The organism is Tetragenococcus solitarius NBRC 100494 (assembly GCF_001544195.1).
In the GTDB taxonomy this organism is placed as follows: domain Bacteria; phylum Bacillota; class Bacilli; order Lactobacillales; family Enterococcaceae; genus Tetragenococcus; species Tetragenococcus solitarius.
On record NZ_BCPY01000003.1, the window covers coordinates 1 to 115,343 of the forward strand.

115 protein-coding genes, 1 tRNA gene, 1 pseudogene, 2 riboswitches and 2 other annotated features (1 of these 121 running past the window's edge) are annotated in these 115,343 nt (G+C 36.0%); of the genes and pseudogenes, 18 read left to right on the forward strand and 99 right to left on the reverse strand.

What is annotated here, in order from left to right; all coding sequences use genetic code 11:
• Positions 1 to 44: 44 nt before the first annotated feature.
• The 5 genes from copZ to map form a co-directional block, all read right to left on the reverse strand.
• Entirely contained in the window at positions 45 to 254 is a 210-nt protein-coding gene (gene copZ, locus TS1_RS01390) for a copper chaperone CopZ (RefSeq protein ID WP_068707059.1), read from the reverse strand.
• Positions 251 to 709, reverse strand: coding sequence for a CopY/TcrY family copper transport repressor (locus tag TS1_RS01395; RefSeq protein ID WP_068707061.1), 459 nt, complete (start codon positions 707 to 709; stop codon positions 251 to 253). The genes copZ and TS1_RS01395 overlap by 4 nt, the downstream gene beginning before the upstream one ends.
• 144 nt (positions 710 to 853) lie before the next feature.
• Positions 854 to 1,990 (reverse strand): glycosyltransferase family 4 protein, encoded by a 1,137-nt coding sequence (locus TS1_RS01400; RefSeq protein ID WP_068707063.1) that lies wholly within the window; start codon positions 1,988 to 1,990, stop codon positions 854 to 856.
• Between the two features lie 32 nt (positions 1,991 to 2,022).
• Positions 2,023 to 2,892, reverse strand: coding sequence for a YihY/virulence factor BrkB family protein (locus TS1_RS01405; protein ID WP_068707065.1), 870 nt, complete (start codon positions 2,890 to 2,892; stop codon positions 2,023 to 2,025).
• Between the two features lie 16 nt (positions 2,893 to 2,908).
• Positions 2,909 to 3,673: a type I methionyl aminopeptidase gene (gene map / locus TS1_RS01410; RefSeq protein ID WP_068707067.1), complete on the reverse strand. Its 765-nt coding sequence runs from the start codon at positions 3,671 to 3,673 to the stop codon at positions 2,909 to 2,911.
• A gap of 193 nt (positions 3,674 to 3,866) precedes the next feature.
• Between map and TS1_RS01415 the strand changes: the two genes are divergently transcribed.
• A complete protein-coding gene (locus TS1_RS01415) occupies positions 3,867 to 4,316 on the forward strand; it encodes a flavodoxin (protein WP_068707069.1) in 450 nt (149 codons plus the stop codon).
• Positions 4,317 to 4,362: 46 nt separating this feature from the next.
• On the opposite strand, the gene TS1_RS01420 is transcribed toward TS1_RS01415, so the two are convergent.
• Positions 4,363 to 4,953, reverse strand: a complete 591-nt coding sequence (locus TS1_RS01420; protein WP_068707071.1) for a TetR/AcrR family transcriptional regulator — start codon at positions 4,951 to 4,953, stop codon at positions 4,363 to 4,365.
• Between the two features lie 223 nt (positions 4,954 to 5,176).
• Here TS1_RS01420 and TS1_RS01425 point away from each other — a divergent pair, with 223 nt between their 5' ends.
• The 3 genes from TS1_RS01425 (at position 5,177) to zwf (ending at position 8,758) form a co-directional block, all read left to right on the forward strand.
• The gene (locus TS1_RS01425; RefSeq protein ID WP_068707073.1) at positions 5,177 to 6,412 is read left to right on the forward strand and encodes an aminopeptidase; all 1,236 of its coding nucleotides are present in this window, start codon (positions 5,177 to 5,179) and stop codon (positions 6,410 to 6,412) included.
• 137 nt (positions 6,413 to 6,549) lie between these two features.
• On the forward strand, positions 6,550 to 7,197 hold the full coding sequence (locus tag TS1_RS01430) for a metal-dependent transcriptional regulator (RefSeq protein ID WP_068707075.1): 648 nt from the start codon (positions 6,550 to 6,552) through the stop codon (positions 7,195 to 7,197).
• 40 nt (positions 7,198 to 7,237) lie between these two features.
• On the forward strand, positions 7,238 to 8,758 hold the full coding sequence (zwf, locus tag TS1_RS01435; RefSeq protein ID WP_068707077.1) for a glucose-6-phosphate dehydrogenase: 1,521 nt from the start codon (positions 7,238 to 7,240) through the stop codon (positions 8,756 to 8,758).
• 85 nt (positions 8,759 to 8,843) lie between these two features.
• Here the strand turns inward: zwf and ileS are convergent, their stop codons facing one another.
• The 17 genes from ileS to TS1_RS12350 form a co-directional block, all read right to left on the reverse strand.
• Complete coding sequence (gene ileS, locus TS1_RS01440) at positions 8,844 to 11,636, reverse strand: isoleucine--tRNA ligase (protein ID WP_068707079.1); 2,793 nt, start codon at positions 11,634 to 11,636, stop codon at positions 8,844 to 8,846.
• A gap of 304 nt (positions 11,637 to 11,940) precedes the next feature.
• Entirely contained in the window at positions 11,941 to 12,690 is a 750-nt protein-coding gene (locus tag TS1_RS01445; RefSeq protein WP_068707081.1) for a DivIVA domain-containing protein, read from the reverse strand.
• 18 nt (positions 12,691 to 12,708) lie between these two features.
• Positions 12,709 to 13,491, reverse strand: coding sequence for a YlmH family RNA-binding protein (locus TS1_RS01450; RefSeq protein WP_068707083.1), 783 nt, complete (start codon positions 13,489 to 13,491; stop codon positions 12,709 to 12,711).
• A 15-nt stretch (positions 13,492 to 13,506) separates the two neighbouring features.
• Positions 13,507 to 13,758 carry a YggT family protein gene (locus tag TS1_RS12345; RefSeq protein ID WP_083498218.1) on the reverse strand — a complete coding sequence of 84 codons (252 nt, stop codon included), beginning with the start codon at positions 13,756 to 13,758 and terminating at the stop codon, positions 13,507 to 13,509.
• A gap of 36 nt (positions 13,759 to 13,794) precedes the next feature.
• Positions 13,795 to 14,430, reverse strand: coding sequence for a cell division protein SepF (sepF, locus tag TS1_RS01455; RefSeq protein WP_068707086.1), 636 nt, complete (start codon positions 14,428 to 14,430; stop codon positions 13,795 to 13,797).
• Positions 14,431 to 14,444: 14 nt separating this feature from the next.
• Positions 14,445 to 15,119: a YggS family pyridoxal phosphate-dependent enzyme gene (locus TS1_RS01460; RefSeq protein WP_068707088.1), complete on the reverse strand. Its 675-nt coding sequence runs from the start codon at positions 15,117 to 15,119 to the stop codon at positions 14,445 to 14,447.
• Between the two features lie 15 nt (positions 15,120 to 15,134).
• On the reverse strand, positions 15,135 to 16,364 hold the full coding sequence (ftsZ, locus tag TS1_RS01465) for a cell division protein FtsZ (protein ID WP_068707090.1): 1,230 nt from the start codon (positions 16,362 to 16,364) through the stop codon (positions 15,135 to 15,137).
• Positions 16,365 to 16,387: 23 nt separating this feature from the next.
• A complete protein-coding gene (gene ftsA / locus TS1_RS01470; RefSeq protein ID WP_068707092.1) occupies positions 16,388 to 17,722 on the reverse strand; it encodes a cell division protein FtsA in 1,335 nt (444 codons plus the stop codon).
• Positions 17,723 to 17,890: 168 nt separating this feature from the next.
• On the reverse strand, positions 17,891 to 18,892 hold the full coding sequence (locus tag TS1_RS12685; RefSeq protein WP_083498219.1) for a cell division protein FtsQ/DivIB: 1,002 nt from the start codon (positions 18,890 to 18,892) through the stop codon (positions 17,891 to 17,893).
• Positions 18,893 to 18,931: 39 nt separating this feature from the next.
• Complete coding sequence (gene murG, locus TS1_RS01480; RefSeq protein WP_068707094.1) at positions 18,932 to 20,023, reverse strand: undecaprenyldiphospho-muramoylpentapeptide beta-N-acetylglucosaminyltransferase; 1,092 nt, start codon at positions 20,021 to 20,023, stop codon at positions 18,932 to 18,934.
• A gap of 3 nt (positions 20,024 to 20,026) precedes the next feature.
• The gene (murD, locus tag TS1_RS01485) at positions 20,027 to 21,400 is read right to left on the reverse strand and encodes a UDP-N-acetylmuramoyl-L-alanine--D-glutamate ligase (protein ID WP_068707096.1); all 1,374 of its coding nucleotides are present in this window, start codon (positions 21,398 to 21,400) and stop codon (positions 20,027 to 20,029) included.
• Positions 21,401 to 21,439: 39 nt separating this feature from the next.
• Entirely contained in the window at positions 21,440 to 22,405 is a 966-nt protein-coding gene (gene mraY, locus TS1_RS01490; protein ID WP_068707098.1) for a phospho-N-acetylmuramoyl-pentapeptide-transferase, read from the reverse strand.
• Between the two features lie 52 nt (positions 22,406 to 22,457).
• Positions 22,458 to 24,674, reverse strand: coding sequence for a penicillin-binding transpeptidase domain-containing protein (locus TS1_RS01495; protein WP_068707100.1), 2,217 nt, complete (start codon positions 24,672 to 24,674; stop codon positions 22,458 to 22,460).
• Positions 24,675 to 25,085 (reverse strand): cell division protein FtsL, encoded by a 411-nt coding sequence (gene ftsL, locus TS1_RS01500; RefSeq protein WP_068707102.1) that lies wholly within the window; start codon positions 25,083 to 25,085, stop codon positions 24,675 to 24,677.
• A gap of 5 nt (positions 25,086 to 25,090) precedes the next feature.
• On the reverse strand, positions 25,091 to 26,044 hold the full coding sequence (gene rsmH / locus TS1_RS01505) for a 16S rRNA (cytosine(1402)-N(4))-methyltransferase RsmH (RefSeq protein ID WP_068707104.1): 954 nt from the start codon (positions 26,042 to 26,044) through the stop codon (positions 25,091 to 25,093).
• Positions 26,045 to 26,058: 14 nt separating this feature from the next.
• Positions 26,059 to 26,490, reverse strand: a complete 432-nt coding sequence (gene mraZ / locus TS1_RS01510) for a division/cell wall cluster transcriptional repressor MraZ (protein ID WP_068707106.1) — start codon at positions 26,488 to 26,490, stop codon at positions 26,059 to 26,061.
• 170 nt (positions 26,491 to 26,660) lie between these two features.
• Entirely contained in the window at positions 26,661 to 27,029 is a 369-nt protein-coding gene (locus TS1_RS12350) for a DUF3397 domain-containing protein (protein WP_083498220.1), read from the reverse strand.
• Positions 27,030 to 27,160: 131 nt separating this feature from the next.
• On the opposite strand from TS1_RS12350, the gene TS1_RS01520 reads away from it, so the two are divergent.
• On the forward strand, positions 27,161 to 28,114 hold the full coding sequence (locus TS1_RS01520; protein ID WP_068707110.1) for a magnesium transporter CorA family protein: 954 nt from the start codon (positions 27,161 to 27,163) through the stop codon (positions 28,112 to 28,114).
• Positions 28,115 to 28,189: 75 nt separating this feature from the next.
• Positions 28,190 to 28,306 carry a DUF4044 domain-containing protein gene (locus TS1_RS12355; RefSeq protein ID WP_083498221.1) on the forward strand — a complete coding sequence of 39 codons (117 nt, stop codon included), beginning with the start codon at positions 28,190 to 28,192 and terminating at the stop codon, positions 28,304 to 28,306.
• Positions 28,307 to 28,352: 46 nt separating this feature from the next.
• Here the strand turns inward: TS1_RS12355 and recN are convergent, their stop codons facing one another.
• The 26 genes from recN to TS1_RS01650 all read right to left on the reverse strand — a co-directional run bounded on the left by recN (position 28,353) and on the right by TS1_RS01650 (position 49,930).
• Complete coding sequence (recN, locus tag TS1_RS01525; RefSeq protein ID WP_068707113.1) at positions 28,353 to 30,035, reverse strand: DNA repair protein RecN; 1,683 nt, start codon at positions 30,033 to 30,035, stop codon at positions 28,353 to 28,355.
• Between the two features lie 13 nt (positions 30,036 to 30,048).
• A complete protein-coding gene (gene argR, locus TS1_RS01530) occupies positions 30,049 to 30,501 on the reverse strand; it encodes an arginine repressor (protein ID WP_068707115.1) in 453 nt (150 codons plus the stop codon).
• Positions 30,502 to 30,655: 154 nt separating this feature from the next.
• On the reverse strand, positions 30,656 to 31,471 hold the full coding sequence (locus TS1_RS01535) for a TlyA family RNA methyltransferase (protein ID WP_068707117.1): 816 nt from the start codon (positions 31,469 to 31,471) through the stop codon (positions 30,656 to 30,658).
• Positions 31,468 to 32,364, reverse strand: a complete 897-nt coding sequence (locus tag TS1_RS01540) for a polyprenyl synthetase family protein (protein WP_068707119.1) — start codon at positions 32,362 to 32,364, stop codon at positions 31,468 to 31,470. Before TS1_RS01540 ends, TS1_RS01535 begins: the two co-directional genes overlap by 4 nt.
• The gene (locus TS1_RS01545) at positions 32,361 to 32,582 is read right to left on the reverse strand and encodes an exodeoxyribonuclease VII small subunit (protein ID WP_068707121.1); all 222 of its coding nucleotides are present in this window, start codon (positions 32,580 to 32,582) and stop codon (positions 32,361 to 32,363) included. Before TS1_RS01545 ends, TS1_RS01540 begins: the two co-directional genes overlap by 4 nt.
• Entirely contained in the window at positions 32,563 to 33,909 is a 1,347-nt protein-coding gene (gene xseA / locus TS1_RS01550) for an exodeoxyribonuclease VII large subunit (RefSeq protein ID WP_068707124.1), read from the reverse strand. Before xseA ends, TS1_RS01545 begins: the two co-directional genes overlap by 20 nt.
• A gap of 3 nt (positions 33,910 to 33,912) precedes the next feature.
• Entirely contained in the window at positions 33,913 to 34,764 is an 852-nt protein-coding gene (locus TS1_RS01555; protein ID WP_068707125.1) for a bifunctional methylenetetrahydrofolate dehydrogenase/methenyltetrahydrofolate cyclohydrolase, read from the reverse strand.
• A 71-nt stretch (positions 34,765 to 34,835) separates the two neighbouring features.
• A complete protein-coding gene (gene nusB, locus TS1_RS01560; protein ID WP_068707127.1) occupies positions 34,836 to 35,285 on the reverse strand; it encodes a transcription antitermination factor NusB in 450 nt (149 codons plus the stop codon).
• Positions 35,278 to 35,703, reverse strand: a complete 426-nt coding sequence (locus TS1_RS01565; RefSeq protein ID WP_068707129.1) for an Asp23/Gls24 family envelope stress response protein — start codon at positions 35,701 to 35,703, stop codon at positions 35,278 to 35,280. The genes nusB and TS1_RS01565 overlap by 8 nt, the downstream gene beginning before the upstream one ends.
• Positions 35,704 to 35,804: 101 nt before the next feature.
• Positions 35,805 to 36,872: a M24 family metallopeptidase gene (locus TS1_RS01570; RefSeq protein WP_281177351.1), complete on the reverse strand. Its 1,068-nt coding sequence runs from the start codon at positions 36,870 to 36,872 to the stop codon at positions 35,805 to 35,807.
• A gap of 174 nt (positions 36,873 to 37,046) precedes the next feature.
• Complete coding sequence (locus TS1_RS01575; RefSeq protein ID WP_068707133.1) at positions 37,047 to 37,589, reverse strand: hypothetical protein; 543 nt, start codon at positions 37,587 to 37,589, stop codon at positions 37,047 to 37,049.
• Between the two features lie 4 nt (positions 37,590 to 37,593).
• The gene (gene floA / locus TS1_RS01580) at positions 37,594 to 38,574 is read right to left on the reverse strand and encodes a flotillin-like protein FloA (RefSeq protein ID WP_068707135.1); all 981 of its coding nucleotides are present in this window, start codon (positions 38,572 to 38,574) and stop codon (positions 37,594 to 37,596) included.
• Between the two features lie 4 nt (positions 38,575 to 38,578).
• Complete coding sequence (locus tag TS1_RS01585) at positions 38,579 to 39,208, reverse strand: NfeD family protein (RefSeq protein ID WP_245610089.1); 630 nt, start codon at positions 39,206 to 39,208, stop codon at positions 38,579 to 38,581.
• A gap of 250 nt (positions 39,209 to 39,458) precedes the next feature.
• Positions 39,459 to 39,845 (reverse strand): DUF956 family protein, encoded by a 387-nt coding sequence (locus TS1_RS01590; protein WP_068707139.1) that lies wholly within the window; start codon positions 39,843 to 39,845, stop codon positions 39,459 to 39,461.
• Between the two features lie 130 nt (positions 39,846 to 39,975).
• Entirely contained in the window at positions 39,976 to 40,893 is a 918-nt protein-coding gene (locus tag TS1_RS01595) for a PTS system mannose/fructose/sorbose family transporter subunit IID (protein ID WP_068707141.1), read from the reverse strand.
• 25 nt (positions 40,894 to 40,918) lie between these two features.
• A complete protein-coding gene (locus TS1_RS01600) occupies positions 40,919 to 41,734 on the reverse strand; it encodes a PTS mannose/fructose/sorbose transporter subunit IIC (RefSeq protein WP_068707143.1) in 816 nt (271 codons plus the stop codon).
• A gap of 28 nt (positions 41,735 to 41,762) precedes the next feature.
• The gene (locus TS1_RS01605) at positions 41,763 to 42,764 is read right to left on the reverse strand and encodes a mannose/fructose/sorbose PTS transporter subunit IIB (RefSeq protein WP_068707145.1); all 1,002 of its coding nucleotides are present in this window, start codon (positions 42,762 to 42,764) and stop codon (positions 41,763 to 41,765) included.
• Positions 42,765 to 42,793: 29 nt separating this feature from the next.
• The gene (locus TS1_RS01610) at positions 42,794 to 43,288 is read right to left on the reverse strand and encodes a mannose/fructose/sorbose PTS transporter subunit IIB (RefSeq protein ID WP_068707147.1); all 495 of its coding nucleotides are present in this window, start codon (positions 43,286 to 43,288) and stop codon (positions 42,794 to 42,796) included.
• 187 nt (positions 43,289 to 43,475) lie between these two features.
• Positions 43,476 to 46,298, reverse strand: coding sequence for a sigma-54-dependent transcriptional regulator (locus tag TS1_RS01615; RefSeq protein WP_245610090.1), 2,823 nt, complete (start codon positions 46,296 to 46,298; stop codon positions 43,476 to 43,478).
• 144 nt (positions 46,299 to 46,442) lie between these two features.
• Complete coding sequence (locus TS1_RS01620) at positions 46,443 to 46,991, reverse strand: GNAT family N-acetyltransferase (RefSeq protein WP_245610091.1); 549 nt, start codon at positions 46,989 to 46,991, stop codon at positions 46,443 to 46,445.
• A gap of 70 nt (positions 46,992 to 47,061) precedes the next feature.
• On the reverse strand, positions 47,062 to 47,355 hold the full coding sequence (gene rpmA, locus TS1_RS01625; protein ID WP_068707153.1) for a 50S ribosomal protein L27: 294 nt from the start codon (positions 47,353 to 47,355) through the stop codon (positions 47,062 to 47,064).
• 20 nt (positions 47,356 to 47,375) lie between these two features.
• Complete coding sequence (locus TS1_RS01630) at positions 47,376 to 47,711, reverse strand: ribosomal-processing cysteine protease Prp (RefSeq protein ID WP_068707155.1); 336 nt, start codon at positions 47,709 to 47,711, stop codon at positions 47,376 to 47,378.
• 22 nt (positions 47,712 to 47,733) lie between these two features.
• Entirely contained in the window at positions 47,734 to 48,042 is a 309-nt protein-coding gene (gene rplU, locus TS1_RS01635; RefSeq protein WP_068707157.1) for a 50S ribosomal protein L21, read from the reverse strand.
• A gap of 19 nt (positions 48,043 to 48,061) precedes the next feature.
• Positions 48,062 to 48,135: a sequence feature (ribosomal protein L21 leader region), on the reverse strand.
• Positions 48,136 to 48,379: 244 nt separating this feature from the next.
• Positions 48,380 to 48,742, reverse strand: coding sequence for a GNAT family N-acetyltransferase (locus TS1_RS01640; protein ID WP_068707159.1), 363 nt, complete (start codon positions 48,740 to 48,742; stop codon positions 48,380 to 48,382).
• 302 nt (positions 48,743 to 49,044) lie between these two features.
• Positions 49,045 to 49,118, reverse strand: a tRNA-Arg gene (locus TS1_RS01645).
• A gap of 128 nt (positions 49,119 to 49,246) precedes the next feature.
• Positions 49,247 to 49,930: an O-methyltransferase gene (locus TS1_RS01650; protein WP_068707161.1), complete on the reverse strand. Its 684-nt coding sequence runs from the start codon at positions 49,928 to 49,930 to the stop codon at positions 49,247 to 49,249.
• A 337-nt stretch (positions 49,931 to 50,267) separates the two neighbouring features.
• Here TS1_RS01650 and proS point away from each other — a divergent pair, with 337 nt between their 5' ends.
• Positions 50,268 to 51,704 (forward strand): proline--tRNA ligase, encoded by a 1,437-nt coding sequence (gene proS / locus TS1_RS01655; protein ID WP_068707163.1) that lies wholly within the window; start codon positions 50,268 to 50,270, stop codon positions 51,702 to 51,704.
• A gap of 223 nt (positions 51,705 to 51,927) precedes the next feature.
• Here proS and TS1_RS01660 read toward each other — a convergent pair whose 3' ends face one another.
• Positions 51,928 to 52,770: an aldo/keto reductase gene (locus TS1_RS01660; protein WP_068707165.1), complete on the reverse strand. Its 843-nt coding sequence runs from the start codon at positions 52,768 to 52,770 to the stop codon at positions 51,928 to 51,930.
• 54 nt (positions 52,771 to 52,824) lie between these two features.
• Positions 52,825 to 53,829 (reverse strand): lipoate--protein ligase, encoded by a 1,005-nt coding sequence (locus TS1_RS01665; protein WP_068707167.1) that lies wholly within the window; start codon positions 53,827 to 53,829, stop codon positions 52,825 to 52,827.
• Between the two features lie 331 nt (positions 53,830 to 54,160).
• On the opposite strand from TS1_RS01665, the gene nrdD reads away from it, so the two are divergent.
• Both nrdD and nrdG read left to right on the forward strand, forming a co-directional pair.
• Positions 54,161 to 56,299: an anaerobic ribonucleoside-triphosphate reductase gene (nrdD, locus tag TS1_RS01670; protein WP_083498226.1), complete on the forward strand. Its 2,139-nt coding sequence runs from the start codon at positions 54,161 to 54,163 to the stop codon at positions 56,297 to 56,299.
• A gap of 11 nt (positions 56,300 to 56,310) precedes the next feature.
• Positions 56,311 to 56,913 carry an anaerobic ribonucleoside-triphosphate reductase activating protein gene (gene nrdG, locus TS1_RS01675; RefSeq protein WP_068707171.1) on the forward strand — a complete coding sequence of 201 codons (603 nt, stop codon included), beginning with the start codon at positions 56,311 to 56,313 and terminating at the stop codon, positions 56,911 to 56,913.
• A gap of 302 nt (positions 56,914 to 57,215) precedes the next feature.
• Here the strand turns inward: nrdG and dinB are convergent, their stop codons facing one another.
• The 10 genes from dinB to dnaX all read right to left on the reverse strand — a co-directional run bounded on the left by dinB (position 57,216) and on the right by dnaX (position 65,206).
• Positions 57,216 to 58,343, reverse strand: a complete 1,128-nt coding sequence (gene dinB / locus TS1_RS01680) for a DNA polymerase IV (RefSeq protein ID WP_068707173.1) — start codon at positions 58,341 to 58,343, stop codon at positions 57,216 to 57,218.
• 53 nt (positions 58,344 to 58,396) lie between these two features.
• Positions 58,397 to 59,263, reverse strand: coding sequence for a 16S rRNA (cytidine(1402)-2'-O)-methyltransferase (gene rsmI / locus TS1_RS01685; protein ID WP_068707175.1), 867 nt, complete (start codon positions 59,261 to 59,263; stop codon positions 58,397 to 58,399).
• A 62-nt stretch (positions 59,264 to 59,325) separates the two neighbouring features.
• Complete coding sequence (locus tag TS1_RS01690; RefSeq protein ID WP_174519317.1) at positions 59,326 to 59,676, reverse strand: DNA replication initiation control protein YabA; 351 nt, start codon at positions 59,674 to 59,676, stop codon at positions 59,326 to 59,328.
• On the reverse strand, positions 59,669 to 60,508 hold the full coding sequence (locus TS1_RS01695; protein WP_068707179.1) for a PSP1 domain-containing protein: 840 nt from the start codon (positions 60,506 to 60,508) through the stop codon (positions 59,669 to 59,671). Before TS1_RS01695 ends, TS1_RS01690 begins: the two co-directional genes overlap by 8 nt.
• Before the next feature lie 14 nt (positions 60,509 to 60,522).
• Positions 60,523 to 61,455, reverse strand: coding sequence for a DNA polymerase III subunit delta' (gene holB / locus TS1_RS01700; RefSeq protein ID WP_068707181.1), 933 nt, complete (start codon positions 61,453 to 61,455; stop codon positions 60,523 to 60,525).
• A 32-nt stretch (positions 61,456 to 61,487) separates the two neighbouring features.
• Complete coding sequence (locus TS1_RS01705) at positions 61,488 to 61,820, reverse strand: cyclic-di-AMP receptor (RefSeq protein WP_068707183.1); 333 nt, start codon at positions 61,818 to 61,820, stop codon at positions 61,488 to 61,490.
• Positions 61,817 to 62,470, reverse strand: a complete 654-nt coding sequence (tmk, locus tag TS1_RS01710; RefSeq protein ID WP_068707185.1) for a dTMP kinase — start codon at positions 62,468 to 62,470, stop codon at positions 61,817 to 61,819. Before tmk ends, TS1_RS01705 begins: the two co-directional genes overlap by 4 nt.
• 27 nt (positions 62,471 to 62,497) lie before the next feature.
• A complete protein-coding gene (recR, locus tag TS1_RS01715; protein WP_068707187.1) occupies positions 62,498 to 63,094 on the reverse strand; it encodes a recombination mediator RecR in 597 nt (198 codons plus the stop codon).
• 48 nt (positions 63,095 to 63,142) lie between these two features.
• Entirely contained in the window at positions 63,143 to 63,454 is a 312-nt protein-coding gene (locus TS1_RS01720) for a YbaB/EbfC family nucleoid-associated protein (protein WP_068707188.1), read from the reverse strand.
• 18 nt (positions 63,455 to 63,472) lie between these two features.
• Positions 63,473 to 65,206: a DNA polymerase III subunit gamma/tau gene (gene dnaX, locus TS1_RS01725; protein ID WP_068707190.1), complete on the reverse strand. Its 1,734-nt coding sequence runs from the start codon at positions 65,204 to 65,206 to the stop codon at positions 63,473 to 63,475.
• Positions 65,207 to 65,423: 217 nt separating this feature from the next.
• Here dnaX and TS1_RS01730 point away from each other — a divergent pair, with 217 nt between their 5' ends.
• Together TS1_RS01730 and celB are read left to right on the forward strand one after the other, a co-directional pair.
• Complete coding sequence (locus TS1_RS01730) at positions 65,424 to 66,824, forward strand: glycoside hydrolase family 1 protein (RefSeq protein ID WP_068707193.1); 1,401 nt, start codon at positions 65,424 to 65,426, stop codon at positions 66,822 to 66,824.
• Between the two features lie 5 nt (positions 66,825 to 66,829).
• Positions 66,830 to 68,167: a PTS cellobiose transporter subunit IIC gene (gene celB, locus TS1_RS01735; protein ID WP_068707195.1), complete on the forward strand. Its 1,338-nt coding sequence runs from the start codon at positions 66,830 to 66,832 to the stop codon at positions 68,165 to 68,167.
• A 218-nt stretch (positions 68,168 to 68,385) separates the two neighbouring features.
• Here the strand turns inward: celB and TS1_RS01740 are convergent, their stop codons facing one another.
• The 5 genes from TS1_RS01740 to rplK all read right to left on the reverse strand — a co-directional run bounded on the left by TS1_RS01740 (position 68,386) and on the right by rplK (position 71,529).
• The gene (locus tag TS1_RS01740) at positions 68,386 to 69,018 is read right to left on the reverse strand and encodes an NAD(P)-dependent oxidoreductase (protein ID WP_068707197.1); all 633 of its coding nucleotides are present in this window, start codon (positions 69,016 to 69,018) and stop codon (positions 68,386 to 68,388) included.
• Between the two features lie 150 nt (positions 69,019 to 69,168).
• Complete coding sequence (gene rplL, locus TS1_RS01745) at positions 69,169 to 69,540, reverse strand: 50S ribosomal protein L7/L12 (protein ID WP_068707199.1); 372 nt, start codon at positions 69,538 to 69,540, stop codon at positions 69,169 to 69,171.
• 47 nt (positions 69,541 to 69,587) lie between these two features.
• Positions 69,588 to 70,094, reverse strand: coding sequence for a 50S ribosomal protein L10 (gene rplJ / locus TS1_RS01750; protein ID WP_068707201.1), 507 nt, complete (start codon positions 70,092 to 70,094; stop codon positions 69,588 to 69,590).
• A 36-nt stretch (positions 70,095 to 70,130) separates the two neighbouring features.
• Positions 70,131 to 70,261: a sequence feature (ribosomal protein L10 leader region), on the reverse strand.
• Positions 70,262 to 70,314: 53 nt separating this feature from the next.
• Positions 70,315 to 71,004 carry a 50S ribosomal protein L1 gene (gene rplA, locus TS1_RS01755; protein WP_068707203.1) on the reverse strand — a complete coding sequence of 230 codons (690 nt, stop codon included), beginning with the start codon at positions 71,002 to 71,004 and terminating at the stop codon, positions 70,315 to 70,317.
• 102 nt (positions 71,005 to 71,106) lie between these two features.
• Positions 71,107 to 71,529, reverse strand: a complete 423-nt coding sequence (gene rplK / locus TS1_RS01760) for a 50S ribosomal protein L11 (protein WP_068707205.1) — start codon at positions 71,527 to 71,529, stop codon at positions 71,107 to 71,109.
• Positions 71,530 to 71,755: 226 nt separating this feature from the next.
• Between rplK and TS1_RS01765 the strand changes: the two genes are divergently transcribed.
• Positions 71,756 to 72,652 (forward strand): alpha/beta hydrolase, encoded by an 897-nt coding sequence (locus TS1_RS01765; protein WP_068707207.1) that lies wholly within the window; start codon positions 71,756 to 71,758, stop codon positions 72,650 to 72,652.
• 43 nt (positions 72,653 to 72,695) lie between these two features.
• On the opposite strand, the gene nusG is transcribed toward TS1_RS01765, so the two are convergent.
• The 3 genes from nusG to rpmG form a co-directional block, all read right to left on the reverse strand.
• Positions 72,696 to 73,241 (reverse strand): transcription termination/antitermination protein NusG, encoded by a 546-nt coding sequence (gene nusG, locus TS1_RS01770; RefSeq protein ID WP_068707209.1) that lies wholly within the window; start codon positions 73,239 to 73,241, stop codon positions 72,696 to 72,698.
• A 124-nt stretch (positions 73,242 to 73,365) separates the two neighbouring features.
• Positions 73,366 to 73,536: a preprotein translocase subunit SecE gene (secE, locus tag TS1_RS01775; RefSeq protein WP_068707210.1), complete on the reverse strand. Its 171-nt coding sequence runs from the start codon at positions 73,534 to 73,536 to the stop codon at positions 73,366 to 73,368.
• A 29-nt stretch (positions 73,537 to 73,565) separates the two neighbouring features.
• Positions 73,566 to 73,718 (reverse strand): 50S ribosomal protein L33, encoded by a 153-nt coding sequence (gene rpmG / locus TS1_RS01780; RefSeq protein WP_068707212.1) that lies wholly within the window; start codon positions 73,716 to 73,718, stop codon positions 73,566 to 73,568.
• A 145-nt stretch (positions 73,719 to 73,863) separates the two neighbouring features.
• On the opposite strand from rpmG, the gene cbpA reads away from it, so the two are divergent.
• Complete coding sequence (gene cbpA, locus TS1_RS01785; protein ID WP_068707214.1) at positions 73,864 to 74,505, forward strand: cyclic di-AMP binding protein CbpA; 642 nt, start codon at positions 73,864 to 73,866, stop codon at positions 74,503 to 74,505.
• A gap of 129 nt (positions 74,506 to 74,634) precedes the next feature.
• On the opposite strand, the gene TS1_RS01790 is transcribed toward cbpA, so the two are convergent.
• Both TS1_RS01790 and TS1_RS01795 read right to left on the reverse strand, forming a co-directional pair.
• Positions 74,635 to 75,123, reverse strand: coding sequence for a QueT transporter family protein (locus TS1_RS01790; RefSeq protein WP_068707216.1), 489 nt, complete (start codon positions 75,121 to 75,123; stop codon positions 74,635 to 74,637).
• Positions 75,124 to 75,234: 111 nt separating this feature from the next.
• Positions 75,235 to 75,504, reverse strand: a complete 270-nt coding sequence (locus tag TS1_RS01795; RefSeq protein WP_068707218.1) for a hypothetical protein — start codon at positions 75,502 to 75,504, stop codon at positions 75,235 to 75,237.
• 439 nt (positions 75,505 to 75,943) lie between these two features.
• On the opposite strand from TS1_RS01795, the gene TS1_RS01800 reads away from it, so the two are divergent.
• Positions 75,944 to 76,900, forward strand: a complete 957-nt coding sequence (locus TS1_RS01800; protein ID WP_068707220.1) for a diacylglycerol/lipid kinase family protein — start codon at positions 75,944 to 75,946, stop codon at positions 76,898 to 76,900.
• A 72-nt stretch (positions 76,901 to 76,972) separates the two neighbouring features.
• Here the strand turns inward: TS1_RS01800 and recD2 are convergent, their stop codons facing one another.
• From recD2 to TS1_RS01820, 4 genes are all read right to left on the reverse strand, one after another.
• Complete coding sequence (gene recD2, locus TS1_RS01805; protein ID WP_068707222.1) at positions 76,973 to 79,504, reverse strand: SF1B family DNA helicase RecD2; 2,532 nt, start codon at positions 79,502 to 79,504, stop codon at positions 76,973 to 76,975.
• Positions 79,505 to 79,524: 20 nt separating this feature from the next.
• Positions 79,525 to 80,148 carry a histidine phosphatase family protein gene (locus TS1_RS01810; RefSeq protein ID WP_068707342.1) on the reverse strand — a complete coding sequence of 208 codons (624 nt, stop codon included), beginning with the start codon at positions 80,146 to 80,148 and terminating at the stop codon, positions 79,525 to 79,527.
• A gap of 19 nt (positions 80,149 to 80,167) precedes the next feature.
• Positions 80,168 to 80,674 carry a tRNA (cytidine(34)-2'-O)-methyltransferase gene (locus TS1_RS01815; RefSeq protein WP_068707224.1) on the reverse strand — a complete coding sequence of 169 codons (507 nt, stop codon included), beginning with the start codon at positions 80,672 to 80,674 and terminating at the stop codon, positions 80,168 to 80,170.
• Positions 80,675 to 80,955: 281 nt separating this feature from the next.
• A complete protein-coding gene (locus TS1_RS01820; protein ID WP_068707226.1) occupies positions 80,956 to 81,798 on the reverse strand; it encodes a putative RNA methyltransferase in 843 nt (280 codons plus the stop codon).
• An 81-nt stretch (positions 81,799 to 81,879) separates the two neighbouring features.
• On the opposite strand from TS1_RS01820, the gene TS1_RS01825 reads away from it, so the two are divergent.
• The gene (locus TS1_RS01825) at positions 81,880 to 82,518 is read left to right on the forward strand and encodes a copper homeostasis protein CutC (protein WP_068707228.1); all 639 of its coding nucleotides are present in this window, start codon (positions 81,880 to 81,882) and stop codon (positions 82,516 to 82,518) included.
• A 124-nt stretch (positions 82,519 to 82,642) separates the two neighbouring features.
• Here the strand turns inward: TS1_RS01825 and mgtE are convergent, their stop codons facing one another.
• The 4 genes and pseudogenes from mgtE to TS1_RS01845 form a co-directional block, all read right to left on the reverse strand.
• Positions 82,643 to 84,007 (reverse strand): magnesium transporter, encoded by a 1,365-nt coding sequence (gene mgtE, locus TS1_RS01830; RefSeq protein ID WP_068707231.1) that lies wholly within the window; start codon positions 84,005 to 84,007, stop codon positions 82,643 to 82,645.
• A gap of 5 nt (positions 84,008 to 84,012) precedes the next feature.
• Positions 84,013 to 84,915 (reverse strand): RluA family pseudouridine synthase, encoded by a 903-nt coding sequence (locus TS1_RS01835; protein WP_068707232.1) that lies wholly within the window; start codon positions 84,913 to 84,915, stop codon positions 84,013 to 84,015.
• A gap of 431 nt (positions 84,916 to 85,346) precedes the next feature.
• Positions 85,347 to 86,153: an NAD kinase gene (locus tag TS1_RS01840; RefSeq protein WP_068707234.1), complete on the reverse strand. Its 807-nt coding sequence runs from the start codon at positions 86,151 to 86,153 to the stop codon at positions 85,347 to 85,349.
• 54 nt (positions 86,154 to 86,207) lie between these two features.
• Positions 86,208 to 86,823 (reverse strand): annotated as a pseudogene (locus TS1_RS01845) (GTP pyrophosphokinase); the annotation flags it as partial.
• A gap of 154 nt (positions 86,824 to 86,977) precedes the next feature.
• Between TS1_RS01845 and TS1_RS01850 the strand changes: the two are divergent.
• Positions 86,978 to 87,553, forward strand: coding sequence for a CYTH domain-containing protein (locus tag TS1_RS01850; protein WP_068707238.1), 576 nt, complete (start codon positions 86,978 to 86,980; stop codon positions 87,551 to 87,553).
• A gap of 59 nt (positions 87,554 to 87,612) precedes the next feature.
• On the opposite strand, the gene pepF is transcribed toward TS1_RS01850, so the two are convergent.
• From pepF to TS1_RS01895, 9 genes are all read right to left on the reverse strand, one after another.
• A complete protein-coding gene (gene pepF / locus TS1_RS01855; protein WP_068707240.1) occupies positions 87,613 to 89,430 on the reverse strand; it encodes an oligoendopeptidase F in 1,818 nt (605 codons plus the stop codon).
• Positions 89,431 to 89,521: 91 nt separating this feature from the next.
• Positions 89,522 to 90,487: a competence protein CoiA gene (locus TS1_RS01860; protein WP_068707242.1), complete on the reverse strand. Its 966-nt coding sequence runs from the start codon at positions 90,485 to 90,487 to the stop codon at positions 89,522 to 89,524.
• A gap of 108 nt (positions 90,488 to 90,595) precedes the next feature.
• Positions 90,596 to 91,306 carry an adaptor protein MecA gene (locus TS1_RS01865; protein ID WP_068707244.1) on the reverse strand — a complete coding sequence of 237 codons (711 nt, stop codon included), beginning with the start codon at positions 91,304 to 91,306 and terminating at the stop codon, positions 90,596 to 90,598.
• 152 nt (positions 91,307 to 91,458) lie between these two features.
• The gene (gene spxA, locus TS1_RS01870) at positions 91,459 to 91,857 is read right to left on the reverse strand and encodes a transcriptional regulator SpxA (RefSeq protein WP_068707246.1); all 399 of its coding nucleotides are present in this window, start codon (positions 91,855 to 91,857) and stop codon (positions 91,459 to 91,461) included.
• Positions 91,858 to 92,069: 212 nt separating this feature from the next.
• Positions 92,070 to 93,785, reverse strand: a complete 1,716-nt coding sequence (locus tag TS1_RS01875; RefSeq protein ID WP_068707248.1) for an ABC transporter ATP-binding protein — start codon at positions 93,783 to 93,785, stop codon at positions 92,070 to 92,072.
• A 330-nt stretch (positions 93,786 to 94,115) separates the two neighbouring features.
• Positions 94,116 to 97,283 carry a DEAD/DEAH box helicase gene (locus tag TS1_RS01880; protein WP_068707250.1) on the reverse strand — a complete coding sequence of 1,056 codons (3,168 nt, stop codon included), beginning with the start codon at positions 97,281 to 97,283 and terminating at the stop codon, positions 94,116 to 94,118.
• 17 nt (positions 97,284 to 97,300) lie between these two features.
• Positions 97,301 to 100,414 (reverse strand): AAA family ATPase, encoded by a 3,114-nt coding sequence (locus TS1_RS01885; protein WP_456119709.1) that lies wholly within the window; start codon positions 100,412 to 100,414, stop codon positions 97,301 to 97,303.
• Positions 100,414 to 101,541: an exonuclease SbcCD subunit D gene (locus TS1_RS01890; RefSeq protein ID WP_068707344.1), complete on the reverse strand. Its 1,128-nt coding sequence runs from the start codon at positions 101,539 to 101,541 to the stop codon at positions 100,414 to 100,416. Before TS1_RS01890 ends, TS1_RS01885 begins: the two co-directional genes overlap by 1 nt.
• A 103-nt stretch (positions 101,542 to 101,644) precedes the next feature.
• The gene (locus TS1_RS01895) at positions 101,645 to 102,262 is read right to left on the reverse strand and encodes a lysophospholipid acyltransferase family protein (protein ID WP_068707254.1); all 618 of its coding nucleotides are present in this window, start codon (positions 102,260 to 102,262) and stop codon (positions 101,645 to 101,647) included.
• Positions 102,263 to 102,411: 149 nt separating this feature from the next.
• Between TS1_RS01895 and TS1_RS01900 the strand changes: the two genes are divergently transcribed.
• Both TS1_RS01900 and TS1_RS01905 read left to right on the forward strand, forming a co-directional pair.
• Positions 102,412 to 103,149: a tRNA1(Val) (adenine(37)-N6)-methyltransferase gene (locus TS1_RS01900; RefSeq protein WP_068707256.1), complete on the forward strand. Its 738-nt coding sequence runs from the start codon at positions 102,412 to 102,414 to the stop codon at positions 103,147 to 103,149.
• Positions 103,139 to 103,429: a GIY-YIG nuclease family protein gene (locus TS1_RS01905; protein WP_068707258.1), complete on the forward strand. Its 291-nt coding sequence runs from the start codon at positions 103,139 to 103,141 to the stop codon at positions 103,427 to 103,429. Before TS1_RS01900 ends, TS1_RS01905 begins: the two co-directional genes overlap by 11 nt.
• 47 nt (positions 103,430 to 103,476) lie before the next feature.
• Here the strand turns inward: TS1_RS01905 and TS1_RS01910 are convergent, their stop codons facing one another.
• The 11 genes from TS1_RS01910 to TS1_RS01960 all read right to left on the reverse strand — a co-directional run.
• Positions 103,477 to 103,845: a fluoride efflux transporter FluC gene (locus TS1_RS01910; protein WP_068707260.1), complete on the reverse strand. Its 369-nt coding sequence runs from the start codon at positions 103,843 to 103,845 to the stop codon at positions 103,477 to 103,479.
• A complete protein-coding gene (locus TS1_RS01915) occupies positions 103,835 to 104,233 on the reverse strand; it encodes a fluoride efflux transporter FluC (protein ID WP_068707262.1) in 399 nt (132 codons plus the stop codon). The genes TS1_RS01910 and TS1_RS01915 overlap by 11 nt, the downstream gene beginning before the upstream one ends.
• Before the next feature lie 19 nt (positions 104,234 to 104,252).
• Positions 104,253 to 104,885, reverse strand: a complete 633-nt coding sequence (locus TS1_RS01920) for a DUF190 domain-containing protein (RefSeq protein ID WP_068707264.1) — start codon at positions 104,883 to 104,885, stop codon at positions 104,253 to 104,255.
• 236 nt (positions 104,886 to 105,121) lie between these two features.
• Positions 105,122 to 105,182, reverse strand: a riboswitch (Fluoride riboswitch).
• A 163-nt stretch (positions 105,183 to 105,345) separates the two neighbouring features.
• On the reverse strand, positions 105,346 to 105,846 hold the full coding sequence (locus TS1_RS01925) for a hypothetical protein (protein ID WP_068707266.1): 501 nt from the start codon (positions 105,844 to 105,846) through the stop codon (positions 105,346 to 105,348).
• Positions 105,847 to 107,313 carry a MutS-related protein gene (locus TS1_RS01930; protein WP_068707268.1) on the reverse strand — a complete coding sequence of 489 codons (1,467 nt, stop codon included), beginning with the start codon at positions 107,311 to 107,313 and terminating at the stop codon, positions 105,847 to 105,849. It lies immediately after the preceding gene.
• Positions 107,310 to 108,824, reverse strand: a complete 1,515-nt coding sequence (locus tag TS1_RS01935) for a MutS-related protein (RefSeq protein ID WP_068707270.1) — start codon at positions 108,822 to 108,824, stop codon at positions 107,310 to 107,312. The genes TS1_RS01930 and TS1_RS01935 overlap by 4 nt, the downstream gene beginning before the upstream one ends.
• A 62-nt stretch (positions 108,825 to 108,886) precedes the next feature.
• Positions 108,887 to 110,155: a phosphopyruvate hydratase gene (gene eno, locus TS1_RS01940; protein ID WP_068707272.1), complete on the reverse strand. Its 1,269-nt coding sequence runs from the start codon at positions 110,153 to 110,155 to the stop codon at positions 108,887 to 108,889.
• 73 nt (positions 110,156 to 110,228) lie between these two features.
• Positions 110,229 to 110,290, reverse strand: a riboswitch (Fluoride riboswitch).
• Positions 110,291 to 110,950: 660 nt separating this feature from the next.
• Entirely contained in the window at positions 110,951 to 111,517 is a 567-nt protein-coding gene (efp, locus tag TS1_RS01945; RefSeq protein ID WP_068707274.1) for an elongation factor P, read from the reverse strand.
• A gap of 86 nt (positions 111,518 to 111,603) precedes the next feature.
• The gene (locus tag TS1_RS01950) at positions 111,604 to 113,424 is read right to left on the reverse strand and encodes an LTA synthase family protein (RefSeq protein WP_068707276.1); all 1,821 of its coding nucleotides are present in this window, start codon (positions 113,422 to 113,424) and stop codon (positions 111,604 to 111,606) included.
• A 116-nt stretch (positions 113,425 to 113,540) separates the two neighbouring features.
• Positions 113,541 to 114,557 carry a lipoate--protein ligase gene (locus TS1_RS01955; RefSeq protein ID WP_068707278.1) on the reverse strand — a complete coding sequence of 339 codons (1,017 nt, stop codon included), beginning with the start codon at positions 114,555 to 114,557 and terminating at the stop codon, positions 113,541 to 113,543.
• A 163-nt stretch (positions 114,558 to 114,720) separates the two neighbouring features.
• On the reverse strand, positions 114,721 to 115,343 hold the 3' portion of the coding sequence (locus tag TS1_RS01960) for a TIGR01906 family membrane protein (RefSeq protein WP_068707280.1). Its footprint extends 28 nt past the window's final position; 623 of the gene's 651 nt are visible here — the last part of the coding sequence; its start codon lies off the right edge, out of view; its stop codon occupies positions 114,721 to 114,723.

Genomic DNA, 115,343 nt, shown 5'->3' on the forward strand with positions numbered 1-115,343 from the left:
CATAAAAAATGAAGAGTGCTTAGTCAGCATTCTTCATTTTAAGCTTAAACTGCTTTTGCGTCATAACCAGTTTCATTAATTTTTTCGGCGATTTGTTGGCTGTTTACTTTTGTCTCATCAAATTTAATTACGCCGTTGTTTCTTTTTAAATGAATATTAACCTTCTGGATACCTGGCAGTTCATTGACTGCATTTTCAATGCGCATGACGCAATGAGCGCAATTCATACCTTCAATAGAAAACTTTTGTTTCATATTGCTTTCCCTCCGTTTGATTCTTCTTTACAAATGCACTGTCCTGGAATACAGTTGCAAGCAATTTCTGCTACTGGAACTTTTTCTGCTAAAATCGCTTCAATACTATCAATATCTTCTTGTGTTAATTCTGCTTTTTCAAGCATATCAGCAATTGTGCTACCGACCTTTTTGGCACATATATGAGAAAATATATTTTCCGTAGCGCTACGAACCGTTTGTTCTTCTGTAACTTTTGCAGAATAAACAAACTTTTTGCCCGCTTGTTCTGTCTGTAAAACGTCTTTTTTGACCAGTCTTCCAAGTAATGTTTTCGTTGTCGCTAGCTTCCATCCTTTGGAGCTGCTTAACAAATCATTGATTGTCTTAGCGTCAGTTTTTCCTTTAGTCCAAACTACACGCATGACTTCCCACTCAGAGTCACTAATTTTAATTGGTTCCATCAATGTGTTCATAAGTCCGCCCCTCTCTCACAATAAGTTTACATCTGTAATCAAAATTTGTCAAAGAAATTTTCCTTTTCATCCTATTCCCTATAGTAAAAGTTATTTATTTTATAGAAAACTAAAAAATTGGAAGCACATATCGGCTTCCAATTTTTATTTTTTTTCATGTTTATTTTTATGTTTCTTCCTTTTCAATACATTTTGTCGATGTTGACGATTCCCTAGAAACTTTAATGTTCCCATTAATGGTTGGCGGTTTTCTCCTACCAACCCAATTAATTCAATAAACAATTCTAAGCCAAATAGTGTACTAATTACAAGTAAAACAATCGCCCAAGTACTAGCGTAATTCATCAACAACGCGATTAAAGCAAAGACCATTGCTAAAGCATAAATGGTAAGTACTGCTCCACGATGAGTAAAACCTAACGAAAGCAGACGATGATGCAGGTGCATTTTATCAGCAGAAGAAATCGGCTTTTTATTAAAATAACGACGCAGCATAGCATAAACCGTATCAGTAATAGGAACACCTAAAATAAACATTGGTGTCAATACAGAAATAAAAGTGGCGTTTTTTAAACCTTGCAAAGAAAAAACAGAAATCATAAATCCCAAAAATAAAGCGCCCGTATCTCCTAAATAGATGGTTGCTGGATGAAAATTATATGGGAAAAAGCCCGCAATCGCAGCTACTAGTGAAAAAATCATAATTGCAAGAGGAACTCCGTTCGTTGGTAAAAAGAAATAACTAATCAAACCAATCGTTACTAAAGCAATAACTGATACACCGCATGCTAAGCCATCCAATCCATCAATCAAATTTACAGCATTCGTAATGGCTAATATCCAGATAAGTGTCATTGGCAAGCTCAACCAACCAAGCTGAAATGAACCAATAAATGGAATTGAGATTGTACTTATGCCGATATCTCCAATAAAATAAATTGCAAGTGATGCTACTACAATCCCTAACGATTTTTGTGCTGGTGATAGTTCGAAAATGTCATCCGCCAGCCCTGTTACTATAATAATGGAAGCAGCAAGCAACATAGGCCAGACGCGCTGAGCATCTAACATATCATTAAATTCCCATAGAATAGCCGTAGTAAATGAAATAAAAATACCTAACCCGCCGGCTGTGGGCATAGTCTTATCATTGATACGGCGTTCTCCGGGACGATCGACTGCGCCGATTTTAAAGGATAATAATTTCAACAGCGGCGTTAAGATAATTGTCAAAATCATTGTCGCAAACAATTTTAATATAAATTGAAACGTGAAACCCATTCGTCTTTCTCGCTTTCATTCGTCTTTTTAACTCAGAAAATCTTATCGCTTTCTTTTAATTCACCGTTAAAAAACTCTTCCATCGAAGCATTTAATACACTACCTAAAATGATAATCATTGCAGCAAAATTTAGCCATAACATCAAAACAACAAAACTTCCGATAATTTGATAACCACTTACTGTAGTCGCAAAATATTTTGCGTATAACCCAAACACTTGGGATAGCAGCAACCAGCCAACAGTGGCAAAAATAGACCCTGGAAGAATAGAGCGTATTTTCATTTTGGCATTAGGTACCATCCAATAAATAATGGCCATTAGTACAAATAAAGCAATAAATGTAAGTGGCCATTTTACCGTTTGGAACACATTGACAAAGGAATCAGGAATTTGGAAAATTGGCTGAATTGCATCTAAAAGTACTTGACCTGCCCCAATAATAAGTGAAAGAGCAACCATCGCAAATAAAAAGAGAATCAAAACAAGAACAGATAAAATTCTAGCCACAACGCCAGCGCGTTGTTCGACTCCTAAACTTTTATTCATTGCTTTTTGCAAAGCGTTAATACTCTTGCTTGCAGACCAAATCGTCGTAATTGCTGAAATAGAAAGCAACCCACCTGAACTTTGAGTCAATAAATCTTTAATCGCTGGACCTAAGAATTGATAAATCGTACTCGGCATAATTTCTTGAATATATGGTAGTACGGAATTGGGGTCAATACTTAGAAAAGGTAGAATATTTCCCACAGTAATCAATAATGGAAAAAGAGATAATAATAAGTAATAAGCTACTACAATAGAGTACGTAGTAAACTCAGATATCTTGATTCTTTCTTTTAAAATACTAAAAAATCTTGAAAAACTCTTCTGGTTATTCCCTACTTCTTTTTTGCTCATCGCCTTCTCCTTTTAGTTAATACGTTCCCTCTTCACCTTGTGAAGTCAAAATACGAGGACCTTCTTTAGTAATCGCTAAACTATGTTCATATTGACAACTTAAACTTCCATCTTTAGTATAAGCCGTCCAACCATTTGGATCCATTTTCATTTCCCAACTTCCAGTATTAATCATAGGTTCAATGGTGACGACCATGCCCTCTTTTAAACGCAATCCTTTTCCTTTTTGCCCATAGTGCGGAACGGCAGGTTCTTCGTGAATTGTCGGTCCTATTCCATGTCCAATAAAATCACGGACAACACTGTAGCCTTCGCCTTCCGCATAAGTTTGGATTGCATGACCAATATCTCCTATACGGTTTCCTACTTTGGCTTGTTCAATGCCTAAATACAAAGATTTTTTTGTTACTTCCATCAAACGCTTGACTTCATCCGTTGGTTGACCTACCGCATAAGACCAGCATGAATCAGAAATCGCTCCTCTTAAATCCACACACATATCAACTTTAATCAAATCACCATCTTTTAGCGGTTTTTTGCGCGGAAAACCATGACAAATTTCGTCATTAATACTAGTACAAGTAGCATACTTATAACCTTCAAACCCAATTTGTGCAGCAATTCCTCCGTGGCTTTCAATATAGTCACGCGCAAATTCTTCAATATCCCAACTGGTAACTCCAGGTTTAATAAATGTTCGAAGTTGTTTATGTACATCGGCTAGTAAGGCGCCAGACTCATCCATACTATCGATTTCTCTTTTTGACTTTAATGTAATCATTCTTTTATCTCCTTTATTGAAATCTTGTCTATTTTACCACACGAAGCTCTTTTTTTCCAAATTTCAAAGGATGAAAAACAGATGAATTATTTTACTTAAATCATTAATTTGCTATAATAATAAAATAATGAGCAGACAAAACGAGGGAGAAATAAGCAGAATATTTTTCGCTATTACATATTAGGAGGTACTTATGACTTTAGCCAAAATTATCTATGGCAGTTTAACAGGGAACACAGAAGAAATCGCCGATATTGTTTGTGAAGCTTTAGAAAATTTAAATATTGAAGTAGAAATCGATGAATGTACACAAGTCGATGCAGCAGAGTTTAAAGCGGCAGATATTTGTGTGATTGCAGCTTATACCTATGACGAAGGAACAATTCCTGATGAAATGTTAGATCTTTACGAAGACCTACAAGAGTTAAACTTAAGCGGCAAAGTGTTCGGTGTATGTGGGTCAGGCGACACTTTCTACGAACACTATGCCACAGCAGTTGATAAATTTGAAAAAGCCTTCTTAGCTGCTGGCGCAAAAAAAGGAAGCGCAAATATCAAAGTTGACCTCGCAGCAGAAAAAGAAGACATCCAACAGTTAGAAGCTTTTGCTGCACAATTAGTCGCTACCCAGCAAACAGTTTGATAAAAAAAGCAAGAGCACTCTCTAAAACGAATGTCCTTGCTTTTTTTTAATGAAATTTAAAACCAGAAAAAGTCTGATTCAGTTTATCATTATTGGTTGTCAAATTTTTTACAGTCTCCGTTAATAAAATCTCAATTTCCTCATCACTAGGTTTCATAATATTGGCAGAAGTTAATGCAGCAAGTCCTGTTACTATAATCCAAAAACCTGCATATAAGGCAGAAAGCTTATCTTCTGGCAAGTCTTTATACTCTGGATCTTGTTGAACAAGTTGAACAAAATAATCAAAAGAAAATTTTTGCAATGAATGATCATCTAAACTTTCTTCTAAGTACAAGGCCTTATACAATTTCTTTTCTTTAATTGCAAACTTAATGTAATTAAAACCTAAATCAACCAATTTGTCTCCAGTATGGTCTTTAGGAAGAACCTCAGCAGAAAGATAGTCAAAAATTTCTTTAAGCAGTGCTTGCTTTAAGTCATCCATGTTCTTAAATTCTAAATAAATCGGTTGCGTGGAGCATTTCATCTTGGCTGCAATATTACGTGCAGTAAATTTGGAGAAACCTTCTTTTGCAACAACTTCATAAGCCGCTTTTAAAATTTGATCTCTTGTGATTGTTTTCTTTCTTGCCATTTATTTCTACCTCCTTAAATGACGTGCACTGTTATTTATCATTTTGTTCATTCTACCATTTTTTTCCGATAATTCAAAATTAGGTGTTACGTTTCTTTAAAAAAAGAAACGATTATTTCATAATAGAAAGCGATTACTTATTCTTTTCACGAAAAAAGCTGTAAGTTGTTTTGCTAATATCTTAATGTTATTATACTAAAGTATGGCAAGGGAGGAAAGAAAGATGGATTTAGTAAAATTTAAAGAAAATTTAGATAAATACGCTCAATTAATTGTAGAAGTTGGTGTTAATGTTCAACAATCACACACAGTAGTCTTACAAATTAATGTTGATCAAGCTCCTTTGGCACGCTTAATTACCCAAAAAGCCTATGAACTAAAAGCTGCCGAAGTGATTGTAGAATGGTCAGATGAAAAAATACAAAAAGAATTTCTAGCCCATGCAACAATGGACAGAATTTCAAATTTCCCACAATATAAAATCGATCAAACCCAAGAATGGATTGAAAAGGGAGCTAGCCGTATCTCAGTGATCTCTTCAGATCCCGGCTCTTTAGCTGATGTTGATAATAAAAGAGTCGCAGCTTATCAAAAGGCTTCTGGTAAGGGATTAGCCCATTTGCGTAAAGCAACTCAATCAAACCAAGTAAGCTGGACGGTGGTCGCTGCTGCAGGTGAAAACTGGGCCCAAAAAGTCTTTCCGAAGCTTTCGAAAGAAGAAGCCGTAGCTGCCTTATGGCAAGAGATATTTAAAACAACTCGAGTTGATCAAAAAGATCCAGTCGCCGCTTGGAAAAAACATGATGAAACATTAGAAGAAAAGGCAGACAAATTAAATGAACAACAATTTGATGCACTTCATTATAAAGCCGAAGGAACAGATTTAACGATTGGACTACCTGAAAATCATTTATGGGAAGGCGCTGGCAGTTTTAATTCCAGAGGTGAAAAATTTATTGCAAATATGCCGACAGAAGAAGTATTTACTGCTCCTGACAGTCGTCGGATCGATGGTGTAGTTTCAAGCACAAAACCATTAAGTTATGCAGGTACAATCATCTCAGGCATGAAATTTACTTTTAAAAATGGAGAAGTTGTCGATTTTTCAGCAGAAAAAGGACAAGATGTTTTAAAAGACCTGTTAGCTACTGACAAAGGAGCCAAATCTTTGGGCGAAGTCGCATTAGTGCCGGACCCGTCTCCTATTTCTCAATCAGGGATTATTTTTTACAACACTTTATTTGATGAAAATGCATCAAACCACTTAGCATTAGGATCAGCTTATGCATTTAATTTACAAAATGGTACTAAGATGAGTGAACAAGAGCTTAAAGAGCACGGTTTGAATTTAAGCCAAACCCATGTTGATTTTATGATTGGTTCAAATCAAATGTCCATTGATGGTATCAAAAAAGATGGCACCGTCGTCCCTATTTTTCGTCATGGTGACTGGGCTTAAGTAAAAAGGTAAAAACGGTCACCCGTTTTTACCTTTTTTATAACTTTTTTCTTTTTTTCAAGAGAGGCAAGTATTTTACGTAGTCAATGCAAGAAATATTTGATAAAATCAACTTCATATAGAAGGGATGGAAAGAAATGACCCCAAATCGTGAAGATTACCTCAAGTTGATTTTAGAGCTTGGTGGTGATCAGTCAAAAATTAATAATAAACAGATTGTTTCTGGCCTTGATGTATCAGCCGCTTCTGTTAGCGAAATGATTACTAAACTAGTTAAAGAAAATTTAGTAGAACATACCCCTTACCAAGGAGTCCAGTTGACAGATAAAGGTTTAGAAAAAGCTAGCTCACTCGTTCGTCGTCATCGTCTTTGGGAAGTTTTTTTAGTTGAACATTTAAAATATAGCTGGAATGAAGTACATGATGATGCCGAAGTACTTGAGCATGTAACTTCTGAAACGCTTGCCTCTCACTTAAACGAATACTTAGAACATCCAAAATATTGTCCACATGGCGGTATGATTCCAGGTGAAAATCAATTGGTCCACGAGAAAAAAAGAGAAAAGTTAAGTGATTATCCTGTAGGAACCAAGATACGAATTGCTCGTGTACTTGATGAACGCGAGTTATTAGATTACTTAGTTGAAATTAACGTAAGTATTAATGAAGAGTATACCATTACTGACATTACTGCTCATGAAGGTCCGATTACTATGAAGTCACAAGATAAAACTGTGCAAGTAAATTATAAAGCAGCCAGCACTATATTTGTTGACAGGCTTTGATGATTCGTTTAATCATTTTTTATTAAAAGGAAGTGTAAAAATGGATACAAAAAAAGTACTAATTACGATATTTGGCGGAACAGGCGACTTGGCAAAGCGTAAGTTATATCCCTCTCTTTTTCGTCTATATCAAAAAGGAAATATAAGCGATAATTTTGCTGTTATCGGAACAGCACGACGTCCATGGAGCAATGAAACATATCATGAAGTAATCAAAGAAGCCATCAAAAGCTTTGAACCTTCAGACAAAGAAGCAGATGATTTTGCTTCTCACTTTTATTATCAATCGCATAATGTTAAAGACACCCAACATTATGATGTATTAAAAAAATTAAGTGATCAATTAGATGAACAGTACGGGCTGGAAGGAAACCGTATTTTTTACCTGGCGATGTCACCAAACTTTTTTGGCACCATCGTTTCCCGTCTAAAATCACAAAAAATGCTTGATACAAAAGGTTATCAGCGAGTAATTATCGAAAAACCATTTGGTAATGATTACCAATCTGCTTTTGAACTAAATGAAGAAATCAACCAAGCTTTTGCCGAAGAAGATATTTATCGAATTGATCACTACTTAGGTAAAGAAATGATTCAAAATATCTCAGCCCTTCGTTTTGCTAACCTGATTTTAGAATCTATTTGGAATAACCGGTATATCGACAATATTCAAATTAGCTTAGCTGAAGAAGTAGGTGTAGAAGAACGTGGCGGATACTACGATCAAAGCGGAGCATTAAAAGATATGGTACAAAATCACATTTTGCAAATGCTGTCACTGCTTGCAATGGAGCCACCCGTTGTCTTTTCAGAAAAAGAAATCCGTACAGAAAAGATTAAAGCGCTAGAATCTATCCGTATGTATACAGAAGACGAAGTCCGTGAGAACTTTGTACGCGGGCAATACGTAGAAGGCGAAATTAACAATCATAGTTTCCCAAGTTACCGAGATGAAGAAAATGTTGATGAAAATTCATTAACCGAAACATTTGTTGCAGGGAAATTTTTAATCGATAATTTCCGTTGGTCAGGTGTTCCTTTTTATGTTCGAACAGGAAAGCATTTAACGGAAAAAGGCACAAGAATTAATATTGTCTTCAAGCAAGTTCCCATAAATGTTTTTAAAAACTCAATTACTGGTCCTTGTGAAGAACAAAGATTAGAACCAAATGTTTTAACAATTTATATCCAGCCTACAGAAGGTTTTTCTTTAACGATGAATGGCAAAGAAATCGGCCAAGGCTTCCAAACAGAGCCTGTAAAATTAGAACACCGAAATAGCGCAGATATCATCGAAAATACGCCAGAGGCCTATGAAAAACTTTTGCTTGATGCCCTAAATGGAGATGGAACAAACTTTACTCATTGGGATGAAGTCGCACAATCATGGAGAATCGTGGATCGTATTCGTGAAACTTGGGATAAAGATCAACAAACACCTCCTGGTTATCCTGCCGGAACTATGGGACCTAAAGAGGCTTATCAATTGCTTGAAAAAGAAGGACGTTATTGGATTTGGGAGCCAGATGAGTGGTACCGCAAACGTGGCTTATTGAAATAGTAAAAAATAAAACAAAAAAGTTCCGAATAAGAAAGTGGCAAATAACCCTTTTCTTACTCGGAATTTTTTTATATTACAAATCTTTTTATTCAAAGCCTTCTTGAACGGCTTCTGGATGTTCATCTTCTACAATCGCTGCACAATGTGCACAAATCGTTGGGAAATGTTCATTTTCTCCAACAGTCTTTCTTACCTGCCGACAACGCTGGCAAACCTCTCCGTCAGCTTTTTCGACCAAGATTGCTACGTCATCAAATTGCACAGCTTTTTCAGGCGCTTTTTCACCTGCTTCTTTGATTTCAAAGAAGTCTGGTGAAATGATCAATAGTTGAGCCACGTTGTCTCCTACAACGTTTAATAACGTCTGAACTTGTTCGTTTGGATAGACTGTTACTTTGGCTTCCATCGATTTGCCTATTAATTTTTCGTTTCTAGCAATTTCTAATGCTTTTAATACTTTATCACGAAATTCCATAAAAGCAGTCCAAATATCTAATAATTCTTCTTGATTTGGATAAACTTGGTAAGCTGGAAAGTCAGTCAATTGAACATAATCCGCCTCTTCTTTTAAGAAAGACCAGATTTCTTCTGTAGTAAATGGAATGATAGGTGTTAACAACTTAGCGATGGCAACGGCTGCTTTATAAAAAACAGTTTGCATACAACGACGTTCATAACTATCTTCTTTTTCAATATACACGACATCTTTTGCAAAATCTAAATAAAATGAAGATAAATCCACCGTAATAAAGTTTAAAATCGTACGATAAACATGTAAGAAATCATATTTATCATAACCATTGTCACGTACCTCTTTAATAAGCTGATTTAAACGAATTAACATATACTTATCGACAGAACGCAGATCAACAAAGTCAATTTCGTTTGTTTTTGGTTCAAAGTCGCTGGTATTCGCCAGTAAAAATCTTACGGTATTTCTGATTTTCCGATAGACTTCCGATACTTGTTTCAAGATATCCATTGAAACTCTGACATCCGATTCATAATCAACGCTACCAACCCACAAACGCAAAATATCAGCACCCATTTGTTTGATTACCTTATCTGGAACAATTGTATTTCCTAAAGATTTACTCATTTTATGACCTTCGCCATCTAATGTAAATCCTTGAGATAATACTGATTTATAAGGAGCAACGCCATTCACCGCAACACTAGTTGTAATACTGGAATTAAACCAGCCACGGTATTGGTCAGAGCCTTCTAGATACATATCAGCTGGAAAAGCTAATTCCGGACGTTGTCGTAAAACTGCTTCATGAGAAGAACCAGAATCAAACCAGACATCCATAATATCTGTTTCTTTTGTGAAAGTGCCATTTGGTGAATCTGGATGAGTGAATCCTTCTGGCAATAAATCTTTAGCGTCTCGTTCAAACCAGACATTAGAGCCATATTCTTCAAATAACTGGGCAACATGTTCGATGGTTTCTGGCGTAATAATTGCTTCCCCATTCTCGGCATAAAAAATAGGTAAAGGCACGCCCCAAGCACGTTGTCTTGAAATTACCCAGTCACCACGATCTCTTACCATGTTATATAAACGTGATTTCCCCCATGGAATAATCCAATCAACTTTTTCAATTTCGTCTAAAATATTTTGACGGAACTTATCGATTGAAGCAAACCATTGTGGAGTTGCTCTGAAAATAACAGGCTTTTTTGTGCGCCAATCATGTGGGTAACTATGAACAAAGAAATCAAGACTTAGCAATGCCCCTTTTTCTTTGAGAAGATCAGTGATCATTGGGTTGGCCTTATCATAAAAGATTCCTTCAAAGCCAGGAGCTTCTGACGTAAAGACTCCTCGACTGTCAACGGGAGAAAGTACAGGTAAGCCATATTTTTTTCCTACATAGTAGTCATCTTCCCCATGACCAGGAGCCGTATGTACTAAACCAGTCCCCGTATCTAAAGTGACATGATCGCCTAAGATTAATAAAGATGTCCGATCATAAAAAGGATGTTGTGCCTTCATATTTTCCAACTGTGAGCCTTTAAATTCTTGTAGTATTTCTACTTCATCCCACGCCAATACTTCTTGAACATCTTCTAATAAGTCTTTAGCGACCACATATTTATTTCCATCTGCTTTTACCTGAACGTAGTCAAAATCTGGATGTACAGCAATCGCTAAATTAGATGGGAGTGTCCATGGCGTTGTTGTCCAAATAATAAAAGATGTATCTTCATCTAAGAGTTCTTTTCCATCGACCACCTTAAACGATACGTAAATTGAGGGAGATTTAATATCTTTATACTCAATTTCTGCTTCTGCTAAAGAGGACTCACTTGAAGGAGACCAGTAAATTGGTTTCATTCCTTTATAGATATAACCCTTTTCAGCCATTTTACCAAAAACCCGAATCTCTGCAGCTTCATAACTAGGCGCTAAAGTAACATAAGGATCTTCCCATTCCCCCTGTACGCCTAATCGTTTAAAGTCATTGCGCTGTTTATCAATTTGTGTCATCGCGTAATCATAGCATTTCTGACGATATTCCGCTGTTGACATTTCTTTTCTTTTAATTCCTTTATTGGTCAATACCTGTTCAATCGGAAGACCGTGTGTATCCCAGCCGGGTACATAAGGGGCACGGAAGCCAGACATCGATTTCGCACGAATAATGATATCTTTACTAATTTTATTTAAAGCATGACCTATATGAATGTTGCCATTGGCAAACGGAGGGCCATCGTGCAAAACAAAAGTGGGCTTCCCTTCGTTTATTTTTTGGCGTTTGCCATAGATATCATTTTCTTCCCATTCTTTTTGCCAGTCTCCCTCGCGATTAGGAAGATTTCCGCGCATCGGAAATTTCGTTTTCCCTAAATGAAGTGTATCTTTCATTTTCATCGTAATATCATGCTCCTTTATTAATGTATTTACAACAATAATTCGAATAAAAACTTAAGGCAGTCACTAACTTAAGTTAAAAAAATTTACAATAAAAAAACGCTCGCCCAAACGGGACGAACGTGTCGTGGTACCACCCAAAGTTCAAAAATAATGTTATTTTTCTCTAGAATCGTTAACGAGATTAACCGTTATTCCCTACTTTATTCAAGAATAAGTTTTGTAGATGATCTAACAAAATGCAGAGTTTATCGGGCTCTCACTATCACCGACTCGCTTTAAAAGTACAAAATGTTTTTCTGTTCTACTCATTGTCAAAATTATATTCTTCTGTATCTTCATGATCTTCTGCTGAAACTGGGACAACGCGTTGACTTGAATCCACCACCGATACATCCTCTTGTTCGTCAGAAGGTTGGTCATTATCTGTTTGTTCTGAGTTTACTTCAGAATCATTTTCATTGTCAAGCTCTTCTGCCAATATTTCACGAAAAACTTTATGACTATCTTCTACATAACTAGAAAAAGGGGCAAGAATTTCATCCCACTCCGGACTTTTTACTTGTTCCAATTGTGTTTCAAGCATCAAAGATAAATTATTATGAAATACCCTGGTTTTTTTCTTCAGATCATTGGTTTCTGTTGTTAATTCACGTGCTTTTTGGGTCGCATCGCTTAAAATTTCTTTTGCTTTCTCTTGGGCTGCTGTAGTCAGCTTCTGCGCTTGTTTTTCAGCGTTAGCTACTAATTCATCAGCTTTATTTTGAGCAGAGGTAACAACCACTTCAGATTCTTTATTTGCACTTTTTTTCACCTTATCTGCTGTGTCTTGTGCCACAACAATCGATTGGTTCAACGCATCTTTTAATTCATTGAAATATTCTAATTTTTCTTCTGAATGTTTTAATGATTTTTCCAATTCACGATTTCTTTGAACAACTTCTTCATAATCTCTAACAACAATATCCAAAAAGTCGTCAACTTCGTCTTTTTCGTAACCTCTCATTTTAGTCTCGAAACTCTTGTTTTGAATATCTAATGGAGTTAATGCCATTTTATACACCTCTTTATTTTATTTACGTAAAACGCCTAAAGTCAAGCGAATTTTTCCTTTTTTGGTCGTTCCTTCTATCGCTTGAATCTGCAACCGTCCAAAACCTCGAACAGAAACAATATCCAATAAATCCAAAAGAAAATCCGGTCGTTGCATTGGCGTCCAGTTTACTTTTATTTTTCCTGTTTCAATTAATTGTTTTGCACGCTGCCTTGAAATATTAAAAATTGTGCCGACCACATTATCTAAACGCAACGAACTCACTGTTGCTTTTTCATCGGTCCAATCGTCTTTTGGTGTTAAAATATCAGTATAAGACCGTTCTTCTAACCGTACCTTGACATTTCCAATTTTAGTTGCTTGTAATTGAATATAATGACTGATTTCTTTAGCAACAAAAACTTGCCAGTTTTCACCGTCTGAAATAATATCTCCGAGAAACTCTCTCCTAATACCTGTACCAATTAAACTACCTAGTATTTTTCCATGACTTAAAGTAGTAAACTTCTTAGGATAATGGATACTAAATAACTCGATCTCAAAATCTTCTTGCACAGGTTTATAGTACTCAGGAAAGATTAAACAGCGCCGTCTTTCTGCAGCTTCGTAACCGCCGAAAAATCGAAAACTTAATTCTGTTTCCTGTCTTACAAGCGTTTCTAAAATAAACGCTTGTCTAGGATCTAAAAATTCAGTCAAAACCGGAGCATACTGCATATTTACCTGTTCAACCCAATCTTGCACCATATCAATAAACGGGCGCTCATCATTTCTAAAATGCTGATATATATTGGTGTCCACTATTTTCACCTCCCGTTAGAAAATAGCTATTATGATGCGAGACAATGCTTGGACGGCGAGTTGAAGGACAATAATAGCAAATGCTATATTGAAATTTATTGGCCCCAACGATAAATTTAGATGATCAAACAAACTTAAATAGGGTTCACAGATTTTACGTAGAAAACGGCCAATAGCAGAATCATAACCGCCCGGAAACCAAGATAAAAGTGCATATATCACAAGTAAAATGGTATATAAATATACGATATCATTTACTAGACTGATTAATCGATAAATTATAATATTGTTTCCTCCTCCAGGCTATAAATCAAATAAATTACTTTCAACTAATGACTGCGCTGTGCCATCAATTTCAACTTCTTTAGGTGTACATAAAAATATTTCGTCTGCTACTCGTTTGATATCGCCATCTTCAGCATAGACAGTTCCAGTTAGAAAATCAACAATACGTCTTGCTTGGTGTTCTTCAATCAAACGAAAGTTAACAAGTACAGACTTTCCACCAATAACATGTTTAGCAATCGTCATTGCCTCAGAATAAGCACGTGGTTCTATTACCATTATTTTCCCTGACTGGCTTTTTTGTGCTTGCTTTGGTTGATTTGCTTTCATTGCTACCACATTATTTTCAGGACGGTTAGGTCTTGCAGGTTGTACAGGCCTTTGCTCAGCAGCCTGCGCTTTTCCAACTGGACGTGAACTTTGCGGTGGTTGTTTGGTTGTTTGTGCTTTTGCTTGCATTGGTTTTCGAACAGCCGATCCCATATTAGAAGTTTGCGGCTGTGATTTTTTCTGCGGATTGGGCCTTTTTTTACTAGCCGATGCAGCACCAGTTTGTTGTGGTGCTACTGGTTTATTTTGAGTTGTTTGATAATTATCCATGTATTCTTCATCTTCCAAACCAAAAAAGTTTGAAACTTTCTCCATAAATGACATGTCACACCCTCCTTCTAATCTTCAAATAGAGCTGTCCCCACTCTTATGAGAGTTGCTCCTTCTTGTATTGCGATTGAAAAATCATTACTCATACCCATACTCGTTTGAGTACAAGGAGCAAAGGACAAATTTTTTGCTTTAATTGTCTCTTGCATTTTTTTAAGTTTATAAAAGATCTCATGTTGTTCTGTTTTAGTTGAATGAAGTGGAGCCATCGTCATTAACCCTACGATTTTTATCTTATCATAAGAGGCTAACTGTTCAATAAAGTCACCTAACTCTTCTTTAGCAACTCCTTGTTTTGAGGCTTCGCCACTCACGTTGACTTCTACAAAACAGTAGATCGTTTTTTCTGCCCTTTTTTGAATTTCATTGGCTAATTTTAAACTATCTAAAGCATGAAAAAAGTCGATTTCATTGATCACTGTTTTTACTTTCCTACGTTGTAAGTTACCAATGAAATGCCATGAAACATTGGTAAAGGCACGCATTTTTTCTTTTTTAGCCAGAAATTGATCTGTTCGATTTTCAGCTAAATGTACGACACCTTGTTTGGCTAATTCAATGGTCTGTTTAAGGTCAACCGATTTTGTTACACCCACCAATGTAACTTCCGAGCTCGAACGTGAAACAAGAGCACAGGAATCCTGTATCTCTTGCTGAACCTTCCGCAAGTTATCAGAAATCATGTGCTCTTTCCTCCCTTATCTTTTACGACGGAAAAATGGTGGTGTATCTAATTCGTCGTCATCTGATTTTGGTGTATCCCGTTTGAAGGTATCAAAGTCTTTTTTTTCGATTTCTTCAAATTGTGTATTATCAATTTTAGGGCGGACATTCTCTTCTTTACGAATGTCCCAATCAGAAAAATTATTGTCTTCTTTTTGTGCAGGTTGTGCTTGGTCCATATCAAAAATCGGTCTTTTCGCGCTTGCTTGATTTTGTCTAGAAGCGCGTCCGGACTTTTTTTCGCTTTTTGTCGGATCGATACCTGTTGCGATAACAGTTACGCGGATTTCATCTTCCATATCTTCATCGATAGAAGTGCCTAAAATAATATTTACATCACCGGTTGAAGCACCCGCTACGATGTCTGAAGCATCTTGAGCCTCAAATAAAGTCATATCTAAACCACCCGTAATGTTAAGTAGTACCTGTTCTGCTCCATCAATCGAAGTTTCCAATAATGGTGAAGAGATAGCTTTCTTTGTCGCTTCAACTACACGTTCTTCGCCGCTAGCAATGCCTATTCCCATTAACGCTGTTCCCTGGTTTTTCATTACTGTTTTTACATCGGCGAAGTCTAAATTGACATATCCAGGAGCTGTAATTAAATCAGAAATTCCTTGAACCCCTTGTCTTAAAACATTATCTGCTTCACGAAAAGCTTCAAGCATTGGTGTCTTTTTATCAACCACTTCTAATAAACGATTGTTGGAAATAATTAATAGGGTATCCACATTTTCTTTTAGTTTTGCAATACCTTCTGCAGCAAAATGTCCGCGTTTTGGTCCTTCAAAAGTAAATGGTCGTGTTACCACTCCAACAGTTAGTGCATCTAATTCTTTAGCAATACCGGCTACAATTGGTGCAGCTCCAGTACCGGTTCCACCGCCCATGCCGGCAGTAATGAAGATCATGTCTGCCCCACCAAGAGCTTCCCGAATAGCATCTTCACTTTCTTCAGCAGATTTTTCTCCCACCTCAGGCTGAGACCCTGCCCCTAAACCTTGGGTGAATTTTGGTCCTAATTGGATGACCGTTTCTGCTTTTGAATTTTTTAATGCTTGTACATCTGTATTTACGGCAATAAATTCAACGCCTTTAACGTTTTCTTCAATCATTCGATTTACGGCGTTACCGCCTCCGCCGCCAACGCCGATCACTTTAATCACTGCGCCCTCATTGACGATATTATCCATTGAAAATTCCATACTCTATCTTCCTTTCGCGCTTGTTATTCAAAAATATTCGAGAAAAAGTTTTTCACTTTGTCGCCAAAACCTTCGCTTGGTTCTGGGTCATTTGGTTCTTGATAAGCTGGTTCTTCTGGTTCATAAGTTGGAGCTGGTTGTTCATAAGCTGGCTCTCTTGTATAAGCTTGTGAGCTTTGTTCAACTTGCGGAGTTTCACCAGTCACAGCACTTTTTGTTAATTGATAAACATCGCCCAACTCAGCTGCATACTCTAAAATACTGATGACATTTGTAAAGACTGGGTTTCTAAGTCCCATATGATTTGGCACATGTAATTTTACATTTACATCAAAAATTTCTTGCGCAAGTTCAACTACTCCCGGAAGGCTTGCGGCTCCGCCAGATAGTACAATTCCCCCTGGCAATTCCAATGCCTCAATCTCATCAAGTGCTTCTTTTGCTTTTACAAAAATTTGTTCAATACGCGCCTCGATAATTTCTGATAAATAACGCTCATCCACATTGACCGGCTCCGATTGACCAATTACATCTACTGGAAATTCTTCACTAGTAGATGTTCTTTCAGGATAAGCATCACCATAATTAATTTTTAATGCTTCGGCATTTTTGAACGATGTATTCAGCACGGTAGAAATATCTTTTGTAACAAATTCTCCACCTTCTTGGTTCACATAAGTAAATTTCAGCTGTTTATCATGCATTACAGCAACTGTGGTTTGTCCACCACCAATATCAATCACCGTAGTGCCAAAATCTTGTTCACCATCGGAAAGAATTGAACTTGTTAATGCTAAAGGCGTGATAATCATTTCACTAATAAATAAACCTGCTTGTTCAACACATTTACGAACATTATGAATAACCGTTTTAGGCCCAGTGAAGATGGAGGCATTCATCTCTAAACGTACACCGATCATACCTCTTGGATCTTTAATCCCCTCAAAGCCATCAACTGTAAAGTCTTGCGGTAAAATCGTAATAATTTGTCTTTCAGGAGGGACAGAACGAACAAGAGCCGCCGATGCAACATTACGTACATCTTCATCTGTAATTTCTTTTGATTCATTGTTAACAGCAATCATACCCTGGCAATCTTCAACTTCTAACAGATTGGCCGGTAAGCCAACACAAACATTGCGGATTTGTATTCCCGCTTTTTCTTCTGCTTGAGCAACAGCTCGTTGAATTGCTTGGACCGTTTTATCAATATCGATCACAATGCCACGATTGATCCCTTCTGATTTTGCATTTCCTACGCCAATAATGTTCATCTGGCCTTCTATATATTCAGCTACAACAACTTTGACCGATGTCGTACCGATATCTAGGCCAACATACATTCCAGTTTTTGCCATGGATGGGATTCCCTCCTACTTTTTTACCTACTATCGCGAACAAATAACGTTCGTATTTATTTTTATAAAGTCTTCTAATATTCACTGTCATTAATTTTACCATAGTTGAGCCGTTTTGAGAAAGAAGTTAATGAAAAATATTCAGATATTTATAGGAAAAATTATATTTTATTCCGAATCTGCTTGATTATTTTCATCTTCTGTGTTTTTTTCGTCATAAGGACGAGCAAAAATACCAACTTCCATATCAATAATGCCCTTATCATCCATCTCTTTTGCTACTTGAGGGTAATAATGCATTTGTTGGTCCATATTTGAGATGTTAAGAATGACCCGATTTCCATCATTCATAAAAATAGTAAGTAATTCATCATTATTTTTAGAGGGTGTATAATTAATCTGTGATACACCGCTTTGAATTTCTTTAGGTAATTTATAATAATTTTTAATCGTTGGCATAATTTTATCTTGCCCAGTAAAGTCTTCTAGAATTACTTTATTTTTGTCAGCTTTTTCTTGTGGTTCCTGAACAATTTGTCCATTTTCTAAAATAGGCAGATATTCCCCCTTTTTAGATAATAAGGCAACTTCTTTATATTCAGTCACATCAATTGTAAATTGGTTTAATGAAGAAAACTTAATCTTGGCTTTTTTTACTCTAGGAAAACCACGCGTAATTTTTCTAGTAAATTGATCACGTTCAAAGTATTGTTTCCATAAATTTTCGTTCATTTGTAAGCCTGATGCACGAACGACTTTTTTTGAAGCAATATGATGATTGCCACTGACATCTACCTTAGCTAGGCTGTTTAAAGGCGAGATATAATACAGCGTAAACAGTAAAGGAACAGCAAATATTGTAATAATCGTAAATAAGCGTTTATGTAATTGTTTATTCCGATAATTTTTTAGCTTAGGGAGACGATCAGCAAAAGAAACACGTTGAGTTGGATCTTGCTTTTCCTCTTTTTTTTCTGATGATTTATCCTCTAATTTTGTCTTAGAGTTTTCAAAGCCGTCTTCTTGACTGTTGTTTGACTCTGCTTGCTTTTCATTTTTTTGATATTTTTCTAAATAGCGTAAATGTTCTTTTTGCCACGGAGTTAGTTCTTCATCATTATCCGGTTTCTTTCCTTTAAAAAAGTGATCATTTGTTTTCTTTTTACTGATAGTATTCGCCTCCTTTGCTAAATATTATCCGGTTTTACTTTAAATCATAGACTTAACAAACTGATACAAGCGATCAGCTGCGTCGGGTATTCCTTGTTTTTTTGACTGAGACGACATTTGCTGCAAAAGTGCATCGTCTTCCATAATTTCATCTACAGTAGCAACTAAATTTTCTGCTGTCAATTGGTCGTCTTTAATCATTTTAGCTGCTCCTTCTTTAGACAAACTTCTAGCATTTTTGGTTTGATGATCATTTGTCACATAAGGGCTGGGAATTAACACCGCAGGTAGACCTAGACCCGTAAATTCAGCAATTGAAGTTGCTCCAGCACGTCCGACTAACAAATCACAATTAACCATTACCTCTGTCATATTTTTTATATATGGCTGAATACTGATATTTGCAAAAGCATCTTTCGTCATACCAATTGTATCATTAATTTCTTCATAATAACGTTCTCCAGAGGCATACAACACTTGATAATCTTTTTTGGCAAACTCAGGAATAGCTGCTACCACAGCTTGGTTAATTTTTAGTGCACCTTGACTACCGCCAAAAATTAAAACTGTCTTTTTTTCCGGATTTAAATTAAATTGGCGCAATAAATTCGAACGTTTTATTCCCACAACTTCTTGAGCACGGGGATTTCCGACTAAAATGGTTTTGTTTTTAGGAAAATATTCAGCAGCATCTTCAAAAGCAATGCCGATTTTATCGACATAACGAGCTAAAAATTTATTGGTAATCCCAGGTACACTGTTTTGTTCATGAACAACAGTAGGAATATTTAGTTTAGCAGCAGCATAAACCACCGCTCCAGAAACATAACCACCGGTACCAATAACAACATCTGGGTGAAATTTGCGAATGATTTTTTTTGCTTGGCGAATACTTTTCAAAAACAGTTGGATGGTTTTAAAGTTTTCAAATGTTAACTTTCGTTTAAACCCTTGAATTTCTAAAGTTAAAAAAGGAATATCGGTTTGAGGTAAAATTTTGTTTTCCATTCCACGATTGGCCCCCACATACAAAAACGAAGAGTCCGGTTCTACCTTTTTTACGTAATTAATAAAGGCCAGTGCAGGGTAAATATGTCCACCTGTGCCGCCGCCTGTAACTAGTACTCTCATTGCCTACTCCTTTTTCTCTTTTTTCAATTGCTTCACTGCCGATATATAACGATCTCCACGCACTTCAAAGTTACGGTATTGATCCCAACTTGCGTTAGCTGGAGATAATAAAATGGTATCTGCTTTTTGACTTAGTTCAAAAGCTAGCGGAACGGCTTCTTCTGCATTTTCAGCAAAACGAATTGTTGAAACTCCAGCTTTTTTTGCAGCCTCTTCCAATTTATATTTGGTTTGTCCAAATAAAACGACAGCTTTGACCCCTTTTAACGAAGGAACTAATGATTCAAAATCGTTCCCACGGTCTAAACCTCCGCACAGTAAAATGAGCTTGTGTGGATCAAAACCATCCAATGCTTTTTGTGTAGCTAAAATATTGGTTGCTTTTGAATCATTATAAAAAGCAACATCATCCACTTTTCCAACATATTGCGTACGATGTTTCACACCCGCAAATGTCCGTAAAGTATCCGCAATCACTTCATCATCGATTCCCCAAAGTACAGCTGTAGCAATCGCTGCTAAAGCATTTTCGACGTTATGTATCCCTGGTACTCCCAGTTCATCTACTGAAAGAATGGGCCTTTTTTTGTAATAGAGTACCCCTTGTTGCAAATAAGCACCATCGACAACTTCTTTTGTCGAAAAAGGAACCACCGTTGCTTGAGTACTTTGAGCTAATTCTTGTATTTCTTTTTGATTCCAGTTCAAAATTAAAAAGTCCTCAGAAGTCATGTTTTGTTGAATCTTCCATTTAGCCGCAACATAAGCTTCCCAACTTCCATGGTAATCAAGATGAGCTTCATACAAATTTGTCAATACAGCAATTTTAGGATGAAACTGTCTTACACCCATCAACTGAAAGCTCGATACTTCCATAACAAGACAATCTTCTTTTTTAGCTTTTTTTGCTACTGTACTTGCGGGGTAACCAATATTACCAGACAAATGTGCCTGCTGGCCAGACATACCAGCATTTAATATATGCTCAACCATAGTTGTCGTTGTTGTTTTACCATTTGTGCCAGTAATAGCGACAATTGGAGCTTCTGAAATTTGATAAGCTAATTCAACTTCTGTAATAATAGGTAAGCCTTTTTCCTGTGCTTTTTTTACCAAAGGATGGTCATAAGGAATGCCGGGATTTTTTACCATCATGAAAAAATCTTCATCTAATAATTCAATTGGATGGCTCCCACAGATGACCTTTATGCCTAAGGCTAAAAGATCTTGTGCCTCAGGATTTTCCTCAAAGGGCTTGCCATCATTAACGGTAACAAGTGCGCCCAAATCATGTAATGATTTAGCCGCACTAACTCCACTTTTTGCTAATCCTAAAACGAGTATTTTTTTATTTTGATAGGTTGTGATTTCTTTCAATTTCTTCATCTCCTGCAGTTACTGCTTGTTTTCTTTCCATTAATTTAAACAAATCAATAAAGTAACAACTGAAAAAATAAAGGCAGTCAGCCAAAATATACCATCAATTTTCCATTCAGACCAGCCGTTCATTTCAAAATGATGATGAATAGGTGACATTTTAAAAATACGCTTGCCTGTCAGCTTAAAACTAAAGACCTGCAAAATTACACTAGCTGTCTCGATAACATAGACAATACCAATCACCAATAATGTCCATTCTTGGTGTAAAAGAATCGAAATTCCGGCTAATAATCCGCCTAATGCAAGAGAGCCAACATCGCCCATAAAAATTTTCGCTGGTTTTTTATTATATATGAAGAAACCAGCCAAACCTCCAATTACGCTCAAACAAACAATTAAGACATCCATTTGGTTTTGATACCAGGCAATAATAGCATAAGTTGCAAAAGAAATAACTGCAAGTCCTGAAACTAATCCGTCAATACCATCAGCTAAATTGACCGCATTTGAAAAACCGACCAACCAAAACATTACAAATAAGCCGTAAAAAATGGATAAAGGTACTGATAAGCCGAAAAAGTTAAGTACATTCTCATTTCCTTCATATAAAAAAACAAAGTAAAAAACTAATGCTCCAGCAATTTGTCCAACCAACTTTTGTATGGATGTTAATCCCATATTACGCTTTTTAAATATTTTAATAAAATCATCTAAAAAGCCTAACAGTCCGTATACGATAAAAACAAAAAGCAAAATCATAAGTGACGGAGTTGCTACTCCTTGCCACAAACTCACCCAAATAGCTGTAATGATTGAACCGACTAGAAAAACGACACCACCCATTGTAGGCGTTCCAGCTTTACTGTTATGCCACTTTGGCCCTTCTTCACGAATCTCTTGTCCATATTTTTTCATCTGAAAATAACCAATAAACAATGGCATCAAAATGACCGTAATAGCAAAGCCACTTGCAATCGGCAGAATCATTTTTGTCCAATCCATATTTTTCCTCTCCTCATAACTTATTTAACTTTGTTTCAATATCGTTCTTTTATTAATCTTCTTCTAGCTCAAAGCTTAGTTTATTATCACCTATTTTTTCATAAGGTTGAACACTTTGACTCACGCAATAACCTTCGCCTTCAAAAGAAACATCGACATCTAAAAGGTCTCCCAATTTGACAAGATCTGCTTTAGACCAGCCACTAACGTCTGGCATCATAGGATTGTTATCATCCGTTAAAAGTAACAATTTTTCTGAAGACATTAAACGTTCGCCATTATCTACGGATTGCTCCACTACTTTATTCCCATCACCAATGACTATTGGAGTGAGCCCTTTCTTTTGTACGTCGTTAGCTGCAGTATCAGCCTTTAAATTACGATAGTCTTCTACTTTAACTTTTTCGCTACTCGTTTCTTCATTATCTTTGGCTTCGTCGACATCACGAAGATCCATCGCTCTTTCCAATAATGGATTGGCAATACTAGGCAGCACTTCAGTATCTTCTTGTTCTGGGCGGTTCATTGTAAGATACATAACATACTGCGGATCTTCAGAAGGTGTCATCAAAACAACAGAATACAGGTAATCGCTTTGACCTTCTAAATAGTTTCCATCACGAGAAATCTGTGCAGTTCCTGTCTTAGCTGAAACATGTTCATTTGGCACTTTATACTGATCATAAGCCGTGCCGTATTCTTCACTTTCTACGGTGTCCCGCATATAAGTACGCACATCTTTCGCCGCTTTTTTAGATACAGGATGTCCGACAACTTCTGGTTTAGTTACGATTTCGTCATCTTTGGTTTCATCAACAATTTTATCAATCACTTGTGGTTTTAACATAGCCCCATCATTTGAAATCGCGCTAAAAGCTTGTAACATTTGAAATTGGGTTACGCCAATCGCTTGACCAAAGGCTGTCATTGCATGACTTACGACATTGTCTTCTGGTAGTGAACCATTCTTTTCACCAGAAAGGCCCGAATACGTACTTCTGCCAAAGCCAAATTCTTGTAAGTACCGTTGCCAACGCTCTTTCATCCGTTGTTCTAATTTAACCATTCCCACATTACTTGACCAGGATAAGGCTTGTCGCATAGTTAAAACTGGTTTGGAACCTCTATGATAATCCCAATCTCTAATGGTAGCATCCAGCAAGTTTATTTCTCCAGGTTTATATGTTTCGTTAGGATTAAATGTTCCATTATCAATCGCGCTAGCTACTGTCATTACTTTCATAGTAGAACCTGGTTCATAGTTGTCTTCTACGAATAAATTCGACCAAACAAAATCCTTAGCATTAATCCCTTTTTTGGTTTCAGGATTAAAGGTAGGCCGTTGTGACATGGAGACAACCTCCCCTGTTTTAGCATCCATTAATACCGCAGTCATATCTTCGGCATCAACTTTTTTCCACGCTTGGTCCATTAAAGTTTCCAAATAGCTTTGCAAACGACTATCTAATGTAGTATAGATATCTTTACCATCAACAGCCGCTTGTGACTCCGCTACAGTTCCTGGCAAAGGATTTTGATAGTTATCCTTTTGATAAATAATTTTTCCATCTTTTCCTTTCAAGACGTCATTATAATCCTCTTCAATCCCCATACGTCCGACCAAGGTTTCTTGGTTGGTTTTCTCATCATTTTGAACATCGGCATAACCAATGAAATGTGAGGAAAAAACACCATTCGGATAAATCCTAGACGGATGTTCAGTAAAGTATAAGCCAGCGATGTCTTTTTCTTTCATCGCTTTTTCGATCGTTTCTCTTTGCTGTAGGCTAATACTTTTGGCATTAGGAATATCCACTTGATACTTGTTTTCTTTGGCCCCTTCTTTTAAGACTTTTAATGTTTCTTTTTTATCGACATCTTTAACTGTATCTGCGATAATTTCTGCTAACTCGTCAAAGTTTTTTTCTTCAGCATATAATTTCTCATCGCCGTTTGTATAAGCTTTTGATAGCACCGCATATAAAGAATAAGAAGTCGCATCTTCTGCAATGGGTTCACCATTACGATCATAGATTGTTCCCCGTTTTGCTTTCACAACTTCTGACCCTTGATATAAATCTTTGGTTTGTGTCTCTAATGATTCTCCAGCAACATTGCCTACCACTACGATATAACTTAACCGTGCAACAAATAAAAAGAACAACCCAATACTCGTAGCAAAGAGAATAATTCCTACTTTTTTGCGGTTGTTCCTTGTAGACAAATTTTTCTTTTTAAAGTATTGCCGGATTCTTTCTTTCATACGCATTTATTTCACTTTCCTTAAATGGTCGCTATCAATTGATAGACCTTTATCTTCAGCAATTTTTTGAATTCGTTCGCTTTTTGACAACTCATTTTTTTCCTGTTGTAATCGTGTTACTTCTGCTTGTTTTTGACTGACATTTTCTTGCAAATTAGATACATCTTGTTCGACTTCACTAATGGTGGTTCGCAAACTGATAGTAAGCAACCCTAAACCGATCAAAGCAGCGATTAAAATAGTAATGATAAATTTTTCTAAACGCGAAATTTTTTCTAATTTACGTGTAGGCGATAAAGGTACAACCACCACATCAGGACGATTAGGAGTATCAGATGGTTGAAGATCTATCTGCTCTTCTTGTGAAACTTCATCTTCCATTTCGTAAGAAGCGTTTTGTGCTTTTAATTCTGCCATTGATTTTACTCCTCCTTTATTTTTTTGGCTACACGTAGTTTTGCGCTGCGTGAACGATTATTTTTTTGGATTTCTTCTTTACTCGGAAGGATTGGCTTTCGAGTAACTGTAGCAAGAATGGGTTGAAACTCTTCTGGAATAATAGGAAGTCCAGGTGGCATATCTTTAATGTGACTATATTCTTTAAATATATTTTTTACGATACGATCTTCTAAAGAGTGGAAAGTAATCACTGCAATACGACCATCCTTGTTTAAAAGCTCAATGGCTTGTTCTAATGAACTTTCGATGGCGCCTAGCTCATCATTTACAGCAATACGAATCGCTTGAAACACCCTTTTAGCTGGGTGGCCTCCCTTTCTTCTTGCAGCTGCAGGAATCCCTGCTTTTATAATGTCTACTAATTGTGTGGTCGTCTTAATCGGTTGTTCTTTACGAACTGCCTCAATTTTTCGGGCAATTTGTTTGGAAAAACGCTCTTCGCCATAACGAAAAAATATTTTAACTAATTGATGATAATCATATTCATTGACAACTTCGTAGGCAGATAAATCCTGACTTTGGTCCATCCGCATATCAAGCGGAGCTTCTTTGTGGTAGCTAAAGCCACGATTAGCTTCATCTAACTGAGGTGAAGAAACTCCTAAATCGTAAAAAATGCCATCTACTTTATAAACGCCCAATTTTTTCAGTTCTTCTTTTATAAAACGAAAATTACGTTTTATAAATGTTACCTGCCCTTTTTTTATGTAAGGCTCTAAACGTTTCTTAGCATAATCGAGTGCTTGTTGATCTTGGTCAAAAGCGTATAGATGTCCATCAGATGCTAATTGTTCCAATAAATATTGACTATGGCCAGCGCCTCCTAAGGTACAATCGACATAAATACCATGAGGATTAACAAGTAAGCTATCTACAGTTTCTTTTTTCATCACTGTAAAATGTTGAAACATGACCATCTAATTTCCTCTTTCTACAAGCCAAAATCAATCATTGTTTCGGCAATATCATCAAAGTTTTCTTCTGTTTCTTCAGCAAAGTCGCTCCAATGTTGTTTATCCCAAATCTCAATTCGAGTCGATACACCAATAATCACGCAATTTTTTTCTAAATTGGCATGCTTTCTCAATGTATTTGGAATATTAATCCGACCTTGTTTATCAATTTCACATTCAGTGGCAGCAGAATAAAAGAAACGGACAAAGCTTCTTGCATCTTTTTTAGCAAGAGGCATTTGATCTAATTTTTCTTCAAGTTTCTCCCATTCAGTCAGAGGGTAGCCAAATAGACAACCATCTAAACCACGTGTCACAACAAATTTTTCTCCAAGTTGTTCACGAAGTTTGGACGGAACGATTAAACGACCTTTTGTGTCTATCGAGTGTTCAAATTCACCCATTAGCATGTCTAACCCTCCAATCACCACCTGATAAACACAGTCTACCACAATCCCCCACTTTCTACCACATTTTGTCCAAAATTACTGAAGAACTTTTTTGACTTTTTCTTACCAATTGGTAAAGGTTGATTTAAAGAGTTTTCTTGGAGTCTTTTAAAAGACTTTTATTAAAAAAATTAAAAGAACTGGATCACACTAAAGATAATTAAAACAATGTATAAGATAAAAGAAAGCAAGAAAACGGAACGCCAATACATTTTGAAAAACCGACGATACACGATTTCTTCAAAAAAATAAGCCTGGAATATAGCCAAGGCGATCCCTAATAATAAAAGAGTCATGAGAAAATAAGGAAAAATTGAAAATTGAAAACTGATGATTGAAAGTTGTCGTATTCCAAAAAGTAAAAATGGTACGGTTAAGTCTGACGCTTTTAAACGAAATCGTTTATATAACGAAAAAATAGAGATGCATAGTCTAGCTGCAAACAAAACAATTGCAGGGAAAAAATACCAAAACAAAAAAATCGGTGAAAATGTAGACATAATATGTAGTCCTTTCTAATAACAAATAACTTCCTTGTACTTTTCATGTAGTTATTTCATTGTTCTTAAAATTTCTGTTAAAATAAAAGTAAATCTTAGGTCAAATAGACGGAAAATGAGGGAGAAAATCCATGCTTTATTATACAATTCATAATAACTACCTAATTAAACAAGACCAAAACACCAAAAATACCATGTGGTTGCATGTGGAAGATCCTACTTCACAAGAAATAGATACTTTAACCAAGACTTATAAATTGCCTAAAGATTATCTATCTGCCGTTTTAGATGATGAAGAAAATTCGCGTAGTGAGGGGTTACAACAAAAGATAATGAAAAAAGCAGTTCTTTTGCTCCTTCAATTTCCCTATGAGATGACTAGCCCCTCAGGCTTTCAACAATTTGAAACTTATCCGTTATCTTTGATTATAACACCCGAAAACCGAATTATTACAGTGACAAAGTATCCACTTCCTTTTTTTAAAAGAATTAAAGAACATTATTTCAAACCAAACGACAATAATCCTGAAATGAATATTTTATTAGAGATCTTATGGCAAGTCGTCCTTTCATTTAACCGTTGTTTAAAGCAGACCAAAACGAAGTTGGACCATCTAGAAAATCAAATTAAAGTTTCCACTCAAAATGAACAGCTCTATCAAATAATGGATATTCAAAAAAGCTTAGTTTCCTTTGATGAAGCGACCTCGGCAAACTTGAAAACTTTAACAGCTTTTGCGCATACAGAATTGTTCCAAGAAAATCATGCTTTAAAAAATCATTTACATGATATTTTAGTAGAAACCCAGCAGGCCTTAACCTCAGCCAATATTCATTTAAAGTTTGCTACGCATATGAATGACACTTTTTCATCGGCCGTTTCTAACAACTTGAATAATGTGATGAAGATACTTACTTCAGTGACCATTGTCTTAACAATACCTACGATTATTGGTGGAATCTATGGAATGAATGTTAAATTACCTATTGCTAAAAATCCCTATGCGTTTTGGATTATTATGGTAGGAACCGTGATTATCAGCTGGGTTACTATCAGAATTTTAAAGAAAAAAAATCTTTTATAGTTTTTAAGTTGTTTTCTTGTTTTCTGAAGATTTAGGTTGTAAACTGTCATTATCATATTAAAAGGATGAATACACATGCGAGATAAAAAACCAACAAGCACTTTTTCCAAAGTGACCAAAGTAGTTATTTGGATTATGTTAATTGTCACAATCGGTACAGTTGTATTGAGTGCTGTAGCAGCACTTGTCTAAAAATTCCAACGACAATGCAGCTCCTAATCGGTAGGAGCTGCTTTTTTTATCCGATTTTTCCTGCTTGTGTCAGCATTTCTTTTGCATTTTCCAATGTCAGCTCAGTAATTTCTGCACCAGAAAGCATGCGGGCAATCTCTCTAATACGCTTAGTAGTATCAATTTCCTTTACAATGGTTCTCGTTCTGCCATCCTGGATTTCTTTACTGATTAAGTACTGATAATCTCCTGCAGCTGCGACTTGAGGCAAATGAGTAATACACAGTACTTGAGAGCCAGAAGCAATACCACTGATTTTTTCGGCAATAGCCTGTGCGACCCTTCCGCTCACTCCTGTATCTACCTCATCAAAAACAATACTTGTTTTTTCTTGGGCTTTGGAAAAAATCGACTTTACTGCCAATAAAATGCGTGATAATTCTCCGCCTGAAGCAACTTTTGCTAATGGTTTTAAGGGCTCCCCTGGATTTGTTGTGATATAAAACTCCACTTGATCAAACCCATTTTTATTTAATTCTTTCTTTCCATCAGAAAAGCGCACCTCAAATTGAGTGTTTTCAAGATATAGGTCCGCCAGTTCTTGCAAAATATCTTTTTCTAGTTTATGAGCAATGTTCTTTCGTTGTGAATGCAACTTCTCGGCTTTTTTACAAATCTCATTATGTTTCTTCTCCAAATTAAGTTGCAATTCTTCTAAACGGTTGCCTGTATCATCGGCTTGTGCTAATTCTTCTGTTATTTTTTTGTAATAATCTAAAATAAAAGCAATTGATTCTCCGTATTTACGTTTAAGTTGGTGAATAACTTCTAAACGTGCGTTTACTTCTTCTAAGCGCCCTTCATCTAGTTCTAATTGGTCAAGTACGCTGGAAATTTCCCCTGCAGCATCTTGTAGTGTGTAGTAAGCATTTTGTAAACTTTCATTAATTTGTTCATATTCTTTATCCAAATGGGCTACTTCTTGTATCTCCTGAGCAGCAATGCCTATGCCATCTAAGCTGTTGTCGGTTTCACCCGCTAAAATTTCATGACTTTTAGCAAAGGCATCAACAATTTTTTGGAAGTTCGTTAATTTATCACGCTCTTCAGTCAGCTTTTCCTCTTCATCTATCTGTAAGTTTGCCTCTTCAATTTCCCTTTTTTGGAACGCTAGCATGTCAATCCGCTGTATGTAAGATTGTTCATTTTCTTGAATCGTTCGTACTTTTCTTTCTAATTCACGAAATTCGTTATAGGTCTTTTTAAAATCGGATAATTCGTCTTTAAAAGCTTGAGAACCAAAACTATCTACTAACTGTAAGTGTTTTTCTGGCTGCAAAAGGTCTTGGTGTTCATTTTGACCTTGAATATCAACTAGATAAGCACCGATCCGCTTTAAGTTTCCTAAGGTAACAATTCTACCATTCACTCGACAAATGCTTTTCCCAGAATTCATAATATCGCGTTGAATAATTAATAGCTCGTCTTGTTGATCAATTCCTAGGTCGTTCAGTAATGAATTAAAAGAAGGGACCTTCGGTAATTCAAATAAACCTTCTAGCACACATTTTTGTTTGCCTTGTCGGATATAATCGGTCGATCCTCTTCCTCCTGCTAAAAGTCCCATAGCGTCGATAATAATTGATTTACCGGCACCGGTCTCTCCTGTCAAAGCCGTCATTCCCTGATGAAAAGTTAAGTGCAATTTTTTTATAATGGCAAAATTTTCAATGGACAACTCTAATAACATGTGAAGCTCTCCTTTATTGAGTATACTTTTGCAATGCTTGAAATAGATTTTCTTTATCTTGAATGGTTTTAGCAATCATCAAGATATTATCATCGTCATTTAAAATAGCGAATAATTCTTCATCAAAGTATTTATCAATCAAATTCGCAATCGCAGAGGCGTTGCCTGGCAATGTTTTTAAAACGACAAATTTATCCATCTGATCTAATGATACAAAAGCATTTTTTAGTAATTTATTTAATTTTTCACTCATATCTTCGTCTGATTCTACAGGAATACTATAGCGATAGCCACCGTTTGCTGCTGGAACTTTAATCAATTTTAACTCTTTAATATCTCTTGAAACAGTAGCCTGTGTGACTTCAGCATTGCGTGCTTGTAAAGCTGCGACTAATTCTTCTTGTTTTTGTATACTTTCTTCTTCTATTAATTGGATAATTAACTGGTGTCTTTCTTCTTTTCGCATGTAAATCCCCCTAGTAAAAATATTTATATTATTCCTGTATCTTTGTATTTTTATTCAATTCGTACTTATCATAGCTTATTTTAATTAATAATAAAAGACAGTATAGGAAGTTTCTGCCAGCACAAAAAAAGAAACGCTCTTGACGTTTCTTTCTTTATTTATCTAAATTATTATGAGCTTTGGCCACTAATTGTCCCAAATTTATATTTGAATGGTCGTTTCCAGATTGGTCAGTTTTTTCAAAATGCGCGATAAATTCAATATTTCCGCCTCCACCTGTAACCGGTGAGTAATTTAGCGCTTGTAAATTATAATTTTCCTGTAGGGCAAAATGTATAATATCTTCTAACACTTCTTGGTGAACGACAGGATCGTGAATGATCCCTTTTTTTCCAACAGAGTTTTTTCCCGCTTCAAACTGAGGCTTAATGAGTGCCATTACATTGCCTTGATTGGTCAGTATTGGATAAAGAGCTGGCAAAATTTTTTTCAATGAAATAAACGATACATCAATTGTAGCCACTTCAGGTTTACCTCTAGTAAAATCTTCCGGCTTACAGTAGCGAAAATTTCTTCTTTCCATGACCACTACGCGTGGATCCTGTCTAATTTTCCAAGCTAGTTGATTATAGCCAACATCAAGCGCATAACTTAACTTGGCCCCATTTTGTAAAGCACAATCGGTAAATCCACCAGTTGAGGCTCCGATATCAAGCAAAATTTTATTCTTTACATGAAAATCAAATACTTCTAAGGCTTTTTCCAACTTTAATCCACCACGTGAAACATAAGGCAATGGTTCACCAATAAGTTTAAGTATCGTATCTTGAGGGAGCTTTTCACCAGGCTTATCTAAACGCTGATTTTTTTGTGTGTAAACTGTACCAGCCATGATCCCTCTTTTAGCTTGTTCTCTTGTTTCAAAAAGACCTTGTTGAAAAGCTAAAACATCTACTCGTTCTTTTTTCATTGACTGCCTCTTTCCAATTCAAATAACTGAATCATCTCTTGTAATAAAGTGGGATCAAAATCGTTAAAAGATAAATTAGCAAGTATCTTGCGTGCTTGAGCTAACTGAGTAGTAAGTGCTGCTTTTGCTTGTTCTACTCCTAATAAAGCTGGATATGTATTTTTCCCTGCGGCACTATCTTTTTGCGTTTTCTTCCCCATTTTCTCAGTTGTTGCCAACTCATCAAGCAAGTCATCTCTAATTTGAAAGGCTAACCCCAAATAGGAGGCAAAATTATCTAACTGACTTAATACTCGTTCGCTTTGATCGGCTAAAATCCCTCCGCCAACTACAGCAAAACGAATTAAAGCTCCTGTTTTCTTTTGATGAAGTGCTGTCAACTCAGAAAAAGACAGCTGCTCTTGCTCACTTTGGATATCACGTACTTGTCCAGCAATCATCCCACTAGCTCCAGCCGATTTTGCCAGTAAATGTAGCAAACGATTTTTAGAGGTTGCTTCTAGCTTTATTTCAGCGACTAGCTCAAAAGAACTCGTTAACAACGCATCACCAGCTAAGATGGCTAAAGCTTCACCAAACACCACATGATTGGTCGCTTGACCACGACGTAAATAATCATCATCCATCGCCGGTAGATCATCATGAATAAGCGAATAAGTATGGACCATCTCTAAAGCTGCCGCCACTTGGTAGGCTTGCTTTGTAATATTTTTTCCAAAAGCAGCAACAGTCGCTAGTAACAACAAAGGACGGATACGTTTGCCTCCAGCGTTGATTGAATACAGCATGCTCTCTTGTAATTGCTCATTTGCCGTATGTGTCTTAATAAAATCTTCTATCTGCTTTTCAACTTCCGGTAACTTGTCTTCTTGCCATGTTGCTAAATCGTTCATTGATCTTCCTCTTCAAATGGTTCTTCTTTATCCTCTTCAGTCATCATCTTTGTTAAAGTTTTTTCTGCCTTAGATAAGGTATCCTTACATTGCTTGCTTAGATCCATCCCTTTTTGGAACGCATCTAAAGCTTCTTCTAAAGGCACATCTCCTTGCTCTAAGCGAGTCACAATTTTTTCTAGTTCTTCCAGTGATTCTTCAAATGTCTCCTCTGCCATCTTTATCCTCCTCAATTTCGACCACCCTAGTTTGTACTTGGCCATCCTTATAATGAATATTCAATTGATCTTCTTTAGCCAATTCATGAACAGACTTTATGACCTTTTCGTCTTTAGTAGTATAACTATACCCTCGTCCCATAATCTTTAAAGGGCTTAATAAGTCCAATGCTTGTACTGTCTGTTCAAAAGCTTGTTGTTTTTTGGAAAGTATTTGCCAGATTTGTTTTTGTAATCGCTCTTTTAGGTATTCTACTTCCTGTTTTGTCTCTTTTACTTTTGCCACAGGTGCTGACTGTTGCAGACGGTAATTTATCTGAGTATAAGCTTTTTCTTTTTCATAAACCAACCGTTGCAACGTTTGGTGCATTCGCTGATTTAGCTGGTCTAGTTTAATTGATTGTGCTTCATATAATCGTTCTGGCTGTCGAAAAATATAAGAATTCTGCACTCTTTGGAAACGTTCTTGTTTCCGCTGAATTTGTCGAATGTAGGCTTGTTGTAAGCGCGCTTGTTTTTCTTCAATTCGTAATATTTCTTCTGTTAAGACAGGCACAGCTAGCTCAGCTGCCGCTGTCGGCGTAGCAGCTCGAACATCAGCTACTAAATCGGCGATCGTTGTATCTGTTTCATGTCCAACAGATGAAATCACCGGAAGGTCACAAGAGGCAATAGCCCTAGCGACCCGTTCTTCATTAAAGGGCCATAAGTCCTCAATCGAACCACCGCCGCGACCAATAATTACTGTGTCAAAGTTTCCCATTTTTTGTACGCGTTGAATGTTTCTAACCACATCGTCTGCTGCTTTATCCCCTTGGACAACCGTTGGAAACAAAACAATTTGAGCGATAGGGTATCTTCTTTTAGTCGTTGTGATGATATCTCGAATCACTGCTCCGCTAGGACTTGTTAAAACAGCAATTCTTTTGGGAAACTTGGGCAGGGACTTTTTGGGTAAACGAAATAAACCTTCAGCATCTAACTTTTTTTTCAATTGCTCATAAGCCTGATACAAGGCCCCAATACCATCAGGTTGCATTTGGTCGATATAAATTTGGTAATTCCCTGTTGTTTCATAAATCGAGATGCGTCCTACAACCATTACTTTCATACCTTCTTCAGGCTGAAACTCCAATTTACGAAAAGCATTTTTAAACATCACTGCCGAAATCTTGGCTTTATCATCTTTTATATTAAAATACTGATGATTTGGGCGTAAGCGGAAATTGGAAATCTCCCCTGTTAAAAAAACTTTTTCTAAATAAGGATCCGCATCAAATTTTCTTTTTAGATACTTAGTAAGTGCACTGACTGTTAAATATTCCATCAGCTAATCTAACTCCTGACGTTTGCAAGCTTCGATTGTTTGTTGCATTAACATAGTGATTGTCATCGGTCCAACCCCTTTAGGAACAGGCGTAATAAAGCTGGTAAGAGGCTCAACTTCATCAAATTTTACATCCCCAATTAACTTCCCATTTTCGTCACGATTCATGCCTACATCAATGACGACAGCGCCTTTTTTGATAAATTCTTTTGTTACAAAATGGCCTTTGCCTACTGCTGATACAATGATATCCGCTTGTCTAGCTAAGGCTGGTAATTTTTTTGTATATGAATGAGCCATCGTTACAGTCGCATTTTGCGCTAAAAGCAGTTGAGCCATTGGCTTACCTACAATATTACTGCGTCCAATAACCAAAGCGTTTTTTCCAGCTAGTCCAATTTCATAAGCTTCAAACATCTTCATAATACCATAAGGGGTACATGGGATGGCTTCGGGCTGGCCTAGTAAGAGTTTTCCCATATTTACCGGATGAAAACCGTCGACATCTTTTTTAGGATCAATGGTAAGCAGTACTTTTTGCTCATCAATATGCTCCGGCAAGGGTAATTGTACTAAAATCCCATGATAATTGGGATCATTGTTATATTTTTTTATTTCAGACAATAATTCTGCCTCGCTGATATCTGCGGGAAAATTTTCTAACTTTGACTGTATGCCAATTTTTTGAGCAGCGATTTCCTTATTTTTTATATAGGTTTTACTTGCAGGATCGTCTCCTATTAAAAAAACAACTAACCCTGGAGTGATATTTTGTTTTTTTAAATCTGCAACTTCCAAGCGCATCTGCTCTTGCATATTATCTGCTAGCTCTCTGCCTTTAATCAACTCTGCCATGATCGATCACACTTTCTCATATTATTTTTTTATTCTAGCATAACTTTATCTTTTCAACAAAAGAAGCTAGCTTATAAGCTAGCCTCAATTTCTGCATTTACTGCTGATAAAATACCATTTACAAATTTACGCGATTGTTCATCACTAAAAGTCTTTGTTAGTTCGATAGCTTCATTTAATGCCACTTTGTTAGGGACGTCTTCCACATATAACATTTCAAATAATCCAATGCGAAGAATAATTAAGTCCATTTTAGATAACCTTTCAATACGCCAACCTTTGCGCAAATGATTTTTGATTTTTTCATCAAGCTCATCTTTGTTCTCACAAACACCTGTAACTAAAAAATCTAAATAAGCGGGAACAAAGTGCTCCTGATTCTTATCTACTATTTCAGCGTACTCTAATTCTAAAACAGCATTAATTGCATCTTTTTTCTCCAATACCTGGTTTACATCTAGTGGAAATAAAGCTTGTACAGCTTTTTGTCTGATTTTATGCCTGGATAACTCTTTACTCATTTTCTTCCTCATCGTTTTCAAAAAAATCATCTAAATCTAACTGCTCAGTTTTTTCTGGGATCATAGCAACAACATGAACATTGACTTCAGAAAGTTCCACATCTGTCATAAACAGAACTTGTTGTTTCACTCGATTTTGCATGTCCATTGCTACTTTGGGAACAGAGACCCCATATTTCATATAAATGTAGATATCTACTTTAATTCCTGTTTCATCCATTGTTAAATAAACGCCCTTACCATAAGTGGAACGCCCTAATAATTCTGTAACATTGTTAGCAAAATTCCCTTGCATGCGATAGACGCCTTCAACTTTTGAAGCAGCAATTCCTATAATTACCTCGATGACCTCAGGAGCAATCACAATATCTCCTAGTTCCTGATTTGCATCTAAAACAAAATTTTTTTCATCAGCCATTTAGATTCCTCCATTTTAGGATTGCTTTTCACTTTTTAGTTTATCATTTAATTTACAGATAAGCCAAATTAAAACTCAATAAATACTAAAATTTGAACAAATCATAAAATAATCAATTCTTTTGGTGAATGAGTTAATATCTCATTGCCAGTAGAAGTAATTAATAAATCATCTTCGATTCTAACGCCACCAATTTCTGGTAAATAAATACCTGGTTCATCCGTAATGACATTTCCTGGTACAAATACATTTTCTGCGCGTGAAGATACATTAGGACCTTCATGGATATCCAAGCCAATCCCATGTCCAGTTGAATGACCAAAATCTTCACCATAACCAAAAGAAGCAATATGTTCACGGGCAACCGCATCTAATTCAATCCCGCTTATGCCTGGCTTGGCTGCTTCAATCACTTTTAACTGAGCGTCTAATACAATTTGATAAATTTCTTTTATCTTTTCACCTGGATCTCCAATAGCAAAAGTCCGCGTCATATCAGAAACATATCCTTCGTAATAACAGCCAAAGTCCAGCGTGATAATATCACCTTGTTCAATTGTTTTATTACTTGCCACGCCGTGAGGCATTGCAGATCGTGTTCCAGAAGCCACAATCGTATCAAAAGACACACCGTTAGCTCCTAATGAACGCATAAAGAAATCTAACTGATTGGCCACCTCAATTTCAGTCATTCCAGGTTGAACCATCTTTAATACGTGTTCAAACCCTTGGTCTGCAATATGACAAGCTTGTTTAATTTTCTCTATTTCTTGTTCGTCTTTTACTTCCCGCAAGCTTTCCAGCAGACCAGAAATTGGGATTAGCGCACTTTCTGTTATCAGCTCTTCAAGCAAGCTGTATTCAGAAAAACTGATATAGTCTTCTTCAAACGCAAGTGCATTGACTCCCTTACTTTGTACAAGTTGGGCTACTGTTTCAAAAATATTGCCACTATTTTTAACAATCTCAAATCCTTTTGCTTGCTTAGCAGCTTGTTGGGTATAACGAAAATCTGTGACAAAAAAAGCCTGTTCACCGGTGATAAGTGCTAAGCCGGTCGTTCCAGTGAAATTTGTGAAATAACGCAAATTATAAGCACTCGTTATTAAAAAACCGTCTATTTCTTCTTGATGCATTTTTTCCCGCAAACGTTCAATTCGTGACATAATTATTTCCTTCTTTCCGTTTAGACTCCCACCTATTATAGCAAACTTCGTTGTTAAGTTAAACGAGTTTAATTTGTCAACGATTTTATGATAGCAAACCGCTCATTTAGCTTAGTTATACCTTTTACATCAAGTATAAAAAGAAGCCATCACTTAATTGATAGCTTCCCCATAATTTTATTTATCTTCATCTCGCAATGTTAACGGTTTGTCTAATATTTCTTTATAAATAACCGCATTGACTAACTCCTTACCAGCAAGATTCCCCTTAATATTTTTCTTTCCGTTCTTCTTTTTAGCTGCTGCCTTACCAGTCCCAGTCGGCTTTGTGGTTTGTCGTTTATTGCCAAAAGAATCTCCTCTAGCTGGTATATTGTTATTTGACAAATGTTGATTACTTTTAGCTTGCCTTTGCGGTTGAGCAATCTGCTTTTTTACTTTTGTCTGGCTAGCAGGTTTTGCTTGCCGCCTTTGCTGTTGATTTACATTTCTTCTGTTTTTGGTTTGTCGTTCTTCTTTTGTCACTTGAGAATTAGCTCCTTTTTGGTTGCTTTTGTGAGGATTATTCCCTGAGGAGCGTGAAATATTTTGCCGCTTATGATTTTCTTTTCTCTTTTTGGAACGTCTTCTTGATAGGTTCAGAACAAACACAATTAAAACAAAAAATAAAGAAGCATAATCTAAAAGAAATTCAATGATCGAATCAAAAAAATCCAACATACTATCACTCTTCTTCTGTTTGATCTGCTTGGTCAGAGATAGACTTTCTCATTTTAGTATCTGATTCAACATTTTGCAATTTATAATAGTCCATCACACCAAGGTTTCCTTGACGCAAAGCTTCAGCCATTGCTAATGGAACTTGTGATTCAGCTTGTACGACTTCTGCCCGCATTTCTTGTTCTTGAGCAATCGCCATTGAACGACGTTCTTCAGCTTTTGCTTGGGCAATATTTTTATCTGCTTCAGATTGGTCTGTTTGTAATTGCGCACCAATATTACGTCCCACATCAACATCTGCGATATCAATCGATAAGATTTCAAATGCGGTTCCCGAGTCAAGACCTTTTTTCAAAACCGTTTTTGACATTGAATCTGGATTTTCTAAAACTGCCTCATGTTTTTCTGAAGAGCCTACTGTAGTAACAATCCCTTCCCCTACGCGGGCAATAATTGTATCCTCTCCAGCACCCCCAACTAAACGTTCAATGTTGGCGCGAACAGTTACTTTAGCTTTTACAATAAGTTCAATCCCATTTTTAGCTACAGCTGATACCTTGGGCGTTTCAATCACTTTAGGATTAACAGACACTTGAACTGCCTCAAAAACATCACGACCCGCTAAGTCGATTGCAGCCGCTTTTTCAAATTCTAAATCAATTTCTGCTCGTTGTGAGGCAATCAAAGCATCGATTACTCTGTCCACATTTCCACCAGCTAGGAAATGGGCTTCTAACTGATTCGTTGAAAGAGCTAAACCAGCTTTGGTTGCTTTGATTAGTGGACGTATAATACGCTGTGGATTCACTCGTCGCAAACGCATTCCGACAAGTGTACCAATCCCCACTTTAACTCCTGAAAAATAAGCGGTGACCCAAAGACCCACAGGTACGAATCTTAAGAAAATGATCAGTAAAATAATGATAAAAACAGCAGCAATAGTTATACCAATAAAGCCGCTCCCGATTTGTAATCCATTATTCATAAATTTATCCTCCATCTTTTATTTTTTGTTTTCTTACCAAAATTTTTGTTCCTTGCACTTGTTCAATAACAATAGGTGTTCCCAACGAGATAAACTCTTCTGTGCTTAAAACATCAAATAATGGTCCTTCTTCAGTACCAAATGTTGCTTTTCCAGAAGGCCTTAGAGGTGTTTTAGCAACTCCGGTCAGCCCCGGATATAGATTTGGTCTGTGTTTTTCTGTTTTGGCTTGACTTCCGGCAGGCAAATTGGTCTGCAAGACAAGTTTATTCACATTAGTCAACGAGTAACCTCTTTTAGCAAGATATACGACTAGGGCTGTCGTAATGACAACCGCCATGCTTAAATCTCGCACAGTTTGCATTAAGTCTCCTACGGTCCAATATAAACCAGCAATTAATAAAATCGCTCCTACGATGCCTGCCACACCAAATTCTGGAACAAAAATTTCAAAAACAATTAAAAGTAAACCAAAAACAAACAACACCAGTGGAAGCCAGTTTTCTACCCCAATCATATAAAAGTAAACGGTAAAACTAGCAAGTGTCACAAGAGAGGCAATTTTAGTAAGCGGTGTTAACACAGCTAACGCTAAACCAATAAACCCGATTGTGAGCAACAAACTTTCCATCATACTTGCCTCCTTTATCTGTGAAATCCCTACAACTACTCACATATTTATCATATCATGTTTTTTCAACGATGTATTGTTATTTTTAACAGAAGCTTAGATAAAAGTAATGTTCCTATCCCTTATTTACCTTGAGCCAATTTATAGTAAAACTGCATTGAGCAATAATTACAGAGAACTATTTTAACTATTAAGAAAAAAACTCATAAGAAAAATAAATTTTCCCTATGAGCTAATAAAAAATTGTTACCTTTCATTTTGAACTCTTCTTTTTCTTCCCGAAAGAAAGTAGACCATTTTTGATCACTTTGAAAAAACTGTTTGCTTGTACCATATGATCATAAGCAACATAAGGTCTCATAGCGCGTAAAACTTTTTTGGTATCTTTTGAAGCAAAGTTAAATGTACCATCCTTTTTCGTTTCTATAGCATAACGCGGAATCCATTTTCCTTTAAACAACACACTCGCGACGACATAATCGACTTCTTCCCAAGGAATTTGGATGTAATCTTGTGCATTTTTTGAGTTATAAAATTCAAATGCTTTGTCGCCAATTAAGACCTGGCCATATTTAGCTAAACCTACAAAAGATGTGGCATCCATTGTTAAGTCAACTTTTGTATTTAACGATTGTACCATCTTATCAACCCACCTTAAATTTAATTTTAGCATGAAACATTTTTATGTACAAAAAAGATAGGACAAAAACAGCCTATCCCAAAAACAAAAACGTTTGGAATACTGTTTTTGCCCATCATATGAATCAAAATTATAACAAACCGAGCACGTGACCAACAACACCAAAAACAAACAAACCAAGAATAATGATAATTGGAGAAACATTTTTACGTAATAACCACATACACAAAAAGGTTAGTAGTAAACCGGCTAAACCTGGAATTAATTCATCCAAGTTATCTTGTAAGGTCGTTACATCAACGCTTGATAATGCTTTACCTTGTTCATCTACTTGTTGAAAGGCTGACTGCAATCCTTTTGGTGACATTGGTATGTTGGACCAGTCAACGTAAGCGCCCTTTTGCAGTGGTGTTCTTGAAACAACGGGCTGAAAGTCAATATTAACCCATCGTTCCACCAGCGAGGCCAGAACAAACATCCCTAAAATAGAAGCACCTCGGGTAACATCCTGCAACAAACCACCCGACAAGTCATCCGTAATCGCTGACCCTGCTTTATAGCCGAATTCTTGTGTATACCATAGAAACGCCCAACGAATAATATTCCAAGCTAAGAAGAAAATGATTGGACCCATTACATTACCACCGAGTGCTAAAGAAGCGCCTAAAGCACCTAGCATTGGTCGAACGGTAAACCAGAATACTGGGTCTCCGACACCTGCTAAAGGTCCCATCATTCCAACTTTGACCCCTTGAATAGCAACGTCATCAATCGGCGCCCCACCAGCACGTTCTTCTTCCATCGCTAGTGTTACACCAAGTACAGGAGCGGTTAAGTAAGGGTGTGTGTTATAAAATTCCAAGTGACGTTGTAACGCCAACTTACGGTCTTCTTTATTTGGGTATAATTTCTTAATTGCGGGAATCATTGCATAAACAAAGCCGCCGTTTTGCATCCGTTCATAGTTCCATGAACCTTGGGTAAAGGTATTACGCCATGCAACATTTAAGCGATCTCGTTTTGATAATTTTACTTTTTCCTCTGCCATGAGTTATCTCCTCCTTTTACAAGCCTTAATAGTCATTGAGTATGTCGCCAAGTGGATCGCCAGAGCCGCCGTTTCCACCGCCGCCTGCGGAAGAGCCACCTTGTTTTGAAAGCGAGATATAAATAAGTGCTAACGCAATACCAATCGCTCCAATAGCAATTAATGTTAAATCGGTAACCGCTGCGATGGCAAATCCTAAAATAAAGAACGGCCATACTTCACGACTAGACATCATATTGATAACCATTGCATACCCAACTGCTACAACCATGCCACCACCGATTTCCATACCATCAGTTAACCATTGAGGCATGGATTCTAAAAATGAACGAACGGTTGTTGCAGGAATAAATAATAATGCTCCTGCTGGAAGTGCAATACGTAATCCTTGCATACAAACTGCTAACACATGTAACCATTCAATTTTACGATAACTTCCTTGTTCGGCTGCTTTATCCATTCCATGAACAACTGGAACTGCAAGTGTACGAACGATCATCGTCAAAAATAGACCTGCTACAGCTAAAGGAATGGCAACAGCGATTGAAGTTGAAATACCCGCTTGTTGTTGACCCCCTAAAACTAAAATAATTGCAGAAGCTACCGATGCTAGGGCAGCATCTGGCGCCACAGCTGCACCAACATTCGCCCATCCTAAAGCAATCATTTGTAATGAGCCGCCTAGCATAACACAAATCTCTAAATTACCGGTTACAAGTCCAATCAATGTACATGCAACTAAAGGTTGGTGGAATTGAAATTGGTCTAAAATTCCGTCCATCCCAGCAAAAAATGCAACAACTACGACCAATATCATCTGAATTGCATTTAAATCTGACATAATAAACCTCCTAATTCTTTACTATTTTTTACTTAGCATTTTGTAATCCAGCTTTTGCTTTTTTGAGCAAATCATTCAGGCGACCACTTGAATCGCTCGGCACTTTACGAACATCAAATTTTACGCCTAATTCTTCCATCCGTTCATATGCTTCAATATCTTTTTCATCCATAGAAATAACATTATTCACAACTACTTTTCCTTTGGAGTGAGCCATAGAGCCGATATTTACTTCATGGACGTCTACGCCGCCTTCAATTGCTTTTAACATATCTTCTGGATTTTCAAAAAGTAACAGAGCTTTTGTTTTACCAAAACGTGGATCTTTGTCTACTTCGATCATTTTTTTAATGGGAACAACATTGGCTTTAACTCCTGGTGGTGCTGCTTGCTCAATGAGACTTTTACGCAAGCTATCTTGAGCAACCGCATCACTGACGACGATAATCCGGTTTGGACCTGTTGCTTTTGCCCAGTTCGTCGCTACTTGCCCGTGCAAAAGACGAGAATCGATACGCGCTAACACATATTCTATTTTCCCATCACCAACTACTGTTCCTTCAGGCAAAGAGCCTTTAGGTTCTTCTGGCGCACCTGCATCGTCTGCCCCAGTATTGCCTCCAGCTGGTGCCAACTCTTCAGGTTTTACTTTGACCCCATCTGTTGCACTAGGAATAATAGCCGTTGCAATTTGCTGGGCAGAGTCCATTGAAAGTCGCGAAGCAAAGGCTTCAATTACCATTGGCAAATTCATACCTGCGACAATGGTCCATTTGTCTTTATGTTCTTCAAACAAACTATTGGCTTGGTTAAACGGTGTGCCCCCCCATAAATCAATCAAAAAAAGAATTTCTTCTTGATCATCAAATGAGTTAATAGCGTCTTCCATTTTTTTCTTTATGTCGTCAGGACCTTCGCTTGGCTTCAACACACAAGAAGCAACATTTTCTTGTTCGCCAAAAATCATTGTTGCTGATTCCAAAATCCCATCAGCAAAGTCTCCATGACTTGCTAGGATGATTCCTACCATTTTCTTACCCCCTAATTTCCAAATTTTTGCTACTTTGTTTTTTCTTTTTTATCCAACAAATCAATTAAATTAATTTTGCGATCAGTTGGTACTTTACGAACTTCTAATTCAATTCCTTGTTTTGTCAGGTAATAAAAAGATGCTCGATCTTTTTTATCCACTGAAACGAAGTTTGTAATCATCTGCTTGCCATTTTCAAAACGCATTCCGCCAATATTCAATGATTGCAACTTTAAGCCTCCACGTACTAATCTCTCAACGTCTTGCGGATTCGTAAATAATAGCATGACCTTTTGCGTTTTGAATAATTCACTAGTAAAAACTTCCAGCATTTTGTCCACTGTAACAACATTTGCGTTGATCCCAGGTGGCGCTGCTTGTTGTAAAAGAAATTTGCTCAGATGATCAAACGCCACTTCATCACTAACAACAATAATTCGATTAACATCTATTCGTTTAGTCCATGATGTTGTGACTTGCCCATGAATCAAGCGATCATCAATGCGTGCTAAGCGTATTTCCAAGATTTGACCGCCTCCTTAATCTTCATTGATTTATTCCCTGACACACCTCCTCTATTTATATAAAAGCAAATTCCGTGCCAAAAATAAGCGATACACTAGCGGTATAACTCTAATTTAAGACAAAATAAAACAATACACTAAAAGATACACTACCGCTTGTGTATCTTTTAGTGTATTGTTTACTACCTTAATCAACTATTTGATGGTTGATTAAGGCAAGTAAATAGACCTCTTCTGTAATAGGAAAAGTTAAATTTAACACTCTACTTAAAGACAATACTTGAATATGCAGGCTTTCGTAATCTGGGTCATTTAACAATTTTTGTTTCTCCTCTTCAGAAGTCGATAACGGTTGCTGTAAAGCAGCTCTTTCGACCATTCCTGCTGCATGTAAAAGAAAGTTTATACGAAAGCCTTGTTCTTCACTTGCTATCTGCCAATTATTCATCACTTCTTCAGTAAATTGTAATAAAGGATCGATTAATTTTTGTGGATTTAAAAATGTAAAATTCTTTTCTAAATAATTAAGACAAACTTCTCTTGTCTCAGATTCATCAAATACTAAAGGTTCTTTAGTTTCTACCTCTTGGTGGTTTAAAAGCAATTGATCGATTAATTCATCTGTATTTTGTGTAATAAAATTTTCTAGTGTAATAAATGGCGCAGCTAATTGCGGATCAACGACACCGGTTGCTGCAATGACTTGATAATGTTTTTGGATTTCAGGCAGCAACTGGCTTAAATCCACCGCAGATACAGTCAATACTTCAACATCTTTAATCCGTTTTTTATCAAGCGTCGTTTGGATCATGTTCTTTATATGAACCGCTGTCCCTTCTCCAGAAGCGCAAATTGCAAGAATTGCTTTGGGCAAATGATTTTCTGTCAAAGCTGCAGGCAGTGATTCCAAAGTACTATAGCCATGAAAGTGTTTCAAAGATTCATACAAATCATCTAAACTTGTCCCAAAGACAGAAGCTTTACGTACAGATTCTAAAACTAGCGGAGTTGTAACCATATCGATTGTACGCACAAATACGCCTGTTTCTCTTTGAATTTTTTCATTAAAAGTTGCTAAAGAGCCCATGTCAACTAATAGTAAAACACCACTACCTTCATGAACCGAAAGGACCGCTTGTTTTAATTTTTCAAAAGCAATTTTAGGCGGCATATCAAGCGGCATATCTACTGCTGTTACTTGATCAACATCTAGCAACTGTTTGACCACGTCTACCATACTTGTAGCCGTACTATTTCCATGAGCACCTACTACTACGCCAATACGTCCAACTTGCGAAGCACTTCTCAAAGATACCAACAAAACAGCCAAATAATAAATCTCACTTTCAGGAATAATAATATTAAACCATTCTCCGATGTATTGCTGAATCTCTTGAGCTAATTTTAATTCTTCCGGGTAAGCTGTAACCATTTCTCGAATATTATCATTTACTTCCCTTTTTTCTCCTAACTGTAATTTTTTCAGAAAAGAACTGATGTGTAAACTCATCGCGTAGACAAAGTTAGATTGGAAATCATTTCCCAAACGTTCTGTGACCATGGAATAAATCCGATTTGTCAGCTCAATAATTTTACGATCAACAAACTCACTTAATTTATTATCTGCATAAAAAGAAAATCCATGATCTTTGTAAAATGACTTTAAATGAACATTAATATCCGTCGAGATAAAATGATTAATCGTTTCTTGATCAATCCCATCAGCTTTTAATAGTTCAGCTTTATCGCCAATAATATCATACAAATTATAAGGTAGTTCATAAGAATCGGCCTGGATATTTAAACTATCTTCATTTGGTTGAATCACTAATTTTGACTCGAGATTTTGTGAGAGCTCGTTTGATGTCCCTCGGTTATCAGCTAATAAAATCAGCCCCGAACGAATCCCTTCTGGCACGTCTTCAATGGTAATATCAATTTGTTCTTCATGCATATGATTCAAAAAGCCTCTGGCACAAACGAGTTGAACATTTGATTTTAACTGCCCAATGTTACCATAACTGACACTACCGATTAATGCTTTTACCACATCTTCCGTGAGTGAAATCGTTCGTTGAATTCGATGCGCTTCATGAGAGACCATCACTTTTACTAAATCGACTTTTTCAAAAGCAGGCCGCGATGCAAAAGAAGGCAATTGTATGTTAATTGGAATCCGACGAACAAATGTGTCTAGCAGGCTCGAATTAGGATCTTCGGTCGTCGCCCCAATAATGCGTACTTCAGCAGCATGGGGCTTACCGGTTTCACCTAAGCGGCTATATGTACCATGATCCATAAAATAAAAAATCATTTCTTGACCTTCTGGCGGCAAACGATGAATTTCATCTAGAAAAAGCATACTGTGATCTGCTTGATCAATCACTCCTGTTTTTTCCTCATCCGCCCCAGTAAATGCTCCTTTAGCATAACCAAATAAATGACTCATTAAAAGCTCAGGGTTATTCGCATAATCCGCACAGTTAAATACAATAAGTTCTTTATCAGCACTAATCACTTCATTTGCTTTAGCAAATTGAAACATGGCATGAGCAAAATAGGTTTTCCCAGATCCAGTGGGTCCTGTAATCAAACAATTTAACCCTTTCGGCGGATATAAAATGGCCGCTTTTGCCTGTTCTCCTGCGTTTTTCATACTCCCGTTAATTCCAATAATATTAGAAAAAATATCCTCTCTTGAAACAAATGACGTCTGTATGTGTTGTGGTTGCTGTTTTTTTCGTGGAGCACGTTCTTGCTTATAGCTTTCTACATACTTATCTGCTTCTTCATATGCTTCTTGGCTTAAGAAATATTTTACAGGACGGCTATCAGTTTTTGTTAATTTACCATCACGCACCAGCTGATTTAAATCTTTGCTAGCATTGCTTCTTTGAATAGCCAAGGCTTGAGAAATTTCCTTTGTAGTCACTGCTGATGGTTCACTATGCGGGTTAGTGGCAGACTTTTGCGCAGTATATTGGTAAATTTTTTCCATTCTCTTATTCAATCTGTTCACCTCGATTCAAAATTCGATCGATCATTTTGCCCTATTTCTCTGAGCTATCTTTCTTTATTATACCTTCTTTTTTTATCTATTACCAATTAAGCCAAACATTATATAGCAGTAAGAATAGTCAATGTCTTCTATCTATTAAAACTTAGAAAATGGGATAAGCTCTCCCGGATACCTTCGCCCATCATTTAATGTTTTTTGCATCCAAATGACATCACACCAAGCATCGAATTTATATCCAACATGCAGGAAATAACCCACTTGTTTAAAAGCTTGATTTTGATGAAACTGCTTACTTGGCTGATTACCAGCTGTAACGATTGATAACAAATTTACAACATTCTGTTTTTTCAACTGTTTTTCCAAGGCCATGTACAACGCTGAACCGATTCCCTTGTGAGCATTATCCTGTCCAACGTAAATACTCGTTCCTGCTGTTGATGCATAACAAGCTCGTGAATTATAAACGTTTGCGTACGCATAGCCTAAAATATTCCCTTGATAATCTTGGGCAACGTAATAAGGATAGTTTTGTAAGATCTTAGTAATACGTGTTGCAAATTCCGTTATGTCAGGTACAACTTGTTCCAAAGAAATGGCCGTCTCAGTCACATAAGGCGTATAAACAGCTATTATCTGCTTTGCATCATCAGGTGTTGCTTTCCTAAGTATTAACTGACTTTCCATCATAAAACCTCCCTAAAAGATAAAAACAGCTTGGTTTCTGTAAAAAGAAACCAAGCTGTTATAGATTTATTTATGCTTCTTGAGCAACTGGATAAACGGAAACTTTCTTTTTATCACGACCCAAACGTTCAAAACGAACAATGCCGTCAATTTTTGCAAATAGTGTATCGTCTCCGCCTTTACCAACATTTGCACCTGGATAAATTCTTGTACCACGTTGGCGATAAAGGATAGATCCACCAGTAACAGTTTGACCATCAGCGCGTTTAGCTCCTAAACGTTTTGATTCGGAGTCACGTCCGTTAGCTGTTGAACCGCCACCTTTTTTGTGTGCGAATAATTGTAGATTCATTGTCATCAACATGTGATGCACCTCCTTAATGATTAAATTGTTTCTAATTGAATATAATCGTTATATTGTTCTTGAACAGACTGCATTCCCAGCAATAGATTTTCTAATAATATCTGTATAATATTGGATTGCTCTTGTGTGCTATTAGAGGGAAGCTCTACGTAAAGATAACCACCTTCATCTTCGTTTGATTTAACAATCGGCTTTACACCAGCCAACGAATCGATACCGTTCACCGTACTAATTGCTAAAACAGAAACTGCTGCACACACAATATCATTGCCATACTCGCCCGCATCTGCATGCCCTGTTATTTCATAGGAAATAATTCTTCCTGAACCATTTCGTTTAAAAGTGCCTTTAATCATCATAATCTCCAGCTTTATTTAATTATGCATTGATTACATTAATCGTAACCTTAGTGTAAGGTTGACGATGTCCTTGCTTACGGTGTGAGCTTTTCTTAGGTTTGTATTTATAAGTGACAACCTTCTTTTCCTTGCCATGCTTATCTACTGTACCCTCAACACTTGCGCCTTCAACTAGCGGGCTACCAACTTTTGTTGTTTCACCACCAACTAAAACAACTTCGTCAAAAGTTACTTTTTCCCCAGCTTCAGCATCTAATTTTTCGATGTAGATCGGTTGGTTTTCTTCAACTTTATATTGTTTTCCACCTGTTTTAATAATCGCGTACATACTTGTGCACCTCCTTGAATAATAAACTTAGACTCGCCATCCCAAGCGGCTATCATAGCACTTAAAACTTGCTCAGAGCGGTTGTAGCTGCGGAGAAGTCCACAATTACAACATACTTACTTTATCAAAAAGCTAGTTATTCGTCAATGAAAAGTTGCAAAAAGACGTTTAACACGAATTGAAAAAGCTTAGTATTGTTTATAAAAAACATATTAATATTTCTTTTATTAACTATATACTAAATATTTTAAAAGTCTTCACTATCATAAGAAGCTAACCTTTCCCTTTCTGAATCGGAAAGAGAAGTAAAATGAAGCTCTTTTAATTTTATATTCTTTCATATTAAGTCTAACGAATTATTTAAATCATTCTTCCTAGAACCAATATAATTATCGGTTAAAAATTCAAAACCAAAGTCACTATATAACTTTATAGCAGAAAAATTAACCGGATGAGTATGCAAAATTATAGGAAAGTCCAGTTTAACTTCAGTTAAAACATAGGACAGTAATTGCCTGCCAACTCCTTTGTTGGCATATTGGTTAAACACTTTAAACCATTGAATTGACCATAGTCCTGCACTAATTTTCCATAAAAAGCAAGTTCCTAGGATATTATTATTTACATCACAGATGACTTTACAAGCGTTTAAAAAGTCATCTTTTCTATCAGAGAAAAAATTATTATAATATTCATCCACTATATAATAATAATCTTTTTTGTCCGCATAGGTATCAAAGTGAATTGTTTTCCATATTTCTATTTCCGATTCCTTTAAATTTCTAACAATATACTTTTTATCCAGTCCTTTAAAAGCTGACTTATTCAGTTTTTAACATAACATAAAAATATTATTATCTTCCAATTTCACGCCCACCTTGATCCTTCCAGTTTTTCATAAAATACATTGATTATAAATATTATTTATAGAAAATTTGGCACATTTTTGACACAAAAAAAGCGATAAGCAACTATAAATCAAGGCTTACCGCTTATTACTAACGTCACAGGAGGGATTCGAACCCCCGACCGTTCGCTTAGAAGGCGAATGCTCTATCCTACTGAGCTACTGTGACAATGGTTTTGACAACAAAGATAATTATAGGAAAAGCTTTTGTTAATGTCAATTACTTTTTCATGTTTTCCAAATTCTTTCGTATATTTTTCGAAATAACAACCCCATTTATTTTTCAAATTGTTTTAGTTAAAGAACCACTTCGTCTACTTCTTTAGTAATTAACATCACCCCATCGCCTAATGGTACTAAAGAAGAGGTCAAATCTGGATGCTGATTCACAATATCTAAAAATTGATTTAGTTTTTTATGAATCCCTCGTTTACCTCGCGGAATTTCTTTTTCATCTTGCAGGATCGTTCCTCCTTGGAATACATCATCGACCATTAAAACGCCCTTTTTCTTTAATAAACGTAAACAATCAGGGAGAAATTCAATATATTTAGATTTTGCGCTATCCATAAAAATAAAGTCATAGCTTTCTTTTAGCGTGGGTAAAATATCGGCTGCTTGTCCTTCAAGTAAGGTGATTTTATCTTCCAATTCTAAAAACTGGAAAGTTTCTTTTGCCTCTGCAATCATCTTGTCAAAACGGTCAATTGTCGTAACATGACCTTTATCTCCCACATATTGAGCCATCAAACTCGCTGAAAAGCCAATCGCTGTACCTACTTCTAGGATCTGTTGTGGTTTCACTTGTCCGAGTAAAAAGCGCATAAATACCACTGTTTCATGCGGGATAATGGGAACGCCTCGTTTATTGGCATTTTTTTCAATAATATCTAATTTTCCGCTTAACGACTTTTGCGCTGTACGCATGTAATCAACTAATTCTGGCTTAACAACTGGTCGATGCATCATCTCATTTTGCATGTTTTCTTCTCCTTATTTTTCGCTTTTTTCATTATACGAATTTCTATACAAACTTGCAATCTTTTCTCAGTTTTCTCTTGCTTTTTTCCTTATTTCCTATTAATCTTAAATCAACGATTGGATTAGTAGTAAAAACATGCTCTTTTAGAGAACCAAAGCTAGGCTGAAACTTTGGTGCCCCTGTCTTTATGAACCTGCCAATAAGAAGAACGGGTTAGAGCCCTTATCCTTTTTAAGCTGGATTACATAAAGTAATCAACAAAGGTGGTACCGCGAAATACACGCATTTCGTCCTTTTTTTAGGATGAGATGTTTTTTTATTTGGAGGAGGAAAACGATGACAGAACAAAAAAATGATTTTACCCAGTGGTATTTACAAACCGTGCAACAAGCCGAACTAATGTCTTATTCGGCGGTGAGAGGATCGATTATTTTCCGCCCAGACGGTTATGAATTGTGGGAACATATCCAGGAAGAATTCAATAAATATTTAAAAAAAGAAAATATTCGTAACGCATATTTCCCCATGTTGATTCCACAAAGCTTTTTCATGAAAGAAGCAGACCATGTGGAAGGTTTTGCGCCTGAAATTCCATGGGTCACTGAAGTAGGTGATGAAAAATTAGAAGAACCTTTAGGACTACGCCCTACTTCAGAAACAACGATTGGTAATGCATTTTCTGATTGGATTAATTCCTATCGCGATCTTCCATACGAAATCAATCAATGGGCCAATGTTTTTCGTTGGGAAAAGAAAACTTTGCCTTTTTTACGTACTTCTGAATTTTTATGGCAAGAAGGACACACCGCTCATGCAACGCAAGAAGAGGCACACGAGCGTACAATGAATGTCTTAGATGAATACGCTCGACTTTGCGAAGAGTTTTTAGCAATTCCAGTTTATAAGGGGCAAAAGACGGATTCTGAGCGTTTTGCCGGCGCTGTTGATACCTATTCTGTCGAAGCGATGATGCAAGATGGCAAAGCTGTGCAGGCCGGTACCTCGCATTATATGGGAACCAATTTCGCTGAGGCTTTTGACATCACTTATTTAAATAAAGAAAACCAACACGTCTATGCTCATACGACTTCTTGGGGCGCTTCTACACGCCTTATTGGTGCTTTGATTATGACTCATGGCGATCAAAATGGGCTTGTTTTGCCACCTACTGTCGCACCCAACCAAGTGGTTCTAATGCCAGTAGGACCTTGGAAGAAAAATCCTGGCGTTATGGAAAAACTAGATGAAATTTTCAGTGATCTAAAAGAAGCGGGCTATCGTGTACGTATGGATGATAATGACAACACTCCAGGCTATAAATTTAATGAATGGGAATTAAAAGGGGCTTGCATCCGCATTGAATGTGGTCCACGTGATATCGAAAACGGTCATGTGATGGTTAAAAGCCGTGATTTAGCAGACAAGCAAAAAGTGCCATTTGAACAAATCCATCATTTTGTAGCTGAAGAACTTGCTGCTATGACGCCACGTTTATTAGAAAAAGCGAAAAAACGTATAAAAGAAAATGAATATTACAATGTTGATACCTTAGAAGAATTAAAAACTCATATTGATACTTGTCAAAAAGAAGGAAAGCCTGCCGGGTTTGTATTAGTTGGTTGGGATGGTACTGAAGAAACAGAAGAAGCAATCAAAGAAGAGACCGGCTTTACGACTCGCAATATTCCTTTTGAAGCGCCTGTTAAAAAAGAGAAGGACATTGTTAGTGGAAAACCTGCAAAACATACTGTTTGGATTGCTCGCGCTTATTAAAGTTTACTAAAAAAGGAAGTTAACCATCGGGCTAACTTCCTTTTTGTTTTATTTCTAGTGAAGGGGCATAAATCAACCGGACTTCTGTCTTATAATCACCAATCGGACAAAAGTAGTACTCCTTTATTTCCAATCCCCATAAATTTAAACTGTATAAACGACTGTTTTTCTCTTCGAATCAAGGTTCAATAAAATTACAAAAAATTCTCTTTACGAGTTGCTCTTAAATAATCGCTAGTGGTTGTTTTTTTGTTGGTTTAGGAAATTCTTCATCCAGCTGTTTAACTTCTGTTTCTGATAATTGAATGCCAGCCGCTTTAACGTTCTCAATGACATGCTCAGCATTACTTGATTGAGGGATTGCTAAGGTTTGGTCGTAGCGAATGCTCCAAGCTAATAAGATTTGAAAAATGGTCGCTTGATGGTTTTCAGCTATTTGTTGCAGACTTTTATTCCTAGTTAAGTTGGCACCTAAACTGTCTCCTTCAGCAATTGGGGCGTAGGCGATTAACGGAAGTTGCTTTTCTTTCATAAAGGGAAATAAATCAAATTCAATTCCGCGTTCTCCTAGATTGTAAAGTACTTGATTGGCTTGACAATACTGCCCATTTTCTTTTTCATACATTTCTTTTAGATCTTTTACATCAAAATTAGAAACGCCCCACGCCTTGATCTTTCCTGCTTTTTTTGCTTCTTCCAGCGCCTCAATTGTTTCTTCAATAGGAACATTTCCTGTCCAATGAAGTAAATAAAGATCCAAATAATCCGTCGCTAACCGTTTTAAGCTATTTTCTAGACTAATAGGGAGTTGTTTTTTGGAAGCATTCCAAGGATACACTTTAGAAATTAAAAACAAATCTTCCCGGTTAAAAGGTCGAATAGCTTCGCCCACCAGAAGTTCTGAGCCCCCTTCTCCATACATTTCCGCTGTATCGATCGCTGTTGCTCCGTATTCAATTCCTGTCCTTAAAGCTTTTATTTCTTGGTCTTTTTTATTTTTATTTTCGCCCATATGCCAAGTACCTAATCCAATTGGAAAAAGTTCTTTTTGATGAATATTCACCATAGCCGCTTCATTTTCTTCCTTTCTTCTTTGAAAACCTACTTATCTAAACTATTTTTAATAAATTAAATCAAACAATTCTTCATTTTCCATATCACCAAAATATTTTTTGACGTCAATAGCATCGACGGCTTCTTTTAATGCTTCTTTTTCATAACGTGTGCCAATGAGTTGATTTTCTACATCTTCGATATCACCTAGTCCAAAAAAGTCACCATAAATTTTAGCATTAGTAATTTTACCTTCTTGGACATTTAAACGTATATCAATTGAACCGATGGAAAAACGTTGATAACGTTCAATATTAAATTCAGGTGAATGTCCATAATTCCAGTCCCAGTTGCCATAATATTTATCGGTATATCCTTTGATATGTTTCCAGTCGTCATCTGTTAACTCGTAAGTGTTCACTTCATCTACCGAATCTACACCAAAAATTTTCAATAAAATTTCTTCTCTAAATTCTTCTGTGGTCATATCTTGATTCTCTTTTGGTAAGAAGGGCCTAATATTAGTAACGCGTGAGCGAATAGACTTAATTCCTTTAGATTCAATTTTGTCTTTACGTACTTTTAAAGCCTTGGTAACTTCATCTTTGTCACTATCAAGCATTAAAGTCCCGTGAGCATACATTCTTCCATTGGTAGAATACATCGCATTTCCCGAAAACTTCATATCGTCAATGACTAAGTCGTTACGCCCTTTAAGATGAGCGTTTGTCACTCCCATATCGTGAAGGGCTTTTATTACTGGCTCAGTAAATTTGGCAAAGTTTCTGAAAGAATTCCCATCATCTGGAGTAATAAAACTATAATTTAAATTTCCTAAGTCATGATAAACAGCTCCTCCACCACTAAGTCGTCGAACTACATGAATTCCTTGTTCATCCACGTACTTTTGATTAATTTCTTCAAAAGTATTCTGATTACGACCGATAATAATAGATGGTTCATTAATATAAAACAACAGAATCGGTTCGTCTGTTTTCATATTATCAAGTAAATAATTTTCAATTGCTAAATTCACTCTGGGATCATTGTTCTCATTTGGTACATAAATCATGCAAAATTCCTCCTTATTTGTGCATTTTCAGTATAACATGTTATCTAATGGACAACGAATAAAAAGTTTTTCTTTTTTTATTCGCCTTGTATATAAAAAGACAAACACAAAAGGCATTATAACTTATTTTTTGCTTTTTAATAAAAAAATGAATATATACAATATATAGTGTATAAAATAATATTTTTAAAAATAAAGTACAATATATTGTTGAATTTTCATTTGTGATAACTTATGATAATAGTTGAACAAGAAAAAGGAGTTGGTAATTTTGTTGACAATAAAAGGAAATACTGAGCAAGATATTTCTATCTCTTCTCAGCTTACTGACATGAAAGTCATCAAACGTGATGGACGTTTAGTTGCGTTTAATGCACAAAAAATCTATCATGCTTTAGTTAAAGCAAAAGAACATCTACAAGGGGAACTAACACCCCTTGATCACAAAAAAATCAATCGAATTGTAGAGCAGGTCATTAGCGAAATTCGTTACCGTTTCAGACAAAATATTAAAATTTACGAAATTCAAAATATCGTAGAACATATGCTTTTAGAAAATCATGAATACGAACTAGCACAAGAATATATTCATTATCGAACACAACGAGATTTTAAGCGTAGTCAAGCGACAGATATCAATTTTAGTATTGACCAACTAATGAGCAAAGAACAAACGGTGGTTAACGAAAATGCCAACAAAGATAGCGATGTGTTTAATACTCAACGGGATTTAACCGCTGGTATTGTGGGAAAATCAATTGGCCTTAAGATGTTGCCGCTGCATGTAGCCAATGCGCATCAAAAAGGAGATATTCACTACCATGATTTAGATTACCAACCTTATGCTCCCATGACCAATTGTTGCTTAATCGACTTTGAAGGGATGTTAAACCATGGATTTAAAATCGGTAACGCTGAAGTAGAATCACCCAAATCTATCCAAACAGCAACGGCGCAAATTTCTCAGATTATTGCAAATGTTGCTTCTAGCCAATACGGTGGTTGCTCTGCCGACCGCTTAGATGAAACTCTGGCACCTTTTGCTAAGCTAAACTACCAAAAACATCTCGACGATGCAAGATATTGGATAAACGACACCACGCAACAAGAAAAGTTTGCCAAAGAAAAAACTAAAAAAGATATTTTCGATGCTATGCAAAGCTTGGAGTACGAAATTAATACATTATTTACTTCTAATGGGCAAACACCCTTTACTTCTATTGGGTTTGGCCTAGGAACAGACTGGTTTGCCAGACAGATTCAAACAGCGATCTTACAAAATCGAATCCAAGGTTTAGGTAGTGAACATCGCACAGCGATCTTTCCAAAATTAATTTTTAGCATCAAACGCGGAACAAACTTAAACCCAGAAGACCCTAATTACGATATCAAACAACTCGCTTTAGAGTGTGCTACTAAAAGAATGTATCCTGATATCTTAAATTACGACAAGATTGTTGAGTTAACAGGTAGCTTTAAAGTACCAATGGGTTGCCGCTCGTTTTTACAAGGTTGGAAAAACGAGCAAGGAGAAGAAGTTAACGTAGGTCGAATGAATCTAGGTGTTGTGACAGTGAATTTACCTCGAATTGCCATACAAGCCGATGGAGATATGGATAAATTTTGGCAAATCTTTAAGGAACGCTTGAGTATTGCTAAAGATGCGCTTGTTTATCGTATGAACCGCTGTAAACAAGCCTCTCCAGCCAATGCTCCAATTCTTTATATGTATGGGGCTTTTGGGAGACGTTTAAATCGCGAGGATGCAGTAGATGAATTATTTAAAAATAAACGAGCAACGGTTTCTCTTGGTTATATTGGTTTATATGAAACAGCAGCCGCATTTTATGGACAAGAATGGGAAAATAACACAGAAGCTAAAGATTTTACCTTAGTGATTGTTAAAGAGCTAAAAAAATACACGGACAAATGGGGGACAGAATATGGTTATCATTTCAGTGTTTATTCAACACCTAGTGAAAGCTTAACCGATCGTTTCTGTCGTTTAGACACTGAAAAATTTGGTGTGATAGAAAATATCACCGACAAAGAATATTATACAAATAGTTTCCATTATGATATCCGCAAGAATCCCACACCTTTTGAAAAATTGGACTTTGAAAAAGAATATCCAAAATATTGTTCTGGCGGTTTCATTCATTACTGTGAATACCCTGTTTTGCAACAAAATCCAAAAGCACTTGAAGCTGTCTGGGACTATTCTTATGATCGTGTAGGCTATCTAGGAACAAATACCCCGATTGATCATTGCTATGAATGTGGTTTTGAGGGCGACTTTAAGGCCACAGCAAGAGGATTTGAGTGCCCACAGTGTGGAAATCATGATCCTAAAACTTGTGATGTAGTCAAACGTACTTGCGGCTATTTAGGTAATCCGCAAGCTCGTCCTATGGTTCATGGTCGGCATAAGGAAATTGCTTCTCGTGTAAAACATATGAAAAATGATTAAGGAGGGCTATATTGCGTAATCCAAGACCCAAAGAGTGGCAAGCAAAAGATTATAGCCACAATTATATTGCTGATTACAAACCATTTAATTTTGTTGATGGTGAAGGCGTAAGAAACAGCCTATATGTGAGTGGTTGTCTTTTTGCTTGTGAAGGCTGTTTTAATAAAGCTGTACAAAGTTTTCGCTATGGCAAACCTTTTACCCAAGAGTTGGAAGATCAAATCATTGATGACCTTGCTCCAGAATATGTGCAAGGATTGACCCTTTTAGGCGGTGAACCCTTTTTAAACACGCCGGTCTGCTTACAAGTTATCAACCGAAGTAGAGAAATCTATGGAAATAAAAAGGATATTTGGAGTTGGTCAGGCTACACTTTTGAAGAACTATTACAAGACACTGATGATAAGCTGGAAATGCTCGCAAAAATTGATATACTAGTCGATGGGCGTTTTGAGCTAAGTAAAAAAGATTTAAATTTGCAATTTCGCGGCAGCAGCAATCAACGAATTATTGATGTAAAAAAATCTTTAAAAGCTGGGCATGCAATTATCTGGGAAAAATGTCACGATGCTGAGAAACAGTATGAACAAATCAAAAAACAAGATTTAATCTAAACAATAAGAATGGAACTGTGACATAAGTAAAAACAAGACAAAAATATCCGAATTCTATTTGATAAGATTCCCTAATTGTCGTGAATTTGCGACGAAATCGCAGGAGTAATCGCTCTTATAGTTCGGATATTTTTATTATTAAAGGAGCTTATAGCACAGCTCCTATTTTTTATTAACCAAGCATTTGTTTTAATTATTTCATCAGTTTTTTTGTTGTTTTTCGTAAACAACAAAAAAATTTAGTAAAAGACTATGTTCCTTAAAAGAACAGATGCTGTTTATCGATAATAAAAAAGCTGTCCTCATTTATAAGGATCGCCTGTTTCCCATAAAGGAAGGACAATATTCTCATACATTAACGGGTCTAAATTCGTCATTGTAATCCCTAAAAGCCGTATCCCTTTTTCGACTTGAGCAACCTCTTCAAAGATTAAACTAGCTTGGGAAAAGATTTCATCTTTTTGATAGATATATTCTTGTACTGTAACGCGTCTAGTAATTGTCTCAAAATCAGAGTAACGTAGTTTTAATACCACTGTTTTTCCATGCTTTTGCTCTTTTTTTAAACTTTCTGTTACTTGCTCTGCCATAATTCTTAGCTGTGATAGGCATTCCTGTTCACTCGTTAAGGCTTTGCCGTAAGTTCGCTCACGTCCAACAGACTTACGTTCTCTAGTGACTTGAACAGGAGAATTATGGATTCCGCGAACCTTCCGATAAAGAGAGTATCCCATTTTCCCAAAAATCTGGATTAATTCCATTTCACTTTTTTGGTAAAGATCATTTCCCGTGTAGATCCCTAACTCATGCATTTTAGGGACGGTTTTTTTACCTACGCCATGAAACTTTTCGATAGGTAAATCGCGCAAAAAATCAACAGCTTCATCCGGTGTAACTACCGTCAGGCCTCTTGGTTTTTGATAATCTGAAGCTAATTTGGCTAAAAATTTGTTATAACTGACACCAGCTGAACAAGTCAAATGAACTTCTTGCCAAATATCATGTTGAATCAATTTAGCGATTTTTATCGCTGAGCTACTATTTATTTTATTATTTGTCACATCTAAATAGGCTTCATCAATTGACACAGGTTCAATGACATCAGTATAACAATGGAAAATTTCACGTATTTTTTGGGAAATCTCTCGGTATTTTTGGTGATTACCTGGAACAAAAGTCGCGTGGGGACATAATTCATAAGCTTTTTGTGCACTCATTGCTGAATGGATACCATATTTACGCGCCTTATAGTTCGCAGTTGTCACAACGCCACGCCCACCTGTATCTTTAGGATGACGAGCGATCACAAGTGGATGTTGGGCTAGTTTTGGATGATCTCTTTCTTCAACTGAAGCAAAGAAAGCGTCCATATCAATATGGATAACTTTACGCGAAGTATCATTTTTTAATGGAAATTGTAAGCCGTTCATCTTCCCCACCTCAATTCCATTATACTCAAACGAACGTTCCCCTGCAAATTGTTCTATTTATTTAGCTCGTGATAGGCATTATAGACCTTTTGTTTTTTTAATTTGTTTTGCTTGGCTACCTCTTTAATTGCATCATTAGGTCTAAGACCTGTAGCGATGAACTGCTTTACTTGTTCTTTTAAAGGGGCTTGTGGTAATGATATATCAACTTCTTGTTCCGACTGACCTTCAACAAGGAGACAGCACTCCCCTTTCAGTGTATTTTCAGTTAAATATTCCTTTAATTCAGCTAAGGTTCCACGAAGATATTCTTCATGGATTTTAGTTAATTCTCGACAAATAACAGCTTTTCTTTGAGGATTAAATACTTCATTCATATTTGAAACAGTATTTTTTAAACGATAAGGCGATTCGTAAAAAATCAAGGTCGCTTTATTTGCTGCTAAATTTTGCAAAACTTCTTGCTGGTCTTTTTTCTTACGAGGCAAAAAACCGTAAAAGTAATGAGGTTGCACTGTTAAACCTGAAGCAATTAAAGCAGTCAAGCCAGCCGTAGGTCCTGGCAAAGAAATAACCGGGATTTCTTCTTGGATACAGCTAGCGACTAATTCTTGACCTGGATCACTTACTGAAGGCATGCCGGCATCACTCACTTGAGCAATTGTCTGCCCTTGTTTTAATAAAGCTAAAAATTCAGGGATGCGCTGCTTATAGTTATGTTCATGCAAACTTTTTTGTGACACAGAAATCTCAAAATGATTTAATAATTTTTGCGTATTTCGTGTATCCTCACTAGCGATTAAATCAGTTGACTTTAAGGTGTTTACTCCACGTACAGACATATCATCTAAATTGCCAATGGGCGTTGGAACAAGGTATAATTTCCCAGCAGTTTTTTTATAACTTTTTTGTTTTTTCAATACGATCCTCCATTCATTTTTCATAAAAAAAGACTGGGTATCAATACTGATCCAGTCCGTTTTTATTTATTACCACTATCTCGGTAAATTACTTCTAAACAAAAGGCACAAGGTTCGTCGTGCTCGCGCCTAGAGCCGTATAGATCGTAACAAACATGAAAGCCTTCTTCATAAATCTTTTCAAGATTCAGCCGTGATTGTGAAAGCTCTTGTTTCTCTTTTCCTGCTTGATTAGCATCCTTATGACTCAATTCATGAATATGTTCTCTTAAACGTTGATTTTCTAATTCCAAGGTTGTATTTTTTTCCACTAGTTCTTGTAAAGAACCTTTCATTTCCATTAAATTTTGCGATAACTTTTGTAAGTCTTCTTCAAACTCATTTAACCCATCGTATAAAGTACGTTTATCCATCGACATTCATATCACCTGCTTTAAGCGTATCCTTCAATTCTTCATAATCGTATTCTACAGGAATTTGTTGGCTTGTTAAACGAACTTTTACGACCCGACTTAATAAATTAAGCCCAACGACGCGCCCTTTACCGTCAGGTGTAAAAATCGTCGTTCCATAATCCGGAAGTTCTTTTTTAGCAGCTACGTAGGTGTCATTTTCGTAATTTAAACAACACATTAACCGGCCACATAAGCCTGAAATCTTACTTGGATTTAAAGAAAGGCCTTGGTCTTTAGCCATTTTTATAGAAACTGGCGCAAATTCTCCCAAAAAAGTTGAGCAACATAATTGCCGACCACAGGGACCAATACCGCCAACAATTTTCGCCTGATCCCTTACCCCAATCTGCCGTAATTCAATTCTTGTTTTAAAAATACTTGCCAATTGTTTAACAAGCTTTCTAAAATCAATCCGAGCTTCTGCGGTGAAATAAAAAATTATTTTACTGCGATCAAAAGTATAGGCCGCATCCACTAATTTCATTTCTACTTGATGCTTATGTATCTTTTGTCTAGCGATTCTTAAAGCCTCTTTAGCATCTTGTTGATTTTTCATATCTTGCGATAACTCTTCCGGAGTTGCTTTGTGTAAAATTGGCTTTATATGTCCGGGCAGATCTTTTTCTGCCACCTTTTTATTACTCATCACAACATCAGCAATTGTTTTTACTTGTTTGCTTTCGACTAAAACTTTATCACCGCATGAAATTTTTTCACCATTTGTAAAAAAATAATCAATACGCCCGGTTTTATGGTAACGAACGCCGACTACATTATCCACGTCACTCATCCTTTCCTAAGGAATTAGCCAATGATCCGCAATGCCAACTGTTCAGCTATGCCTTGAAAAGCTACATTAGCTGCTAGTTTTTTCTGTGCTTGCAAAATCAGCTCAAGTATATCATTCATGTGCTGGGTCTTTTGTCTATTGTCCAATGAACGACTGCGCTCATTTTGAAAATAAGCTAAAAGTATCGCAAAAATCATTTGTTGTTGTTCTTTTTCTTTTGCCTGGGCCACTATTTTTTTTTGTACATAAATAAAAGCCTGTGGATCCTTATTTTTTAAGTAGTTAAACCACTTAGCTACAATTTCCCTAGTCTCATTAAACCATTCATTTTCAGAGATTTCAACTGCTTTATCATAACTATTCGTTAGTTTTGTAACGAGTTGAGCTAGATTTTTTGGTATATTTTTTTCTTCTAACTGTCTAATTAGATATTCTTGCGCCAAGGGTGTAAAATGTAATATTTGGCAACGAGATTGTATTGTAGGCAATATTTTCCCTAATATATTCGTCTCCAAAACGGCGACTGAATTTCCAGGAGGTTCTTCTAACAATTTTAATAGGCTATTCGCAGCGCTTGGATTCATTTTATCCGCCTGCTGCAGAATAAAGATTTGTGTTCCTTTTTCAAAACTGCTTTTTGAAAGTTCTGCTTGCAATTGACGAATCTGATCAACTTTTATCGTCTGTCCTTCTGGTTCAATCAATTGAACATTCGGATGTTCTCCTTCATTAATTCGCCTACAGTTGACACAGTGTTCACAAGGATTTCCTTTATCAACATTTAGGCATAATAGACGCTTCGCTAGCCATAAGGCCATCTCGTGCTTACCACAACCATTGTCACCTTCAAAAATATAAGCATGAGCCAAACGCTCATGCTCTACATTTCTTTTTATTTGTGAATATACAAGTGGCTGGCTTTGGGCTAAAAAGTTTTCTTCTCCCATTTCTATTCTCCTTGTATCTTTATACCAATACCCTAGTATTGTTGGAATTTTTCGATTGGTAAAACAAACACCGTAGCGCCGCCTACTTCTACTTCGACCGGATAAGGTACTTGCCCTTCTAAAGAGACATTGAGTGTCATCGGAGAAGTCGATACATATTGTTTTCTTGATTGACAAGTCTTTTTAATCAATTCCAGCGTTTTTTCTACTCGTTCGTCTTCGACTCCGATAATGAAGGTACTATTTCCTGCTTTCAAAAAACCGCCAGTAGATGATAATTTCGTCGCTCGTATATTTGCTTCAATAAACTCATTGGCTAAACGATTACTATCTTTATCTTGAACGATCGCTAACACTAGTTTCATTCTACCATCTCCTCAAAATAATTTGGATAAGCTGTACAGATTGCCAGTAAACATTGGTCAACCACACTTTGCAAATCTGCTCTCGCGTCGATTTTATGTACACGAGCTGAATTTTGTTCGGCTATTTTTAAATAGGCGTGGCGTACCCTTTGATGAAATTCTAACCCTTCAGACTCTAATCGGTCAACCTGGTACCCTCGAGAATGTTGAATTCGCTCTAATCCAGTATCTGAATCAACATCTAAATAAAGAGTGAAATCAGGGGTAAGTCCCTGTGTCGCAAATTGATTAATTTGAGCAACTTCTTTTATCCCAACACGACGGCCGGCCCCTTGATAAGCAATCGAACTATCCACAAAACGGTCACATAAGACAATTTTTCCATCATCTAAGGCAGGTAGAATGACATCAATCACATGTTGCCTACGTGCTGCAGCATAAAGCAATGCTTCTGTGCGATCATCCATTTCTTCATAGGCTGGATCCAAAATCAGTTCACGAATTTTTTCAGCAATCTTCCCGCCCCCAGGTTCTCTTGTCCTAATGACTTCCTTTTCTGATGCAAATTGCAAGCGTGGATACAATTCATTGAGTACGCTTGTTTTACCTGCACCGTCGGGCCCTTCAATTGTTATGAACAGTCCATCCACTCTGACTCCCCCTTTTTAAACCTTTATCTATATTTCTGTTCTACCCTCTACAGCTTTCGATAAAGTCACTTCATCGGCATATTCAATGTCGCTGCCGACAGATAATCCGTGTGCAAGACGTGTTACTCTAATACCTGCTGGTTTAATTAAACGCGAAAGATACATCGCTGTCGCTTCACCTTCTGTAGAAGCATTGGTTGCAATAATAACCTCTTTGACCTCTTCATTTTCTAAACGTTTTATTAAATTGGGAATATTAATATCTTCTGGACCAGTTCCTTCCATCGGAGAAAGTACTCCATGCAGTACATGATAGAGTCCTTGATATTCTTTCATTTTTTCTAAGGCCATCACATCCTTAGGTTCTTCTACTACCAAGATTGTTGAACGATCTCGTGTAGTATTTGCACATATCTCGCAAGGATCATCTTCGGTAATATTTCCGCAGACACTACAATAAGTTAAATCCCGCTTAACACTTAATAGAGATTTAGCAAAATCATTCACTGTTTCATCTTTCATATCAATCGTATAAAAGGCTAAACGTGTCGCTGTTTTTTGGCCGATACCAGGTAAATTCATATAACTTGCAATCAAACGAGCGATGGGTTCTGGATATTGCACAATTAAAACTCCTTTATTAACAAACCAGTAAAACAGCATTGACGTTGTTTACATTCCTGGAAGATTCTTCGTGTATTTTCCCATGGTTTGTTTTGTTTCATTTTCTATATTTTTCAAACAATCATTAACAGCTGATACGATAAGGTCCTGTAACATTTCTGGATCTTCTGGATCGATCACATCTTCTTTAATTTGTACATCTTTGACTGTACGATCACCTGTTGCTATAACTTTTACATAATCATTAGCCGCTTTTCCGACAAATTCTTTTTTATTTAATTCTTCCTGTTCTTTTTCCATATCTTTTTGCATTTTTTGCACTTGTTTCATCATGCCTTGCATGTTTCCCATGCCTTTCATATCTCTTCACTCCATTTTCTAATCTTCTTTAATTGTCGCTAATTCACCAAATAAATCTTGTGCTTTAGAAACGACTAAATCTTCTTTTTTTTCATCTACTGTGTCAGTTTCTACTTCTTCATTTTCAGCAAAACCATTGTCTTCGGTTATTTCTTTTTGTCCAGAAAGAAATTCTTGCCGCAAAGTTGGCCAACTTTCATTGGTAATATATACCAAATCTGGCACATAGTCAGGAATCATGCGGCTAATATTATTTTGTACAGCTAATACAAATTCCTGGTCATTCGCTGCTTTTTTACAGATAATTTCATAGTCAAAAGCAATAACCAAGCCATTTGGACTAGCAGCTTTGGGTTGGCTGGCTCTTAACATTGCTTTTTGAGTCACACTTAAACTTGCTAAAAGGTCCTCCCAAATATCTTTGACACTGGTCAGTTCTTTTTTAGTTGCTTCCTTTAAAACCTTAAAAACACGTTTTTTAGGTAAACGATATTGACTAGGCGCTGTTTTCTTTTCCTTGTTGGTTTGCACCTGCGCTTGTGTTTGCGGCGCTACAGTTTGGCTTTTCAATTGTTCCATTTCTTTTTGTAAGTTGCTTACTTGTTCTTTTAGCTGCGCTACTTCTTGACTATCAGCAGACGAAGTTCCCTCTTCTATCTTGCTTTCATTGGTAAATTCATCTGCTAATTTTACCGTTGCAACCTCTAAATAGATCCTAGGACTGTTTGTCAAACGTATCTCGTTTTGAGTCTGATTTAAAATATTAATCCAATAATAAATTTGTTGCGCAGAAATTTCTTTAGCCGATTGTTTAAAAGTTGCAGTAAAATGCTGGGCTTTTTCTTCTAATAATTTAGGTGCCTTTTGATAAACTAACAAATCCCGACAATAAACTAATAAATTTTCTAATAATCGCCTAGCTTCTTTACCTGAAGCCAACATCTCATCTAGTAATTGCAAAGATTCAGCTGTATTTTTTTGCTCGCAGGAAGAAATGAAACGGTCCATCATTTCATAGGTTAAACTACCTGTGACTTCCAAAGCATCTTGTAATGTAATCGTCCCATTACTAAAAGAAATCGCTTGGTCCAAGATACTAAGAGCATCACGCATCCCACCTTCTGCCGATTGAGCAATAACATTTAACGCTTCATCTTCAAAATTCAACTCATTTTTTTCTAATATATAAGTTAAATGTTCAATAATATCCTTGGTGTCAATTCGCTTAAAGTCAAATCGTTGAGTTCTAGAAATGATCGTTGCTGGAATTTTATGAGGTTCAGTTGTAGCTAAGATGAAAATCACATTTTTTTTGGGTTCTTCTAATGTTTTTAATAAGGCATTAAAAGCCCCTGTCGATAACATATGAACTTCATCAATAATATAAACTTTATATTTTGCTTGGGTAGGCGCATAGTTCGCTCTTTCGCGAATCAGCCGAATTTCTTCAACACCATTATTACTAGCAGCGTCAATTTCGATAACATCTTCTTGGTTTCCCTCTGTAATCGATCGGCAAATTTCACATTCATTACAAGGTTCACCATCCGTACTGTTAGGACAGTTTACTGCTTTAGCAAGAATTTTTGCGGCACTGGTTTTTCCTGTTCCACGAGGACCGGTAAATAAATAAGCGTGGGAAATTTGATTTTGTATGATCGCATTTTTTAAAGTTTGCGTAATTGCTTGTTGACCAATAACATCATCAAAACGTTGAGAACGCCATACACGATACAGTGCTTGATAAACCAAATTTGCCACCTCTTTCAAAATTCGCTACTTACTATTATACGCAACTTTGCTTAAAAAAACTACAATTTAAGCAAATCCACTGGGATCTTTTTTAAATTTTTAACCTATGTCTTTTATAAAATTCGCGCTAACGCCTCTTAGGTCTTTGCTATAGAAATTTGTCGTAGAAATTAGTATACTGATGAATAGTAACTTTAAATTTTAAAGGGGTATTTTCATGTCAGATAAATTTCCAAAACATTTTTTATGGGGAGCATCTATTAGTGCGCATCAAACAGAAGGAGCTTATAAAAGCGATGGCAAAGGGCTGACTGTCCAAGACACGAGGCCTCGTGATAATCACGAAATCGCTGACTTTACGGTAGCAAGCGATCATTATCATCACTATAAAAAAGATATTCAACTCTTAGCAGAATTGGGAGTGAAAATTTTCCGTTTTTCCATCTCTTGGGCAAGAATTTTTCCAAAGGGGCAAGGAACAATCAATCAGGCAGGAATTAATCACTATCAAGATGTGATCAATGAATGTTTGCAACATAACATTCAACCTGTTATCACCCTCAACCATTTTGACCTGCCACAAGCTTTAGAAGATATCGGCGGCTGGACCAACCGTTTGACAGTTGACGCTTTTAAAGAATACGCCAAAACAGTGTTTGAAGCCTATGGTAAACAAGTCAAGTATTGGTTAACCATTAATGAACCTAATGTCATGCTGTTAGTTGATCAAAAAATTTTGGGCAAACAAATTCCTATCAAAGAAAAATATCAACAATTCCACCATTTGATGATCGCCGAAAAATACGCTTTTAAACTTTGTCACACCTTAGTACAAGATGGAAAAATTGGGCCGGTTCCTAATATCTCACTGGTTTATCCGGCAACCAGCAGCCCTTTGGATAATCAAGCGTCTTTGTATTTCAATAGTGTCAGAAATTGGGCCTATCTTGATTTTTCTTGTTTTGGTCGCTATAACACTGTTTTTAAAGACTATTTAAAGCAAAAAGGTGTCTCTATCCATTTCGAACCAGGCGATAAAACTTTAATGCAAGAAAACTTTCCAGATTTTATTGCCATGAACTTTTATACAACAGTTACTGTAGAAAAACCTATGGATAAAAACAATATGAGTGAAGGAATTAGCGATCAACAGAGCGAAGACATTATGGACTGGGGCTTTTACAAGGGTGTGACTAATCCTTATCTAAAGAAAAATCAATTTAATTGGACAATTGATCCGGATGGGTTTAAAACAACCTTACAAACGCTTTATGATCGTTATCATCTTCCTATTATAATTACTGAAAATGGTTTAGGCGCAAAAGACGAACTGACCGATGATCATAAAGTTCATGACCCTTATCGGATTGATTACTTAAAACAACACCTTGAAAAATGTTTGGAAGCTATTAAAGCAGGTGTTGACGTCTTTGGTTATAGTCCTTGGTCAGCCATTGATCTAGTGAGTGTCCATGAAGGAATGAGCAAGCGTTATGGCTTTATTTATGTTGATCGCAATGAAAAAGAACTCAAACAACTCAAGCGTTATAAAAAAGATAGTTTCTATTGGTATCAAGAATTAATAAAAACAAATGAAATTCCTCCAGAAAGAAGATGAGAAGAATGAATGCTGTATTTAGTTTTCTAGAAAATAAACTGATGCCGCCGCTAAATAAATTAGCCAACTTACGCGTGATACAGGCCATTATGCAAGCTGGAGTTGTCACTGTTCCTTTTACTATTGTAGGGTCAATTTTTTTAATTATAAATAATTTACCGCAAATTATTCCACCGTTGGCTCCTTTTTTTGAACAAACAGTATTAAAATTATCTCCGCTGTATAGTGTGGTTACCACTATGTCTATTGATTCCATTGCGATCTTTTATGCTCTAGCTACAGCCTTTTATTTAACAGAAAGCTACCGGCAAGAAGAAAAACAAATGAGCAGCTTTGTCGGATCTATTTTAGGACTGTTCGCTTTTTTATTAACCATTGTCCAAGTGGATATTCAAAATGGTGAGGCGCAATTATTACAAAATAACGCGGAAGATTCCATTATCTATAACGGGGTAGCTTTAGATAGCTGGGTGACACGTTTTAGTGGCGTAGGAATTTTTATTGCTATTTTAACATCGATTTTAGCTGTGCAAATTTATCATTATTGCATTAAAAAAAATGTCACTATTCATATGCCCGAAGGTGTTCCTGACGGCGTTAGTAAAGCATTCGCATCTTTGATTCCAGCAATTTTTATCGCCTTTGCTATGGTTATTATTAACGGAGTTTTGGCATTATTTCATACTGATTTGCATGCGATTTTAACAGAGCCTTTTGAATTTGTAAAAGGATTGACAGGTTCTTGGCTAGGTATTGTCGTGATTATGCTACTTATCCACTTACTTTGGGTCGTCGGTGTTCATGGCACTGCAATTATCAAAAATAGCTTTATCAATCCTATTTTGTTAGTTGCCTTGACTGAAAACATTAACGGAGCAGATAACATTTTCGCTGGTGACTTTGTCAATATGTACATTTTCCTCGGTGGTGCTGGTAGTACGTTAGGATTAGTTTTACTGATGGTTTTTAAAGCCAAATCGGATCAGTTAAAATTGTTAGGAAGAGCGGCAATTTTGCCAGGTCTTTTTAACATCAATGAACCGGTCATCTTTGGGGCTCCAATTGTTTATAATCCATATTTAATGATTCCCTTTATACTAGCTCCCATTGTGAATGTCTCAGTTGCTTACTTTGCCTCGTCAATGGATTTGGTAAATAAGATTATTTCCGGAATTCCTTGGATTTCCCCAATTGGAACAGGTGCTTTCTTAGGAACTGGTGGGGATTTTCGTGCTGTATTTATTGCCATTTTTAACCTAGTCCTATCACTTCTTATTTATTATCCCTTCTTTAAAATGTATGATAATAAATTGTATAGCCAGCAAAAAGAAGACAAAGAATAACGCTGACTAAAAAATCCCTTCTATAGGTTAAAACCTTGGAGGGGATTTTCTATGTTCTAGAAGCTGTGACATAAGTTCCTTTAATAAAAAAATATCCGAACTATAAGTGAGATTACTCCAGTGATTACTCGTCGCAAATTCACGACAATTAGGGAATCTTATCAAATAGAATTCGGATATTTTTATCTTGTCTTTACTTATGTCACAGCCCTAAACAATTAGTCATCTTGATAAATAGATATTTGTACTTGATTGTATTTATCTGCCTCAATCGCGTCAACAAAACCGCTGGCATAATCTTGATAACTGATTTTGCTTTCCCCTGCTTGATTTTCTGTGTACTCGTTATCTGTAATTGTGTAACTATCCGTCTTTGCCCCATCTGCTATAAAGCTTGCTGCCGGGCTCACATAGACCCACTGGACATCACCTCGTTCTTTTAAATGATCCAAAGCTTTACCCATACCTTCAGCAACCGGTTTGGCTTCCTTTGGAAAATCAGCGGTGTCTTTTAATTGTTTTTTATGATCAGAATCTACATATAAACTACCGGCACCACCAACAACAAACAATTTCACGTTTGTACCACTTAAGCAATCTGCCAAATGCAGCAATGAAGAATCATGTAAATCCATCTTTGCAGGATCCCAGACACCAAAAGCATCAACTACAATATCAAACTCTGCTAGATCTTTTGCCGACAAATCATAAAGATCTTTTTGTAAAACATGTGAAGCTTTTGTCTGATTGTCATGACGCACAATCGCAGTCACTTCGTGTTTACGTTTGACAGCTTCATCTGTAATTAACTTTCCTGCTCTACCGTTTGCCGCTATCACTGCAATTTTCATCCATAATTCCTCCATTTGTTTATATTTCTTTTTGTATCATTTATCCTACACCATTCTCGATTAAAAAGAAAATAAACGCTTTTTCTTTACCACAAAAAAAGCTAAGAAATCTACTCAAAAGATTTCTTAGCTTTTTTCTATTCATACTAATTATTTTACTTCTACAGATGCACCAGCATCTTCTAAAGCAGCTTTCAAACTATCAGCTTCTTCTTTAGATACGCCTTCTTTAACAGGTGCAGGAGCGCCATCAACAACAGCTTTAGCTTCTTTCAAACCTAAACCAGTTGCTTCACGGACTGCTTTGATAACTTTAACTTTTTGGCCACCCACATCACTAAGTTCTACAGTGAATTCTGTTTGTTCTTCAGCAGCTTCTCCACTGTCACCAGCAGAAGCAGCAGCAACAGGTGCTGCAGCAGATACACCAAATTCTTCTTCAATAGCTTTAACTAGATCATTTAATTCTAAAATTGTCGCACCTTTTATTTCTTCGACAATGCTTTCAACATTTAATGCCATTTTTATTTTCCTCCATTTATATTCAGTATTTTTAAGTTGCTCTTAAATTAAGCAGCATCTTCATCTTCTTTTTTCTCGATAACTGCATTAAGACCATAAGCCACGTTGCGTACGGGTGCTTGTAATACAGATAACAACATTGATAGAAGTCCTTCTCTGTCTGGTAATTTTGCCAAAGCTTGGACTTCGTCCAATGTAGCAACTTTATTTTCAATAACGCCGCCTTTAATTTCTAATGCTTTTGCTTCTTTTGAAAATTCATCGATAATTTTCGCTGGTGCAACCACATCATCATTACTAAAAGCAACAGCTGTCGGACCTGTAAAGACTTCTTCTAAACCTTCTAAGCCCGCTTCTTTTGCTGCGCGAACAAGGATAGAATTTTTAATTACATGCATTTCGACATTTTCGTCACGTAATTGTTTACGCAAACGTGTATCTTCATCCACCGTTAAGCCGCGATAGTCAACAAATACAACTGATTCAGCTGCATTAAATTGTTGGGCCACTCCACTAACGATTTCTGCTTTTTTTGCAATAGCTGCTTCACTCATTTTTTTCGTTCACCTCCTGATTTTGATGGAAGAGTTTTTTTACAATAAAAAACTCTATGCCACCGCAGACATAGAGGGTCTATTGATATACACCAATAAAAGTCCTCGGTAGGATTTACGACTTGATTGAAGTCACCTACTGTCTTCGGTACAATTAATTATTAACGTCAAACACCTTATCATAAAAAAGGTGTTTGCGTCAATATTTTTTTACTTGTTTTTAAAATGATGCAGGATCTACATGAATCCCAGGACCAAAAGTCGTTGTCACTGTAACATTTTGCATGTAAGTCCCTTTAGCTGCTGACGGTTTCGCTTTTTCGATTACATCATGAATCGTTTTAAAGTTTTCTACCAATTGATCAGTGTCAAATGATACCTTACCAATTGGAGCATGGATGTTTCCATTACGGTCCACGCGATAAGTTACCTTACCTGCTTTAACTTCTTCAACAGCCTTGGCTACATCCATTGTCACAGTTCCTGTTTTAGGGTTAGGCATTAATCCTTTGGGGCCTAAGACACGGCCTAATTTCCCAACTTGTGCCATCATATCTGGTGTTGCTACGACAACGTCAAAGTCAAACCAGCCGCCTTGGATTCTATCAGCCAAATCACTCTCACCGACATAATCAGCGCCAGCTTCTTCAGCTTCTTTAGCCTTATCTCCTTTGGCAAATACTAAAACAGTTTGGGTTTTGCCTGTTCCGTTAGGTAAAACAACGGCTCCGCGAATTTGTTGGTCCGCTTTTTTAGGATCAACATTTAAATGATAAGCAACTTCAAGTGTTGCATCAAATTTTGCAATATTTGTATCTTTTGCTAGGGCAACAGCATCTTCAACTGAATAAGCTTTTGTTGTGTCCACTTTTTCTAATGCTTCTTGCATTTTTTTACTTTTTTTAGCCATTATATGCGATTCCTCCTTGATGTGGTTATAACGGTAGAACCTCCCACGTGTTCTATATCTTTCAACATAGAGCCAACTGAGAAGCTACTTTCAGAGATTGAATTATTCTACAGTAATCCCCATGCTTCGTGCAGTTCCTTCAACCATGCGCATCGCTGATTCAACATCAGCAGCGTTTAGGTCTTCCATTTTAGTTTCAGCGATTTCTTTAACTTGGTCGCTGCTAACTTTCGCTACTTTATTTTTATTTGGTTCACCTGAACCCTTATCAACACTTGCTGCTTTTTTCAACAATACAGCAGCTGGCGGTGTTTTAGTTACAAAGGTAAATGAACGATCTTCATATACAGAAATCACAACTGGAATAATCATTCCTGCTTGATCAGCTGTACGTGCGTTAAATTCTTTGGTAAAGCCCATAATATTAATACCTGCTTGTCCTAACGCTGGACCTACTGGTGGTGCTGGTGTTGCTTTACCTGCAGGAATTTGCAATTTGACGATTTTTTCTACTTTTTTTGCCACGAGACATACCTCCTTAAGTCCGTGATGTGGTTAATTAGAGATCAAAATTTCTCCTCCCACGCTTAACACGTGCCATAAACAAATATCGCACACTCATGATAGTATATCAAAAATGTGGTTGATTGCAAGTATTTTCTTTATTTTTTTCAAACCTTTAATTGAATTGCTTTGCTTTTTTTTCACTTAAGATTATAATAAATCCAGTAAAAAAGTAAGGAGCACTGAAATGAAAAAAATTCTATTTTCTATTAGTTTACTATTGGCATTCCTTCTAGTAGGCTGTCAAAATTCAAATAGTGCTGAAGCACACCAAGATTCGCATGCGAATGAAACAAACAATACCACTAAAACTAGCAATGCGACTAAGAGTACTCAGCAGACAAATAAAAAAAGCACAATGCCTACTCTTTTTATCCATGGTTATCAAGGAACAACAAACTCGTTTAAATCCATGATTAATGATATGCAGAAAAATAGCGTAGCGCAGCGAGAAATGATTGTTGTGGTACATTCAGATGGCTCTATCGATGTACAAGGAGAACTTAGTGGAAAGAAAACCAATCCAATCATACAAGTCCTTTTTGAAAATAACGAAAGCGATGAATGGAATCAAACGGAATGGATTAAAAATGTACTTAGCCTTTTAAAAAATGATTACCAAGTAGATAAGGTCAATTTGGTCGGTCATTCCATGGGAGGAGTTAGTGCTTACCGCTATATGGGGACCTACGGTCAAGAAGATACTTTGCCAAAAATTGAAAAGTTCGTCGCCATTGGAGCACCTTTTAACGAATTTGTTGATACTAGCGAGTCTCAGTCCGTTGAAGACTTGTTAAAAAACGGTCCTGATACTCCATCTCAAAGATATCAAGATTTTACCGACCTGACTCCCCAAATACCCAATGATACTTCTGTTTTACTCATTGCAGGACAATTAAGCAAAGCAGATTTTACTGATGGAACAGTCCCTCTGACAAGCGCTCTATCCATTTATCCTTTATTAGAAAATAATGGATTTAATGATATCAGCTACTCTATCATACAAGGTCAACGTTCAAGCCATAGCATGCTCCATGAAAATAGTAAAGTGAACCGACAAATTGAACAGTTCTTATGGGAATAAAAACAGCAGCATCGTCAAATGATGCTGCTGTTTTATTTATATCTTAATCAATTTTATCCACTTGATCAAAATCAAGTTCTGTACTTGTTTCACGGCCAAACATATCAATATTAACTTTTAATTTTTGCTTTTCTTCATCAATTTCAGTCACTTGTCCTTCCAAGCCAGAAAAAGCTCCTTCAATGATCTTTACAGTTTCACCATTTTCAACTTTTAATTCCACCGTTCTTGTGCTCATACCAAGTGAATGTAAAATGGAGTTAATTTCTTCTGGCAAAAGCGGTGAAGGTTTGCTTCCTGCGCCGTGAGAGCCAACAAACCCGGTTACCCCTGGTGTATTGCGCACAATATACCAAGATTCATCAGTCATTACCATTTCAACTAGTACATATCCTGGAAATGTCTTATGCACCACTTCTTTTTCTTTACCGTTTTTGACTTCTGTTTCCTTTTCTTCAGGAACAACTACACGAAAGATATAATCATCCATTTGCATACTTTGTGCCCGCGATTCTAAGTTAATTTTCACTCTATTTTCATAACCAGAATACGTATGAAGCACATACCATCTTTTTTCAAAAGATTCCATTTTTTCGGCTCCTTTTACTTTTGTAAAATAAAAAAACCTCAAGTTCGCCTCGAAGTTTTTCTCCCTAACATTATAGCATTCTTCTAAAAGTTTTACTAGTGACTTCTATCTGAAAACACAAAGTTTATTGCAATATCCAAGCAAATACGCTTTGAATCCCTGTATCCATGATGTAAAAAAGCACAGTAAAAATCAGTGAGGTTTCAATAACTACAACTGTGTCTTTGCGCAGTTGTTTTGCGTTTGGCCATGTCACTTTTTTCATTTCGTCTTTTACGCTACGTAAAAATTTCATCGTTTATCCTCCAATGGCTCTTTAAGTTTTTATTTTGTTTCTTTATGTAGAGTATGTTTATTACAGTATTTGCAAAATTTGTTGATTGCTAAGCGTTGCCCGTCTTTTCTTTGACTGGTTGTCTTTGTATAATTACGTGAGCCACAAATTGAACAAGCAAGCACGGCTTTTTTCCCGCTCATTGGGCTACCTCCTCGTATTCTCCACACTTTTAAGCATAGTTACGTTACCACGAATTTTTAGTAGTGTCAAAGAAAAAATAGCGAAGCTTTTCATTAATCTATGGTATCATAGTAAAGTGTAAAGAAAAAGTAAGGAGGCGATTATATGCTATTAAAAACAATGGTATATAAAAAGCAAGATTTGACCACAGTAACAGAAAGCAACACCTTAGAAGAAGCACTACAAATCCTGGAAGATTCAGGTTTTCGCTGTGTTCCCATCTTAGACGAAACAAAAAAGATTTTCCGCGGTAATATTTATAAAATGCATATCTATCGACACAAAGCAAATGGTGGCGATATGACCTTACCCGTAACCCATTTATTAAAAAACGCAACTAAATTTATTCATATAAATTCTTCTTTTTTTCAAGTCTTTTTTACCATTAAAGAATTGCCTTATATTGCTGTTTTGGATGAAGATAATTATTTTTATGGTATATTGACCCATAGCTCTTTGTTAAACATGCTCTCTCAATCCTGGAATGTGGAAAAAGGAAGTTATGTATTGACGATCGCCTCTACTGGAAAACAAGGCGATTTAGCAAACATGACAAAAATTATTTCAAAATACAGCAATATTGCAAGTTGTATTACCCTTGATATTGATAAAGACGAATTTATTCGTCGGACAATGATCACTTTAGCTTCAGGCACAAAAAAACAATCACTAGATTCTGTTATCTCTCACTTAGAAAGTAAGGACTTTAAAGTCGTAGAAATCGAAAATTTATCAACCCACGATTAAAAAGATTCGAAATATAAGATAAAAATATCCGAACTATATTGGCTACGATTTGTCATTTATCGTTAGTTTACGATTACCAGCTCGTAGGAGTAATCTTTCTATAGTTCGGATATTTTTAATCTTTTTTATCTATACTTGTTTAGCAAAGTTTATTTTTTCATTAATAAAATACATCACGGGTGCTGAAATACTCATAATAATTAACTCACTTAACGCTGTCGTTAGATAAGTAAACCAGAAAGGAAGTTCAGCAGTTAGCGTAAGCATCAAAGCGATCAAGAACATACTGAAGGTAAAAAATAAAGTATTAAACACTAAGCGGGCTTTAACATTTGGAATTTTCTTTTCCAATGCAGCCGTCAACAATAGCGCTAGTAACGTTTGAGCCCCACCGAAAACGACATCCAGTGGCCCTTCACCAAATAATAAGTTAAAAACCACTACACCGCCAAAGACTCCCCACAACATCTTTTTGTTAAATACCACTAAATGGTTCAAGCTTTCCGATAAACGAAATTGAATCGCTCCAGAAGACAGTGGTGAGATAAAACTTAATGCGACATAAAGCGCAACAATGATTGCATTGACGGTAATGACCCTTACCCTTTTATTTGTCATATAAATCCTTCTTTCTCCGAGTTTTGTTTACGCAGGATGGTTGATGAACTGCAGTTTTTAAACGAATCAAAATAAGTTGAAAGCTACATTAAAAAATGGAAACCACATTTTTTAACTGGCCTTAGAGTATGAAGAAGCTTCTTTGTGCTGTTTACGGCTTTCTATCGAAACAACAGTTGGCCTTTCTTTCTCATGACCTTTTTTCTTTCTATTTGCCAAATAAATCAGAAAAAATAAACTATAACTAATCAAAAGAGTAGCTTGCAATCCTAAAAAGATCTTTTTAATTACCATAGCTAACTCCAAATTAAAAAATGACTGCAAAACCCACTGACTTATCGACAATAGAATAGAAAAAACAACTAAATGATAATATTTCATTTGAATTCTCCTCTTAACTTTTTCGAGTATAACAAAGTTTTTGCTAAAAAGTAACTATTTTTTTCTAAAATTCATTTTTTTGGCTAGAAAGCGCTTGCAATTAATTGGAAAGTATGGTATAAAATAAGTGTAAGGAGACATAAGAATTCCCAGTAAGGCAGCCGAAAAAGGTGCTGTAAGAAAAGAATTGTTGTGATCTTAAATGAACGAAAAAGGAAGTGGGAATTTGAGTTACTCCTTACAAATTGAATAGGGATCCGATGAGAGTATGAGCATATCATTGAAGTGGACAAATGAACCTTCAATATATGATTAAACGTCTATTTCAAGAAGATTGAAAAGCTTTCTCAAAACATTCATTCTCATCGGATTCTATTTTTTTGTCCTTTTTTAAGGAAAATCCATGTTATAATAGCAAGAAAAACCTTGGAGACAAGTCATGAAGTTTCATTATTATCTTTTAATTAATCCTATAGCCGGCGGTGGCAATGGCAAAAAAATTGGCGAACATATAGTTAATTTAATGAATCAAAAAAATCTCGCATTTACAGTTTTAAAAACAAAATACCCTCTGCACGAGGCAAAAATTATCAGCAATTTGGTTTCATCTACTTTAGTTGCCTGGGATGTTCACACAAAAAATATCGGCAATATTTTTCCTTTACTTGTCGTGATTGGCGGAGATGGTACGCTCCATCAAGTGATCAATTCTATTGAAAAACAAATACCTATTGCCTATATTCCAGCAGGTTCAGGAAATGATTTTGCTAGAAGCTTGAAAATTTCACAATCTCCCCAAAAACTACTGGAAAACATCATACACACAACTAAACCGCATAATGTCAATCTATTAAGTTGTTACGACCATAATAAAGTAACCCAAAGCTTTTGTGTTAATAATGTGGGTATTGGGTTAGATGCTTCTATTGTGCACGCGACCAATCACTCATCTGCCAAACAACAGCTATATAAATACAAGATGAGCACTTTATCCTACATTCGGTCGGCTTTACAAGGGATATTGAAGCAAGAAAACTTTCCCATTAAAATTGAATATCAACATCAAATATATCATTTTCAACACGCTTTTTTGTGTACAGTAACCAACCATCCTTATTTTGGCGGAGGCGTAAAAATCGCGCCAATGGCTGATATAGATGAAGCGCAAATCGACTTAGTACTGGTAGAAAAACAGTCATTTCCTAAACTTTTCTATCTCATTTTATTGTTGCTATTACAAAAGCATACTAAATCAAAATATTTCCATCATTTTAAAGCCGACCAACTAGGTCTGATTTCTCCGAGTAAACAATTTCTGCAAAAAGATGGGGAGAGTTTTGATAAAGCCTCTTATAATCTTAGTTTTTCGGTGGTTAACCAACTCTTTTGGCTATAAATAAACAAGCACAAATAATAAAAAAGTTCCCAGCAAAAATTGTTGAAAAGACACAAATAGCTGGGAACTTTTTTATTGTTTAACCATCTGAAAATCGTAAGGACTCAATTCGCCCATACCGATCATCGGATCGATCGTTTGCGATTTAATCAGCTTTTCTGTTAGTTGTGTAGAAGTTGTTGTCAAAGATACTTCGGGTTCTTGAGCAAATAAATCAGAAGTTGCTTTTTCTGCTGATATTGAGTGTGGTTCTTTTTCTTTATTTTTTCTTTTTACATAATCACTTTCAAACGGCGCTTCTTCTTGTTCATTTTCATACGTCAAAATCTTTAATCTCATTGCTTGTGAAATAGAATCAATACCGTTGATTCTCTCTTTTAGCGCAGTTAAGCGTAAAGTCGAAACTTGTTCTACACAATGCTTATAAGCTGACGTCTCACCAAGTAAAATCAGCATCTCTTTACTCCTGGTGACAGCCGTATAAAGCAAATTGCGCTGCAGCATGCGGTAATATTGATTAACCATGGGCAAGATAACCATTTTAAATTCGTTTCCTTGCGCTTTATGAATCGAACAACAATAAGACAGCGTAATCTTATTCCATTCATTGCGCTTATAAGTTACTTCATTTGCATCAAAAGCAATGACCAGTTCATCCACTTTATCGTCGGAGTCTTTCGCATAAATAATCCCGGTAATTTCTCCCATATCCCCATTAAACACATTATCTTCTGGAGCATTAACCAGTTGAAGCACCTTGTCACCAATGCGATAAACTGTATCATTAAATGTTACTTCTTTTTTTGTTTTGTCCGTATTTGAATTAAAAATTTCTTGCATCATTTTATTTAATGCATTAATCCCCGCAGGTCCTTTATACATAGGAGCTAAAACTTGAATATCTTGTGGTGTAAACCCTTTTTGCTTTGCTTTTAAAACAACCTGTGAAATTAAAGGTTCAATTTGCCCTACACGACAAGAAAAATAAGAGCGATCTTTTTGATTTTGCGTAAAATCGTCCGGCAATTGCCCACTTTTTATTTCATGTGCTAAAGGAATGATACTGGATCCGTCTTCTTGGCGATAAATTTCTGTCAACTCTTTTTGTGGTATTTCTACAATATCTAGTAAGTCATGTAATACTTGACCCGGTCCTACAGAAGGCAACTGGTCTTTATCTCCAACAAAAATCACTTGCATATTATCTGGTATAGCTTTAAATAATGTGTTAGCCAACCAAGTGTCTACCATTGACATTTCATCAACGATTAAAAGTCCACCTTCAAGTTCTTTAGGCGCTGTATTTTTGGCTTTATTTTCTCGTCCATTTAATCCTAGTAAGCGGTGAATAGTACTGCTTGGTAAACCAGTTGTTTCGTTCATACGCTTAGCCGCACGTCCAGTAGGTGCCGCTAATAAAATTGGAAACGTCTCTTCTGAATACTTACTTGGATCTAAATCAATGTCATTTAATTCGGCAAATAATTGCACAATACCGCTAATAACTGTAGTTTTCCCCGTCCCTGGTCCGCCCGTTAAGATAAATAAGGGAGCACAGATAGCCTCTTTGATTGCCTTTTCTTGGGAAGCTCCATATATAATGTCTAAACGCTTTTCTAATTTACGCAGATTTTTATTAATTTTATTTTCTGAATAATGAATTTCTCTTTTACGCTGTAACAAACGTTCGATGGAAGAAGCAATCCCCCACTCAGCAAAATACAGGCTATTTTCAAATAACTTCGTGTCTTCTTGTTGAATCTTACCTTCTTCAACCAACTCAATTACGACATTCGCCACTTTTTCTGGGTCAATTTCGACCGGACGGCTGCTTTCTAAAATATGTAAAACTTGTTCTAATAAATCTTTTGCTTCAATATAAGTATTTCCAGTTTCCATTGACTGTTGTAAAATTTGATGCAAAATAGCCGCACGAATTCTTTTACCGGAAGTCGCATCAATCCCCAATTGTTCTGCTATATTGTCTGCTTTTTTAAAACCAATCCCTTCAATATCTTCAACTAACTGGTAGGGATTTTCCTCGATGACATCTAAAGTGTCATTTTTATAGGTTTGATAAATAGCAAAGGCTAACTGACTCCCAAAACCATAGCGATTTAAGCCAACAATCACTTTGTCCATGCCATAGTTTAAACGAACTGTATCCAGCAGCATTTCACGCTTTTTTTTCGTTAAACCAGAGATCTGTTTAAGTAGGGCCGGATCATCTAAAATTTTATCAATGGCCTCTTCGCCTAAAAGATCAACAATTTTTTCAGCGGTTTTTTTTCCAACACCCGGAAATTTATCGCTCGAAAGATAGTGAATCAAACCATTTTCGGAAGTTGGCTGTTCTTTTTGATAAGCGCTTGCTTTAAACTGTTCCCCATATTTTGGGTGATTAAAACGCTCGCCAAAAAAGCGATAAACTTCTTCTTCTTGGACATTGCCAAAACTTCCAGTTACCACAATTTCTTTTTCGTTATAATTCATATCAGTTTCAGTAATCTTCACTAACAATACTTTATAAAAATTGTTAGGATTTTTAAAAAAAATAGCAGCAACTTTACCGACAATATAACTTTCTTCTGGCAATGGATACATCGCTCCTTTCGTTTAACTAATTAGGGAAGAAAGCTAACATCATTCCATAATGTTAACTCATAAGGCAATTTTTTGTCTTTAGTTTCTAAAATGGATAAGCTATTATTTTTCAACCCGCCATTACTACGCAGCTCCGAGATATTTTTGCCTGCTAAAAATTGAATGGCCGCCGTCAGCGAAGCTCCATGTCCGACAAATAAAACAGGCTTTTCATGTTCATTTGAAGCAGTAGTAATTGCCCTTGTCATCCGTTCAATCATGGCAGAAACCGTTTCTCCATCAAAAACTGTAGGGTCATAAAGATCCAAACGATGTCGCATATTGGCTAACGTTTTCTCATATTCTTTTTGCATTTCGTCAATACTTTTTCCTTCTAGTAGACCATAACCCATTTCTTTTAAGTTTGAATCATAATAAATAGGCACCGACTTTTCCCACTGAGAAACAATACCTTGGGCCGTCTGTTTTGCGCGTTGTGAAGGACTCGAGTACACCGCAGCAAAGGAAACATCTTGCAAGTATTGGCCTAACGCGCGAATTTGAGCAAAACTTGTAGGTAGCAACGGCGAATCACCGTGCATACCTTGAAAACGACGCTGTGCATTCCATTCTGTTTTACCATGTCTAGTAAAGTATAGCTTCACTTTATTTCCCCTTTCAGCTTTAATCCAACTTATCATGATCACCATAGTGATGCGTTAACTCTAAGTTAGGATAGCCCTGTTGTCGTAAAGCCTCATAAACCACAGTAATCACTGTATTAGCTAAATTTAATGAGCGTACGTGCGTATCGTTCATAGGAAGACGTAAACACTTTTCTTCATTTTCACGCATAAATTCTTCTGGTAAACCTGTCGTTTCTTTACCAAAAAGAAAATAATGGTCTTTCCCATCATCAAAATCCTCATCGCTATAAACTTTATGCGAAAATTTTGAAATTAAATGTAAGGGTTGATCTCCTACCTCAGCTAAAAAATCTTCAAGGTTTTTATGATAGGTAATATCTACATTGTTCCAGTAATCTAATCCTGCCCGTTTTAAATGCTTATCATCTGTTGAAAACCCTAGCGGCTCAATGAGATGTAAGGGGGAATTCGTTGCCGCACAAGTTCTCGAAATATTTCCTGTATTGTTTGGAATTAATGGTTCAAATAAAGCTACATGGTTCACTTAAAGGTTCCTCTTTTCTTATCATAGGTTATTAATCTAATAATATAATCATAACGCACTTTCGAATGTTTGACAGCTGAAAATGTTTCTTTCCAAATAAGCAAAAAAAAACGTAGCAACTCGGTGTCCAGCACTGCGAGTCGTTACGTTAGTGAAGTTCTTTTCACTAACTTTTATCAGAACAGGATGCTGATAAAAACCAATGAAAAGCAACTTGCAACCAATATAACAAACTCATATTGTGAATGCAAGGAATTCAAGCAAAAAAATTCAAATTTTCTTCATTTATTTTTCCCAATTAGTACATCTAGGTCAATTGTTATTTTTTCCAAAGGACTTTGCCTTAGTTTTTCTTTTTGCTTAGCAGAAACATCCCATTCTAAAGGAGACATTTCTAATAGCGACAGCTGTTTTTCTTTGGGAATTTTAAATGTATAAGTCATTCTTTTATAATAGCTTAAAGAAAAAGTTTGTTTAAATTTCTGAATCACTTGCTCGTTCGAATAATTTTGCTTACTTGCATCATCGGGATAAAACGCTTCTCTTAATTCTTTTAAGTAATAGCTTTGAGGCACAACCTTTATCACTTGCCCGTCTTTTTGTAATACACGAGAGAATTCAGCATAGTTTGATGGTGAAAGTATGTTTAAAATCGTCGAAAATGTCTGCTTGGCAAAGGGCATATGGGTTAAATCAGCAATACACCAAAAAATGTTATGCCTATCCTCAGTCGCTAAATAAACCGCCTCTTTAGCGATATCAAATCCGATACTTGGTTGAATTTCTACTGTTTGAGCAATCTCTTGTAAAAAACTGCCTTCACCGCAGCCCACATCTAAAACTTGTTCATTTTTACAATAAGCCGATATAAATGCTAAAAGCGGTTGATACATCCCACTTCTGATCATGATTCTACGATGATCAAACATTTTCTTTTGATATTCTGTTTTGACTTGATGATTTAAAAAGTAAAGGGTCCCTTTTTTTGAAAGATCAAACTGATGACCATTGTTGCAGCATAAGCTTGTTTGCTCTGCTTGCATTTTTGCTTGACAAATCGGACATTGAAACAAATCGCTATAAGCATGAATAAAATCTTGACTTCTCTGTATTTTTTTCTTCATTATCTTCTCCTTATTCCCCCAATACTTTAGCACAAATTCATGCTAAAATGCTAGGTGAACAAAATAATAAAGGAGAATTCTATGCTACTAAAAGAATATTGTGCAGAAAATTATACAAATATTCCAAATGCCATCGCAAAAGGCGCTAAACGAATCGAACTTTGTGACAATCTTAATGTAGGAGGGACTACACCAAGTACGGGCGTCATTGAAGAAAGTCTCTCTTACGCTAGCGAAAAGCAAGTTCCCATTATGACAATGATTCGTCCTCGCGGCGGTAATTTTATTTATAATGATATTGAATTACGTATCATGGAAACAGATCTAATTGAAGCTAAAAAACTAGGAACGGATGGTGTGGTTTTTGGTTGTCTGACTCCCAATAACTGGTTAGACGAAGAGGCCTTAAGTCGTTTAATTGAGGCCGCAGAAGGACTACAAATGACCTTCCATATGGCTTTTGATCAAATCCCTGAAGACCGCCAATACGAAGCAATTGATTGGTTAATCCAGCAAGGTGTCTCCCGTATTTTAACTCATGGAGGACCAAGCCATACTTCTATCTCTGGGAATAAAAACCATTTGCTGGATTTGATCCATTATGCAGACAATCGTATAACAATCCTACCTGGAGGTGGTATCACTGCAGATAATGCAGAAGAAATTGCTCATACACTTAAAGTAAACGAAGTCCATGGTACTAAAATCGTTGCTTTATAAGAGCAAAAGGAAGGATCAGTAAATTTTCATAAAATGAACCCTTATTGGCTTTGTATAAATAACAGCGCTCCAAAAAGGTTTTCTTTTGGGGTGCACCGCAAATACATCCAATAAGGGTTCATTTTTAGCCAATAAAATAGTCCATAAATAAACTCGCGATATTAAAATAGATTAATACACTGGTTAAATCACTCAAAGTAGTAATAAAAGGTCCACTAGCCACCGCTGGATCAAAACCTAGTTTTTCCATAAGCATAGGAATTAAACTACCTGCTAAATTGGCGACTGTAATTGCACACATCATTGCCATACCAATGACAAAACCAAGTATAGGATTTCCTTTCCAAACCCAAACAATGATTAGAATCGTCAATCCTGTAACAAAACCGGTCACTAGTCCTGTCATAACTTCACTAAATATCGTTTTGAGATAACCTTTTGCTTTATTGTCGTTAAAAGCTAGCTTTCTAACCGCCACAGCCAATGATTGCGTACCTGCATTTCCCGCTGTTCCTGTGATTAACGTAATAAAAGCAGCTAAAATACTCGCTTCGCTGACCAATACTTCATAACGATTAATTAAACTGGCTGTTGCCATTCCTAAAAATAATAATGTAATCAACCAAGGCAGACGTTTACTCGCTGCTTTTACAGGATTCTCATGAACTTCTTCCACATTGACCCCTGCTAAGCCGGAATAGTCACTTGCTGCTTCATCATCAATGACGTCAATAATATCATCAACTGTAACAATCCCTAGTAAATGATCCTCATAATCAGTGACAGGCAAAGCTAAGAAATCATAATCACGAAATGTCTGAGCCACATCTTCTTGGTCATCTCCTACGTGCACAGCAATCACACGTTCATTTAAAATATCAGACACCATTTCATCATCATCACTTACCAATAAATCTCTTAACGAAATAACACCCACTAAACGGTTTTCTTGATCTACTACATAAGTATAATAAATAGTTTCTGCATCTTTTGCGACCCTTTTTAAAACATACATCGCTGAGCGCACTGTTTGATTTGCCACTATTGAAACAAATTCAGTGGTCATAATCGCACCAGCAGTTTCATCTTCGTAATGCAGCAGCTCCTTGATTTCTGAAGCATCTTCTTCGTTCATCAAGCTTAAATACTTAGCCATTTGTTTTTTATCTAAAGTATTTAATAAGTCCACAGCATTATCTGTATACATTTGTGCTAACATTTCACTGGCATAACCTGCTCGCATTTCCCCCAAATAATCTTTTATGTTTTCATTATCTTCTTCAAGAACATCAAACATATCTGCTAACTCTTTAGGTGACAGATAGGCATATACAAGCTGGCGTTGGTTTTTGTCTAATGTCTGATAAAACTGGCTTTGCTCATAAATATGCATTTCTAAAAAGTTTTCTCGAAAATCCTGTAAATGATTCGCAGTCAAATCCTTCTTTAATTGAGCAAAACGTTCTTCCAATTCTTGTGTTTCATCCAATCTTGTCACCTCGTTTCAAATATTTGTACAAAATTTTGCATATCTTTTGGTAATTCTTGTTTAAAGGAAAGCTGGTCTTTTGTAAAGGGATGAATGAATTCCAATTCCCCGCAATGCAAGGCTTGTCTCTGCAATTTTGAAGACAACACACCCCCATATAGTTCATCGCCGACCAGCGGAAATCCAGCAGTAGAAAAATGAACACGAATCTGATGCGTTCTTCCTGTATGAAGTTGAATGTCAACTACAGCAAACTCAGCATTTCTTTGTTTAAGCCAGTATTCGGTCTCAGCCGGTTTTCCATTGTCTCCTGCTTGCCGTTTAATAATGGATGTCGGATCACGCAAAATAGGAAAATTGATGACCTCATGCGGCTTAATTGAACTTACATTGCCAGAAACAATGGCTCGATATTTCTTCCTAAGACTTTTTTTCTGCAGCTCTTTATCTAATAAAGCATGCGCAAAACCATGTCTGGCAAACAGCATTAATCCTGAAGTATCACGATCTAAGCGAGTTACCACATGAATCACTTGGTCTTTATAAGCCCGTCTTTTATAATAAGCTTTGACACGATTAGCCATCGTTTTGTTAGGATGATACTGTGAGGGGATAGAAGCAATACCCGCCGGTTTATTGACCACCAGTAAGTGTTCATCTTCGTAAACAATATCAATCGGACTGTCATCGGCCAATAAAGTTTCATGACTACCTTCATCAGGAACAATAACTTCTACTTTATCTTCTGTCTTTAAAGAATATAACACATTTTCGACCTTACCATTCACAAAAATTTTACCGCCTTGAAATTTTATTTTGGCAAGTAATGCTCTTGAAATTCCTTGTTCTTTTAAAAAGAGCTTTAACTGCTGGGATTCTTTTTTTTGATAGACATAACAAAATTTCATAATAACTGTGTTCCTCCAATAATAAATTTTCTAGGCGATATCCCCGATCTTTTTGTTATAAGTAGTTGACTTATTGTACTTTTTTAGGTTTGCCTAACTTCATTCCCGTTCACATTGTAAACTTCTCTTTTATCCTACGCAACAGGAAATTTCACTCTCTCTTGTTTAAAAAACAACGATCATTAGGTTTACAACTACTAAGAAAAGATAATAATGACCTGTAACATAAGACCTTTGAATAAAAAATACCCGAACTATACAGATTACTTCTGTGATTACTCGTCGTACAAAACGTTGTCCCTGCAATTCAGCAGATCCTTGGTTTAAACTTGCAACGATTAATGAGTGTCATAAAATATAGTTCGAATATTTTTGCCTTGATTTTACTTATACACAGTTCTTTTTACACACATAATAAAATCCCATCGCACTTATACTTCTCCAATAAACGCATCTTTTACACGACGCCAGAAATGCATGTGGCGATAAGAAGCAAAATGAATTCGCTCGTTTGCAATTTTAAAAGAGATAGATTCAATTTCATCATGTTTAATGGTAGAACGATCGATAGTCACCACATAATCCGAGCTTTCTTCTAAACGAATCGTCAACCATTCACTATCTGAAATAATAATTGGAGAACCTAATGTACGGAACACACGATTGTTCAAAGAAGCAATCTCGGCTAATTGAAAGGCATTAATTCTAGGGTGCAACACAGCCCCACCGACACTTTTATTATAAGCAGTTGAACCTGTTGGCGTGGAAACAGAAAGTCCATCGCCGCGGAAACGCTCAAACAGCTCGTCTTTAATATAAACGTCTGCAACCATGGTTCGAGTAGCACGCTTAATCGTTGCCTCATTAATAGCTAAAAAACGTTTCGGTTCGCTTTGTTTTTTATATTTCACCTGCACATCCAATAAAGGATAACTGATTGTCGGTTCTTCTTTGTTAGATAAATTAGATACCAATTCTTCTAGTTCAAAATCACGCCAATCTGTATAAAAGCCTAAGTGGCCAGTATGTACACCTAAAAAACGAATATGGTCTAATTTATGTTCAAACTCATGAAACGCAGAAAGGAAAGTACCATCTCCGCCAATTGAGATGACAATATCCGGATCATTTTGGTCGATAGTATAATGTGCCTCTTTTAAAAGCGAGATGAGCTTTTTTTTAGCAGCAAAAGAAGACTTTTGCTTGTTTTGAATAATAGCTACTTTACCTTCAGTCATCATGCAGCTCCTTTCTTGGTGTTTCATTGGTTTGATTTATAGTATAGCCTGTTCTTTTTCCATGGGAAAAGAGATGCTGAGCCTCTTGAATTTCCTCACGGATACTTGACATTTCTTCATCTAATCGGTAAGCAGCTTCTGCTGCACGAATTAAGCGATCACTAATTTCTTCTGGAAAATCGCCTTGATATTTATAATTTAACGAATGTTCAATGGTCGCCCAAAAGTTCATTGCCAGCGTTCGAATCTGAATTTCAACTAAAAGATCGCGCGGTCCTTCCACTAACTGTATAGGATATTCAATCACTAAGTGATAGGAGCGATAACCACTTTGCTTGCTGTTAGTAACATAGTCTCTTTCAACGATCACTTTCATATCTTTACGACTACGCAAAATTTTTACCACTTCGTAAATATCTTCGACAAATTGACACATAATCCTAAGGCCGGCAATATCTGACATTTCACTTTCTAAACGATCAAGAGAAATATTTCGTAGCTTTGATTTAGCTAAAATACTATCCACTGGTTTTACACGTCCCGTTACAAATTCGATTGGAACATGCTCATTTTTTTCGCGAAATTCTTTTCGTATCCCTCGCAATTTAACTTTAAGCTCAGTCACAGCTTGTTCGTAAGGAGCTAATATATTTTCCCAATTTTTTTCCATTTACGATCCCTCATTTCCAAGCGAACATCCATCTACTATTTTAGCATAGTTAGCAAAAAAGCTTTACTACCTTTTTTTCGGCAGCTTTTATTTTAGCTTAAAACATTGACGAATAACAAATTTTTTTGTACAAAGAAGAAAAGGAGCGAAATTTATGAGCCAACAGACAGAAATTGAATTCAAAACTTTATTATCAAAAGATGATTATCATCGTATTATTCAGTACTACCAATTACAAAATAAAGACTTTCATATCCAAAAAAATTGTTATTTTGATACGCTAAACCAGAAACTTGCAAAAAACAACTGTGGTCTTCGCATTCGTCAGCTTGCTAGTTCTGGTGAACTTACTTTAAAAACTCCCGAAAAAGTAGGGCTGCTCGAAACAACTGACCTATTAAGTACTGAACAGGCGGAAAAGCTCATCAGTCAACAAAAAATCTTATCTACTGGTAATGTGGCAGATAAGCTAAAAGACTATGCCATTGCCGCTAGCGACCTCGTTTTACTTACTGAATTAACCACCAAGCGAGCTGAGTTTTCCATTAAGGAAGGCCTATTAGCACTTGATGAAAACTGGTATAGTGATCAACATGATTATGAATTGGAATTAGAAGTAGAGAATTCTAAAAAAGGAAAACAAGATTTTCAAAATCTTTTAGACAAATTCCAGCTTACCTACAAACCAGCGCAAAATAAAATTGTTCGCGCGATACAAGCAACAAAATAGCATTTTAACATAAAAAAATGAGCCAGCAACTTTTTTGTTGCTGACTCGTTTTTAATTTATCACTTTTCTAATTCATCAACTAATAACTCTAGTTCATTTAAACGTTCTTCAAAAACATGCATCGCTTCTTCTAGATAATCTGATTTTGTCATATCCACGCCAGCTTTTTTCATGACTTCAATTGGATAATCGCTATCACCCGACTTAAGATAAGTCAAGTACCGATCTAAAGCCGAAGGTCCTCCAGTTAATATTTTTTGCGACAAAGCAGAAGCTGCAGAAAAACCAGTCGCATATTGGAATACGTAATAATTATAATAAAAATGCGGTATCCGCGACCACTCGAGATGAATCTCTGGATCATCTTCCATTTCGCTGCCATAATAACGTTTGTTCAATTTTCCATAATGTTCATTTAAAAAGTCTTTTGTCAATGGAATCCCTTTAGCATCTTCTGTATGCATAAAATGTTCAAATTCTGCAAACTGTGTTTGACGGAAAATCGTCCCTTTAAACCCATCTAGGTAATGATTTAATACATAAGCACGCACACGAGGATCTTCTTCTGTTTTCAAAAGATGCTCTGTTAAAATATTCTCGTTCGTCGTAGAAGCAATTTCTGCCAAGAAAATTGAATAGTCGCCATAAACATAAGGCTGATTATTTTGCGTAAAGTAGCTATGCACACTGTGTCCCATTTCATGTACCAAGGTAAATAAATGATCCAAAGTATCGTGCCAATTCAATAAAATGTAAGGATTCGTATCATAGGTACCCGAAGAATAGGCCCCACTGCGTTTCCCTTGGTTTTCTACAACATCAATCCAGCGTTCATCAAAAGCTTTTTTTACCACTGCTAAATATTCTTCGCCCATAGGTGCCAATGCCTCAAAGGCCTTGTCAACTGCTTGCTCGTAGGTAAAACTAATTGGTGCTTCTCCTAAAAGCGGCGTATAAACATCATACATATGCAGTTGGTCGACTTTTAGCAGTCTTTTTCTAAGTCCAATATAACGATGAAGTAAATTCAGATTCTTATTGACTACATCTACTAAAGTATCGTAAACACTCTCCGGTATATGATTAGCTGACAAGGCAGCCTCTCTAGCCGAATGGTAGTTTCGTACTTTCGCCTGATAATTATGAGTTTTAATATGAGCACTTAGTGTAGAAGCAAGCGTATTGCCAAATTGTTTATATACACTGTATAATCCCTTAAAAGCATCCTCGCGTACTTTACGATCGGTACTTTCCATTAATTGCCCGTAAACCCCATGAGAAAGCTGTACATTTTCCCCATCTTCATCTTCAATGACTGGAAAAACAAAATCAGCATTATTTAATATAGAAAATGTATTACTAGAAGCCCCAAAAATTTCTCCTGCTCCTGCTAGCAAGGCTTCTTGCTCTTTAGGCAGGACATGTTTTCGATTGGCAACAATTTGTTCAACAAAGTGACGATAAATTTCAAGTTTGGGTTCCTCTTGAAAGTATTGCCAAATTGTCTCATCACTTAAAGACAATAATTCAGGTTCAAAAAACGATAATTTTTCATCCGCTTTTGTAACTAGTGCTTCGGCTCTAGAATTAAGAGCTTGGTAGGTTGTATTAGAAGTATCTTGATCATTTTTTAAATGGCTATAAACATACACTGTCTCTAATTCTCGAAAAACATCTAGTAAATACTCAATTGCCGCTAAAAAGGCTTGAGCTCCATTTTTCAAAGTACCTTTGTAGTCGTCGGCTTGCTTTAATTTCTCCTGTAATGCATTAAACGCACCTTCGAATGCTTGATCATCTGCGAAAATCTTGGTTAAATCCCAAGTCAACGCTTCAGGCACTTCATCGCGCTTAGGTAATTTTTTAGGCTCTGACATTCGATCTTCTCCTTTACTATATAGACAAGGCTTTTTTTGCCCCATGTAAGATTAGTTTATCATAACTTTTTTTACCTGCAAAAATCTTCTGTTACTTTTTTAATAACTGTTGGCATTCTGCGTAAATCGCTTGTAATATCTCTTTTTGCGAAACCAAGGGGTACAGCCAAGGGTGACCCAAAATTTTAATTTGTTCTAACCATTGAAAAAATGAAGCCGTCTTCAAATAGCAATATCGTAGCAGTAGTAACTTATCTTCAAAATAAAATTGATACAAACTCGGTTGATAGCACCAATCAGGCAATTCTTGAAAAGTTGTTCCCAATAAGTATAATTTTTCCTGCAAGCGAATCGTTTTCGGCTGTTTCTGATACAATTTTTTATAAATCAAAAAACGATATTGACGTGTATCCCATGCTAAATTAGAAGGCTTAGACGGCAACTTAGTAAAAAGCTCGGTCAGCGACAATTCATTGATTCTCCATTTTTTTATCTTGTAAAAAAAGCCCCTACGATAATGCCAACGTATATGATACAACAACCAAATTTCTTTTATATCGGCTTTACTTAACCAAAAATAAAAACCACTACCACGATGATAATAGGTTCCTGCTTTTTGCAAAGGAGTAAATTTATTTTTAGGACTAAGTTTTTTACCAAATAACCACCAAGGTAAGTATCCATTATCGAGATAATTTTGCGTCCGCTCTACATAACGTTCCACTGGCAACGAGGAACATTGTACTTCGATTGCGATATTTTTATAAAGAATATCGGGACGTTGTTGTAATTTAGGTAAATAAGCTTCTAATTGACCTTCTTGCGACCAGCTTACTAGAAAATCTTTACAAGCTAAATGCTCACAGGTTTCTCCTTCACTAAAGCTCATACATTGAGTGTGTGAAAAATGGGCAAAGTGAGACAGCTTGACCTTACCTTGTTTGAAAAAAACAGCTTCATGACAGCTAGGACAAAATAGCGAAGTTTTTTTATGCTCCTCTGGTTTAAATGTACGAGCATCTAGCCGGCTCTTTGAACTAGAATTTGCAATTAACACGTTAAATTCCTCCTTTAAAAGAAGATACGCAATTTATTGCAAAATCTTTTTTTACATACAAAAAAAGACGAAAAACGACTTTATTTTTCGCCTAAATTTCATTTTGTTTTATAAAAAATATTTTCGCGTCTTTGCTAAAGCATCATGATCCATGATTAATTTGCCATGCTCGACCAGATAATCTGAGGTCATCGTAACTTTTTTGGCAAACTCAGATAAATAAGCTAACTGATTTTCGGTTTGAAGAGTTCCCACTGCCTCTTCTTCAAAGTCTACTTTCAGATAGTAAACCTGATTCAACAAATAAAGATAGCTTTGAACTTGATCTAAATAAACCTCTGAAGCCAATTGAATCATATCTTCGAATGAACCAATCTCAAAGACAAAAGATTGTTTAGAAGTTTCTGGTTCGATTACTTCTTGCTGACTTTTTTCAGGGAATTGATTTTTAAACCAATCCATAATTTCATCTTGTGAATAACCTTCATAAGCATCGGGGTCTTCTTGTTTCAACCATTCTGTTATTTCCTCAGGGGAATAATAATCGCCGTATGCTTCATAAGGATCGACATTGTCAAAGGGAACATTCTTACTGATAAACAGTTCCAGTCCATCGCCTTTTGGCAGTACTTGAAAAGTTACAGCATCGCTTCCTTTGAATTCTTCTTCAACATCAACCTCTTCTAAAATACTATAAAAGAATTTTTCGATTTCTTTACGGTTTCCAAGCAGGTCTAAAAAAGTGATTCCTCTGGCAGCTAAATCTTCATTTTTGATCAATACGCGAATCGTATTTTCATTGATGTGTTCCATTTCCATATTAGCTACACCTCACTTACTTTCATACTCTAAGTTCATTGTAACGGAAGTGTTTAAAATGTAAAGGAAAAAAACTTCAAAGCTAACCTTTCTTAGTCTTTTTCCTCTATTCGCTTAAAAAACGCTGAGGGAAATATTTCCCTCAACGTTTTTTACAAACCTGCCATCATTTGCGCGTTACGCAATTCCATTTGACGAACATCACGCGGCAAGAAGCGGCGGATTTCGTCTTCATTAAAACCAACTTGTAATCTCTTATCATCGATCATAATGGGACGACGTAATAAACCTGGGTTTTCTTGAACTAAACTTAACAGTTCATTGAGCGGAAGATCATCCAGATCTATATTCAATTTTTGAAATACCTTCGAACGCGTCGAGATAATTTCTTCTGTGCCATCTTCTGTCATTTGTAGAATGTTTGTCAATTCATCGCTTGTTAGCGGCTCAGAAAAAATGTTGCGTTCTACAAAGGGAATTTCGTGCTCTTGTAGCCAAGCACGAGCTTTTCTACAAGATGTACAACTTGGGGAAGTATATAGTGTTAACAATGTGCATCACTCCTTTGTGATAATAAAGCCAAAACTATTTTGTTATACTACTGGAAATATTATCTCATATTTTTTTTATAATTACTAGTAAAATTAGCCATTTCCTGAAAATTTTATTGTTATTGAAACAAAAAAGTTTTTCCCTTTCTTTCCTTTCAATTCCAAAAAAAGGACTAAAAAAACAGACAAAGAACGCATTTTTTTATAATATGTCAGTCATGAAATTGAGCTTCGTATAATCTTTTATAATGACCATTTTTTGCCATTAACTCTCCATGGGTTCCTTCTTCCAAAATACCAGCTTCGCTCATAACAATAATGCGTGTAGCGTGTTTAATCGTAGCCAAGCGGTGCGCAATAATTAATGTCGTCCGGCCTTCAGCTAAAGAATTCAATGATTCTTGGATAATCTCTTCTGTTTCAGTATCTAGTGCCGAAGTTGCTTCATCTAAAATAAGAATCGGCGGATTTTTTAAAAACATACGAGCAATAGCCACACGTTGTTTTTGTCCACCTGATAATTTAACCCCACGTTCGCCAATTACCGTATCTAAGCCATTACTCATATGTGTGATAACATCTTTTAAATGAGCAAGCGCAACAGCATGTTCAATTTCTTCTTCTGTAGCATCTAATTTCCCATAAGCAATATTTTCTCGTATGGTTCCCGGAAACAAAAAAACATCTTGCTGAACGGTTCCAATTTGCTCGCGCAATGAAGCAAGGCTCATTTTCTGAATATCCATTCCGTCGATAGTGATTACACCTTTCGTTGGTTCATAAAATCGGGGTAATAGATTACACAAAGTCGTTTTACCTGAACCGCTTTCTCCTACAAAAGCGACTGTCTCACCGGCTGCAATATCAAGATTTAGGTGGTCTAATACCTTCGTATGATCTGCATAGGAAAAAGAAATATCCTGATAAGAAATATTTCCTTGTAAATGACTGACCTCTACAGCATCTGGTTGATCCACAATCGCAACTCCTCTATCTAACTCTTCTGTTAATCGCTTAAAGCCCGCAATTCCCTTAGGATAGTCCTCAATCATATTATTTACTTTTTCAATCGGACGTATAAATACATTTGAAAGCAAGATGAACCCAACAAATTCCCCGTTAGTCAATTCTCCTTGAATCGTATAATAAGCTCCGAAAACTAACGCAAATAAGTTAATTAACCGAATCATTAAATAGTTATACGCTGAACTTATCGCCATTACCTTATAAAACATTAACTTGGCCTGTTTATATAAAGCACTCAATCCATTAAACTTGGTATTTTCGTAAGCTTCATTAGCAAATGATTGAGTGACACGAATCCCGGTAACTGCCGCTTCGACTCCGGCATTAAATTCAGCAATACTTTCATAAATTTCAGTATTGACATTCGTCATTTTTTTATTAAAAAAAAGCAAAGCAACCGTAATAAAAGGTACCAAGATAAAAGTAGCCACCGCAAGTTTCACATGCATGTTCAACATTAAAATAAAGGAACCCAACAAAGTCATCACGGTAATAAAAACATCCTCAGGTCCATGGTGTGCTACTTCGGAAATGTCAAATAAATCAGTAGTCAAACGACTCAGTAATTTCCCGGTCTTTTGTTCGTCATAGTATTCAAATGACTGCCTTTGTAATTTTTCGAATAACTCGATACGCATATCCGTTTCGATTAATACACCGAGTTTATGTCCGAAAAATACAACAACATATTGTAACGCAGTATTAATAATATAAAACAACAATAAACCGACACAAGCCAGCAAGATAATACGAAAATTATTTTGCGGCATAATTTTATCAATTACTTGGTTTACAGCGATTGGAAAAGCTAATTCTAAAATTCCAGCGATAATAGCACAACTAAAGTCCAGTAAAAATAACGGTTTATAAGGTCGATAATAACTAAAAAAACGCCTCAACAAAACAACCCCTCCTTCTTTCGAAAATGTCAATAAGCTTTATTATAAGCAAAGCATTTTGTAAAAGCAAAAGACTTTTTAGAAATTAGATAAAAACGATAGAGTATCCAAAAAAGTTGGAAATTAAAATAAAGAGTTAATATTACTGTTTAGCAGAAGTTATTTTCCTTCTACAGATCATTTGTCTGCGAAACTTCTGTCTTACCTTACAAAGATAACTTAGATCAAGATTTATATCCCTAATAACTAAAAGATAACTTTGGTTTCTTCCTTTTTATAAATAAACTAGCTCCCAGAAAGCTCTTGTTGGCTTTCTGGGAGCTAGTTTTAATTTTATTCGCCTATGCTCAAAATAGACCGAATGTCATCTTCAGTCATTTGTTGTAGTTGAGCTTCGTTGCCTTGAATGACATTTTTAAAGAGTTCTTTTTTCTCTTGTTGGAGATAATTCATGCGCTCTTCAATTGTTCCTTCAGCAATCATCCGCCAAACTTCCACGTTTTTCTCTTGTCCAATGCGATGAGCACGCCCGGCTGCTTGTTCTTCAACAGCTGGGTTCCACCATAAATCGTACAAAATAACGGTGTCTGCACCGGTTAAATTTAAACCTGTTCCACCTGCTTTTAAGGAAATTAAAAATACGTCTTTCTCACCAGAATTAAAGGCATCTACCATTTCAATTCGATCCTTAGGCGGCGTGCTTCCTCTTAGATAAAATGTTTCTATCCCCAAAGTGTCTAATTCTTCTTCAATAATAGACAACATGCTGGTAAATTGAGAAAACAGTAAAATTCGACGATGATTTTCTTTGGCTGCTTGAATCAAATCTTTCACTTGTTCTAATTTACCAGAACCGCCTTGATAATCTTCAATAAATAATCTAGGATCACAACAAATTTGGCGTAAACGAGTCAAACCGGCGAGGATACTCATACGATTTTTCTTAAATTCTGCTGCATCCATCGAAGAAACCTCTTCACGCATCTGTTCAAGATAAGCGAGGTACACTTTCTTTTGCTCATCAGTTAATGCACTATAATAGTTTGTTTCTAATTTATCTGGCAAGTCTTGTAGAACCGTTTTTTTATCTCTTCTTAAGATAAAGGGACGAACCATTGAAGCAATCTTTTCTTGTGACATATTACGATACTGTTGTCTGCTTGGGAAAAAACCTGGCATAATCATTTGGAACAAGGACCATAATTCATCTAAATTATTTTCAATTGGTGTCCCGCTTAAAGCAAAACGATGTGGAATCGTTAAAGAACGTAAAGCTTGCGCCGTTTTAGTTGCGCTGTTTTTAACCATTTGTGCTTCATCTAAAATTAAATAATTTAACGCTAATTGTCGATAACTTTCAATATCTTGCCGCAAGCTTGCGTAGGAAGTAATCCAGATATCTACTTCTTGTTCTAATAAATCTTGTCGCTCACTTTTATTTCCAGAAACAACTAATGAGGTTAAAGACGGGGCAAAACGTCGAATTTCTTGCTGCCAGTTAAACGTAAGACTTGCCGGCGCCACAATCACTGTTTTAATTTGTTGCTTTTCTTGTTTTTCTGAAAGTAAAAAGCTAATGGCTTGTAAGGTCTTTCCTAGTCCCATTTCATCCGCTAAAATACCGCCAAATTGATAGTAGCTTAACATTTTCAGCCAACGAAAACCTACCATCTGGTAATCTCGTAATTGCGCATGGATACCTTCTGGTAAAGTGGCAGAAAAATCTTCTGGGTGTGTAAGATCATAGGTCATTTGCTTAAATCCTTCACTAAAATTAGCTTGACCGGCTAACTGATCTTGCACCTGCAACCCTTGATTTAGCGGAACTTTCATTACTCCTTGATCAGCAGATTGAATCGAGCCGCGTAATTTTGCTAATACCTGGCTTGTTTCTTGAAATTCTTCAGAATCAAGAGATAATACCTGTCCATTTTCCAATGTATGGTAATCAGCATTTTTCATTAAACTTCGCAAAATCGAATCCACTTCATTTTGCTTAATCCCTGTAATATCAAATGACACGTCTAACCATGAACCTGACTCACTGACATTGATGCGCGGTTTGTACTTTTGTCCATCCAAGTATAGTTCCCGTAATTTTTTACCCATATATATTTCGCCTAATTGACGCATATAATGAAGCTCTTGATTAAAGAAACGATATAATTCTTCACCTTTAGGAATTGGTTTGTGCCAGCCTGTCTTGGTTTGTTTGAAACCAAGCTGTTCAACGACTGCTTTGGCTTGACGTTCTTTTTCATAATCACGCAATACTTCTGGATGGTTTTGCGGAATATGTTCATGTGCCGGATCGCTTGAAAAAACAATTTCTCCATATACATGATCGACTCTTAATTCAATCATGCCTTTACGTTTTTTTAAATAAAAACGTAGCAATAAATTTTCATCACTAATATATTGATACACTTCATCAGCGACCTGTACTTCCCCGATTTCTCTTAAAAGCGGCAAAACTTGCTTAAATAATTCTGAAAGTTCTTCTTGCGGGTAAGGAATAACAGCCTCATTTAAACGTTTGAGGAGTTGTTCCATTGTCAGATAAATATCCATTTGCGCAGTTGTTAATTCAATAATTTCTCCTTTGAGCAATGCCCAGCTATAATATTGGTAAACTTTATCAAAATCACGAGAAACGTTTAATTCAAAGGCGTTTTCTCCTTTAGTTACCTTAAATAATAGGGGCCTTGTTTGATTAGAAAATTGAAGTTCACGCAACTTATGCTCATTAAATTGAAAGATAAAAGGAAAATTAGCCATTGTTTGAATAAATGCTTTCGCGTATTCCACAGGTAGTAATAAGTACTTCTTATCTAACTTTCCTTCCACTAAGACTCCTGTGCGTCCTAGAAGCTCTTGTGTCTGCGCAAGAGAAGCTAAGTGTTGTAGTAACTCATTTTCTTCTTGGGTAAAAGCACTGTGATTAAGATAAAAGCTGTTTCGCTTGTTGGCAGCATACACTTTTTCTGTTTGGTAAACTTGCAAAAATTTATAAATATTTTTCACCATATAACTACGACCGTGCTGTTGGCCAACTTTCAAAGAAATTCCTAACACATCTAATTCATTACGATAAGAATTCGTTGCAATACTGTCAATCTGACACTCAATTTGTAATGGTACTTGAGAACGGTCTTTTTTAGGCGTTAAGTGATTTAATCCTTTTGAAAACATCTTAGAAGCTGAAAAATTATCGCTTTTCGGGACTGACGAAGCCGTAATTTTCCGAGTTTTTCCTTCTTTTCTCAAATATAGTTCAACCGCTACGGTATGTTTACAAAAGCCATGCTCTTCCCAGTATGAACATTGACAGTAATCTTCTTCTTTAGCAGTAGCATCTAAGTCGACACGGTATAATTCACCGCCTAAGACTTCTGCATGCCAAACTTGATTTTCTGGATCAGGTGTAACAGAAAGCACACGTCCGTCATTTAAATATTCTCTTCCTCTTTCAATAATTCGTTCAGGAATGCTCCACTTCACAGATTTTCCTCCTTTCTTTAATCAGCTAAACAGCTTGTAATATAACTTTGTCCAGCACCATTTGTTTTTACAATCATTTGTTGTGTAATACGACTTTTAAGTTCACGTACATGGCTGATGATACCAATCATCCTTCCTTCATCTTCTACCATTTCCAAAGCTTCGATTGCCATTTCTAAAGCCTCTTCATCTAAAGATCCGAAACCCTCATCAATAAATAAGGTTTCAATCACAACACCGCCAGCATGGCTTTGTACCACATCACCTAAAGATAAAGCCAATGCTAAAGCTGCGATAAAACTTTCTCCTCCAGATAAAGTATGAGCTCTCCGGCTAGTTCCAGCATGGTCATCATAGATGCTAATTTCTAGACCTGTTGATTTTTTATAGCTGCCTTTTTCGTCAGAAAGTAAAAATTGATACCGCCCCTGGGTTAATTTATTTAAACGTTCATTGGCAGCTTCTAGAATTTCAGCAAAAAAAGATTGCAATACATAACGTTCAATCCCCAGTCTTTCTAGGTTATCACCATTCATCGTTTCTGCCAACTGTTTAATCTGAGACATCTCTTCCATCTTTGTTTGATTTGCTTTATAAAGCTGAGTAAAGTCAGTCGTTATTTTTTTATTTGCGCGTAGAGTTTCTTCTTTTTGAATCAAAGAAGTTTGCGTTTCATCTACTTTTTCTTCTACTTCTTGTAATTTCTTCTCTAAAAATTCCAAATCAGGACGTTCTCTTTGTTTATAATCTGCCAATTCACCTAAACGTTTTTTTGTATATTCATGTTCATTTTGGTCTTGGTTAATCTGTTGCTCTAATGTTTCTAACTGACTTAATTCAGCTAACATTTTGCGCATATCATTTTCTGTCAAAGCAAATGGGCTATTATCAACTGCTTGGCTAAGTTTATGATTTAAAGTTCTTATCTTTTCTTGTAAGTGTTGCGCTTGTTGTTGTTGCTGTAAATTTCGTTCTTTTAAAGTGGTTATTTCAGTCTGCAAATTTTCTTTTTGTTTTTTATAGTCGTCTATTTTTCCTTGAATATTTGCTATTTTTTCTTCTAAATATTTTTTCTGTTCTTCAAGGTTTTGGCTGCTTTGGGCGCCTAATTGTTCTTTTAGAGTAGACGCTTCTGTTGTTATCTTAGTTTTTTCAGATTTATTTGTTAAGTACTGTTCTTGTAATTGCGCTAAAGTGGTTGCTATTTTTTCATTTTCTTTTTGTAATTTATCTTGTTTTAATTCAGCTTTTGAAATTGCTGTTTTTCGTTTGTTGAGATTATCTTGCCACTGCTGTAAATGATCCTGCGGACGAATATCTAACACAGAAATAGACAAAGTATCCTCACATTCTTTAGTGAGTTCTTGCAATGTCACTTGCGCCTGGTCGACAGAGTTTTTGCATTTTTCTTGTTCTTTTTTACTGTTTTCAAGCATTGTTGAAAACTTTTGTTTCTGCTCTAAAACTTGCGTATACTCTTCTTCACTTTGAGCTAGTGCCTCTTCGCTTTGCGTAATCTCTTCTAATGTATAGGTATGTGTGTTGCTAGCAACTTTATTATGATGAACTGAACCACATACTGGACAAGGCTCTCCTTCTTTTAAAAGTAATTGTAGACGAGCAATCTGCATTTTAGCATTATCACTACGTGCAGTATCAAGCGTCTCTTTACTTGTTTCTACCGCTTGCAGACAAGTCTCTAATTGCTGGTTTAACTTATCCGTCTCTTTTTGCGCTTTTTGATAAGCTTTGATTTGATCATTTTGCTCTGCTTGGGCTTTTTCAAAACGTTTTGCAAGCTCATTAGCGCGATACAGCTGAATTTCTTCTTGCTGTATATCAGATTTTTGCTGTATCTGTTGATTTAACGATTGTTCACTAATTTTGTTTTTTTCTAGTTGATGATTCATTTCGTCGATTTTATCTTCTTGCTGTGTTAGTTTCAAACCAAGCTGTTCTTTTTGCTCAGTCAATTGGTTTATCTTTTGCGCAAGCGGTAATTGTTCATTGATACGCTGCAGAGTGTACTGATCGTCTTTTTGTTGCCTTTGCCATTGTTCGTATTCTGCTTGCTGGTTTGCTAATTGCTCTTGCTGAGTTTGTTTCTTTTTTAAAAAGGAATCGATTTCTTCTAAAGAATGTTTTAATTGCTTGGCTTCTTCATTGTATTCATCTTGTTGTGCTAATAATCCTTTTTGCTCATTTACCCAAGAAAGTTGGGCAAAATATTGTTTTTTACGTTTTATTTCCGGTTCCTTGGCTTTTAATCTTTCTTGCGTTTGAAGTAATTTCTCATACTCATTAAGTATCTTGTCCGTTTCTTTTCCGTTATAAAAAGCTTTTTCTGCTTTCTTCTTGTCTTCTTTTTGACTTGTAAGATTCTTTTGTTCTGTAACAATTTCAGTTTTTAATCGTTCTAATTCATCTTGCCATTGTGTCAATGTTTCTTGATAAGAGTTGGGAATTTTTTCCTGAGTTTGAAATTGCTGCTGTAAATTTTCCAACTGATCTGTTTGCTTAGCTAACTCTTTATCTATCCTCTTTTGCTGGCTACGCAGCCAGTCACTCAACCGTTGGTAAAGCTGAGTCCCAAATAAATTACGTAAGAGCTTTTCTTTGTCATTACTAGAAGCAACCAAAAAATTACGAAACTCTCCTTGGGGCAGCAAAACAATCTGGAAAAACTGCTTGGCATTAACGTTTAATAACTCCGTAATAAAATGATCCACTTCGCTTTTTTTCCCATACTGAGTCAGTACTGTTCCAGAAACAGAATAAACAGTTAAACGAACTTTCGTCGCTTGATTGGTAAACCCCTGATCTCTTTTTTTTGCGACCCTCTGTTCAGGAGAACGACTAATTTCGTAAAATGTTCCTTGATGTTCAAAACTAAAAGTCACTTCAGTTAATTCTTTGGCAGGCGCGAAGGTGGAACGCATCTCTTTTCCAGTACGTAGATGACCCGAAGTTTCACCAAATAAAGCAAAAGTCATACCATCAAAAATGGTCGTTTTGCCCGCTCCTGTCTTACCAGAAATCAAAAATAATCCACCCGTTTGAAAATCGGTGAAATCCACCGTTTCATTAAGAAATGGCCCAAAATTTTTCAAGGTTAATTTTCTAGGTTGCATCATTGTTCCTCTCTTTCTGTATCGATTGCTTGTTGAAGACCCTGTTCTAACCAAGAGCGTTGCTTTTCAGTTAATTCATCTCCAGTAATCTCCTCAAAAAAAGAAGTTAACATTTGGTAGGGGGACTTTTTACGCTGTTTTACTTTGTTTAAAAGATTTGACTGATCACGCCCGTTCACCCGCTCTACACCTAAGATATTCGGATAAATAGCGCGAAGCTGGTTCATCATATTTGTAATAACACTACGGTTGGTTAATTGAAAGTACCAAAAAGAAGTACGTTCTTGCTGTTGATAAAAGTCCGGGTCAGTCAGTGTTTCAAACGAGGCTTGCAGCACACGTATATCCCGTTTAGGTTCAAGTTGATGAAATTCTGGCACCATGTTTTTGCTATCGAGAATCCACACGCCTTTAGAATCATCTTTTTCAGATAAGGAAAATTTTAAGGGCGACCCGCTATAGCGAGCATTTTCGGCGTTTAAAGCGTTTTTTGAATGTAAATGCCCTAAAGCTACGTAATCAAAATCCTGGATCAATTCATAAGGAATCCCATTTAAGCCACCAACTTCAATAGGAGTTTCAGAATCACAGCGCGTACTTCCGGCAACAAAAAAATGGGTCACCAGTACTTGTTTTTTGTTAGGATTAAAGGCTTGTTTCATTTTTTCAACGATTTTTTTAATAGCTTCCTGTAAGCTTAATTTTTCTTCTTCAAAATACACACGTGCTGTGATCGGTTCAAAATACGGCAGCAGAAAGAATTGGACATCATCCATTTCAATCGGTGTAAAAGATTGCTTTAAATCCGTATATAAATGAAAATTTGTTTGTTCGTACCAAGGCATGCCCGTACGAAGACGAACCGCTGAATCATGATTGCCCGAAATAGCTAAAATTGGCAAGTTATTTTGTAAATTTATTTTTATAAAAGCTTGATTGAGTAACTCACAGGCCTCCACACTAGGTACACTACGATCGTATAGGTCTCCTGCGATAACCAGAGCATCTACCTTCTGAGTAATCGCAATGTCTAAAATTTGATCAAGAATTTGTTTTTGATCGGATAGCAAGTCATAACCATGAAGTTTTTTTCCTATATGCCAATCGCCAGTATGTAAAAAACGCACAGTCTTCACCTCTAAAAATGTCTTTCCCATTATTATACCACTTTTTCCCTTGAGCTAAAGCCAAAAAAGTACAGCAACTGATTTATCAGCGCTGTACTTCTCTTTATTTTGGTTCATAATGAAAATTCGGGTCAATCTCTTCGTCAATTTTGTCAAAAGATGCTTGCAAACGTTGTTCAACAATTTGCATTCCCTTATCATCTGTCTTTTTAATATCACTTAAATCAATTGGTTCTCCAAATCTTACAGTCACGCGTTTTCTTTTAAATAAATCTTTTAATGACAAGGGGCCTTGATATACACAAGGAACAATTCGTACTTTAGCCATTCTGCTTATAACGACGGTGCCTCCCTTAAGCTCAGAAGAATGACGCGTACCGCTTGGAAACATCAATAAGCTTAAATCCGTATTGCGCAATAGTTTTACTGGCGTTTTTATCGTACTAGGTCCCGGGTTATCTCTTTTAACTGCAAACGCATTGGCATGCACTAGGATAAATCGTAATATTGGATTTTTAAATAACTCTTCTTTAGCCATAAAAGCAAATTTTTTAGGACTTGCGGCTACGGCTAAGTAAAGTGGTTCCCACCACGTTCTATGCGGAGCAACTAAAATATAATTTTCATCTTGCGGTAACATTTCTTTATTTTCATAATGAGCATTCCCATTTACTAAAAATAAAAGGGCTCTTACAATAACACGCATAAATAAATAAAACATAGTCTCTTTCCTTTGATATGAACTTTTATTTCTAGAAATAGTATGCAAGAAAAAAGAGGGTTTGACAAGTTTTTTATTTTAACTTCATTTTAATTTTAAATAAAAAAAGGTATAATGCATAAGAATAAATAAAAGGAGGCAGCTATTTTATGTGTTTAAAAGATGACGAGCGTATCGATCAACTTTACGCTGACGATATTAAAATCATCCAAAGCCCAAGTGTCTTCTCCTTTTCATTAGATGCCGTCTTGCTAGCCAACTTCCCTAAGATTCCCAAAAAAGGAACCATTGTCGATTTATGTGCGGGAAATGGCGCAGTTGGTTTATTTGTCGCGAAAAAAACGCAAGGGAAAATTTATCAAATTGAACTTCAGGAAAAATTAGCCGATATGGCACAACGGAGCGTCCGTTTGAATCATTTAGAGAACCAAAATGAAGTCTTAGCAATGGATGTAAAAGATAGTCTTGCTAAAATTCCTAGTGATTCATGTGATTTGGTCCTTTGCAATCCGCCTTATTTTAAAAATCTACCTAACAATCGTAAAAATCCTAACCCTTATTATGCTATCGCACGTCATGAGGTACATACCAATTTAAACGAAATATTATTCGTCTCATCTAAGTTATTAAAAATGAATGGGCATTTCGCTATGGTGCACCGCCCCGACCGTTTTTTAGAAATTATTGATTTAATGAAAAAAAACCGGCTTGCACCTAAACGAGTCCAATTTGTATACCCTAAGGCTGGTAGAGAAGCGAATATCTTATTAATCGAAGGAATTAAAGATGGAAAGACCGATGGTTTCAAAGTACTTCCGCCTATGTTTACTTATGACGCTACGGGCAATTATTCTTTAGAAACGAGTAGATTACTTTATGGCAAATAAAAACCAATATTTTTATGTTCTACGTTGTAAAGATCATAGTTTTTATGGCGGATATACAACAGATCTTAATCGGCGCTTAAAGGAACATAACCAAGGAAATGGCGCTAAATATACACACCCCAAAAGTCGAAGACCCCTTGACATTGTACATGCGGAAGCCTTTGCAACAAGAAGCCAAGCCACTAAAGCTGAAGCCTTCTTTAAAAAGCTTTCCCGTAAAGAAAAAGAAAATTACCTACGCCTACATCAGGATAAAAACGTCTGGCACAAAATGGACTGAGCCGCATACATGCCTGACATTTTTTATCTTAATGTGACAATTTTTTACTAGTGTTTTAATAAATTTCCCAAAACAATCCCCAAAAAAGCAGCTAAAATGCCCAAAATATAAGAAACTCCTACATAACTAAAAAAATATTTATATCTTTTTTCGCGAAGTAATTCTACGTTTTCTACGTTAAAAGTTGAAAATGTAGTAAAAGAGCCCATAAATCCGGTACCCGCTAAAAGGGAAAATACAGGTCCAACGCTTAAACCAGTCAGTAGTCCCAGTAATAAAGAACCTAAAATATTGATAGCAAAAGTAGCAAATGGAAAAGTATAAGTCCATTGGCTCTTAATCCAATTTGTTGAAAGAACACGAGCCAGCACGCCAAAGGCTGCCCCTGCAGAAACTGTAAGACAGTTAACGAACAATTTTACCTCTTCCTTTCCTCCGAATAATCAGCCAGTTACTCACTTGATATCCAATGATACAAGCAAGTAAACCGCCAAACAAACTGGCTAGTATATACCCACTGGCATAGACATATTCACCATTTTGAAGCAACTCTGCAGATTCCAAAGAAAATGTCGAAAAAGTGGTAAAAGAACCAACAAAGCCAGTCCCAATCGCTGATACCAACCTAGCCGATAAATATGGAAGCTGACTTAAAAAACGGGTCACAAAAGCAAGTAAAAAACACCCCAATAAATTAATCATTAATGTGGCGCCAGGAAACTGTCCTGCGTCAATAATTAAACTTAGAATATATCTAGAAGTTGCACCAAGTGCTCCAAAAATAACAAGTAAAACATAGTACATGCCGAAATCTCCTCAAAAATTATTTATTTGCGATTAAATGTATAGGTGTAGTAAATATGGCTCCTTCTTCTACAACACTATCTAGACCTTGTAATAGCTCATCTAGATTTTCAGAAGAAATAACACATTCAATAACAATTGGTGTCTGCTCACTGCGAGCAAATAATTTTTGTTTGTGAATAACATGGTCCTTCCCATAGCCAACAATCCCTCTAGTCATAGAAGTCCAAATAGCATTTTTTTCTTGAAAAAAATCAATCACCTTTTCGTATTCTTCTTTTCTAAACCATGAATTCTCTTCTTTTGTATATACTTTTACGGCAAAATGATCGTGGGTACTCATGTCTTTTTCCTCCATTCCTTTTACTATACTTATCTGACCATGTTTCAAGTTATCTTTTATTTCTTGCAAAACGCTCATAATCCGCTGTCCACTATCTATTGTTTCAACAATAAGCGATAAGTCGTTAAATTGCTGGTCTTCAAGTATACTAATACGACGCTTATTTTGATAGTTTAGATTCATTTCACTACGCCGGACTGTCAATCCAGAAAAACCATTCTTCCATAAAAATTGTTCAAGCCATTTGTAATCTGCTAATTGGTACGTCCCCGCTTTTTCACTAATGATAATGCGTAGTAGATATTTCATCTGCTTACTCCCCTCTTAAGTGCAAAAATAATATTATTTATAGCAATTTTCGATAAATAAGCTCTTTGTAATGTTACTTTACCCTAACTTCCTATAATATTTGCATGTCAACTGGAAAACTATCAAGAAAGATATTTATTTAAATTCTTTTATAGTTGCGAGTATGTTCTTTCTTTAAAAACAAAAAAACTGCTATATATTAGCGTTTATTTAACTACAATCCAAATAAACACTAATATATAACAGGCACCATCAACCATTACGGTAATTATAGGGAGTACCATCCCTGCGTTTAAATACTAGCATGTTTGTTATTTATCTGCAATATTCATTCTATAAAACTTATAAGGTAAAAATGGTTCTCATATATTTTCCATAAAGTAAAAAGTAAGAGCATCTTCTTTTTCTGTCGAAGTAATAGGACAAATAATAATCAAGATTACAGCTAAATCTTTTTGATTTATATAAAAGTTTCCATTACTCTCAATCCAATCAATGGATATTCTTCTTTTTCTAATCTTAGAACCGATAAACTAATATCCGGTTGGTCTAGAAATTTAGGATTCTTAACATAGGGTAAAAGAACTTTATGCTTCTTCTTATTAAATTTTATTGATTGCACAATAGAAACCAAAAATTCCAAAAAAAGGACTGGCGATTGAGTAATTACTGATTTTCCATAAGGAGATCGATTTATGAGATGCACCATTTCTTTAAAACATTCGTTAGGGTAATATCTATAATCGTTTTTAGGAACAATAATTGTCTTGGCGACTGTGTTAATATCCATTACTTCCACCATTATCGCGTAAAAAGAAGTCAATGGTAGTAAACTTCCTACTACTAAATGATCAACTTTTTGAAAAACAAGTTCGTATTGCACTCCTTCTCCTTCTTGTTCAACAAAATAATTATAATTTTCTAGCAAATAATATAATGCTTGTAATTGATAGACTTTCATTTAATTCGCCTCGTCACCAAAGATTTTTTGATAGATATCTAATCCATAACCGGTAGGTTTCGGCTCTGTAAGAACCATCTTATATAAACGTTCTCCTTCCTGAGAACGAGACGGTCGAATGAATGTGCCAATATTTTTTTCATACATTTTTTCTGCAAATTCATACTGATGCGTAACAAAAACCACAGTCTCTTCAGCTTGTAATAAGCCTTGAACAACTTCTTCGCTGATTAAGGAGCCTTCTGTCTCATTGGTGGAAGCAAAAGATTCATTAAATAAAAACAAAGCATTAGGTTGTCCGAAATTTAAAAGTTCACTAAAACGGCTCATTTCTTCAGCTAGCTTCCCTTTGTCTAACTCTTCGTCTTCTTCTTGTTTAAAATGAGTGAAAATTTTTTGTCGAATAGGGATTTTTAATTGTTCTCCTACAACAAATATGCCACTTTGCGCTAATAATTGGTTCTGTCCCAACATTTTTAAAAATGTGGTCTTTCCTCCTTGGTTTGCCCCCGTAATAACTAGTAACTTCCCAATTCCTTCTAAAGTATTGCCAACAGAAGACTGCCTGTCTAAAACAAGCGGCATATAATGATTCTCTTTAAGGCTTAAACGATTCGAAATTTCTGGAAAACAAGTAGGATAGTGATTTATTTTTTCAAACAAACGTATAACTCCAAGTAAAAAGCCTGATTCTACACGAATGGATTTGAATAGTTCTAAAAAAGAGTCGTTTACTCTTGATAATTCTTGAGCAATCCTATATTCTGCCCGCTCTTTAAAATTAGATAAGTTTCTAAAGGTACTTTCATCTCTTTCTGCAATAGTGAACGAATAACCCTTGAGATTAGAAGAACGGTTAAACATTCTAGCAATTTTGCCTCTTATAGGTGGTTGATAGGGAAATATTTGTAAAGGCTTCGTGCTTGAGTCCAACATGAGATGGCTATAAATGTTTTCCCCTTTTTTAAACTTTAATTCTTTAGCTAATTGTAACATTTGATCTTTTTTTTCTTCCGTTAAATTAGCATCCAATTGATCATAAAAGGAACGAAAGGCTTTAGAATGAAGTTGTTTTGGACGTTGCTCCTTTATTTCAGAAAGTCCTTCAATAAATATGGGAATATTCTTTAGTGCATGGGAAACAGCAAAGGTAGGGTGATTCTCAAGCCTTCCCCAAAAGCCCTTTTTTTCTTCTTCAATTACTGATGTTGATCTTTCGTAAAGTTGTTGAATCGTTGTCTTATTTTGTAAAGCATCTTGAACAGATTCCTGCCTACTTGTAATCTCTTCTTTATTTGTAGAAGGCTGAAACAATAGCGACGAAATAGTATCAGATAAAAATTCGTCCTCTTCCGCCATAATATCTACAAGATAATGCAGCTCTAAATCCTCAAACGCCGTTTGTTCAAAAGGAAGCAGCTTTTTTTGATAATCAAGCGTTGTAGTACCAAGCAAATTAGATTTCACTGAGTAAGCCTCCTTACAATATCCTGCTGATTAATTTGGTATTTTTTAACCAAAGATGCGGTATAAGCGCGATTATCCGCCTCTTGCCGCACAATTTTAAATAACCGACGGTCTGGGTCCTCTTTATCGACAAGACTGACATAAGTATCCGCTTCTTCTAAATGAGTAATCTCTTCCAAAAAGGTAATGAACATCATTCGTGCCCCTTTTGCCTTTATTTTTTCAATAATTTTATGGCTAAGTTGTACCGCATCTTTCTTTGTTGTCGAAGAAAAAAGTTCATTGGCAACGACTAAACTGTTTTTGTCAATGCGATTCATAATATCATGAATCCGACGTATGTCATCCTCTAATTTCCCCACAGTTAGAGACTCACTTTCGGTTCTTTCAAAATGTGTATATATTGAAGATACTAAAGTTAATGTCGCTCTTTTAGCTGGTACCATTGTCCCAAGACGTACTAAATAATAAATTTGACCCACCATCCGAGCAAATGTAGTTTTTCCCCCTTGATTTGGACCAGTAACTACGTTTAAAAATCCATTTTTTTCAAAATAGAAATCATTGGGCACTACTTCTTCTTCGTTCTTAGCTAAACGTAAAGCAAGTACTAAATCTTTGCCTGCAATAATTTCATTGGCCGCTGAATTTTCTTGCGTTAATTCAGGAAAGGTAAAATCAATTTCCTTGAATGAGTCCATCATTTGTATATAGGAAAGATAAAAACCTAATTCTTGATAAACGATCACAAAAAAGTCAGCCATATATTCTTGGTTCTTTTGTACAAATTGTTTTAATCGTTCAAAAAAATTTCTATATAGTTTAACAACCTGGTCAAGCACCATCTCCTGAAAACTATCAAACATAGAATAGCTATTAGGCAGTTTGAATGGAAAATCCTCTTTTGGTTCCAAAAAATCAGCAAAGATGTCTTGAATTATATAGCTATAATCATTCTTTTTATTTGAATCTAATTCTTGAATTGTGATGACATTGTCTTCAACTAATACGCCATAAGTAATGTCATCCATTTCGGCGGCTAAAGTCTCAAATTGTTCTTTTAAATTTACAAAGCGTTCTTCTTTAGCATAATGAATCACTTTTTCCTGAAAAAATTTCAACCTTGAACTATTGAATGTAAGTACTTCTAACTTTTTCTCAAAAAATCCTATCAAATCTATATAATGATAAATATTATTGAACGAACTAATAAAATTTTGATTAACATTTCGCATTTTTTCTACTTCTTCTTGTTCTTGATACAAAGAAGCCATCCCTTTATAAAAGCGATAAAAAAGCTCAAAATTTTCCTTCTTTTTTAAATCTTTAAAAACGTTTTGACGTTTCTTTACTTCGTCTATCTCTTTTGCCGGAGAATAAAAATAGTCAGAAATATTTGTCTGAGCGTAGTTTGTTAGTTGTTTTTCAATCATGTCTAGATGTAAATCATGAACATCATCGGCTTTTTTATCTACCTTATCTTCTTCTTCAAATAAAATACCGGTTCTCATATACATGCATCTCCTAAAAACAAAAGGCTGGCTAAAGAGCGCCAGCCTTCACGTTTGTTCAATTATTTGGGAAATTGTGCCATCGGGATTTTCCCCTCTAATTCTTCTTCAATTCGTAAGAACTGGTTGTATTTTTCTACTCTTTCACTTCTTGCCATTGAGCCAGTTTTAATTTGTCCAGCGTTCATTGCTACAGCAAAATCGGCAATAAAAGTATCTCCTGTTTCACCTGAACGATGTGAAATCATAGTAGTATAACCATTTTCTCGTGCTAGTTTAATCGTATCAATCGTTTCAGAAACCGTTCCAATTTGGTTCAATTTAATTAAGATTGAATTGGCTACACCTTTTTCAATTCCTTCTTTAAAAATCGTTGGATTTGTAACAAAGATGTCGTCACCAACGAGTTGAATTTCTTTTCCCATAGTCTCTGTTTGTTTATGAAATCCATCCCAATCATTTTCAGAAAAACCATCCTCAATGGAAATAACTGCTGGGTATTCTTTTATTAAATCTTGATAGTAACTTAACAGTTCCTCAGAAGAAAGTTCTTTTCCTTCAAAACTATATTTCTTAGATTCATCCGAATAAAACTCACTAGAGGCTGGGTCTAATGCAATCGCAATTTCTGACCCTGGCTTGTAACCCGATTCCTTAATAGCACGATAAAGCATCTCAATCGCTGCCTCGGTGCTAGCTAACTTAGGAGCAAATCCACCCTCATCACCAACAGCTGTCTCATAGCCTTCTTTGCCTAATACCGTTTTTAAGGTATGGTAAATATTAGCTACTTTTTCTACTCCGTCGCGAAAACTGTCACGTTTTACTGGAGTGAGCAAAAATTCTTGTACATCTATTCCTGAATCTGCGTGTGCGCCTCCGTTAATAACATTAAAGAAAGGTTGTGGTAGTTCTAAATCGACGCCCCCTAAATAACGATATAGTGGAACTTTTTGACTTGCAGCGGCAGCACGAGCTGTAGCCATTGAGACGCCTAATATGGCATTCGCTCCTAACTTTTCTTTATTAGAAGTTCCATCTAAATCAATCATGGTTTGGTCTACTTTATTTTGTTCAAATGGAGATTGTCCATGCAAAGCATCATTAATTTTAGTGTTAACATTATTGACAGCCTTACTTACCCCTTTTCCTTGTAAACGACTACCACCATCTCGTAATTCGACGGCTTCGCGTTCACCTGTGGAAGCGCCACTGGGAACTTCCGCTCTACCCAGACTACCATCTGAAAGGATTACATCCGCTTCTATTGTTGGATTTCCTCGTGAATCAAAAATCTCTCTTGCTCTTACTTTCTCAATTATAATACTCATTTTCTTCTCCTCCTTTTAAAATACAAAAAAGCCTGTTATCTACTAAAATCTGTTTATAAGAAACAGATTTTAGTAGATAACAGGCGCCATCAGCCAGTCCTGGCAGTTATAGAGAGCACCATCTCTATAAATAAAATTATAACATCAACTTTAACTACTAACAAATTAAAGTCATTCTCGTTTATGATAAGTTCATTATACCTATTTGCGTTTTAATTGCAAAGTTTGCAATTAATAATTTTCTAAAAAGGACAGTATTTCCAGATAATTTATCAAAAGGTAGGATCATCAAACTATTGCTACTGTTATATTAGATTTATAAAAGACCTGTTAACGAAAATGAATTAAACAATATAAAAGCATACAAAGTTAAAGGATAGGTTATTAAAAAAAGTTGACCCAAAAAGAATCGTATCGTTTTTTAGCAATAACAAATTTATCCTAGATATTTATTTTAATCTATTTAGGAAGGTTCCATTATTCCACCTGAATAACTTTTACTGCATCTGTTGAGAACTGACTCATCCATATGTATATGTCTATTTATGAATGTAATGTTGGCACCTTTTTTACTATCATTGCTATAAATGTAATTTTCATGTTAATGATTTTTTCGAATATAGATAGCGAGATTTGATTGAAGGAGTTTAAAATAATTGCGCAGAATTAAAGCGAGGCATTATTAGACATCCTAATAAAAAAACTGCGTTACAAGACCTGCTCTTTTTATCGAGAAATCTTATACCACAGTTTTAATTTTTTAAACCTTAAAAGTATAGCTATGCAAAAACGTCACTACTTGCCAGCGCGTTTAACATAAGTTCCTTCTTGGGTGTTAATTTCCAATTTTTCGCCTTCTTCTATGAAGTCAGGTACATTCACAACCAAGCCTGTTTCTAGTGTGGCAGGTTTGCCTGAACCAGTAACAGTAGCACCTTTAATGGAAGGTTGAGTTTCTGTTACCTGTAATACAACTGTGGTTGGCAATTGTATTCCAATCACTTCATCTTCGTAAAATTGGATCTTTACTTCCATATTTTCTAACAAATATTTCATTTCATCCGCAATATTTTCGGTTGGAATTTCATATTGTTCATAAGACTCCATGTCCATAAAATAAGCAATTTGATCCATTGCATACAAAAATTGTACAGTTCTCGTTTCGATGATGGCTTGATCAAATTTATCTTCTGGACGGAAGGTTGTGTCATAAGTTGTTCCTGTACGTACGTCTCTTAATTTCATACGCATAACTGTATTGCCTTTACCTGGTTTATGATGACTCGCCTCTAATACTTTAATCAAAGAGCCATCTTTTTGAACAAAAGTCATCCCAGCTTTTAAATCACTTGCAGCAATCATTAATCATTCTCCTTTATTCGTAAGGTTCATCCTTTATCATACTAACACAAAAAGCCTGTAAGAAGCTAGTTGAAAAGCATAGTTTGCTAGGGCTTTTTTTCCTGCTCTTTATTTTGCATTAGCTTTTCATTATAGAATTTTGATTTTTTCATCAGCTCGTTTTGGAACTCGTCATAGCCTATTTGCTCAGTAAGGGTAGGTTTATCTGAAAATAAATTAACCCCCAATCCTAACCGGTCGCCTGGTATCTTTACACCAAGAGCTGACAAAGTGGTAGGAAACATATCTACTGCGCTAAACTGTCGATTTTTGTTGCGGACTTTCTGTTTGTCTGTATTCAAAAGCAAGTTAAATACGGTCCGTTGGTAATCTGGATCGACGGAATCAAAAAAGTCACTATCCATAGTTAAATGGTCCCCTACCAAAATAACCGTTGTATCTTCGTAAAAGGGTTGTTTTTTCATCCATTGCAATAACTCATAAATCTGCCTATCTGAATCATGAATCACATTACTATATTGATCACCAAACAAATCAGGTGTATCTTCTGTTGCATAACCATCTTCAAAATGGGTATCGGCAGTAAGCATGGTTAAGTTAAAAGGAGCGTCTTTACTGGACAATTCATTTAATGTTTCCTTGGCATAATCTACCAATTTACGATCCTCATAACCCCACCATTCATAATAATCCTTTGGAATATGTCCAGTGGCAATGGCCCACTTATAATCACGAATATCATAGTTCCCATGTTGAGTAAAGTATCTATCCCTACCAGCGAATTCAGCATCTGAGCCCATTAAAAGTGCTTGATTATAACCCTGCTTATCTAATATCTCTCCTAAAGAGTAGGCTCCTGGAAAATATTCAGCACTATTTTCTTCCGAGCTCTCTGAGGTATTTAAACTCGTTGACGGACGCAATGGCAATCCTGAAGTTTGAGCAACCATAGAACTAGCCGTCTGATTGGCCCCTGGAATTTGCAGCATACCCCCTAGCTGGTCTGAATTGGAAAAATTAATTCCTCCGTTTTGTGCTAATTGAGCAAAATGAGGCAACAAGTTTTTTTCTTGAATTCCTCCTAAGTCTTTAGAAAAATAACTACTTTCCATGGATTCGAGGAAAATATAAACTAGATTACGCTTTTTCTTAGGAAACTTTAACTGAACTTGTCGCGGATTTACATAGTGTTCATCATAAATACTAGTGTTTTCAAAATAAAATGCTTTAATATCAGCATAACCCATCTCTTTACCACCTAAAAAAAGCCCAAAAATCAAACCGATAAAACCTACCATAACGACTTTTTTTGTATTAAAAGAAGGATGTCCTTGTAAATGTAGCCGACCAAATTTAAAAGAACAAGTGGTTATAAAATACAATAAGGTCACAAGGGGGAGTGTGATTAAAAGAGCTTCAAGCAGAGGGTCTATAATATAATTAACAATCTGGCCTGTATCACTCCCACGAATCGGTTGAGTCATTGTAAATAAAATTTGGTCAAAACTCGTGTTGTCAATGCCTTTCATCGCATAACGACTGCTGGAATAGGCCAAAAAACCCAGAAAAATTAACAATACCGTTAAACCATATATGACCCAATTTTTTCTGGAATAATGATATGTTTTTTTCAGATGACCTGTTTCAAAAAACTTCCAAAAAAGAAGAACGCCCCCCATTGTAACTAATCCAGATAAAATAGGAATCCATCCACTTTTTTCATCGTTAAATTGAAGCAGAAAATAAGTTTGCCAACTGGAAAAATCTAATTTTTGCTGGTTATATAAAAATGTTGTCGTGCCTAAGTACAAAAAAATAGCATAACAAAGACTTAGCTTACGTCCTACGCTTTTTTTGGGTGTTTGCTGACAAATGAAAAAGACTAATATAAGAAGTATGAAAAACACGAGTAAAATCTCCTTTTCCGTTTAGCCGTTATTTGTGATATTATACCATAATTCACGCTACAGGCGATGAAAGAAAGTAAATCTTAAATAGAACGCTAAACAATATAACTATCCTTTTATTTCATCAGCAAGTCTAATAGGTCCTGATTCGAAAAATTGAAAATATATTCTGAAACATCAAAATTGTTTAATACTTCTTTGATCGTTTCATATTTATAAGTCGTTTCTAATAGAGCATTTTCTAATTCTGTAATGTCTTTTGTACCAAAAAAGTCCCCGAAAAATTGAATAGCTGAGATCTTTCCTTTTTGAGTAGATAAGTGCACGTCAACAATACCGACATCTGCTACCCTTGTTCTTTTATTAAATTCAAAGTTAGGTGCTTGGCCATAGATCCAGTCATCATTAGCATATCTTTCATCGACTAATTTTTGAATTCCCTGCCGGTCTTGATCCGTTAGTTCTAATTTCTTATTTTCGATTTCTTTTAATGAGTCCACTTGATAAATATGGCAAAGTAATTCATCACGAAATGCTTCAATTGTAGGTAACTGAAACTGCGGATCTAGATAAGGCTTGACGTTCGTCACGCTTTTAGGTACGGATTTCGTTGCCTTTGAAGCAATTTTTTCTTTAGAAACAGTTAACACTTTGTCTAAAACAGTAAGATCAACATCATACATTAACGTCCCGTGCGAGTAGGTCCGACCTTTTTTGGTATACATCGCATTGCCCGAAAATTTCTTACCATCTATGTATAAATCGTTACGTCCGCCTGCAGTTGCACTTTTTGCACCCATACTACGTAATGCTTGTAAAATAGGTGTAGTCACTCCACGATAATCGCCAAATGTTGTATCCCCTTTTTTAGTGACAAAGCTAAAACTAATGTTTCCCAGATCGTCATAGACTGCACCACCGCCTGAAACACGACGTGTTAGTACAATTTGATTTTCACGTAAATAATTTAAATTAATTTCTTCGTAAGCGTTTTGGTTTCTTCCGATAATAATGCACGGACTTTGAATATATAATAATAATAAAGGCTCCGTTACATCTGCTGTGTCCATTAAATATTCTTCTGTTGCTAGATTGCGTCTGATATCATTGCTTTCCATTACATAATAACGCATACCCATCCACCTCTCATCTTCTACTTTTTACGTTGTACAATTCAACATAAAAAAATGCTAATCACAAGATAATACTTATTTAATTATATTACTGTGCACAAATAAAAGTAAACCGTATAAATAATATCAAAAAACTTTTCCAAAGATAAAAAAGCAAAAACCGCTATTTAGCAGTCTTTGCTTTTTTTAGTTCCCATTTTCCGACAAGGATTATTATTAAAAAGAATACTTCGATTAAAATAAAAAAGAATAAGAAACAATGCATAAAATATTGTTCTGGTAATACATTGATAATCGGATCTGTCATTGGATCAAACAACCAATCATCATTGGTGAAAAACAATTCATGAAAGGTAACAAAAAAACGATCAAAACCAATAGCCATCACAGACAATAAAACGATAGGCACAGCCATTCCCCATTTAAACGGCTGAATCAAGCGCCAAAAACGTTTATTTTTACGTAAATGATTTAAAAAAGTAATGCTAGGGATAATTGTCAGCAAAAAAACAATATAATCAAAAATAAATAATTTTTTCACATCGTAAAAATGCGCCTTTCCTCCAACCGACATGGGAAAATCCGGTAATTCTAATTCAGTAAGCCAAGGACGATTTAAAAAAGCCATCAACTGATCATAGTTATCCAATAATCTTTCTTTACTTAAATTTACAGTATCTAAAATATTTAAATAATCAATGTCTGCCACATAAATAAAGCGTGCATTAATGGCCAAAGCAACTGCTAAACTAATTAATGTCAAATAAAGACATAAGATTCCTAAAC

Coding starts and splice junctions, on each gene's coding strand:
- copZ (WP_068707059.1), bottom strand. CDS start 254: ATGAAACAAAAGTTTTCTATTGAAGGTATGAATTGCGCTCATTGCGTC.
- TS1_RS01395 (WP_068707061.1), bottom strand. CDS start 709: ATGAACACATTGATGGAACCAATTAAAATTAGTGACTCTGAGTGGGAA.
- TS1_RS01400 (WP_068707063.1), bottom strand. CDS start 1,990: ATGGGTTTCACGTTTCAATTTATATTAAAATTGTTTGCGACAATGATT.
- TS1_RS01405 (WP_068707065.1), bottom strand. CDS start 2,892: ATGAGCAAAAAAGAAGTAGGGAATAACCAGAAGAGTTTTTCAAGATTT.
- map (WP_068707067.1), bottom strand. CDS start 3,673: ATGATTACATTAAAGTCAAAAAGAGAAATCGATAGTATGGATGAGTCT.
- TS1_RS01415 (WP_068707069.1), top strand. CDS start 3,867: ATGACTTTAGCCAAAATTATCTATGGCAGTTTAACAGGGAACACAGAA.
- TS1_RS01420 (WP_068707071.1), bottom strand. CDS start 4,953: ATGGCAAGAAAGAAAACAATCACAAGAGATCAAATTTTAAAAGCGGCT.
- TS1_RS01425 (WP_068707073.1), top strand. CDS start 5,177: ATGGATTTAGTAAAATTTAAAGAAAATTTAGATAAATACGCTCAATTA.
- TS1_RS01430 (WP_068707075.1), top strand. CDS start 6,550: ATGACCCCAAATCGTGAAGATTACCTCAAGTTGATTTTAGAGCTTGGT.
- zwf (WP_068707077.1), top strand. CDS start 7,238: ATGGATACAAAAAAAGTACTAATTACGATATTTGGCGGAACAGGCGAC.
- ileS (WP_068707079.1), bottom strand. CDS start 11,636: ATGAAAATGAAAGATACACTTCATTTAGGGAAAACGAAATTTCCGATG.
- TS1_RS01445 (WP_068707081.1), bottom strand. CDS start 12,690: ATGGCATTAACTCCATTAGATATTCAAAACAAGAGTTTCGAGACTAAA.
- sepF (WP_068707086.1), bottom strand. CDS start 14,430: ATGTCATTTATGGAGAAAGTTTCAAACTTTTTTGGTTTGGAAGATGAA.
- TS1_RS01460 (WP_068707088.1), bottom strand. CDS start 15,119: ATGATTTCTGATAACTTGCGGAAGGTTCAGCAAGAGATACAGGATTCC.
- ftsZ (WP_068707090.1), bottom strand. CDS start 16,364: ATGGAATTTTCAATGGATAATATCGTCAATGAGGGCGCAGTGATTAAA.
- ftsA (WP_068707092.1), bottom strand. CDS start 17,722: ATGGCAAAAACTGGAATGTATGTTGGCCTAGATATCGGTACGACATCG.
- murG (WP_068707094.1), bottom strand. CDS start 20,023: ATGAGAGTACTAGTTACAGGCGGCGGCACAGGTGGACATATTTACCCT.
- mraY (WP_068707098.1), bottom strand. CDS start 22,405: ATGGATTGGACAAAAATGATTCTGCCGATTGCAAGTGGCTTTGCTATT.
- TS1_RS01495 (WP_068707100.1), bottom strand. CDS start 24,674: ATGCGTATGAAAGAAAGAATCCGGCAATACTTTAAAAAGAAAAATTTG.
- ftsL (WP_068707102.1), bottom strand. CDS start 25,085: ATGGCAGAATTAAAAGCACAAAACGCTTCTTACGAAATGGAAGATGAA.
- rsmH (WP_068707104.1), bottom strand. CDS start 26,044: ATGGTCATGTTTCAACATTTTACAGTGATGAAAAAAGAAACTGTAGAT.
- mraZ (WP_068707106.1), bottom strand. CDS start 26,490: ATGCTAATGGGTGAATTTGAACACTCGATAGACACAAAAGGTCGTTTA.
- TS1_RS12350 (WP_083498220.1), bottom strand. CDS start 27,029: ATGTCTACATTTTCACCGATTTTTTTGTTTTGGTATTTTTTCCCTGCA.
- TS1_RS01520 (WP_068707110.1), top strand. CDS start 27,161: ATGCTTTATTATACAATTCATAATAACTACCTAATTAAACAAGACCAA.
- TS1_RS12355 (WP_083498221.1), top strand. CDS start 28,190: ATGCGAGATAAAAAACCAACAAGCACTTTTTCCAAAGTGACCAAAGTA.
- recN (WP_068707113.1), bottom strand. CDS start 30,035: ATGTTATTAGAGTTGTCCATTGAAAATTTTGCCATTATAAAAAAATTG.
- argR (WP_068707115.1), bottom strand. CDS start 30,501: ATGCGAAAAGAAGAAAGACACCAGTTAATTATCCAATTAATAGAAGAA.
- TS1_RS01535 (WP_068707117.1), bottom strand. CDS start 31,471: ATGAAAAAAGAACGAGTAGATGTTTTAGCTTTTCAACAAGGTCTTTTT.
- TS1_RS01540 (WP_068707119.1), bottom strand. CDS start 32,364: ATGAACGATTTAGCAACATGGCAAGAAGACAAGTTACCGGAAGTTGAA.
- TS1_RS01545 (WP_068707121.1), bottom strand. CDS start 32,582: ATGGCAGAGGAGACATTTGAAGAATCACTGGAAGAACTAGAAAAAATT.
- xseA (WP_068707124.1), bottom strand. CDS start 33,909: ATGGAATATTTAACAGTCAGTGCACTTACTAAGTATCTAAAAAGAAAA.
- TS1_RS01555 (WP_068707125.1), bottom strand. CDS start 34,764: ATGGCAGAGTTGATTAAAGGCAGAGAGCTAGCAGATAATATGCAAGAG.
- nusB (WP_068707127.1), bottom strand. CDS start 35,285: ATGAGTAAAGAGTTATCCAGGCATAAAATCAGACAAAAAGCTGTACAA.
- TS1_RS01565 (WP_068707129.1), bottom strand. CDS start 35,703: ATGGCTGATGAAAAAAATTTTGTTTTAGATGCAAATCAGGAACTAGGA.
- TS1_RS01575 (WP_068707133.1), bottom strand. CDS start 37,589: ATGTTGGATTTTTTTGATTCGATCATTGAATTTCTTTTAGATTATGCT.
- floA (WP_068707135.1), bottom strand. CDS start 38,574: ATGAATAATGGATTACAAATCGGGAGCGGCTTTATTGGTATAACTATT.
- TS1_RS01585 (WP_245610089.1), bottom strand. CDS start 39,208: ATGATGGAAAGTTTGTTGCTCACAATCGGGTTTATTGGTTTAGCGTTA.
- TS1_RS01590 (WP_068707139.1), bottom strand. CDS start 39,845: ATGGTACAATCGTTAAATACAAAAGTTGACTTAACAATGGATGCCACA.
- TS1_RS01595 (WP_068707141.1), bottom strand. CDS start 40,893: ATGGCAGAGGAAAAAGTAAAATTATCAAAACGAGATCGCTTAAATGTT.
- TS1_RS01600 (WP_068707143.1), bottom strand. CDS start 41,734: ATGTCAGATTTAAATGCAATTCAGATGATATTGGTCGTAGTTGTTGCA.
- TS1_RS01605 (WP_068707145.1), bottom strand. CDS start 42,764: ATGGTAGGAATCATCCTAGCAAGTCATGGAGACTTTGCTGATGGGATT.
- TS1_RS01620 (WP_245610091.1), bottom strand. CDS start 46,991: ATGGAAAGTCAGTTAATACTTAGGAAAGCAACACCTGATGATGCAAAG.
- rpmA (WP_068707153.1), bottom strand. CDS start 47,355: ATGTTGATGACAATGAATCTACAATTATTCGCACACAAAAAAGGTGGC.
- TS1_RS01630 (WP_068707155.1), bottom strand. CDS start 47,711: ATGATTAAAGGCACTTTTAAACGAAATGGTTCAGGAAGAATTATTTCC.
- rplU (WP_068707157.1), bottom strand. CDS start 48,042: ATGTACGCGATTATTAAAACAGGTGGAAAACAATATAAAGTTGAAGAA.
- TS1_RS01650 (WP_068707161.1), bottom strand. CDS start 49,930: ATGCAAAATGAGATGATGCATCGACCAGTTGTTAAGCCAGAATTAGTT.
- proS (WP_068707163.1), top strand. CDS start 50,268: ATGACAGAACAAAAAAATGATTTTACCCAGTGGTATTTACAAACCGTG.
- TS1_RS01660 (WP_068707165.1), bottom strand. CDS start 52,770: ATGGTGAATATTCATCAAAAAGAACTTTTTCCAATTGGATTAGGTACT.
- TS1_RS01665 (WP_068707167.1), bottom strand. CDS start 53,829: ATGATTTATGTACCAAATGAGAACAATGATCCCAGAGTGAATTTAGCA.
- nrdD (WP_083498226.1), top strand. CDS start 54,161: ATGAAAGTCATCAAACGTGATGGACGTTTAGTTGCGTTTAATGCACAA.
- dinB (WP_068707173.1), bottom strand. CDS start 58,343: ATGAACGGCTTACAATTTCCATTAAAAAATGATACTTCGCGTAAAGTT.
- TS1_RS01690 (WP_174519317.1), bottom strand. CDS start 59,676: ATGGATAAACGTACTTTATACGATGGGTTAAATGAGTTTGAAGAAGAC.
- TS1_RS01695 (WP_068707179.1), bottom strand. CDS start 60,508: ATGAGTGACGTGGATAATGTAGTCGGCGTTCGTTACCATAAAACCGGG.
- holB (WP_068707181.1), bottom strand. CDS start 61,455: ATGGGAGAAGAAAACTTTTTAGCCCAAAGCCAGCCACTTGTATATTCA.
- TS1_RS01705 (WP_068707183.1), bottom strand. CDS start 61,820: ATGAAACTAGTGTTAGCGATCGTTCAAGATAAAGATAGTAATCGTTTA.
- TS1_RS01720 (WP_068707188.1), bottom strand. CDS start 63,454: ATGAAAGGCATGGGAAACATGCAAGGCATGATGAAACAAGTGCAAAAA.
- TS1_RS01730 (WP_068707193.1), top strand. CDS start 65,424: ATGTCAGATAAATTTCCAAAACATTTTTTATGGGGAGCATCTATTAGT.
- celB (WP_068707195.1), top strand. CDS start 66,830: ATGAATGCTGTATTTAGTTTTCTAGAAAATAAACTGATGCCGCCGCTA.
- TS1_RS01740 (WP_068707197.1), bottom strand. CDS start 69,018: ATGAAAATTGCAGTGATAGCGGCAAACGGTAGAGCAGGAAAGTTAATT.
- rplL (WP_068707199.1), bottom strand. CDS start 69,540: ATGGCATTAAATGTTGAAAGCATTGTCGAAGAAATAAAAGGTGCGACA.
- rplJ (WP_068707201.1), bottom strand. CDS start 70,094: ATGAGTGAAGCAGCTATTGCAAAAAAAGCAGAAATCGTTAGTGGAGTG.
- rplA (WP_068707203.1), bottom strand. CDS start 71,004: ATGGCTAAAAAAAGTAAAAAAATGCAAGAAGCATTAGAAAAAGTGGAC.
- TS1_RS01765 (WP_068707207.1), top strand. CDS start 71,756: ATGAAAAAAATTCTATTTTCTATTAGTTTACTATTGGCATTCCTTCTA.
- nusG (WP_068707209.1), bottom strand. CDS start 73,241: ATGGAATCTTTTGAAAAAAGATGGTATGTGCTTCATACGTATTCTGGT.
- secE (WP_068707210.1), bottom strand. CDS start 73,536: ATGAAATTTTTACGTAGCGTAAAAGACGAAATGAAAAAAGTGACATGG.
- rpmG (WP_068707212.1), bottom strand. CDS start 73,718: ATGAGCGGGAAAAAAGCCGTGCTTGCTTGTTCAATTTGTGGCTCACGT.
- cbpA (WP_068707214.1), top strand. CDS start 73,864: ATGCTATTAAAAACAATGGTATATAAAAAGCAAGATTTGACCACAGTA.
- TS1_RS01790 (WP_068707216.1), bottom strand. CDS start 75,123: ATGACAAATAAAAGGGTAAGGGTCATTACCGTCAATGCAATCATTGTT.
- TS1_RS01795 (WP_068707218.1), bottom strand. CDS start 75,504: ATGAAATATTATCATTTAGTTGTTTTTTCTATTCTATTGTCGATAAGT.
- TS1_RS01800 (WP_068707220.1), top strand. CDS start 75,944: ATGAAGTTTCATTATTATCTTTTAATTAATCCTATAGCCGGCGGTGGC.
- recD2 (WP_068707222.1), bottom strand. CDS start 79,504: ATGTATCCATTGCCAGAAGAAAGTTATATTGTCGGTAAAGTTGCTGCT.
- TS1_RS01820 (WP_068707226.1), bottom strand. CDS start 81,798: ATGAAGAAAAAAATACAGAGAAGTCAAGATTTTATTCATGCTTATAGC.
- TS1_RS01825 (WP_068707228.1), top strand. CDS start 81,880: ATGCTACTAAAAGAATATTGTGCAGAAAATTATACAAATATTCCAAAT.
- TS1_RS01835 (WP_068707232.1), bottom strand. CDS start 84,915: ATGAAATTTTGTTATGTCTATCAAAAAAAAGAATCCCAGCAGTTAAAG.
- TS1_RS01840 (WP_068707234.1), bottom strand. CDS start 86,153: ATGACTGAAGGTAAAGTAGCTATTATTCAAAACAAGCAAAAGTCTTCT.
- TS1_RS01850 (WP_068707238.1), top strand. CDS start 86,978: ATGAGCCAACAGACAGAAATTGAATTCAAAACTTTATTATCAAAAGAT.
- pepF (WP_068707240.1), bottom strand. CDS start 89,430: ATGTCAGAGCCTAAAAAATTACCTAAGCGCGATGAAGTGCCTGAAGCG.
- TS1_RS01865 (WP_068707244.1), bottom strand. CDS start 91,306: ATGGAAATGGAACACATCAATGAAAATACGATTCGCGTATTGATCAAA.
- TS1_RS01885 (WP_456119709.1), bottom strand. CDS start 100,414: ATGCAACCTAGAAAATTAACCTTGAAAAATTTTGGGCCATTTCTTAAT.
- TS1_RS01895 (WP_068707254.1), bottom strand. CDS start 102,262: ATGTTTTATTTATTTATGCGTGTTATTGTAAGAGCCCTTTTATTTTTA.
- TS1_RS01900 (WP_068707256.1), top strand. CDS start 102,412: ATGTGTTTAAAAGATGACGAGCGTATCGATCAACTTTACGCTGACGAT.
- TS1_RS01905 (WP_068707258.1), top strand. CDS start 103,139: ATGGCAAATAAAAACCAATATTTTTATGTTCTACGTTGTAAAGATCAT.
- TS1_RS01915 (WP_068707262.1), bottom strand. CDS start 104,233: ATGTACTATGTTTTACTTGTTATTTTTGGAGCACTTGGTGCAACTTCT.
- TS1_RS01920 (WP_068707264.1), bottom strand. CDS start 104,885: ATGAAATATCTACTACGCATTATCATTAGTGAAAAAGCGGGGACGTAC.
- TS1_RS01925 (WP_068707266.1), bottom strand. CDS start 105,846: ATGAAAGTCTATCAATTACAAGCATTATATTATTTGCTAGAAAATTAT.
- TS1_RS01935 (WP_068707270.1), bottom strand. CDS start 108,824: ATGAGAACCGGTATTTTATTTGAAGAAGAAGATAAGGTAGATAAAAAA.
- eno (WP_068707272.1), bottom strand. CDS start 110,155: ATGAGTATTATAATTGAGAAAGTAAGAGCAAGAGAGATTTTTGATTCA.
- efp (WP_068707274.1), bottom strand. CDS start 111,517: ATGATTGCTGCAAGTGATTTAAAAGCTGGGATGACTTTTGTTCAAAAA.
- TS1_RS01955 (WP_068707278.1), bottom strand. CDS start 114,557: ATGCGTTATTATGTAATGGAAAGCAATGATATCAGACGCAATCTAGCA.